We start from the raw sequence: 115,343 nt of genomic DNA, 5'->3' as shown, positions 1-115,343 counted from the left end.
GGCCGCAGCCCTCTTCGGCGGCTTGCAGAAAACGCGCGGCGCACAGGCACCACGGATCGCCCGGTTCCAATCCGACAAAGCCGAATTCGGGCCGTGACGTGCTCAGGTCGTTGCCGACATATTTGGAAAAGGCCAGAAATTCAGCGGTCATTACGGCGCAGACTGTATGGCTGCCCTGATCTGCGTCACAGGTGTTGCACATCCCGTCGCGGAAAAATCCGGTCACAGGATCGGTGCCGCAGATCACAAGGGCGGTGCCCAGAACATTGATGCTGTCATCAGGTGTCATCACTTGCCCCCCAAAGTCGCGCTGATCAGGCGAAAGATTTCGACGTTTTGCTCCGAAACGCCGTCGTTGCGAAACTTGCGGTCGGCAGCATTGGTGGCGATCACAACGCCATCCGTCTGGTTGATATAGATATACTGCCCATAGACGCCGCGCGCCATAAACTCGCCTTTGGTCGCCCCTTTGGGGACCCACCACTGATAGCCATAGCCGATGGCATCGGCTTGGGTGGGGGCCGTGGGCGCGGTGGATGCCGCAACCCATTCGGCAGGTATGATCTGGGTGCCGTTATACATCCCGTCTTGCAAAAACATTTGCCCCATTCGGGCAAAGTCGCGGGTGGTCAGGTTCAGCCCGCCCAGCACAAAGGCCTCGCCAGAGCCGTCGGTCAGATAATAGGGTTCAAATTCCAGCCCCATCGGGGTGATGATTTTCTCGCTCAGCAGGTCGGGGATGGTGCGGCCCGTTGCGCCCCGGATCACCATGCCGATCACATGGGTATCAATCGACACATACTGCCACTGATCCCCCGGCCGGGCAAAACTGTCCTTAAGCGCGGCGGTGAATTCGTCCAACTTCCCGCCAAGCGCGATAACGCGCCCCATACGGTTGATGTCGGAATTCTTGTCGAGGTAATCCTCGTCAAAGGTGACGCCGCTGGCCATGTTCAACACATTGCGGATCGTAGCCCCCTCGTAGGCAGTGCCCATCAGGTCGGGTGCGTATTGGGTCACCTGATCGTCCAGCGATGCGATCTTTCCCTCGTCCAGCAGGACACCGACCAAGGCAGACAGATAGCTTTTGGCGACAGACCAGCTGATCCGACGGTCATCGGGTTCGGTACCCAAAAAGTAGTTTTCGTAAACGATTTTGCCGTCTTTGAGGACAACCAGCGCTGTTACGTCCCGCTCGGCGATCCAATCATCGACCTGCGGCATCGGGGTGAATTCGGGCCCATAGGCAAATTCGGTCGTGGGGCCGTCGCCGCGCGGTACAGGCGTGGACAGGAAAGCCTGATCCATATGGCTGAAGTTAAAGACAATCTTGTCTTGCGCGAACAGCGAATTCACAGCCATCAGGCGTGCGATCTCGTCTCGTTTCCAGACCCCGACGACCAGCGCCGCCAGCACAAAGGCCAGCAAAATCCGCCCGAGCCACTTACCGAATGTCCGCATGTTCAGTCCCCCTATTTCAAGGCATCCAATCACAGCGGCCAACAGCTTGCCAGCCCCAGATGGGGTCAGCCTTTGTACGTCCAGTCGATCCAGCGGCCATGGAAATCGGCCCGGCCGAGGTTCAGGGTGATATCGCCCGGCCACATGCGCAAAGTCAGAGCGGCCCCTTTGTTGCTTTCACCATCGTTTTCCATCGACAGCCATGCCAAGGGCCGGTTGGGAGTAGCGCGTTTGCCAGCGGCCTCGATCAATGCTTTGCCACGGGCCTGCGCATCGGCGGGGAAATACTGCCAGGCGACCGTATGCTGGATCAGGTGCAGGCACCCTTGGGGCTGTTCGGGCAAATGCTTTGCCAGCCAATCAATGGCATCCCCTTGTTGAACCTTCACATCCATCACCGACGCGGCAGACCGTGTCAGGCTCAACCGTTCGGGCTGGTCGGCCCAAAGATACGCCATAAGCCGCATCAGATGATCAGGGCGCGTCGGGTCCAGCGGGTTCAAATCCACGCCGCGCCGTTTTTCGATGCGCGGTTGCACCGACGGCGGCATGGCACCGGTCCATTCGGGCGACAGCAGGATCGTTGACATGTTGGGCCCGAAATGGTGGCCCTCGATCTCGAGCGCGTAATGATCCCACATCAGGTTCAGGCCGCCACTTGCGCCCAGTTCTGACAGGTGGAACGGCATGTTGAAGCGCTGTGCTGCGACACGCGCCCCTGCGATCAGGGCGGCAGACCGGCGCACTTCGTTTGTTTGTGGCGCGTGGTTCGTCCAGTCCATCAGGAACGCTTCGTGGGTCTGCATAGCGTCAAGCACGGCAGCAGACAGATCGGCATCTGACGCGCTGTTGGGCGGGTACACTGCGGCCAGTTGCGGCGATTTTCGTTGTAACACAAGGGCATGCAACCCGCCCGCGATGCGCAAGGGCAAGGATGCCCCCATCGGGCCCACGTCGCCCGCCACGCTGGCAAACTTGCGGCCAAGGGCGCTGTCGGCAGGCCAGTCGCGCGCCAGTACATTCATCAACTGCCCCATAAAGGGAGAGCCCAACGCGACACAATGGCCCGCCTGATCTTCGAAAGCTTGTTTCAACGTCATTTAAAGCGGTCCATTAATTTTTGCAGGGATGACCGGTCGTCCGGTTGCGGCTCTGCAGGTGTTTCGGGCGTGCTGGCAGGTGCTGCCTTTTGGGGTTGGGTATCCGGTTTCGCGGGCTTTTTCGTCCCTGTGCCGGACCGTGGCGGAGAGACACGCAGTGCCACCGCGTTCATGAATTTCGCCGTGTCCCCGCGGACCAGTTCGGGGGCCCCATCGCTGATGCCGCGCAACACATCCTCAAGCCAGTTTTCATCGGCCTTGGCGAAATCGCGCAGGACATAGCCGGGCACGGCGTCCTTGTGACCGGGGTGGCCCACACCAAGCCGCACACGGTCATAATCCGGCCCGATATGCGCGTGAATGGATCGCAGGCCATTATGTCCGGCATGGCCACCGCCGGTTTTGCATTTGACCTTGGCAGGGGCAAGGTCGATCTCGTCGTGCAGCACGATGACATCGGCGGCGTCGATCTTGTAAAACCGCATGGCGGCCTGAACCGATTGACCGGACAGGTTCATGAATGTTTCGGGTTTCAGCAGAACGGCGCGTTCCGATCCCAACCGGCCTTCGCTGACCAGCCCTTGATGCTTGGCCTTCCACGGGGAAAAGCCGTGATCCTCGGCGATGCGATCCAGTGCCATAAAGCCGATGTTGTGACGGTTTCGGGCATATTTCGCGCCTGGATTGCCAAGCCCTACGATCAGTTTCATGTGCCATATCCTCTTGTTTGGGCCAGCATATCAAACAGATAGGCCAAACGAAATACGGGGCCGCCAATGGCGACCCCGTTTCGTCTCAACCAAACCCGAGTAAGGTTGAACGGTTTTATCAGTCTTCTTTGACTTCTGTTGCTGGCACTTCGTTTGCTGCAACATCTTCGTCTTCGTCGTCTTGGCTGGCAAGACCGGAAGGCGCGGACACCTGAGCGATCACGAAGTCACGGTCGATAACCGGCTTGGAACCCTCTGGCAGAACCACGTTCGCGATTGTCGCGCTATCGCCGATTTGCAGACCGGAAATGTCGACTGTGATGTGATCAGGAATATCGCCTGCGGTCACAACCAGTTCAACTTCGGGACGTACCAGCGTCAGAACGCCACCTTTGCGCAGGCCTGGGCAATCTTCTTCGCCCGAAACCTCAACCTGAATGAACAGGTTGATCTTGGTGGTGCGCTTGAGGCGCATGAAATCGACGTGCGTTGGCAAGTCTTTTACAACGTGACGCTGAACATCGCGGCAGATAACGCGAACGTCGTCGTGGCCTTCAACCTTCATGTTGAACAGCGTAGCGCGGAAACGACCGGCGCGCAGCTTGGTCAGCAGCTTGTTGAAATCAAGGTTGATCGGCAGTGGATCGACGTCGCCGCCAAATACAATACCCGGTACCATGCCGTCGCGACGTGCTTGACGAGCGGCGCCCTTGCCTGTCCCCGTGCGTACGAAAGCTTCAAGATCAGGAATCTCTCCAGCCATGTTATTCTCCAATATGTTTAGGGCGGACATCCTCCAAGGCTGTATGTCCGCGTGAAGTCGCGCGTATAGACCGGTTTTACCGCTGTGAAAAGGCTAAAAAGCCCGGATCGGCAGGCGGCGTTGGTCACAGTTGTGACGTGGCTGCCTTACCGGCTCCGGTTATTTTGACCCGATACGCCAACCCCGTTGGGTGTTGGCGTATCCAAACCGGTCAACCGCGCGGGATCAATCCTGCCAGACGCCTTCGAAACCTTTGGGGATCAAAAGGTTATGCTTACCCAACGCCTGGACCGAGGTTTCGCCACACAGCGCCATGGTCAAATCCAGTTCCTTGTGGATCACCTCAAGGGCGGTTGTGACACCCTTTTGGCCCATCGCACCCAGACCATAGATAAAGGCGCGGCCGATATAGGTGCCCGATGCCCCCATCGCCATCGCTTTCAAGACGTCCTGACCCGACCTGATTCCGCTGTCCAGATGCACTTCGATCTGATCGCCAACCGCATCAAGGATCGACGGAAGCGCGCGGATCGAACTGATCGCACCGTCCAGCTGCCGGCCCCCGTGGTTGCTGACGATGATTGCATCAGCCCCGACCTTGAGCGCCATCTTGGCGTCCTCGGCATCCAGAATTCCCTTGAGGATCACCTTGCCGCCCCATTGTTCTTTCAGCTTGGCGATTTTGCCCCAATCAAGCGAGGGGTCGAATTGTTCTGCCGTCCAGGCGCCAAGGTTGGCGGTGTCATCAACGCCCTGAACGTGGCCCACAATATTGCCGAACGTCCGGCGTTTTGCGCCCAGCATCTCGATCCCCCAGGACCATTTCGTCGCAAGGTTCGCGATGGTTTTCGCGGTCAGCTTGGGCGGGGCGGACAGGCCGTTTTTCAGATCCTTATGGCGTTGGCCCAGAATTTGCAGGTCAAGCGTGATGACCAAGGCCGAACATTTGGCATCCTTGGCCCGCTGGATCAGACGCGCCACATAGTCTTCGTCGCGCATTGTATAAAGCTGGAACCAGAACGGCTTGGTTGTCGCCTCGGCCACGTCTTCGATGGAATTGATCGACATGGTGGACAGGGTAAAGGGCACGCCAAAGGCTTCGGCGGCGCGGGCGGCTTTGATCTCTCCGTCGGCGTGCTGCATCCCGGTCAACCCGACAGGGGCAAGCGCCACGGGCATCGCGACGTCCTGGCCGATCATCTGGGTCTTGGTTGTCCTGCCGCTCATGTCGACGGCGACACGCTGGCGCAGACGGATCTGGTCAAAATCGGATGTATTCTCGCGGAAGGTCTGCTCTGTCCAGCTGCCTGATTCGGCGTAATCATAGAACATGCGCGGCACGCGGCGTTCATGCAGGCGCTTGAGGTCTTGTATGGTCGTGATTACGGGCATCGGCGGGCATCCTATTTATTGGTCAGATTATCTAACCAATAGACGCCGCCGAAAGCAATGCTTTGAACCGTCTGTTTTCAGGCGCGGTGCGCGCCGTCCGAAAGGGTTTTCACAAAGGCAAGCACGTCTTTCACCGACGCGCCGCCTGCAATCTTGGACACAATCGCAGAGCCGACAACGCAGCCGTCAGCAACGGCGGCAATGGCTTCGGATTTTTCCGGCGTGTTCACACCAAAGCCCACGATCACGGGCAATCCGCTGGCCTTTTGAATGCGCACGACTTCGGGGGCGACATCGCTGGCTTCCGCCTCGGCAGAACCGGTGATCCCTGTGATCGAAACATAGTACACAAAGCCCGATGTGTTCTGCACGACCCGTGGCAAGCGCTTGTCGTCGGTTGTGGGCGTTGCGAGACGAATAAAGTTCAACCCGGCGGCCTGGGCGGGAATGCACAGTTCGGCGTCTTCCTCTGGTGGCAGGTCGACAACAATCAACCCGTCGACGCCTGCAGCCTTGGCGGCTACCAGAAATTTATCGACGCCTTTGGAATAGATCGGGTTGTAATACCCCATCAAAACAATCGGCGTGGTATCATCCTGTTCGCGAAAGGCGGCGGCAAGGGCGAGGGTCTTGTCCAGTGTCATCCCACCCTCAAGCGCGCGCTGTCCAGCCAGTTGGATGGCAGGGCCGTCGGCCATTGGATCCGTAAAGGGCAAGCCGAGTTCGATAATATCGACGCCAGCAGCGGGCAGACCACGCACGATTTCAAGCGAGGTGTCAAAATCGGGATCGCCAGCCATGACATAAGACACAAATGCCTTTTTGCCCTGCGATTTCAGATCAGCGAATTTGGCGTCGATACGTGTCATAGGTGCAGCCCTTGTTAGGTGGTCCCGTTGCAATGCCGAATATAACGACAGAAATCAATGCGGCACATCACAGTCGGGCGGCGGAATTTTCCAAAAATTCCGGTCCGAAAAATTTGAATTTTTCGTCGCCGCAACTGGCCGCCCCCTTTAACTCGGGGCGTCCGACCCTATTTATCCGCTATGAATTATGTACTCGCGCTTTTGCTCCCGCCGCTTTCAATCCTGCTGACAGGTCGCATTTTCACGGCCATCGTGGTGCTTTTGCTCTGGATCCCCGCGATCATCTTTTCGGGCGGATTGACCCATCCCATGTTTATCCTTCTTGCGTGGATCCTGATTTACCAAACGCGCAATCACCCCTGATATCGCTAAGACTTGCGTAAACCCCGGCAAAACCCTAGGACAGCGCCAAGTCATAAAGGATGGACGTCATGGGTTTCAAAATGGGTATCGTGGGTCTGCCGAACGTCGGCAAATCGACCCTGTTCAATGCGCTGACACGCACAGCGGCTGCGCAAGCGGCGAATTTTCCGTTTTGCACGATCGAACCCAACGTCGGCGAAGTGGCGGTTCCGGATGCGCGCCTTGATAAGCTGGCTGAAATTGCCGGGTCCAAGCAGATCATTCCCACACGGATGACATTTGTTGACATTGCGGGCCTCGTCAAAGGCGCGTCCAAGGGCGAAGGTCTGGGCAACCAGTTTCTTGCCAACATCCGCGAGACCGATGCCATTGCCCATGTGCTGCGCTGTTTTGAAGACAGTGATGTGACCCATGTCGAAGGCCGCGTTGACCCGGTCGCCGATGCCGAAACCATCGACACCGAACTGATGCTTGCCGATCTCGAAAGCATCGAGAAGCGCCGCGCCGGTCTGGTGCGCAAGATCAAAGGCAACGACAAGGACGCCATCCAGCAGGACCGTCTTTTGGCGCTGGCCCAGGCCGCCATCGAAGATGGTCAGCCTGCCCGCACCGTCAAAATCGACGAAGACGACGCCAAAGCCTGGCGCATGTTGCAGCTTCTGACCACCAAGCCGGTTCTCTATGTCTGTAACGTAGGTGAATCCGAGGCCGCAGAAGGCAATGCACTATCTGCAAAAGTTGCTGAAATGGCCGCGGCGCAAGGCAACTCTGCCGTTATTATCTCGGCTCAGATCGAGGAAGAAATCAGCCAGCTTGAAGCCGACGAAGCCGAGATGTTCCTGACCGAGATGGGCCTGGACGAAGCCGGTCTCGATCGTTTGATCCGTGCAGGATACGAGCTGCTGCATCTCGAAACATATTTCACTGTCGGCCCCAAAGAAGCCCGCGCCTGGACAATCAAGCAAGGCACGTCGGCCCCCAAAGCCGCCGGTGTGATCCATGGTGATTTCGAAAAAGGTTTCATCCGCGCCGAGACGATTGCCTATGATGATTTTGTCAATCTCGGCGGCGAAGGCCCTGCGAAAGAAGCCGGCAAAATGCGTTCAGAAGGCAAATCCTACACCGTCAAAGACGGCGACGTTCTACACTTCCTGTTCAATACCTGACTTGGGGACAAGCGGGAAAAACCGCTTGCCGATTTTCCCGCCCCACCGGTTTTCTGACCCTTTGGCACTTGCCAAGGGGCCGATTGCGGCCTTTCCACACGAAACCGGCCAAGCCCCCGCTTCCGGGTCCGCCAGAGACCCCGTCAGGTCCGTTTCAAGGGCCCGCTTGGGTACTCTGGGGGACACTGATACTAACCACTCACAGGGAAGAAACGCTCCATGACCGAAACCAGTCCGATAAAGTTCAGGCTCTGGTTGAGATCGGGTGTTAATCGCATACAGGTCATGGAGCATCTTGGTATCAGTAAAGCGCCTTAGTTCAGATATCTAAGTACAGATAATATCCGCGAAATCTAATCTGGGGCCTTCATGTTATGATCAGACAGGTTCCCTGAAGGTAAAGGCTGGCTCGTCAAACTTGCCTGTTGATTGAAGGCCAATGTAACCTTCCAAACCACCAGAGAGCCAGACGTCAGCCCCGACGACGACATGATTTGAATTCACCCCTCCGACGGCAAACACGCCAGAATTTACGAAGCTGTATCCAAAGCCCAATTCTACTTGCTTGTCAGTTTGCCCGACAATGCCTGTGAGCTTGACCTTGCTTGGAGAGAACGCGTTCAAAAGGTTGAAGTGCAGGCTGGCCTTCATACCCCTTAGATCGCCTGAGCTGTCGGTGTTGCCGTGAGCAACGCCGAGTACGGCCTCAGGCTGGACGCCCGCAGACCCAAAAACGAGATTGAAACCGACGAATGCCGTCGTTTTATCTGCCCCTGTCGCCATTGTTAAAGGACGGTCTGCATAAGAGGCGCTGCTCGTCGCGGCAAAAGCCACCAATGCGAGTATTGAGAGTCTCTTCTTCATGTGGTTGCCATTCTGCGTTGGTATGCTTTGAATTTTAGCTATGCACAGATTGGGTGGAAAATACTACTGGGATATTTTTCGACGTCATACAGCCAGCCGATAGTGGGGTTCTGAATCGTGGTTGATGTGCCACGATAGACTTGTTTCGCACTTGCGGCAGCATTGCACAGGTCGCGTCCGCAAGGTGTTCTCCGGAGCCAGATGTTTACTTTGCCGTCATTGCTACAGCATCACCCATACCAGCCGATCAGAGCCGCGCTATGACCGTATGTTGAGGCGCGTAAACAAGCTACGCACCACGCTGGGCGGCGAACCCGGAACTGCGCATTGAATATCACCCAAGCCCAAGGGCATGTGGGAACAGGCGTACCAAAGAAAGCGGTTCGAGATTCGGTGGCACGAGGACCGAGCAGACTGCCATTTTCTCAGCGAATTTACCCACCTTCTCAGCGCGGAAGAACGTGAGATGTTTTTAGGAAACGAATAAAGGGGGGCAACTGAAACTTGCCGTGAAAGGTTTGGGACCGCATCGAATGGTCGTTTTCTTGCACCGTCAGTCTGAAGGTAAATAGGTCGCCATGCAAATTTAAATTGAGGGTCAAACTGGGGGGCGACAGAAACGCGATACACCTTAAATCCTTGATATAAATCACTAATTTAAGATGTAATGGCGGAGACGAAGGGATTCGAACCCTCGAGACCCTTCCGGGCCTACTCCCTTAGCAGGGGAGCGCCTTCGACCACTCGGCCACGTCTCCGCTGACCCGTTTAGCGATAGGTTCCAAGAGGGGCAAGAGACAAAAGCGTAGAAATTATATGCGTGGAACAGAGCTTTAGGTTTCAGCCCCACAGGTCATGCGGTCACGGCAAGACCCAAGCGGCGGCGTTCGACGGAACTTGCCAGAAGGCAGACTGAGCCTGCCAGATTAATGACCGGATCTGCTGACCCGATTGAAGTTCCAGACCGTCATTCGAAATCCCCCCGTTTTTTGACCTCAATCAGACGGTTTCAATCGGCTGACTGCGTGGTCGCAGGTTGCAAACGACGTCGACCCGATGTTCCCCGCCGCCATCGGCCAAAAATAGCCTATGTAGTTGCCGATTCAAACTTTAGCACCACATATACCTCATACAGCAGGACGATCACACACCGACCTTGCATATGTTCCGTTAATGTTCTATATATGTTCCATAACAGAATACAGGGGGCTTCCCGAATGTCCTACCAACCGCAATTTCCCGGATTATTCTCGACCGATCAGGGGGCCGTACCGGCGCATGATCATGAAGACGGTCATGTTTTGCCCGCGACGCCAAAGCAGATGCAATATGCCACGTCGCTGGCCTCAAAAAGCGGTGTGCCATTGCCCGAAGGCATCGGCGCGGATCGGGTGGCTTTGTCGGCATGGATCGACAGCCACAAGCCGAAACCGCTGGACGGGCGTTTTGCCAATTATCCGTCTTCCAAACAGGTGGCGTTTGCCGAAAGGATTGCGCGGGTCAAACGCCGCGACATCCCGCAGGAATGTTTCCGTGACAAAACCATGATGTCACGCTGGATTGATGGCAACAAACCGCGCTGATTGTTGGAAACCCCGTCATGGCGGGCTAGATCGCTGGCCATGACGGATGAAATTCAAGTTCTTTATAACGGCTCTTGCCCGGTTTGCCGCCGAGAGATCAGGCATTACGAGCGCCTGAGCCAAAGTCAGGCTTTGGAAATCGACTATGTCGATCTGGCCGATCAGACAAAGCTGGATGATTGGGGGCTTGATGCGGATCAGGCTGCCAAACGTCTGCATCTGCGCAAAGACGGTGAGATCTATTCGGGGATACCTGCCTTCATCCTTCTTTGGCAGGAGATCCCGCAAATGCGCTGGCTGGCCAAGGTCGTAGGCTTGCCGGGCGTGTATCAGGTGGCCTGTGCCATGTACGATTCTGCATTGGCCCCTCTGCTGTACCGCTGGCACCTATCGCGGCAACGCCGGCGCAAGGCCCGGTGATACGCCGCAAGGATCAGCGTTCAGGGCGCTCGTCCAGATAGGCACGCACGCAGGTTTGCACGTGGCGAAACCGGTCGCCGCCCAGATGTTTGCCGCCATACCACCGCGTGACGACGATCAGATGATCGAACAGACCTTCGCGTTCCAGCATCCGGATAATGACCATTCCGGCCCCTGCCTCCCCGTCGTCGCCCTTGAGCGGGCCACCGTCGGACAGCAGGACAGCCCATGTGTTATGGGTTGCCTTGGCATAGGATTTGTCACGCTTGAGGGCCTTGAGCGCGGTATCGACTGCCGCGCGATCCTTGGCCGCCCCGCCGGAAACCGCATATTTCGACCCGCGGTCTGTCAGGATTTGGCCAAGCTGCTGCAAAGCGGTTACATGCCCGCGACGGTACGGCGCACAGTGTCAAGTCGGGAGGAATTGGGCGGATGCGTGCCCAGGAACCTGTCGCCGGGATCAGGGATGCGGGTAAAGAATTCGGCCCCGCGCAAAGGATCATACCCCGCACGTTTCGTGATCACGGTGCCAAGGGCATCTGCCTCAAGCTCGAAGTCTTTTGAATAGGTCCGCGCGCCCACCTGCGCGCCCAGGCGTTGTGCGGTTTCGACTGCGGTTGCATCGCCACCGCTTAGCGTCGCCAATCCTGCAAATATCACGGCACCGGCGACAGCGTTTTGTTGCTGGCGGGCGATGTGTTCGGCGATGTGATGCGAAGCCTCGTGGCCAAGCACAAAGGCCAGTTCGTCGTCATTCCGGGCATCCGCGATCAATGCCAGCGTGAACGCGATCACCGGTCGTCCGGCGCGGTCTTCGGTCTGATAGGCGTTGGCGGGTTGATCGGGGCGATCATCCACGACGATGTTGAAATCACAATTGATGCCGGATGTGCGCGCACGACATTCGCGTTCCGCAACAGGTTCAACCGTCTGGACAACACGCAAAAAGCTGCGCGCAGACTGGGATGCCGACAGATTTGTCTGTTGCGACTGAACGGCTGGCTGCGCGACCGGTCCGGTATCCATCATGGGTTCGCAGCCTGCCACCAATGCAGCAACGCCAACTATGCCAAAAAACTTAATCATAGAGCGGCAATTCCTTGTGACCTTGCACGATACTATCTTTGCGCACCTGTTTAACGCGGTGCTGCCCCATTGAACATACTGCGCAGGCACGCCCTTGCAATGATCCGCCGAAAGAATATTGTGCAGTTTATGTTTACCATTGAACACGAATTTGATGCCAGTGTGATCACGCTGGTCGACGAAGGCAAATCACCCTTGCGCGAAGACGTAATCGTGCAGGCCTTTGCCAGCGTCGTCACGTTTGAACAATGGGATCCGCGCACCAATACGGTCAGCAAAATCAACCTTTCGCCCGAGCAATTGCGCGATCTGACTATTGCGTTGAATTTGCCCGAGGGCATATATCGCACCAGTCCCAAAAGCTGACCAAAGGAACATAACATGGCCACCGGCACAAAGATCAAAACATATTATGACGGTGCGTGGCACGACGGCGATGTGTCGGTGATCAAAGCGGCCGATCACGGGGCATGGCTGGGCACAACGGTGTTCGACGGCGCGCGCATGGTTGACGGGCTGACCCCTGACCTTGACGCCCATTGCGCCCGGATCAACAGGTCTGCCAAGGCGTTGATGATCACCCCCACTGTCGATGCCGCCGATATGGTCGAAATGGTCCGCGAGGGGCTCAAGGGCTATGACAAGACCGATGCGGTTTATATCCGCCCCATGTACTGGGCGCTTGCAGGCGACGAGCTGGGGATCGTCCCGCTCAAGGACGCGACCGGCTTTGCCATTTCGCTCGAGCAGATTCCGATGGCCGCACCTGACGCGGCAACGACACTGACCCGCACCCGCTTCCGCCGCCCGGTTCTGGAGGACAACGTGGTCAATGCGAAAGCCGGCTGCCTCTATCCCAACAACGCGCGCATGATGGTCGAGGCGCGCTCCAAGGGTTTTGGCAATGCGCTGGTGGCTGATGCCATGGGCAACGTCGCGGAATCCGCATCCGCCAACGTGTTTATGGTCAAGGACGGAGAGGTCTTTACCCCGATCCCCAACGGCACGTTCCTTGCCGGGATCACCCGTGCGCGTCACATGGAAAACATGCGTGCCGACGGGATCAAGGTACATGAAACCGTCTTGGGGTTTGACGATTTCCATGCCGCAGACGAGGTATTCCTGTCTGGCAACATGATGAAGGTCACCCCGGTCAAAGCCTTTGATGACACACAATACCAGATCGGCCCGATCACCCGCAGGGTACGCGAAATGTATTGGGATTGGGCCGCATCAGAGCGGGGTTAACCCGCGCCCGGAAAATCACGATTGCCAGCGGCATGTGCAAACGGCATGATCGCCGAGGCCCCAGATGCCCGATCGGAGAAAACGATGCGTAAATTTATGGTGGTTCTCGATGACAGCCGCGAATGCCTGAACGCGATGCGTTTCGCTGCAATGCGTGCATCAAATTCCGGCGGCGGCGTTATTGTTCTGTCGGTCATTCCGCCGGATGAGTTCAATCACTGGATCGGCGTTGCCGAAGTCATGCGCGACGAAGCCCGCGAGCGGATCGAAGTGCATTTCGAGGTGTTTGCCAAGTGGATGCGCGACCGGCTGAATGTCGAACCCGAACTGGTGATCCGCGAGGGTGTCGTGGTCGACGAGATCATCGCGCAGCTTGCCGAAGATCCCGATGTGGGCGTGTTGGTGCTGGGGGCCGGAACCGACAAGAAATCCGGGCCGGGGCCCTTGGTCACGCAATTGTCGCGCAATGCCGGCAGTCTGCCCGTTCCGATCACGATCGTCCCCGGAGATTTGAGCAAGGAACGCCTTGAGGCGATCACGTAATACCGCCGCGCCGCAGTTTTTAGAATCGTTCCAAACCTTGACTTGGGGCCTGCCAACCCGCATATCAATGGCAACCCGTTATCAGGAGCATGTCATGTTTATTCAGACCGAATCCACGCCGAACCCCGCCACACTGAAGTTCCTACCCGGACAGACCGTGCTGGAGATGGGCACCGCCGATTTCCCTGCCCCCGAGGCTGCCAGCGCATCGCCGCTTGCCACGCGGTTGTTCGCAGTTGACGGTGTGACCGGTGTCTTTTTCGGGACCGACTTTGTGACCGTGACCAAGGCCGACGCGATCGAATGGGACCACCTGAAGCCTGCGCTTCTTGGTGCCATCATGGAGCATTTCCAATCCGGCCAGCCGGTCATGGAAACCGACCACAAACACGTTTCCGGCCATGCCGAACACACCGGCGAAGACGGTGCGATTGTGGGCCAGATCAAAGAACTGCTGGACAGCCGCGTGCGCCCTGCGGTGGCCCAAGACGGCGGCGACATCACGTTCCACGGCTTTGAACGCGGCGTTGTTTACCTGCATATGCAAGGGGCCTGCGCGGGCTGCCCGTCGTCGACCCTGACGTTGAAGATGGGTATCGAAAACCTGCTGCGCCACTACATCCCCGAAGTGACCGAGGTACGCCCGGTTGCATAAGAAGCCGCTCATACTGGCATTTGACACATCGGCCGCACATTGTGCGGCCGCTTTGCTGTCGGGCGACCGGATCATTGCAAGCATCATCGAACCTATGGCCAAGGGGCAAGGCGAACGCCTGCTGGGTCTGTGTGGCGACGTTCTGGCCCAAGCCAATGTGGCATATGATGATTTGACGGCCATTGCCGTGGGCATCGGGCCGGGCAATTTCACCGGCATCCGGATTTCCGTTTCTGCCGCGCGCGGGCTGGCCTTGGGGCTTGGCATTCCGGCCATCGGCGTGTCCCAGCTCGAGGCATTGGCCTATGGGACCGATGGCGTGGTGATCGCCAGCGTCGATGCCCGCCAAGACAAGATGTTCGTTCAGGTCTTTGGGACACTGGATGACCGAGCCCCTGAAATGTGCAGCGCTGACGACCTGCCGACGATCCCGTCACGGGCTGATCCGATATGTATCGGCTTTCAGGCCGACATGATCGCCGCGCTGTGCAACGGCACCGTTTCCGCCCCCCGGATGCCGCTGGCTGATGCCATTGCGCATATTGCGGCGGGCCGTGCATCCCATGACAACCCGCGCCCTGCCCCGCTGTATCTGCGCCCTGCCGATGCCGCCCCTGCACGCGATGCGCCCCCCACCATCCTCCCGTGACCCCGGACCAGATGGCCCGCATCCATGCCGCCGCGTTTGTGCAGGATCGCAGCTGGAGCGCGGAGGAGATTGCGGACCTGCTTGCGTCGCCCCTGATCACGGCATTCCATGAAACCGGCGGCTTTGCCCTGACCCGGCTGATCGCGGGCGAAGCGGAACTGCTGACGATTGCCGTTGATCCCGCCCATCAGAAACAGGGCATCGGCCGGCGTTTAATGGAGCGGTGGATTGCCAGCAGTGCCGACACCGCTTTTCTTGAGGTCGCCGCCGACAACGTCCCTGCAATCGCGCTGTACCAAAGCCTTGGTTTTGAACAGATAGGCGTCAGACACCGCTATTACCTGCGCAAAGATGCGGCGGCCGTTGACGCCCTGACCCTGTCAAAAGACTTAACGCGTGGTCATTCGCGCGATTCTGCCCCCTAAAGCCTAGAATCCGGTTGACCCCGGCACCCGCTACGCAGTATCGTATATCTGATCGACGGGCGTAGACCCGCGACCGGGTATGGCACTGCGCCAAACCCCAACACAACAAAACCTGGGAGACACTCCATGACCCTAATGACCAAATTTCTTGGTGCCGCTGCTGTCACTGCCCTAACCGCCGGTGCTGCACTGGCCGAACCTGCGCTGATTTTCGACCTTGGCGGCAAGTTCGACAAATCCTTTAACGAAGCTGCATTTTCGGGCGCACAGCGTTGGGCCGAAGAAACAGGTGAGACATTCCGCGAAATCGAATTGCAGTCCGAAGCGCAGCGCGAGCAGGCGTTGCGCCGTTTTGCCGAAGCGGGTTCCAACCCGATCGTCATGACCGGCTTTGCCTTTGGTGACGCGCTTGGCCAGGTTGCAGGCGATTACCCTGAAACCGATTTTGTCATCATCGGCATGGTTGTTGATGCGCCAAACGTACGTTCGGTTGTCTTCAACGAACACGAAGGCTCGTATCTGGTTGGCATCATGGCTGCGATGGCGTCCAAATCCAACACAGTCGGCTTTATCGGCGGCATGGATATCCCGCTGATCCGCAAATTCGCCTGTGGCTATGCCCAAGGTGTGCTGGCAGCGAACCCGGACGCGACGATTGTTGCCAACATGACAGGCACAACGCCTTCCGCATGGAATGACCCGGTAAAAGGCTCCGAGCTGACCAAGGCACAGATCAGCCAGGGCGCTGACGTCATCTATGCCGCCGCGGGTGGTACAGGCGTTGGCGTTCTGCAAACCGCAGCTGACGAAGGCATCCTGTCAATCGGTGTGGACAGCAACCAGAACTACATGCACCCGGGCAAGGTTTTGACCTCCATGCTCAAGCGTGTTGATAATGCTGTTTACCAAGCCATGAAAGACGGCCCCGGCATGGAAAAAGGCTTTAACGTGATGGGCATCGCCAATGGCGGCGTTGGCTATGCGATGGACGAATTCAACAAAGACATCGTCTCTGCTGACATGAAGGCCGTTGTCGATGAAGCATCTGCACAAATCGCGGACGGCACATTGATGGTCCACGACTATATGTCCGACGACACCTGCCCAGCGTTGAGCTTCTGAACGTGAACGACACGACAAACATGGAGCGGCAGGCAACTGCCGCTCCAGCCATTGAGCTAAAGGGTATTTCCAAAGCCTTTGGCCCGGTGCAGGCCAACAAAGACATTTCCATCCGCGTTATGCCCGGCACGATCCATGGGATCATCGGTGAAAACGGCGCGGGCAAGTCCACGTTGATGAGCATCCTTTACGGTTTTTACAAAGCCGATAAGGGCGAGATTTTCATCAGTGGCAAAAAGACGGATATCCCTGACAGTCAGGCCGCGATTACCGCAGGTATCGGGATGGTGTTCCAGCACTTTAAACTGGTTGAAAATTTCACGGTGCTCGAGAATATCATTCTGGGTGCCGAAGACGGGCGGTTGCTGAAACCGTCACTGGCCAAGGCGCGCAAAAGCCTTTTGAAGCTGGCGGATGATTACGGCCTCAAGGTCGATCCGGACGCATTGATCCAGGATATCGGCGTCGGCATGCAGCAACGGGTCGAAATCCTCAAGGCCCTGTACCGGCAGGCCGATATCCTGATCCTCGATGAACCCACAGGCGTGTTGACCCCCGCCGAGGCAGACCAGTTGTTCCGCATTCTGGGGCGTCTGCGCTCCGAAGGGAAAACGATCATTCTGATCACGCATAAACTGCGCGAAATCATGAATATTACCGATACCGTATCGGTCATGCGCCGGGGCGAGATGACAGCGACCGTCAAGACCGCTGAAACATCTCCCGCTGAACTGGCCGAACTGATGGTCGGGCGCAAAGTCTTGCTGCGCGTGGATAAAAAGCCCGCCCAACCCGCCGAGGTGGTTTTGGACATCAAAGGGTTGCGCGTCGTTGACGAAAAAGGTGTCGAACGGCTGCGCGGCATCGACTTGCAGGTGCGTGCCGGTGAAATTCTGGGCGTGGCAGGTGTGGCGGGCAACGGCCAGTCTGAACTGCTTGAGGTGTTGGGCGGATATCAAACCGGATCAGGATCGGTGCAGGTCAAAGGCCAGGCGCTGGACCTGACGGGCAAACACTCCGACGGTCAGTCACGGCGCAACCGCGGCATCGCCCATGTGCCCGAAGACCGCCAGCGCGAAGGTCTGATAATGGATTTTCAAGCCTGGGAAAACACCGCCTTTGGCTATCACAAAGACCCGGCCTATCGCCATGGCATCCTGATGGACAATGCCGCGATCAAGGCTGATACCGTTGAAAAGATGGAACGTTTCGACGTGCGCCCCCCGAACCCGAGGCTGGCCGCCAAGAGCTTTTCCGGCGGCAACCAGCAAAAGATCGTTCTGGCCCGCGAGATCGAACGCAACCCCGACCTGCTGCTGATCGGCCAGCCGACGCGCGGTGTCGATATTGGTGCCATCGAATTCATCCACCAGCAGATCGTCGCCCTGCGCGATCAGGGCAAAGCGATCCTGCTCGTGTCCGTCGAGCTTGAGGAAATTCTGGCCCTCAGCGACCGCGTCGCGGTGATGTTTGACGGGCAGGTCATGGGCGTGCGCGACGCGTCGGCGACGGATGAAAAAGAGCTGGGCCTGATGATGGCCGGGATCACCGACACTGAAGCTGATGCAAAGATAGGGGCCTAGAATGGACGTCATGCCAAAATGGGCCGAGGTCGTTCTTGTGCCCCTCATCTCGCTTGTGTTGGCGGCGATCCTGTCGGCGCTGGTGATCCTGGGCATCGGCGAAGACCCTGTTGCTGCGGTAAAGCTGATGGTCACAGGCGCATTGGGCAGCACCTATGGCTGGGGCTATACGCTGTATTACGCGACGAATTTCATGTTCACCGGCCTGTGCGTATCCATCGCGTTTCATGCGCGGCTGTTCAACATCGGTGGCGAAGGTCAGGCGATGCTGGGCGGTTTGGGCGTGGCGCTGGCCTGCCTGTATATCCCTTGGCCCCACTGGTCGCTGGCCCTGATCGGTGCCACCGCGATGGCGGCACTTTTTGGCGCGGCTTGGGCCGCGATCCCTGCGTTTTTGCAGGCCAAGCGGGGCAGCCACATCGTCATCACCACGATCATGTTCAACTTTATCGCAGCAGCGGTGCTGAACTATATCTTGGTAAACATGATGCGCCCGAAAGGCAGTATGGACCCGGCAACCGCCCGTTTTCCCGACGCCACCAAACTGCCAACGCTGCATGATCTGCTGGCCCCCATCGGGATCAACTTTTCCAAAGCAGCCCCTGCGAACATATCGCTATTGGTTGCGGTTGCAGCCTGTATTTTCCTGTGGGTGCTGATCTGGCGCACCCGGCTGGGCTATGAAATCCGTGCTTATGGCCAATCGGAATCCGCTGCGAAATATGCCGGTATCTCGCCCGTAAAGATCACCATGATCGCGATGGTCATTTCCGGTGCGCTTGCGGGGATGATGGCGATCAATAACGTCATGGGCGAAGCCGAGCGGCTGGTTCTGAACGCGACCGAAGGCGCAGGTTTCATCGGGATCGCCGTGGCGCTGATGGGCCGCAGCCATCCTTTTGGCGTCTTTCTGGCCGCGATCCTGTTTGGCTTTCTGTATCAGGGCGGCGCTGAACTGGCGCTTTGGACGTCGATCCCGCGTGAATTGATCGTGGTCATTCAGGCGCTGGTCATCCTGTTCACCGGTGCATTGGACAACATGGTACGGATGCCGCTCGAGAAAATCTTCCTTGGCATCCGGAATGCCCGTGCGCCCAAACCAGCGGAGCCAGCAGAATAATGGATTACATGACCCTTATCCAACTGCTGGACAGTACGGTGCGCCTTGCCACGCCATTGCTGCTGGCCTGTCTGGCTGGCCTGTTTTCCGAACGTGCCGGGATTTTTGACATCGGCCTTGATGGCAAAATGCTGGCGGCTGCGTTCTTTTCGGCGGCCATTGCTGCGATGTCGGGCAATGTGTGGCTGGGCCTGCTTGCCGGGATTGCAGCCTCGCTCGCGCTAAGTTTGCTGCACGGGCTGGCGTCGATCACATTTCGCGGCAACCAGCTGATCTCGGGTGTGGCGATCAACTTTCTTGCTGCGGGGCTGACGGTGCTGATTGCCCAGGACTGGTTCCAACAGGGCGGGCGCACCCCGTCGCTGATCGGGGGCGCGCGGTTCAATCCGATCACCCTGCCCTTTGCCGACACGATTGAACCGATGCCCATCATAGGGCCGCTTTATGCCGAACTGATCTCGGGGCATTCGATCTTGGTTTATGCGGCCTTTGCTGCTGTGCCGCTGACCTGGTGGCTGCTGTATCGCACACGGTTCGGCCTGCGCCTGCGCGCCGTGGGGGAAAACCCCGCCGCCGTAGATACCGCAGGGGTTTCTGTCATCGGGCTGCGTTATGCCGCCGTGTGCATCTGTGGCGTCTTGTGCGGCATTGCCGGTGCGTACCTTAGCACCGCCTTGCAGGCCGGGTTCATCAAGGACATGTCGGCGGGCCGCGGCTATATCGCGCTGGCAGCGTTGATCTTTGCCAAGTGGCGGCCGTGGTACGCGCTGTGGGCGACGTTGCTGTTCGGGTTGTTCGGTGCCCTTGAAACCCGCCCCGATGTGATCGAAGCGTTGATCGGCATCAAGGTCCAAGGCCAGTTGTTGGGGGCCCTGCCCTATGTCATGACGGTCATCATCCTTGCCGGTTTTGTCGGCAAGGCCATCCCGCCCCGCGCCGGCGGAGAGCCTTACGTAAAAGAACGCTGACTTGCCCTGCGCTGCTGTAAATCTTTCGGCAGCGCAGCATCCACAATTGATTTCAATCCGCAAATCAGGATAACAGCCTATATGCAAATATACCTGCCCATTGCCGAGATTTCGGTTAACGCGTTCCTGCTTTTGGGACTGGGCGGTATTGTGGGCGTGCTTTCAGGCATGTTTGGCGTGGGCGGCGGGTTTCTGATTACGCCGCTTTTGTTCTTTATCGGCATTCCGCCTGCTGTGGCTGTGGCCACCGGGGCGAACCAGATTGTCGCCTCCTCCGTATCGGCCTTGCTGGCCCATCTTAAACGCAAAACCGTAGACCTGAGGATGGGCACCGTTTTGCTGATCGGCGGGCTGGTCGGCGCTGCCGCGGGTGTCAGCATCTTCAACCACCTGAAATCTCTTGGCCAAGTCGATTTGCTGGTGAACCTTTGCTATGTGATCTTTCTGGGGATCATCGGCGCATTGATGTTCATTGAATCGCTCAACGCGCTTTACAAAACCCGGTCGGGCAAACGTCAGCCCCGCAAGAAACACACCTGGATTCAAAAGCTACCGTTCAAGATGCGGTTTCGGGTCACGGGGTTGTACATCTCGGTCATTCCGCCGCTGTTGGTGGGGGCATTCGTGGGTCTGCTGGCGGCGATCATGGGGGTTGGCGGCGGCTTTATCATGGTTCCGGCGATGATCTATCTGCTGGGGATGCCGACCAAAGTCGTTGTCGGGACATCGCTGTTCCAGATCCTGTTTGTGACCGCTTTCACCACATTGCTGCACGCGACGACCAACTATACCGTTGATATTGTCCTCGCCGTTCTGCTGCTGATCGGTGGGGTGATCGGCGCGCAATTCGGCACAACGCTCGGCACCAAGCTCAAGGCGGAACAATTGCGCATTCTGCTGGCCCTGCTGGTTCTGGCCGTATGCGGCAAACTGGCGCTGGATCTCTTGCTGCAACCGAATGAACTGTATTCAATCGGGTTCGCCTCATGATCCGGCAATGCATGGCGATAGCGCTTGCCTGTCTGGCCTTTGCGTCAATCGCACAGGCCGAAGAAGACATCGTTTTGGGGCTGAACCAAACCCAAGTGTCCATTTCCACCAATTTCAACGGGTCCGAGATCATCATCTTCGGGGCCGTGAAACGCGAAACGCCGATCCCCAATACGTCTCAATTGCAGGTGGTTGTGACCGTGTCCGGCCCCTCAAAGCCGGTCGTGGTCCGCCGCAAGGAAAAGAAATTCGGGATCTGGGTGAACACCGACGCGGTCGAGGTTGACCGCGCGCCCAGCTTTTACGCGGTGGCCACCAGCGGCCCGTTGCGCGATGTTCTGAGCCGGGTCGAGGACCTGCGCTATAAAATATCGGTCCCGCGCGCGATCAGGTCAGTTGGCGCGCCAATGGACATCAGCGATTCCGCCGCCTTCACCGAAGCGCTGATCCGTATCCGTACCAAAGCCAACCAGTATCAACTGAACGAAGCAGGCGTGAGCGTCGACCAGCAGACGCTGTTTCGCGCAAATGTCCAACTGCCTGCCGCCTTGGTCGAAGGCGACTACGACACCCGGATTTTCCTGACACGCGAAGGCAAGGTCATCGCGCAGTACAACACCCTGATCGACGTGCGCAAAGTCGGCCTGGAACGCTGGCTTTACAACCTGTCGCGCGAGCAGTCGTTGATCTACGGCCTCTTGTCGCTGGCCATCGCCATTGCGGCCGGCTGGCTGGCCTCGGCTGCCTTTGCGATGATCCGCCGCTAACCGCGGCCGATATACGGCATTTTCGTCGCCATCACTGTCATGAATTGCACGTTCGCTTCGGGTGGCATTTGCGCCATGTGCAGCACCGATGATGCCGCGTGTTTGACATCCATCGTGTCCATGTCGGGGTTAGCAGCCTTGAGGTCTGCAACCAGTTCGCTTTCTGCATTGCCAATGTCGATCTGCCCACATGCGATGTTAAACGGCCGTCCATCCAGCGACAGCGTGCGCGTCAGGCCCGTCACCGCATGTTTGCTCATGGTATAGCAGACCGATCCGGGCCGCGGCACATAGGCGGACAAAGACCCGTTGTTGATGATGCGCCCGCCGTCTGCCTGTTTGCGCATCTGCTCGAACGCCAATTGCGCGGCGATGAACATGCCGTTGATGTTGACCTGCATCACCTCGGTCCAGACCTCGAGCGGGATTTCGTCGATGGGGCCGGACATACCGAACAGCCCCGCGTTATTAAACAACACGTCGATGTGGCCAAAGCTTTCGAAGGCGGCGCGCATTGCAGCTGCATCTGTCACATCCGCAGGCAGTGCGACAGCATTGGGATGTGCATCGGCGATTTCAGCCAGACGCTCCGCACGGCGCGCAACCAAGCCGACGCGCCACCCCTGATCCAAGAACAGCTCTGCCGTGGCGCGCCCGATGCCGGAACTCGCCCCTGTGATCAAAATGGTGTTCATGTTTCTTCCTCCTCAGTCTGAATATCCAGGCTTAATGGCGCTGCCGCAACAGCGCGCAGATCATCCACACGCAACACGCCGGTCGGTTTTGAGAGGCGGTTGCGCACCACCCAAATCAGCCGCTCCTGCGCCCGCGTGATCGCGACATAGGCAAGACGCTTCCACAAGGGTTGCCCCGCCTCTGACCGCCCCATACGCGCCGCTGCGTAGAGATCGGGCGCAAACACCTGAACGGTGTCCCACTGGCTGCCTTGCGCCTTGTGAATGGTGACCGCCGCCCCATGCAGGAACGTGGCCCCCATCCGTGCGGCAAAAGGGATAAAGGGCTCTTCCTCGTCCGGCTTTTCAATCTTTACGATTGATGCCGCTGAAATCTGCGGGTCTTCGGCCCCCATCACATGCAAGCGGCTGAACCCCGGTTTGCGCCCATTGCCCAGATAAATCACCTGCGCACCCTTGATCAGGCCGCGCGCTTCCAGGTCCAGCCGCTTCTTGCGATGTTTCACCGGCAGTTCGATCCCGTCACAAATCAACGGCTCGCCCTCAAGCAGCGCGTCTTCGGGCGCACCGTGAACAGCGCGAAAGGCGTTGATCAACCGGATGCGCGTCGCGTTGCGCCACACCAGCACGGGGGACCGCGCCATCAAATCAACCTCGACCCGTTGCCCCCAGACCACGCGATCATCCTTCTTCGAGGCCGCCTCAACCATCCTCTCGAACTGCTCGAACGTCAGTTCAGGGTCTGCCAGCGCATGGGCCAGATCAAGGATGGGGTTATCGGCCTGCTGGCGGTGGATGCGGCTCAGGTTCAAAACGCGGTTTTCCGGCAGTTTCTCAAACACCATGGTGCCGGATTGGCCGACAGGGGCAAGCTGCGCGGGATCACCAAACAACAGCAACGTCGGGAAAATCTCTTTCAGATCCTCGAACTGCTTGTCATCCAGCATCGAACTTTCATCAACCAACCCGATATCCAACGGCTCTTCGCGGCGCTTCCAGCCTGTGATGAAATCACTGCCCCGCAAACCCGCCGCAGCCAACGCGCCCGGGATCGATTTGTTATTGGCGTAAAATGCCTCGGCCCGATCAAGCGACACCTCGTTCATGCCCTCGATCACCGGACGCTCGCCATTGCCGGCCAGCCATTCGGCGATGCGTTCATATTCGGGGTCGTAAACGGGGGTGTACAAGATGCGGTGGATCGTCGTCGCCGGAACACCGCGCAAGCGCAACACGGACGCAGCCTTGTTGGTGGGGGCCAAAATCGCAAGCGACCGCTTGTCCTTGCGTTTGCGGGATTCATAATCGCCCGATACGATATCAACACCCGCCGCTTCCAACGCTTTATAAAGCTCCGCCAGCAGCAGCGTTTTGCCTGACCCGGCCTTTCCGGTCACAGCCATGACCTGATCCTTGCCCCCGGCGGGGGGCATCAGCAGGCTGTCTTCCAGATTGATCCCGGCAAGACGCAACATTTCGGCGATGCTGTCGAAAGCAGCGGCCTGATCATCTGAAAAGGTAAGCAAAGGTGTTGTCATGGCGCGACCCTAAATCAGGGCCGCGCCGGGGGCCAGACAGCTTAGCCGTTAATCGCTGCCTTCCTGCGCAAATCAGGGCCAAAGCGCTGCTGGAACCATGCCCCGGATTGCTGCGGCGAAACGCCAGCCCTGTCCGCCACACAGGCCTGCGCACTGGCGTCAAAACTCCAAAGCCCCACGCTGATCTTCGATAGCCCCGCGCCACTGCTGCCAAGAATTTCGGGCGACGATCCCGTCATCCGGTAAATCCGCACCATCCGCGCATCAAAGACCCCCGCAAAATGCGCGATGCCGAACCCTTGCATGATTTCGCCTCCGCCCAACATCAATGCTGCGGCGACATGCGCAGACGCTTGCGCGCCCAGGCAGAACCGTGTGCATTCCCAGATCAACGGGCTGCAAATCGGCCCCGTCAACAGATCGGCAAAATGCTCGTTCACCATCGTGCGTCCGGTGGTGGGTAGAAACCGCATTGACCCGCCATGCATCCCTCCGGGCAGTTCCCACATCACATAAAGCGGATTCAGGTCGTCATATTCATCCCTTTCAAACCCGTCCGCATCGACCCGAACATCCCATTTCAACCGATCCTTGAATTGCACGGCCCTGTCCCGGAACATGCTTGCGGCAAGTTTCGGATGGTCGCCCAGTTCGTCGCCGTAAATATATCTCAACATGAATTGCCGCGCCCCCAGTGATCATCAGGGGTGGCAATACATCTGGCTTATTTAACGGCTCCCGTTATCAACGCCCGCTCAACCGGTAGAAGGTGCAACTTTTTATTCCAAATGGGATCAAATCCCGGGGGAGCCTGAAAGGCGGGGGCCGGCCCCCTTGCACCTTCCGCTATACGACGATCAGCCCGCGGCTCAATGCGCGCGCCACAGCATGGGTGGTATTCAGCGCACCCAGCTTGAAACGCGCACTCTCAATATAGACGCGCAAGGTATGTTCTGAAATCGACAATGTCTGCGCAACCTGCGCGCGGCTAAATCCAATCGCAATCAACGTCATTGCGTCAATTTCCCTTGGCGATAGCGCTTGGGCAATTTCCGGTGTGCGGGCGGGCTCAATCTCCAACGCCTTTTCATTAAAGTAATGCGCAATCAAAATAAGATCACGGCGGTTGGCTTCGGCAAAACCTTCCCATTCGGCATCGCTGCATGAATGGTTCACGGTAAAAAGCGCGAATTGCCCGTTCGGCCCGCGTATGGGCACGCTAAAGCCCTGATTGCCAACCCCGTATTCAATTGCCTCCAAAAACAGGGCGCGCGCGGCTTTGCTGGTCCAGTCCAGTCGTTTCCAGTCGACCGGATGAAACCGCTGATAACAACCCGAAACGACCGGATCGATGCGCAGATAATTCTGCGCTAGATACCGTTCCTGCCAGGCCACCGAATAGGTGCCGCAGCCGTATTGATCCCCCGCTGAATCGACCCAGTGATAGACGATGTGATTAACCCCATAATGGTCGCGCAGGGCCTCGCTCGCGGTTTGCAGCCCCTCAAGCGTGGCGGCCTGTTCCAGCGCCTCCAATATCTGGTCGAGCTTTGGAGAGATCGTTACCATATGGTTTTCTTCCAGTCCCTTCTTCACGGGCGGAGATCTCGGCCATTGCTACAATCGCGGTATCATCAAGCTGTTCTGCCAAAGCAGGAAAGCCATTGATTGTCGCGAAAGTTTTAAGATCGGTGAGAACGTCCAATATCCAGTCACTTTGCATGTTAAGAATCTCACCTTTTTGGTTAATTTTTGATTAATACAGCCATAACATGTGCCGATATTTCCGTAAATTCGCGTTTTCCAACTCCCCAATTCTGGTGGGTTGACCCCGAGACAAGACACTGTTTCCCCAAGAGGTGCCCCTAGAACGCAAATCGCCCGCGAACCGGATGAACGATTCGCGGGCGATTGGGCCAACAATCTAAATTGTTTGCTTATTTTCCGGCTTCCAGCGCGTCTTCCAAAGTCCGCAGACCGGTCGTTGGCGACTGGACCAGAACCGACATGTTCCCCGGCTTATGCTCGTTGGCCAACATTTTCATGTGCGCATCGGGCAAGTCATTCCATGTGAATACTTCCGACATGCAAGGGTCCAAACGGCGCTCGAGCATCAGTTTATTCGCCGAAGACGCCTGCTGCAAATGCGCAAAGTGACTGCCCTGCAAGCGCTTTTGGTGCATCCACATATAGCGCACGTCAAGCGTCAGGTTGAAACCGGATGTACCGGCGCAGATCACAACCATGCCGCCTTTTTTACAGACGAATGTGGACACGGGGAATGTCGCCTCGCCGGGGTGTTCAAACACCATATCAACGTTGACGCCCTTGCCGGTGATTTCCCAGATCGCCGCGCCAAACTTGCGGGCCTCTTTGAACCAGGCGGCATATTCGGGCGTGTTCACCGTGGGCATCTGCCCCCAGCAGTTAAAGTCCTTGCGGTTCAGAACGCCCTTGGCCCCCAGATCCATGACGAAATCACGCTTGGATTCATCCGAGATAACGCCAATCGCATTCGCACCCGCTGTGTTGATCAGCTGGATCGCATAAGATCCCAAACCACCCGATGCGCCCCAGACCAACACGTTCTGACCGGGCTTCAGGTCATGTGGTTCGTGACCGAACAGCATGCGATATGCCGTGGCCAGCGTCAGCGTATAGCAGGCGGATTCTTCCCAGGTCAGGTGCTTGGGCCGCGGCATAAGCTGCTGGGCCTGCACGTTTGTGAACTGGGCAAATGACCCGTCGGGGGTCTCGTAGCCCCAGATGCGCTGGCTGGGCGAATACATCGGGTCGCCGCCGTTGCAGTGCTCGTCGTCGCCGTCATCCTGGTTGCAGTGAATCACCACTTCGTCGCCGATTTTCCAGCGCTTCACCTTGTCACCAACCGCCCAGACGATCCCCGAGGCATCGGAACCGGCGATGTGAAAGGGTTGTTTGTGGCCATCGAACGGGCTGATCGGTTTGCCCAAGGCAGCCCAGACACCGTTATAGTTAACGCCCGCAGCCATCACCAGAACCAGCACTTCGTGGCTGTCGAGCGTTGGAACATCGACGACTTCTTCCAGCATGGCGGTGTTCGGGTTGCCATGACGTTCACGGCGAATGGTCCATGCGTACATTTGCTTGGGGACATACCCCATCGGAGGGATCTCACCGATTTCGTACAGGTCTTTTTCCGGTGCGTCGTATTGCGCGATATTGGTGTCCAGGGCCATGCGTGCCTCCACTATCAGAATTCGTTTGTGCCGCAGTGCAGAATCGCGGCGTCTAAAAGTGAGATATTGCCCACGGCGCAACAATGCAACCGTATTTGGGCATTATTTGTAATTTTATAACTTTGCAGTCGCAGCAAATCCCAAGACCTGCGGCCTCAGATGAAAAAATGTGCGATCGAGTTGGCATAGTAGTTCAGGATAGGCAGCTCATCAGGGTCGGCGGCAAAGCCCCCGTCGACTGCAAACACCATGCCGCGCTGCACCATATGTTCGCGCGCTTTTTGAACGGCCCCGTCAAAATCCGCATGGGGAATGTCGATCGTCGGCTTCGCCTTTTTCAACAGCCGCGCCATTTCGGCCCTCAGGGCATCCTCTGTCAGCGGCGTCTTGGTCGACAGCATGAGATGCGCCATTAGTGGCACAAACAGCAACGGCATCTCGTCTGCGATCCGCCCCATCAGATCCTGGGCCAACCGGTCAACATCCGGCTTGTCACCATAGTCCCGCAAAGGGACCGGTTCGCCAAAAACCACGGCCGCCTCGCCAAAACGCATAAACCTGCCACGTATCCGCAGCCACGTTTTGCGCAAAATAAAGATCAGGATCACCGATATGCGCGCCTTGAATCGCCGCGTCCCGGCAAGATCTGCTTCGATCAGAACCCGATCTTCCAAAACCCGATCATAGTTGATGGCGACTGGCACAAACACCACGTCACGGTCGGTCAGGTCAGCACCGACAACATAGCCCAACAACCCCATCTTTGGCGGCATCAACTTGCCATCAAGGCTGAGCCCGCCTTCGGGGAACACCGCTTGGGTCACGCCGCCCTCGGTCGCCTTTTGCACATAGCGCGCCAAGACTTTGCGATACAGCGCACCGCGTGATTTGCGCCGGATGAAATAAGCGCCCATTGATCTGATCAACCCGCTCAGCGGCCAAACCCGCGCCCATTCCCCCACCGCATAGCTCAATGCCGATGCCTCGCCCGCCAGATAGGTCACCAGCATATAATCCATGTTGCTGCGATGGTTCATGACAAAGATCACCGTCGCGTCGCCGGGTATTTTTTCGATAACGGCAGCGTTGTCCTTGCCGGTGCGTACCTCGTACAGGGTATTTGCCAGAAACCGCGCAAGCCGGATGCCAAAGCTGAAATAGGCGAAGGCGCTGAAACTGGGCACGATCTCGCGGGCATAGCGGCGGGCCTGCTGGAACGCGACGTTTTCGGGAATGCCCTCTTCGCGGGCGTGATCGGCAATCGCCTGGCTGATTTGCGGATCATAGATCAGCCGCTGGATCATGTCGTGACGCCGCGCCAGTTTGAACGGTTCAATCGGGCGCGTCAGGCGTTTGTTCAGACGGGCAACCGCACGTTCAAGGCGCAGCCGGAAAAACCAGCGTACCGAGGGCAATAAAAAATGGCTTAATGCCGTGACAGTCGCAAAAAGCAAAATCACGACGAATAGCCAGATAGGAAGTTCAATGGTCTGCGTCATCGGCCCACACTTGCAGAAGGAAAACGGACTGGGCAATGAAAATCTATGAATTCGCCGTTTGGCTGAACGCGGCCTGCGAATAAGATTTGACCAAATTTTCTACAATAACGGGTCATTCGCGGTCGCCTTTGCAAATAATGTGGACCCTGCCCGGAAATCAATGCGATAATGCCGCAATGCAGCGAATTGACACTGCCTGATTATTTCAAGTATCAGTCTTTCAACGCAATATTATTACCCTACCGATTCACGAGAGGCCGCACCATGTCGCAACAAACAAAAGACCGCCCCTGGCTGATCCGCACCTATGCCGGACACTCTACCGCCGAGGCATCCAATGCGTTGTATCGCAGCAATCTGGCCAAAGGTCAGACCGGCCTTTCCGTCGCCTTCGATCTGCCGACACAAACCGGCTATGACAGCGATCACATCCTTTCGCGTGGCGAAGTGGGCAAAGTTGGCGTGCCTGTCGGCCATCTGGGCGACATGCGGATGCTGTTCAAGGATATCCCGCTTGAGCAGATGAACACCTCGATGACCATCAACGCGACGGCACCGTGGTTGTTGGCGCTTTATATTGCCGTAGCCGAAGAACAGGGTGCGGATGTATCGGCCCTGCAAGGCACGGTTCAGAACGACCTGATCAAAGAATACCTGTCGCGCGGCACCTATATCTGCCCGCCTGCCCCGTCGCTGAAGATGATCGCCGACGTCGCCGAATATTGCTATACCAACGTGCCGAAATGGAACCCGATGAATGTGTGTTCCTACCACCTTCAAGAAGCCGGTGCGACGCCCGAACAGGAATTGGCCTTTGCCCTGGCCACCGCGACAGCTGTCTTGGATGCCCTGCGCCCCCGCGTGCCTGAGAAAGATTTCCCGACACTGGTTGGTCGCATCTCCTTTTTCGTGAATGCCGGTATTCGTTTCGTGACCGAGATGTGCAAGATGCGCGCCTTTGGCGATCTGTGGGATGAAATCTGCCTTGAGCGTTATGGCGTCGAAGACCCCAAGTTCCGCCGGTTCCGCTATGGGGTTCAGGTGAACTCTCTTGGCCTGACCGAACAGCAGCCGGAAAATAACGTCTACCGTATCCTGATCGAAATGCTGGCCGTCACGCTGTCTAAAAACGCCCGCGCCCGTGCCGTTCAATTGCCCGCCTGGAACGAAGCTCTTGGCCTGCCGCGCCCGTGGGATCAGCAATGGTCGATGCGTATGCAGCAAATCATGGCGTATGAAACCGACCTGTTGGAGTTCGACGACCTGTTTGATGGCAACCCCGCCGTCGACCGCAAGGTCGAAGCGTTGAAAGAAGGTGCACGTGCCGAGCTTGCCAATCTTGACGGCATGGGCGGCGCTATCTCTGCGATCGATTACATGAAATCGCGACTGGTCGAAAGCAATGCCGACCGTCTGGGCCGGATCGAACAGGGTGAAACGATCGTTGTCGGCGTGAATAAATGGCAGCAGGGCGAACCCTCGCCGCTGATGACCGGCGACGGCGGGATCATGGTCGTTGACCCCGCCGTCGAGGCTGACCAGATCAACCGTCTGAATGCGTGGCGCGACACCCGTGATCAGGCCGCCGTTGACAAAGCTCTTGCCGATCTGCGCGCCGCCGCCGCCGAAGGGCGCAATGTGATGGAACCGTCAATTGCCGCCGCCAAGGCCGGTGTAACCACAGGCGAATGGGCCGCGCAAATGCGGGCCGTACACGGCGAATACCGTGGACCGACAGGGGTTGCCGCAGGGCGGTCGAACAAGACCGAAGGTCTGGATGAACTACGCGAGGCCGTGGATGCCGTCAGCACCCGTCTGGGTCGCCGGCTTAGCTTTCTGGTTGGGAAGCCCGGGCTTGATGGCCATTCGAATGGTGCAGAACAGATTGCAGTGCGCGCCCGCGATTGCGGCATGGATATTACCTATGAAGGTATCCGCCTGACCCCGTCAGAAATCGTCAAAGCCGCAAAAGACGGCAATCACCATGTTGTGGGCCTGTCTATTCTTTCCGGCTCCCATATCCCACTGGTCCAAGACTTAATGAATGAAATGCGTCAGGCAGGGCTTGGACATATCCCTGTGGTTGTGGGCGGTATTATTCCAGAGGATGACAAAATCCGGATACTCGGAATGGGCGTTGCCCGCGTTTATACGCCTAAAGACTTTGAGTTGAACACAATAATGAAAGATATCGTAATACTTGCAGACCCCGATACAATTGCAGCGGAATAAAATCTTTAGAATTTTTATTCTTTGTTTCATCTCTATATTCGCATAAGGATGGAATGTAGTTAAATATTAGGAACTGGTATAATGAGCATTAATCTGGACGCCATGTCTCACAAGCAGCTTGAGACCTTGCTGGAAGATGTAAAGATCGCAATCAAATCGGCCTATGACCGTGACCGTGTTGAGGCCCGTAAAGCGGCTGAAAAAGCGGCAGCCGAATTTGGTTTTTCTTTGGACGAAGTATCTTCGGGTGCAAAAAAATCCAAAGGGGTTAAGGCGGCCGCCAAATTTGCGAACCCGGCTGACAAGACCCAGACATGGACTGGCAAAGGTCGCCAGCCGAATTGGTTCCGTGAATTGACAGCCAAGGGTGTCTCCCCGGATGATCTGGCGATTTGAACTTTACCTTTAACGAAAAAATAGGGTGTCCCAGGATTGGGGCACTTTTTTTACTTAGAGCGGTAGTTATCAAAAATGACGATTCATATTGGTGCCAAAGAAGGTGAAATCGCTGAAACGGTTCTGATGCCAGGCGACCCTTATCGGGCAAAGTGGGCGGCAGAGACGTTTTTGACAGACGCGACACTTGTGAATGAAGTACGCGGCATGCTTGGCTTTACCGGCACTTGGAATGGCCACCGTGTGACCATTCAAGGATCAGGAATGGGAATGCCTTCGCTTTCCATCTATGCGAACGAATTGATTACCAACTACGGGGCCAAAACATTGATCCGCATCGGATCATGTGGCGGTATGCAACCCCATGTGGGAATTCGCGATATTATTATCGCAATGACGGCGACCACAATAACATCTCCTTCCTCCGGTATATTCCGCGAAATGAATTTCGCACCTTGCGCCGATTGGTCATTGTTGCAAGCAGCCGTTATCGCAGCAAAAGCAAAAGGAACCAATACCCATGTGGGCGGCATCTATTCGTCTGATGTGTTTTACGCCGAACGCCCCGATCTGGATGAACAGATGGTGCGTCACGGGATTCTGGGTGTCGAAATGGAAGCAGCCGAGCTTTATACCTTGGCGGCCCGTCACAAACGCCGCGCTTTGGCGGTGCTGACGGTCAGCGACCACCTGCAAACCGGCGAGGCGCTGCCTGCATCGGAGCGTGAAAAATCCTTTGGCGACATGGTCGAGATCGCTTTGCAAGCAGCCTTTGCCGACGCATAAAATTATCTAAACGGCTTGAACCCTGCCAAGGGGTTCAAGTGCCGTGTGACCTGTCATAACCATTGGGCGCAGGTTGCGAAGCCGCGCCAAGGTAATCTGCATCAGGGGCAAAGATTTCGACCAGCAGCGGATAGCAGGCAGCGGCATCAGACGAATGTTCTGCCGAACAATCGCCCCCCGGACATGCGCTTAGCGCCCCCAACAGATCAATCTCGGCATAGAACTCAAGATAATCACCGGGCCGGACGGGGCTTGCCTTCATAAAATACTGGCCGGTGTCGCGGGTAAAGCCTGTGCACATAAACACGTTCAACACGTCATGCACATGTGGCTCAGCCTCCGCTACAGACACACCCAAGTGGTTTGCCAAAGCGCGGGTCAGGTTGGAATGGCAGCAATGGTGATACTGCCCCCCTGCCAGCAAGTTATGCGTATAGGGGTCGCAGCGGGTGCCGATGACGTCATGCACCGAACCGCCAAATGAGTCCTTGCCGTACCAGCCAAGCGTGTCATGGGTGATGGTCGCCATCGGTCGCAGATACGGAAAGCTTGTCCACATCCGCTGGCCCGTTGTGATATGCGTGCCGTGCAGCGCGCGGGTTTTCCCGGAATAGAAACGTTCGTTAATATTGTCGCGCGCCCACAGGTTCAAATCACCGACCTGCGGCCCTTCGACACTGACAATTCGAAAGAAGTGCCCCGCCGGCACGGTAAAGCACCCTGCTTCGCGTGGCGGCACTAGCACCTCGTCTACCTTGGTCATCGTGTCCCGCGCAGCGTGGTACGCCGCCATATCCGGCACCGGCAGCGTATCCACCGGATAACAGATTACCGGTTTGACCGCACGCCGTGCTGCCGCGTCTTTGGGTTCGTTCATACGTTTTGTCCTGCAATGCGGCCCGAAAATAGACACCCGCCCAGGAATGTCCCCTCAAGCGCGTTATACCCGTGATACCCGCCGCCGCCAAAGCCGCAGACTTCACCAGCGGCATACAACCCCTGCAAAACGTCGCCCTCTGGCGTAAGGACCCTGCCCTGCAAATCAGTGTGCAAACCGCCCAGACTTTTGCGTGTCAGAACATTCAGCCTGACCGCAATCAGCGGGCCGTTTTCCGCGTCCAGAATGGCGTGGGGTTTGGCGGTGCGGATCAGTTTATCACCGCGATAGGCACGCGCCCCACGGATCGCCGTAATCTGGGCATCCTTGGAAAACGGGTTATCCAACTGCCCGTCCCGCGCTGCGATCTGGTTGCGCAGATGGTCCAGATCAAGCGGTTGGTCCGGCGTCAGTTTGTTCATACCGGCGACCAGTTCGTCCAACCGATCCGCAACAATGAAATCCGCACCTTTTTCCTTGAATGCCTCGACTGCGGGCGTAGCCCCTTTGCCAAGCCGCGCTTTCAATACATCGCGCCATCCACCATCGGTAAGGTCGGGGTTCTGCTCTGACCCGGACAGGGCGAATTCTTTTTCGATGATCTTTTGGGTCAGGATAAACCAGCTGTGTTCCCCGGCCCGCAAGATCCGCTTGAGCGTCGATAGGGTATCGAAACCCGGCATGCAGGGAGCCTCCATCCGGTCGCCCTTGGCATCCAGCCAGATCGAAGACGGCCCGGGCAAAATGCGAATGCCGTGATTGGGCCAGATCGGGTTCCAGTTCTCGACGCCCTCGCAATAATGCCACATCCGGTCTTCGTTGATCAGACCCGCACCTGCATTGGCAGCAATACCGTGCATCCTTCCGTCAACATAGTCCGGCACGCCCGACACCATGCGACTGGGGGGCTGGCCCAGCCGACCTGTCGGCCAGTGCTGCCGCACCAAATCATGGTTGGCACCGATGCCACCTGTCGTCAAAATCACCGCTTCGGCCTGATGGTGAAAAGTGCCGATGGGGGCACGGCTTGTGCTTTCGCCGCGCTGTTTGGTGGTCGCCTCAAGCACCTCACCGGATACCCCCGTCACGGCACCGTTTACGACCTCGAGCGCGTTAACCCTGTGGCGGAACGCCATGTGCAACCGCCCTGCAACAGCATGGTCCTGCATCAGCTTGGCAAAGGGGGCGACCACACCGGTGCCGGTTCCCCAAGTAATGTGAAAACGAGGAACCGAATTCCCGTGCCCGCCTGCCATCGCGCCGCCACGTTCGGCCCAACCCACAACAGGGAACCACCGCATGCCCAGCCCGTGCAGCCATCCGCGCATGTCGCCCGCAGCCCAGTCGACAAAACGGGTGGCATAGGCACGCGGGTTCGCATCCTCGGGGCGGTCAAATTGCGCTGACCCCATCCAGTCGCGCAGTGCCAGTTCGGGGCTGTCGCGAATGCCCAGCCGGCGTTGTTCGGGGGTGTCGACCATGAACAGCCCGCCAAGCGACCAGAACGCCTGACCGCCCAGACTTTGCGGGCCTTCCTGGTCAATCATCAGCACCCGACGACCGCGCAGGATTGCCTCATGTGCGGCCACCATCCCGGCAAGGCCGGCACCAACGACAATCACATCAGCTTTGAAATTTTTATCTGTCATGGATCCCCCTGTCACAGAACAAAGGCTATTCGACGATCAATGGTTCTGTCGAGGACCCTGATCAAAGCGGTCGCGAGGTCACTTTGGATTTGCAGTCTTTCGGGGTGCCGTTTGTGGCGGTGTAGGCTTCGGCACCGCAGGCAACGCAGTGGTAAAAGCTCAAGCTGCCCTTGTCGCGGGTGTTATCTTTGCGCCAGCGGCAGCCGCGCCCGGGGCTTTTGCGCCGCCAGAAATACGAGGCGACCAAAAACACGACAAAAAAGGCAAGCAATAAAAGGGGCATGAAAAAATCGCCGACCCACCCCGACAAAATCGGGGTGGGTCAATCTGATCAGATGGTGCGTTCGACCATCATCTTTTTGATATTCGCAATCGCCGCTGCCGGGTTCAAACCCTTGGGGCAGGTCTTGGCGCAGTTCATGATTGTGTGGCAGCGGTACAGCTTGAAGGGGTCCTCAAGCTCGTCGAGACGTTCGCCTGTCGCCTCGTCGCGGCTGTCGATCAACCAACGATAGGCATGCAGCAATGCGGCTGGTCCAAGATAGCGGTCGCCGTTCCACCAGTAGCTGGGGCAGGATGTCGAACAGCACGCACACATGATGCATTCATACAGACCGTCCAGCTTGGCGCGGTCATCGATCGACTGCTTCCATTCTTTCGCAGGAGCCGCTGTTTTGGTTTCAAGCCATGGCTGGATCGACGCGTGCTGCGCATAGAAATGCGTCAGGTCGGGGATCAAATCCTTGACCACAGGCATGTGCGGCAACGGGTAAATCTTTACGGTGCCCGAAACCTCGTCCACGCCGTAGGTACAGGCCAGCGTGTTGATCCCGTCGATGTTCATCGCGCAAGATCCGCAAATACCTTCGCGGCACGAACGGCGGAAGGTCAGGGTGGGATCAATCTCGTTTTTGATCTTGATCAGCGCGTCCAGGATCATCGGGCCGCAGGTATCCATATCGACGAAATATGTGTCGATGGCAGGGTTCTTCCCGTCATCCGGATTCCAGCGGTAAATCTGGAACTGCTTGAGGTTTTTTGCACCCTCTGGTTTTGGCCATGTCTTGCCGGATGTCATCCGGGAATTCTTTGGGAGCGTGAGTTGAACCATATCGCCTCTCCTGGTCTGCCGGGCAGTTACCCGTTTTCAATAATTTCCAGCGCTTACTTCTTCAAAAGGTAAAGCGCATTTCCTTCGGCCTGCATCGTTTCTTCGAAACCGCTGGCCAGTATTTTTGCACATAGATCGGTCTGCCACTGCTGGGCATGCCGCACTTCGATAAGGATTGCATCAGGCAGCCATCCGCCGGATTTTGCCTCGTCCAGAATGGGGTCAAGAACCAAGGCTTCGGCCCCTTCGACATCAATCTTGAGCAGGGTGAAATCGTGGTTTTCAGACGCAGATGTGAAATGACGCAACGGGCGCGTCGGGACCAATGACCCACCACTGCGCATCCGGCCTTGCACCTCTTTCAAGGACGCCTGCCCATAGTTGTGCCCGCGAAAATTAAGCATCGCCTCTCCGTCGCGATCAGACAATGCACAGCCTTCTATTCTGACAACTTCGGTCAAATCGTTGATCTGCACATTCAGGCCAAGGCGGCCAATCATGATCGGGTTCGGTTCAAAGGCGATTACGCGCGACCCTTTCCCGCTGGCCAACGCCAGAGGAATGGTAAACGCGCCGCAATTCGCACCAATGTCCAAAACCAGGGCATTGCGCTGCTCGACCAGTTTGACCAATGCCAGCAGGGATTTCAGCTCGGGAGGGTGCCCCTCAAGCCAAATGCAGGTTTCTGTATAGTTGTCCCGCGGATCGACAACCATTCTGATATCGGCAAATTCAATCTCGACCGGGCCCAACATTGCGTTGATCTTGGCCCGCTCTTGGGGCGACCCTGTCCGGAAACGAGCCCGCAAGCTGTCCATTTCAGCTTTTTTGATCTGGTCAGCCATCATGCTGCTTCCCCGCTCAAGCCCCATCAGCCAAGTGTTCCTGTCAGGCCCAGGCTATTTTGCGACAAACAGCGTACTGTTTCAGGGCGTGCCAACACGGTGCGCACTGTCGCAACGGTCGTATCATCTACGCCGATAACTGCCGATTTCGCAAATACCCGTATCTCGGCCGCGTCGGAATTGTCGATGATACAATCGGTGAACGGCGTGATCAGCTGCTTTGGCACCTGGGGAAACCGCGTGGCGATGGTTTCGGTAACCACACCTTTCGCGCCTTCGCGGGCGATCGCATCAACCCGCTGGGATGCCTCTGTACAGGCAGACAGCCCAACAGCCATCAGCACCACCCCAAACACAGCCGGACGGGCCGCGCGATGACGCAGACCTTCAACGATATTATGGAATGTGGTTCCGGCTCGTGTCACAGGGGGGTCCTTTGGTTCGTGTATGCCCCGCCCCGGTGAGTACCAGAGCGGAGCAAGAGTTTTAGTAAACGCGTGCTTTTGGTGCGATTTTCTTGAGGTCGATGCCGCCTTCTTCTTCGGTGGTCAAAGGATCAAGATGCACGCCACGATAGCCCAGGGTCGCTTCGTTCCCTTTGAACCAGACAAGGCTGTGCTTGCGCCAGTTCTTGTCATCGCGATCAGGATAATCCTCGTGGGCGTGTGCCCCGCGGCTTTCCTTGCGCGCAGCCGCTGCGGTAATCGTGGCCACAGCGTTTGGCATAAGGTTGGTCAGCTCAAGCGTTTCCATCAGGTCAGAGTTCCAGACCAGCGACTTGTCCGTCACCTTAAGGTCAGCGACCTTGCCTGCGACCTCGTCCATTTTCACTTTGCCTTCGTTCAGCGTCTTGTCGGTGCGGAACACGGCAGCATCGGCCTGCATGGTTTTCTGCATCTCAAGGCGCAATTCGGCGGTGGCGATGTCGCCCTTGGCGTAACGCAGACCGTCAAACCGGTTGAACGCCGCGTCGATCGACCGCTGGTTTGGCGTCGGCACGGGTGTCGACGGATCAACAATATCCTTGGCGCGGATCGCGGCAGCGCGACCGAAGACAACCAAGTCGATCAGCGAATTCGACCCAAGACGGTTTGCACCGTGAACAGAGGCACAGCCCGCCTCGCCCACAGCCATCAGACCGGGTGCGATGTTGTCAGGCTTGTCGGCGGTGGGTGCCAACACTTCGCCCCAATAGTTCGTGGGAATGCCGCCCATGTTATAGTGCACCGTCGGCAGAACCGGGATCGGTTCCTTGGTCAGGTCAACACCGGCAAAAATACGCGCGGATTCAGAAATGCCCGGCAGGCGCAAATCCAGCGTTTCTTTGGGCAGGTGGTTCAGGTGCAGGTGAATGTGGTCTTTGTTTTCGCCCACACCGCGCCCTTCGCGGATTTCCATCGTCATGCAGCGCGAAACAACGTCACGGCTGGCAAGGTCTTTATAGGTCGGCGCATACCGCTCCATAAAGCGTTCGCCTTCGGAGTTGGTCAGATACCCGCCCTCGCCGCGTGCGCCTTCGGTGATCAGGCAGCCGGCACCATAGATGCCGGTCGGGTGGAACTGAACGAATTCCATGTCCTGCAGGGGCAGACCTGCACGCGCGGTCATACCGCCACCGTCACCTGTACAGGTGTGCGCCGATGTTGCGCTGAAATAGGCGCGGCCATAGCCGCCCGTTGCCAGAACAACCATCTTGGCGCTGAACAGGTGCATGGTACCGTCATCCAGCTTCCAGCACAAAACGCCCTGACACACGCCATCATCGGACATGATCAAATCAATGGCGAAATATTCAATGTAGAATTCAGCGTTATGCTTCAGCGATTGGCCGTAAAGCGTGTGCAAGATCGCGTGGCCGGTACGGTCAGCAGCCGCACAGGTGCGCTGAACGGGGGGGCCTTCGCCGAATTCTGTGGTGTGGCCACCGAACGGACGCTGATAGATTTTGCCAGCTTCAGTGCGCGAGAATGGAACGCCGTAATGCTCAAGCTCGTAAACCGCCTTGGGCGCTTCGCGGGCAAGGTATTCCATCGCATCGGTATCGCCCAGCCAGTCGGACCCTTTGACGGTGTCATACATGTGCCACTGCCAATTGTCGGGGCCCATGTTCGACAGGGATGCCGCGATGCCGCCCTGCGCCGCAACAGTGTGCGACCGTGTCGGGAAAACTTTGGTGACGCAGGCTGTTTTCAGGCCCTGTTCGGCCATGCCGAGGGTCGCGCGCAGACCTGCACCGCCGGCCCCCACAACAACCACGTCATATTCATGCGTTTCATATTCGTATGCAGCCATGTTTCGGTCTCCCGTCCTGCGAAATCTGTGTTAAAGCGCGATGCGTGCGATGGCAAAAAGCCCAACCGCCGCCGCGCCGTAGCTGAGGCAAGTCATCAGGATGATGGCAATCTTTTGCGCCAATCCGTGAACGTAGTCCTCAATCAGCACCTGCACACCATCGTTAAAGTGCTTGAACCCAACGGTCAGTGTCAGTGCTGCAATAATTGCGGGGAAAGGCTTGGCGTAATAGGCCAACACCTCTTCGTAGGTGCCGCCCAGTGCCGCACCAAAGGTAAAGACGAAAAGCGGGATCAGGATCAGCAGCGCAACCGAGCTGACTTTCATCGCCCAGAAATGTGCAGTGCCGGATTTTGCCGACCCCATACCGAGCGCGCGTTTGCGGTCTGTCAAATAAGCCATGTCTGTTCCCCTTAAATGATCAGCGCGGTGATAATGGTCAAAACGACCGAACCGACCAATGCCGCCCAGCCCATTTTTTCAGCTGTCGGGATATCCAGCCCATAGCCGTTGTCCCAGATCAGATGCCGGATGCCTGCAAGGGTGTGATACCAAAGGCCCAGCAATGAAAAGAACATCACAAGGTCGCCGAACCAGCTGGTGATAAATCCGTTGGCTGTTGCAAATGCTTCGGGCGATGTTGCCGCGGCCAGAAACCACCACACGATCAGCAGCGCTGCGACCAGCATCGCGTTGCCAGTGATCCGGGTAAGGATCGACGACATTGAGGTTAGTTGCGGGCGGTAGATCGTCAGGTGTGGTGACAGCGGGCGGTTGCCCCGGTTCACATCAGCCATGATGGATTCCTTTTCTCGTCTCGTTCAGCTTATAGATAGCGGTATTTTCGATACTGTCACGCACAGACGTCCGTTTCGGGTCATGTTTGCGCACCAAAACCCGCAAAAAATTCGAATTAATCAAAAGTTTTTAGATTTGTGATCACGGAATTTTTTCATGTGATCACAACGGGGCCAGGCTTCCGCTGATCTTCGCGCTTTTGGCGAATACCGTGACGGAGGGTGCAAATCAGCATGTCCATTGAATTGGGATAGACGGCCCGTGTCGGATGGCGCGCAACAGCAAACAGGTGGGAAAAATTGGCGGGGCGGCTGATTTCAGCGCCCCGCCAGTAAAGATTTAGCTCAACGAGCCGTCGATACCTTTGCAAGCATCAACCAGGCCTTTGACGGCATTGACAGAATTATCGAACATCGCCTGCTCGTCTTTATCCATCGAGATTTCGACAACACGTTCGATGCCGCCGGCACCAATCACGGTTGGAACGCCAACATAGAAACCGTTCAGACCGTAAGCACCGTCGACATATGCCGCACAGGGCAGCACGCGCTTTTGGTCTTTCAGATAGGCTTCGGCCATCTCGATCGCCGAAGTCGCTGGCGCATAGAACGCCGAACCGGTTTTCAGCAACCCAACGATTTCCGCGCCGCCATCACGGGTGCGCTGAACGATCGCGTCCAGTTTATCCTGTGAGGTCCAACCCATTTTCACCAGATCAGGCAAAGGAATACCCGCAACTGTCGAATAGCGTGTCAGTGGCACCATTGTATCGCCGTGGCCGCCCAGAACGAACGCGGTAACGTCCTTCATCGACACGTTGAATTCGGCGGCAAGGAAGTGACGGAAGCGTGCCGAATCAAGAACGCCAGCCATGCCGCAAACCATGTGGTGTGGCAGACCGGAGAATTCGCGCAGAGCCCAAACCATCGCATCAAGCGGGTTTGTGATACAGATCACAAAGGCGTTTGGCGCGTGGGCTGCGATGCCTTCGCCAACGGATTTCATCACTTTCAGGTTGATGCCCAGCAGATCATCACGGCTCATCCCGGGCTTGCGGGCAACACCGGCTGTAACGATGCAAACGTCAGCACCAGCGATATCAGCATAGTCATTTGCACCTGACATGGTCGCGTCGAACTTTGCCGATGGACCGGATTCGGCGATATCAAGCGCCTTACCCTGAGGAACACCTTCGGCGATGTCGAACAAAACGACGTCACCTAGTTCCTTGATTGCTGCGAGATGGGCAAGCGTGCCCCCGATCTGCCCAGCGCCGATAAGCGCGATTTTGGGTCTGGCCATGTGGTTTTCTCCGACAAGGTTAAGATTGGCCACGGGATAACGAAATGCATCGCACCGTGCAAGTTGCCTGTCGATCATGGCCGATGGAAGGTGAATAAACGCATAAAAAAGGGCCACTTCCAGTTGGAAATGGCCCTTTATTCAGGTCAAGAAATACAAAATTCCCGAATATTCATACGCGGTTTCGACTTAGTTCCGGTATTCGGGCTGTGCTTCAAGCGCTTCCTTGCTGCTGTCGATGTAGATGCGGAAATCATCGCCTTCAGCGTTTTTCAGGACCTGCAATTCATCCCATGTCACCGCGACCGGCTTTTCGCCCAAGCCAAGGAAACCGCCAACATTGATCACGACTTCTTTCACCTGGCCGTCGTCACCCAGGATCAGGCTGCCAACTTCGCCGACTGTTTCATTGTCGGACCCATAGACATAGGCCCCGTCCAGGTCTTCAGCTGTCAGAGCTTGCATTTGCTCGACGTTGGCTTCTGCATAACCATCATATTCGACAGCCGGACGGGTCAACATTGGACGATCATTTGCGGGCTCGTCTTTGGCCATCTCGGCAGATGTCGCTGTGTCGGACATTTCGGTCGTTGCAGCAGCTTCGGCTTTTTCCATGTCGTCGTCCATGTCACGGTCAAACTCGGGGGCCTGCTCCAACATCTCTTTCGATGTTGTCACCACCAGAAAACGGTCGTCCGAATCGCCTTCGGCCTTCAGCACCTTGATGCTGTCCATGCTGACACTCACGTCACGTTCGCCCATGCCAAGGAAGCCGCCAACACCCAGGATCACAGCTTTTACATCGCCGTTTTCATCCAGCAGAATATCATTGATCTCGCCGATATCGTCCCATTCGGTTTCAGCACCGGTGACGACAGTCATGTTGGCGTCGATTTCAGTTTCGGCGTTATAGATGCGCATGCCGATCAGGTCGGATGCAAAGAAATCAGACGGCTGCGCAACAGTGCTGCCAATGCCGTTTGTGGCATGGGACGCAGCAAATGCCGGGCCGGTCAAAGAAAGAATAATTGCGGTTGTTCCAAGAAAACGTTTCATTACTATTTACTCCTATTAAGGTACTGTACTTTCCGCCAAGCGAACATCGCTCGGTTGCAAGGATAACCAGCATCTCGCCAATCAGTTCCAACTCGGATCAACAAACTGTCACTTTAATCAATCCATGACATAGCTGTCCGAAAGCGGTGCCCCGATGACCTTTGATATTTGGTTCTTGCTGATCGCCGGGCCTGCCGTTCTTTTTGCAGGTGTCTCGAAAGGCGGGTTCGGATCGGGCGCGGCTTTTGCAAGTTCCTCCATCCTGGCTGTGGTCATCGAACCGGGGATGGCCCTGGGGATCATGTTGCCACTGCTGATGCTTATCGACGTCACAACCCTGAAACCCTATTGGGGAAAATGGAGCCTGCACGACGTCAGGTTGCTGGTCCTTGGTGCCGTACCGGGCGTTGTTTTGGGCGCGGCACTGTACAAGATCGCATCGCCGGATTTCTTCCGCCTGATGATCGGCAGCATTTCGGTCGGGTTTGTGTTCTGGCAATGGGGCCGCAGTTCGGGCTGGATTCGCGCCGCACAACACGCGTTGCCAGATTGGGCGGGTGTGTTTTGGGGCGGTGTTGCTGGCCTTACCAGTTTTATCAGCCACGCAGGCGGCCCACCTGCCGCGATCTATCTTTTGTCACGCGGTTTGACGAAAACCCAATTTCAGGCCTCTACCGTGTTGCTGTTCTGGACAGTCAACATCGTCAAATTCGTGCCCTATGCTTTTTTGGGTATCTTCACACTCGATACGTTGAAAGCGGACCTGGTGCTTGCGCCCTTTGCCATTCTCGGCGCGTGGGTCGGGGTCAAAGCGCATCGGTTCATCTCTCAAAAGCAGTTCTTTGCGATCACCTATGTTTTGTTGCTGACAACAGGGACCAAGCTGATCTGGGATGGTTTGACCTAGTGTCTGGCAGTGCGCATCAGGGAATATCAACCATAACGGCAAAGGAATATGACGCTATTGGCCCCGCCATTGGATCGGCTGACAAATCCTGCGTTGCTGCAATCATGATCGCCCCTGCGGCGGCAAGCCCCGCCAGGTGAAAAACCTTATGGAAATTAGTCATTATCGCGCTTTCCTTTTCTGACCAGTTCACAGGAAAACCGGTCATGATGGATATCGGGGCACGCTGGCATTTTCCCCTGAAGACACAGAGCCGCGATGCCGACGCATGCCCTGCAACCGTGCTCCATCCAGCTGAACAATCCGTTAATTCCCGCCATTCGAAGAATTATTCGCCCAATTTGCTGCGCTGCGGCGGGATTGCGCTTGAAGTATTCGTTAAAAAATGCAGACCTGCGCGCAACATTATTTCTTCGGAGGTTCATATCATGTCGAAAATCACCCGCCCGCTCCGCTCTGTTCTCTATATCCCCGGCTCGAAAGACCGTGCCCTGGACAAAGCCCGCGGGCTGCCAGCCGACGCGATCATCTTTGACCTTGAGGATGCCGTTATCCCCGAAGAAAAAACCGCCGCCCGCGATACGCTGGCACAGGCGCTCAAGGACGGCGGCTATGGCAGCCGTTTCAAAGTGATCCGTATCAACGGGTTGGACACGGAATGGGGTGCCGACGACGCCCGCGCCGCCGCCAAGATGGACTGCGACGCGATTCTGTTGCCCAAAGTCGGCAGCCCCGCCGATCTGGACGCCCTTGCCGCCATCACCGATGACATCCCGCTTTGGGCGATGATGGAAACCCCCGGTGCCATGCTGAACGCCGCCGCCATCGGCGCGCACCCGAAGCTGCAATGCATGGTCATGGGCACCAACGACCTGAACAAAGACCTGCAAACCCGCGTCCGCCCCGACCGCCTGCCGCTGCTGACCGGTCTTGGCCTGTGCGTGCTGGCCGCCAAGGCCAACGGGATTGCGATCATCGACGGGGTGTATAACGCGTTCAAAGACGACGAAGGCCACCGCGTCGAATGTGACCAGGGCCGCGATATGGGCTTTGACGGGAAAACCCTGATCCACCCCGCACAGCTGGATGTGGCAAACGAAGCATTTTCCCCATCCGAGGCCGAAGCAGACCTTGCGCGCCGCCAAATCGCAGCGTTTGACGAAATGCAGGCAACAGGTCAGGGTGTGGCAGTCGTGGACGGCCGCATCGTAGAGAACCTGCATGTTGCAACCGCGCGCGAAACATTGGCAAAACTGGACGCAATCGCGGCCCTACAAACGGAGTAAGCCCCATGATGGCACTTTTGATCCTCGGCATGATCCTTTGGGTCGGTGCACATTACTTTAAACGGCTGATGCCCGACCAACGGGCCGCCCTTGGCGACAAAGGCAAAGGCGTGATTGCCGTGGCGCTTGTCGTATCCCTTGTGCTGATCATCATCGGCTATCGCGGTGCGGCATTCATTGATGTCTGGTATCCGCCCAGCTTCCTCACCCACATTAACAACCTGCTGATGGTGCTGGCCTTCTGGGTCTATGGATCAAGTGCCGCCAAAGGTGCCAAAGCATGGCCCGCCAACAAGACCCGTCACCCGCAACTGATGGCCGTCAAGATCTGGGCTACAGCGCATTTGCTGGTGAACGGCGATCTTGCGTCGATCATCCTGTTCGGTGGCATGTTGGCCTGGGCCGTCGGATCGGTGATCCTGATCAACAAAGCCGAACCTGATTGGACCCCGCCGCCAGCCGCAGGCAAGGCGACCTATATCCGCCTTATCGTGATCACGGCTGTCGTTTTCGTCATCGTCGTCGGCATCCATAGCTGGCTCGGCGTCTCGCCGTTCTCCTAACGCCGTTCCTTTGAAATAATCTGCCATTAACCTGAGAGTATCTGCATGAAACTTTACCGTTTCCTGTCCGAAGAGGACACCTCCGCCTTTTGTCACAAGGTCACCGATGCCCTGAACAAGGGGTGGGAACTGTACGGCACGCCGACCCAGACATTTGACGCCGCCGCTGGTATCATGCGCTGCGGTCAGGCCGTCACGAAAGAAGTCGAAGGCACCTATACCCCTGACACCAAACTGGGGGAGCACTGATGGTTGCCACGAAAACAAACGCCGGTCGCTTCTTTGAAGACTACACTGTCGGCCAAACGCTGCACCATGCTGTACCGCGCACGGTAAAGGGCGGCGAACGCGCCTTGTACCATGCGCTGTATCCGGCACGTCACGCGCTTTATTCCTCCGATCAATTCGCCCAAAGCTGCGGCCTGCCGTTTAGCCCGATGGATGATATGATCACCTTTCACATCGTCTTTGGCAAAACCGTGCCTGACGTATCGCTGAACGCGGTGGCAAATCTGGGCTATGCCCAAGGGCGCTGGCTCGCCCCCGTCTGGCCCGGTGACACGCTGCGGTCTGTGTCCGAAGTGATCGGGCTGAAACAGAACTCCAACGGCAAAACCGGCGTGGTCTATGTGCGCACCTCGGGCTTTAACCAAGACGATAGCAAAGTGCTGGAATATGTCCGCTGGGTGATGGTGCGCAAACGCGATGTCAACGCCCCTGCCCCCGCCGAAGTGGTGCCAAACCTGCCCAAAGCGCTAAGCGTCGGACAGCTGCATATCCCTGACGATCTGGATTTCAGCAATTACGATTTCACCTTGGCCGGCGAACCGCACCGCTGGGGCGATTACGAGGTCGGTGAAAAGATCGACCACGTTGACGGCGTAACGGTGGAGGAAGCCGAACACATGATGGCCACGCGCCTGTGGCAGAACACCGCCAAAGTTCATTTTGACACCTCTGCCCGCCCCGACGGGTCGCGGCTGATCTATGGCGGTCACGTAATTTCGATGGCGCGGGCGCTGTCGTTCAACGGTTTGGCCAATGCGCAAATGATTGTCGGGCTGAACGGCGGGGCACATGCGAACCCGTGCCTGTCAGGCGACACCATCCGCGCGTGGTCCGAAGTGTTGGACAAAGCCGACACATCCGCCCCCGGCGTTGGTGCGATCCGCTTGCGTCTGGTGGCAACCAAAGGCGGCGATCCGTTCAAGCTGAAGGGCGACGATGGCAAATACCTGCCCGATGTTCTGCTTGATCTGGATTATTGGGCCTTGATGCCAAAGTGAAATCGCTGATTTTTGCCCTGACGTTGCTTTTGCCCCTCGGCGCTTGTGCTGATGAGGCCGAGGATAATTTTGTCTCTGCAAATCTTATCTCGATCTTTTATCACGAGATGGGCCATGCGCTGATCGACATCATGCGCTTGCCCGTTTTCGGACAGGAAGAAGACGCCGCCGACATGGCCTCTGTCCTGTTTCTGGAAAATACGTTCTCGGAAGAAGACGCGGTGTCCATCGCCTATGACAGCGCGTTGGGGCTTTATGCCGAATCACAAAACGAAACCGATCCGAACGAAACGGCGTGGGGGGTACACGGGGCCAGTTTGCAGCGGTTCTATAATCTTGTGTGCCTGTTTTACGGGGCAAATGTCGGCACGCGCGATGATTTTGCCGACGACATGGGTTTGCCTGCCGCGCGCGCAGAAACCTGCGAGGCTGAATATCAACTGGCAGATGACAGTTGGGGGCCGATATTTGATGAATTATTCGATGCAGGCCCCGGCGACAGCATCATCTATACCGGATCGGACAAAGGCTTTGCCCAAGAGATCATCAGCGGCGAAGTGGCCACGTTGAATGAACTATTGGCCTTGCCCGAAGACCTGGAAGTCACGGTCGAGCCCTGCGGCCAGCCGAATGCCTTTTACGATTCTTCTTTGGTCAGGGTCATAATCTGCACCGAATTTGAGCCCTATTTGCGTAAACTTGCCCCCTGACGTCCAACGTCACCGCACACGAAATGCCGATTTCCGGACTGCTGTCCAATTTTTGTGATCACACGATAAATACGTGTGATCACAAATGTCGCTTTTGTTTGAAAAATCCTGTATTTCTGAGAAAAACTGTTTACCCAATATCAAGACTCAATCGTATACCGCGATTTGACTGGAACAAAAAACGGGACCGTTTTTCATGAACATCCACGAATATCAGGCGAAAGCCCTTTTGCGCACATATGGCGCGCCAGTATCTGACGGCCGCGTCGTACTGAAAGCCGAAGATGCAAAAACAGCCGCTGGCGAAATGGACGGCCCCCTTTGGGTGGTCAAGGCGCAGATCCACGCAGGTGGACGCGGCAAGGGTTCGTTTAAAGAAGCCGACGCTGGCGACAAAGGCGGTGTACGCCTGACCAAGTCGGTCGAAGAAGCCGCAGAAGAAGCCAAAAAAATGCTGGGCCGCACTTTGGTCACGCATCAGACCGGCCCTGCTGGCAAGCAAGTGAACCGCATCTACATCGAAGACGGTTCCGGCATTGAAACCGAACTGTACCTTGCCCTGCTGGTCGATCGCCAGACATCGCGCGTCGGGTTCGTTTGCTCGACCGAAGGCGGCATGGACATCGAAGAGGTCGCCGCATCGACCCCAGAAAAAATCATCAGCTTTTCGGTAGACCCTGCAACAGGCTACCAGGCATTCCACGGCCGTCGCATCGCGTTCACGCTGGGCCTTGAAGGCAAGCAAGTGAAACAATGCGTGGCCCTGATGGGCCAGCTGTACAAAGCCTTTGTCGAAAAAGACATGGAAATGCTGGAAATCAACCCGCTGATCGTCACAGACAGTGGTGACCTGAAGGTGCTTGATGCCAAGGTCAGCTTTGATGGCAACGCCATGTACCGTCACCCCGATATCGCCGAATTGCGCGACACCACCGAAGAAGATGCGAAAGAGCTTGAGGCGTCCAAGTACGACCTGAACTACATCGCGCTTGACGGTGAAATCGGCTGCATGGTGAACGGTGCCGGTCTGGCGATGGCCACAATGGACATCATCAAACTCTACGGTGCCGAGCCTGCGAACTTCCTTGATGTTGGCGGCGGTGCCACCAAAGAGAAAGTGACCGAAGCGTTCAAGATCATCACCTCTGACCCGCAGGTCAAAGGCATCCTGGTCAACATCTTTGGTGGGATCATGCGCTGCGACGTTATCGCCGAAGGCGTTGTTGCAGCCGTAAAAGAAGTCGGTCTGAAAGTGCCATTGGTTGTTCGCCTTGAAGGGACAAACGTTGCCGAAGGCAAAGCGATCATCAACAACTCCGGTCTGGACGTGATTGCAGCGGATAACCTGAAAGATGGCGCACAGAAGATCGTGAAAGCCGTTAAGGGTTAATCAAAGTGACGCAGCGCCTTCTGAGCATGTGTTTGAAGTCTTGCAACCGGTATCGCGTTGGCGATGCCGGTTGTGGCGCATGTTACAGTGGCCGCGACGTCACAAACGCCCCCGGCGCGACATATTTTCAAACTGGAGTGGCCTAAGTCAGCCCCGCAATATCGACGGGGCTACGCCCTCTCAGACAACAATGCTGATCCGTCAGCATTTCGAACCACAGATAGGAAATTACAATGGCCGTACTTGTCGACGAAAATACCAAAGTGATCTGTCAGGGCCTAACAGGGTCCCAGGGCACGTTCCACACAGAGCAAGCCATCGCCTATGGCACCAAGATGGTTGGCGGCGTGACACCTGGCAAAGGTGGGCAAACCCATCTCGACCTGCCCGTGTTCAACTCTGTCCACGAAGCGCGTCATGTGACCGAAGCAAACGCAACCGTCATCTATGTTCCACCGCCCTTCGCAGCCGATTCCATCCTCGAGGCGATTGACGCCGAAATGGAACTGATCATCTGCATCACCGAAGGTATCCCGGTTCTGGACATGATGCGCGTAAAGCGCGCGCTGGACGGGTCCAAGTCGCGCCTGATCGGGCCAAACTGCCCCGGCGTCATCACACCTGACGCGTGCAAAATCGGCATCATGCCGGGCCACATCCACAAGCGCGGCACCTGCGGCGTTGTCTCGCGCTCGGGCACGCTAACCTATGAAGCAGTGAAACAGACATCCGATCTGGGTCTGGGCCAGTCCACAGCTGTTGGCATCGGCGGCGACCCCATCAAAGGGTCCGAACATATCGATATCCTCGAGATGTTCCTGGCCGATCCGGAAACGCAGTCGATCATCATGATCGGTGAAATCGGCGGTTCCGCCGAAGAAGAAGCCGCACAGTTCCTGGCCGATGAAAAGAAGAAAGGCCGTTGGAAGCCAACAGCCGGTTTCATTGCCGGTCGCACAGCCCCTCCCGGCCGTCGCATGGGCCACGCCGGTGCCATCGTTGCTGGTGGTAAAGGCGACGCAGAAAGCAAGATCGAAGCGATGAAAGCCGCTGGTATCGTTGTTGCTGACAGCCCCGCAACACTGGGCGAAGCTGTTCAAGAAGCCATCAACAAGGGCTAAACCCCTTTCGGTCAGGCGAGGCTTTCCCTGCCTGACCCCTTACATTCAAACGTCGCGCTCTCATCAGAGGTATCGCCATGACCGACCAACCGCAAAACGAACAGTTCCACGACACCTCGTTTCTTGAGGGGCAAAACAGTACGTACCTTGAAGCCATGTATGCGCGCTATGCCAATGATCCGACGGCGGTCGATGCCGCGTGGCAGGCGTTTTTCAAGGCGATGGATGATGATGACGCCGACGTAAAAGCCGAAGCCGCTGGCCCGTCATGGGCACGCAGCGACTGGCCACCGATGCCGCAGGACGATTTGACCGCCGCGCTGACAGGCCAATGGCCTGCCCCGGTCGAAACCAAAGCCGCCGGCCAACGGATCGTCGAGAAAGCCGCCGCCAAAGGCATCGAGCTGTCGGATGCACAAGTGCAACGCGCCGTGCTGGACAGCATCCGCGCCCTCATGCTGATCCGCGCCTACCGTATTCGGGGCCACTTGGCCGCCGACCTTGATCCGCTTGGCATGCGTGAACAATCGCTCCACCCCGAGCTGGACCCCGCCGCCTATGGCTTTGGTCCCAAAGACATGGACCGCCCGATTTTCATCGACAACGTGCTGGGCCTGCAAATCGCCACGATGAAGCAGATCGTCGACATCGTGAAAAGCACATATTGCGGCACATTCGCCTTGCAATACATGCACATCTCGAACCCCGAGGAAGCTGCCTGGCTGAAAGAGCGGATCGAAGGCTATGGCAAGGAAATCCAGTTCACCAAGAATGGCCGCAAGGCCATCCTGAACAAGCTGGTCGAAGCCGAAGGTTTCGAGAAATTCCTGCACGTCAAATACATGGGCACAAAACGCTTTGGCCTTGATGGCGGTGAATCCCTGATCCCTGCGATGGAACAGGTTATCAAACGCGGTGGCCAGCTGGGCGTTCGCGATATCGTCATCGGTATGCCGCACCGTGGTCGTTTGTCGGTTCTCGCCAATGTGATGCAAAAACCGTACCGCGCGATCTTTAACGAATTCCAGGGCGGCAGCTTCAAGCCCGAGGACGTCGATGGATCGGGCGATGTGAAATACCACCTTGGCGCATCGTCTGACCGTGAATTTGACGGCAATACCGTTCACCTGTCGCTGACCGCCAACCCGTCCCACCTAGAGGCCGTGAACCCCGTTGTTCTGGGCAAGGTACGCGCCAAGCAGGACCAGTTGAACGACAAGGAACGCACAGCGGTAATGCCGATCCTGCTGCACGGCGATGCCGCTTTTGCGGGCCAGGGCGTTGTGGCTGAATGTTTCGCCCTGTCCGGATTGCGCGGTCACCGTACCGGCGGCACCATGCATATCGTGGTGAACAACCAGATCGGCTTTACCACCGCGCCGCATTTCAGCCGCTCCAGTCCTTATCCGACCGATAACGCGCTGGTGGTTGAGGCACCGATTTTCCACGTCAATGGTGACGATCCCGAAGCCGTCGTTCACGCGGCCCGCGTCGCGACCGAATTCCGCCAGAAGTTCCACAAAGACGTGGTGCTGGATATCATCTGTTACCGCCGCTTTGGTCATAACGAGGGCGACGAGCCCATGTTCACCAACCCGGTGATGTACAAAAAGATCAAAAAGCAAAAGACCACGCTGACGCTGTACACAGATCGCCTTGTCAAAGACGGTCTGATCCCCGAAGGCGAGATCGAGGACATGAAAGCGGCGTTCCAAGAGAAAATGAACACCGAATTCGAAGCCGGCAAAGAATACCGCCCCAACAAAGCCGATTGGCTGGATGGCAAGTGGTCGCATCTCGATAAGGCCAAGGAAAAGAAATACCAGCGCGGCAAAACGGCAATCGCGCCCGAAACCATGGCCGACATCGGCAAGGCGCTGACAACTGCACCCGATAACTTTCCGGTACATAAAACAGTGACGCGCCTGCTGGATGCCAAGGCAGAGATGTTCAAATCCGGCACCGGTTTCGACTGGGCCACAGCCGAAGCCCTGGCATTCGGCTCGCTTCTGACCGAAGGCTACAAGGTCCGCCTTGCCGGTCAGGATTCCGCACGCGGCACATTCTCGCAACGCCATTCCGCCCTGATCAATCAGGAAAACGAAGACCGGTATTATCCGCTGAACCATATCCGCGAGGGGCAGGCCGAATACGAGGTCATCGATTCCATGCTCTCCGAATATGCGGTTTTGGGCTTTGAATACGGCTATTCGCTGGCCGAACCAAATGCGCTGACCTTGTGGGAAGCGCAGTTCGGCGATTTCGCCAACGGCGCGCAGATCATGTTCGACCAGTTCATCAGCTCGGGTGAAAGCAAATGGCTGCGGATGTCCGGCCTCGTCTGCCTCATGCCGCACGGCTATGAGGGGCAAGGGCCTGAACACTCCTCCGCGCGTCTGGAACGGTTCCTGACCATGTGCGGCGGCGACAACTGGATCGTGGCAAACTGCACCACGCCTGCGAACTATTTCCACCTGCTGCGCCGCCAATTGCACCGCAGCTATCGCAAGCCGCTGATGTTGATGACCCCGAAATCCCTGCTGCGCCACAAAATGGCCGTCAGCAAGACCGAGGAATTTACCACCGGCTCCAGCTTCCACCGCGTTTTGTGGGATGATGCCCAGCAGGGCAATTCGGACACCACGCTGGTTGCAGATGACAAGATCAAGCGCGTCGTGATGTGTTCGGGCAAGGTGTACTATGACCTGCTCGAAGAACGCGATGCCCGCGGTATCGACGATATCTATCTGCTTCGGTTCGAACAGTTCTACCCCTTCCCCGCGCAATCGGCGGTCAAGGAACTGGAACGCTTCAAGAACGCTGAAATGGTCTGGTGTCAGGAAGAACCCAAAAACCAGGGGGCCTGGACCTTTATCGAACCCAACATCGAATGGGTTCTTGGCCGGATCAATGCCACGCACACCCGTCCCGTTTACGCAGGTCGCGCCACATCGGCGTCGCCCGCAACGGGTCTGGCCTCTCAACATAAAGCACAACAAGCAGCCCTCGTTGACGAAGCGCTGACCATCGAAGGAAAATAACCATGACAAGCGAAGTACGCGTCCCGACACTGGGTGAATCCGTTACCGAAGCGACCGTGGCAACATGGTTCAAGAAACCAGGCGACACCGTCGCGGTTGACGAAATGCTGTGCGAACTGGAAACCGACAAGGTCACCGTCGAAGTACCCAGCCCCGTGGCAGGCACCCTTGCCGAGATCATTGCCGCCGAAGGTGAAACCGTTGGCGTTGATGCCCTGCTGGCCAATATTTCCGAAGGCGGTGAAAAACCTGCCGCGAAGGATGCTAAGTCAACACCTGCGGCGAAAGCCGACGCACCTGCTGCCGGTGGTGACACTGTCGATGTGATGGTCCCCACCCTTGGCGAATCCGTGACCGAAGCGACAATCAGCACCTGGTTCAAGAAAGTCGGCGACACCGTCGAAGCCGACGAGATGCTGTGCGAACTGGAAACCGACAAGGTCAGCGTCGAAGTCCCCGCACCCGCCGCTGGCATCCTGACCGAGATCCTTTTCGAAGAAGGTGCAACCGTCGAGGCCAATGGCAAACTTGCGGTCATCACCGAAGGGGCCGCCGGGGCCTCTGCCCCAACAGCCAAGCCAGCGGCCCAAGCGGCACCCTCCGCTGCCCCCGCCTCCGGTGATATCGAAGATGCGCCATCCGCGAAAAAAGCGATGGCCGAGGCCGGCATCTCTCGGGATCAGGTCACCGGCACGGGCCGCGATGGCCGCGTGATGAAGGATGACGTCGCCAAGGCCGTCGCCGCCGGAACCTCCGCTGCAAAGCCGGCACCGGCTGCCGCCCCCCGCGCGCCCTCTGCCCCACAAGATGCATCGCGTGAAGAGCGGGTGAAAATGACCCGTCTGCGCCAGACAATTGCGCGCCGCCTGAAAGACAGCCAGAACACCGCCGCGATGCTGACCACCTATAACGAGGTCGACATGACCGAGATTATGGCCCTGCGGAACGAATACAAAGACCTGTTCTTCAAGAAGCATGGCGTGAAGCTCGGCTTTATGTCCTTCTTCACCAAGGCCTGTATCCACGCCCTTCACGAAGTCCCCGAGGTGAACGCCGAAATCGACGGCACCGATGTGGTGTACAAGAACTACGTCAACATGGGCATCGCGGCCGGCACACCCACAGGTCTTGTGGTGCCTGTGATCAAAGACGCACAAGACATGTCTTTCGCGACCATCGAAAAGACGATTGGCGAAATGGGCGCGAAAGCCCGTGACGGCAAGCTGTCGATGGCCGAAATGCAAGGCGGCACCTTCACCATCTCCAACGGTGGTGTTTACGGCTCGCTGATGTCCTCGCCCATCCTGAACCCGCCACAGTCCGGGATCTTGGGCATGCACAAGATCCAGGACCGCCCGATGGCGATCAACGGTCAGGTCGTGATCCGTCCGATGATGTATCTGGCGCTCAGCTACGATCACCGTATCGTCGACGGCAAAGGCGCGGTAACCTTCCTTGTACGGGTGAAAGAAGCCCTCGAAGATCCACGCCGCCTGCTGATGGATCTGTAATAAACGGCGCGCGGGCATTTTGTCCGCGCGCCCCTTTGCAAAGGATATACCATGACAGAGACAACGATCCTCGCGACCTATGGCTTGCTTGTTATGCTGACGATCCTGCTTCAGGTTCTGGGCGGGATGCAGCAACTGAGCCTCGGCTATCTGATCTCGTCGCGCGACGAAACGCGCACTGTCAGCGGGATGACCGCGCGTATTGAACGCGCGCTTGCCAACTCCATCACGGCCATGGCGCTCTTTGCGCCTGCGGTCCTGATCCTTGTCATCCTCGACCGCACAAGCCCCGCCACCCTATTGGCAGCGCAGGTGTTTCTCGTCGCCCGCATCATCTATCTGCCGGTCTATGCCCTTGGTATCCCCGCACTCCGCACCCTTGTCTGGCTCGTCGGGTTTGCAGCAACCGCAATGCTGTATCTTCTGGCGCTTTAAACCGTGAGCGCTGCGATGATGCCCCCTGAACTGACGGTCCTCGTTCTTGCAGCACTGGTGCAGGTGGTGACCTTTGTCGCCTACGCCATCCCCGCCAATATTGAGCTGGGGTCGGGCTATACCATGTCCGCCCGCGACCGCGAACCGACGCGCCAGATGTCGGATCGCACCGCACGGCTGGGGCGCGCCATGACCAACATGTTCGAGGGCCTGATCCTGTTCGGCATCGCGGCGCTCGTCATTCATACCACAAACCAAAGCACCGGCTACACAACGCTTCTGGCCTGGATATTCCTCGCCGCCCGCATCGCCTATGTCCCGGCCTATGCCTATGGGCTGCACCCGGGGCGCTCGATCATCTGGGTCATCGGCTTCGGGGTAACGGTTCTTATGTTGATCGCCGCCCTGTTCTGAATTTCCAAATGGCCCAAAATCCCGGGGGAGTGCGCTTGCGCACGGGGGCAGCGCCCCCTAGCCTCCCCCTCAACCGGCACACCGCCTGACCACATTAATCACTGCCCCATCAAGGAGACCTTCCATGTCCAGCTACGATGTCATCATCATCGGCTCCGGCCCCGGCGGCTATGTATCCGCCATTCGTTGTGCCCAACTGGGCCTCAAGACCGCCTGCGTTGAAGGCCGTGAAACCCTTGGTGGCACCTGCCTGAACGTCGGCTGCATTCCGTCCAAGGCGCTGCTCCACGCCACCCATATGCTGCACGAGGCGGAACATAATTTCGCAGATATGGGCCTCAAGGGCAAAAGCCCGTCTGTCGACTGGAACCAGATGCTGGCCTATAAGCAGAACACCATCGACACCAACACCAAAGGGATCGAATTCCTGTTCAAGAAGAACAAGATCGACTGGATCAAGGGCTGGGCCACCATCCCCGAGGCCGGCAAGGTCAAGGTCGGTGACGACATTCATGAAGCCAAGAACATCATCATCGCGACAGGCTCTGCGCCTGCATCGCTGCCCGGCGTCGAGGTCGACGAGAAAATCGTGGTGACATCCACCGGCGCTTTGACACTGAACAAAGTGCCCAAGAAGCTGGTCGTGATCGGGGCCGGCGTCATCGGTCTTGAACTTGGCTCCGTTTACGCGCGCCTTGGGTCCGAAGTCACCGTTGTTGAATATCTTGATGCGATTACCCCGGGTATGGACGGCGAAGTGCAAAAGAACTTCATGCGGCTGCTGAAAAAGCAGGGCATCGACTTTGTCATGGGGGCCGCCGTGCAAAGCACCGAAGCTTCCAAGACCAAGGCCAAAGTCACCTACAAACTGCGCAAGGACGACAGCGAACACACGCTTGATGCCGATGCTGTTTTGGTTGCCACAGGCCGCAAACCCTATTACGACGGCTTGGGCATCGACGCCCTTGGCGTTGAGATGACACAACGTGGCCAGATCGCGGTGAACGATCATTGGCAGACCTCGGTCAAAGGCATCTATGCCATCGGTGACGTGATCGAAGGACCGATGCTGGCCCACAAGGCCGAAGACGAAGGCATGGCCGTGGCAGAGGTCGTGGCGGGCAAGCATGGTCACGTGAACTATGGCGTGATCCCCGGTGTGATCTATACCCACCCCGAGGTCGCCAATGTCGGTGCCACCGAAGAGCAGCTCAAGGAAGCGGGCCGTGCCTATAAGGTCGGCAAGTTCAGCTTTATGGGCAATGCGCGCGCCAAGGCCGTTTTCGCCGGCGAAGGGTTTGTCAAAATCCTGGCCGACAAAGACACTGATCGCATTCTGGGCGCGCATATCATCGGGCCAGCGGCGGGTGATCTGATCCACGAAGTCTGTGTCGCGATGGAATTCGGCGCATCAGCCGAAGATCTGGCGATGACGTGCCACGCGCACCCTACCTATTCCGAAGCCGTGCGCGAGGCAGCGCTGGCCTGTGGTGACGGTGCAATCCACATGTGATGAAACGCAGGTGGGGTTCACGCCCCACCTGACCCACCACCGACTTTTTTGAAAACTGTTTTGAAAATGTCCGGCGCGCGAAAAATCTCCGCACGCCCCTTGGCCCAACCGCCGGTTTACCGGCCTTTGTTGGCGGCCTGTGCCTCTAGCAGCAATTCATCCGACCGCGCCTCGACCATGTTTTCAAGGCGCGCCATGAATTCATCCCGCGGCAAACCGGGCGGGATCGGGTCCAGAAATTCGACGACTGCGACACCGGGGCGGCGATACAGCCCGCGGCGCGGCCAGAAATAACCGACATTCGTGGCGACGGGTATGCAGGTTTGCCCCATCTGTTCGTACAAGGCCGCCGTGCCTTTTTTATAGGGCGCGGATACGCCGGGGGCCACGCGTGTCCCTTGGGAATAGATAATCAGCTGACCGGCCTCGAGATGCCCGGTTTTGACATCCTCCAGCATCTTGGTCACCGCGGCACCGCGCTTGCCACGGTCAACCGCATACATTTTCATGCGTTTTGCGTATTGTCCCACGACGGGCGTCCACAGGATTTCCTTTTTCATGATGAACTTTCCCAGCGGGATCGCCTGAAAGATCATCAAAATATCAAGAAAGGATTGGTGCTTTGCGGCGATCAATACCTCGCCTGTGGGGGGCGTACCGCGCACTTCGCAGCGCATCCCCACCAGATGTTCCGCCAGCCACATGACAAAGCGGGAATAGCTTTTGCAACACACATAGGCACCGCGCAACGAAAACATCGCCCAAGGGGCAAAGGCCAATCCGATAATCGGCATCGAGATGGTGGCGATTGCAATGAATGTGAGGGACCGGATCCACTGGATCATCAGGCAAGTTCCTTCAACGTACGGCGCGCGGCGGCACCTGTGGCGGCAAAGGCAACAGCCCCTGCCAGAAACGGGATCAGCAATGGAACCAGCCAATGCCACCCCTGAAAGCCAAGCCCTGTCAGAAATCCGCCTGCGTCATCCGTGCTGGGCAACAGCAGTACCGCAAGCATCCCCAGCACCATCCCGGCAGCAGCCCCCGACAGGGCGCGCAAGGTAAACCGGCGAATGAAGGCTTGGGCGATATAGCCATCGGTGGCACCCACCAGTCGCAGAACCGCGATCACCTGCGCATTTGCGGATAGCGCTGCATTCGCGGCCAGCGTGACCATCGCCGCAAGGGTTGCGGTAATCAGGATGGTCGATATCCAGCCCAGCAGTTTCAATCTGGATGCGGCTTTGACCAAGGGCGCGCGCCAGCGGTTGTGGTTGTCCAGAACGGCACCGGGCACCTCTGCGGCCAGACGCAAGCGCAGGCCTTCGGGGTCCATGCCATCGCTGTCTTCGATAATTTCGATCAAACGCGGCACGGGCAGCGCGTCGATGGCCAGTTCAGGCCCGAACCATGGGGCCAGCAAGGATTGCTGTTCGGCATCCGTCAGGGCGCGTGCCGAGGCGACGCCTTTGGTTGTCTCAAGAATGCGCAGGGCGGCTTGGGTCTGGGCTGCGCGTTGATCTACGGGGGCCACCACACGGATCGTGGCGGTACGCGCCAGTTCCTGCCCCCAAATCGTGGCAAGCCGACCCGATGCCAGCGACAGCGCCAGCGCAAACACAGCCAGAAACGCCATCGTCCCTGACGCGAACAAGGTCAGTTGCGCGGTAAAACCGGATGGCGGCACCACGCGGTCGGCATGGCGGTCCCCGGTCCACAGGGCGGCAATGGCAACTTGAAGCGCGCTCACAAATCTGCCCCCGCCAGTTGGATGCGCCGGTTGGCGATCCGCAAGACCCGTGCCTGCACCTGCGCTTTGGTGGCGCGGATCAGACCCAGATCATGGGTCGCGATCAACACGGTCTTGCCCATCTTGTTCAACTCGACCAGCAGCCTGAGCAACCGCTGCGACATTTCCCAATCTACGTTGCCAGTGGGCTCATCAGCCAGCACCACATCGGGCGACATGATTACCGCACGGGCCAGCGCCGCTCGCTGGCGTTCACCGCCCGACAGTTCCGGCGGCAATGCATCTGCGCGGTTGCTCAGACCCACCCATGACAGCAGTTCGGACAGATCTTCGCCACCGGTTTCGTCATGCCTGCCAGAGACGGTCAGCGGCAACCCGATGTTTTCGGCAACCGGCAAGTGATTAAGAAACTGGCAATCCTGATGCACGACACCGACGCGGCGGCGCACCATGGCAATATCGTCGCGGTCAAGGCTGCGCACATCGTTGCCAAACAGCGTCACATGCCCCGCCGTTGGCAGCAGCGCGCCATAACACAGCTTCATCAAGGTGGTTTTCCCGGACCCGGATGGCCCTGTCAGAAAGTGAAACGACCCCGGGGCCAGCTTGACCGAGATATCGGACAAAAGTTCGCCGCCGCCATAACTATAGGCCACGTTTTCAAATTCGATCACAGGCTTATCCCACTTGGTTTGGACTGTTGTGCCTCAGCACCGCATGGGTTTCAATGCACCCCAACACAGCGATACATCGAAGTTTGCACTTTTCCTGCGGTTTTCTAGAACATAAGGTAACAGTCACGCGCAAACGATGGAGTTTTCAATGGGTACGGAAGAAAGATGAGACTGATCTGTCCCAATTGTGATGCACAATATGAAGTGCCCGATAGCGTGATGCCAACAGCCGGGCGTGACGTGCAATGCTCCAACTGCGGGCAAACATGGTTTCAACACCACCCCGATTACATGCCTGCCGAAGACCCCGAAGGGTTGGGTGACAACACTCCGACCCCGGACGAGGAAACGGCAACCCCGCCCCCGGCTTCGCACGCCAAACCCGCGCCCGAACGCAAACAGCTTGATCCGTCGGTCGCCGATATTCTGCGTCAGGAAGCCGAAGCTGAAAAGCTGGCCCGCCGCACCAAGCAGGCCGAGGTATTGGAAAGCCAGCCCGATCTGGGTCTGGATGACAGTGCGGATGAGCCCACCCCCGACCAGCGGGCCCGCCTTGCCAAAGCCCGCACGGCGCGTATGCGTGGCGAGGAAACAGAACACGAAGCGGTACCTGCCGGGGCAAGTGCTGCCGCACTGGCATCGCGGCGCGATCTGTTGCCCGATATCGAAGAAATCAATTCGACCCTGCGCACCGGTAACGAACGCCGCTCGGCGGACCCCGATCTCGAAGATTCAACCGTTACCCCGGCGGCAAAACGCGAGGGTGGATTTAAGCGCGGGTTCACAATCATTGTGGTCTTGGCGCTGCTGATGTTGCTTGCCTATGTTTTTGCGCCGCAACTATCGGCTGCTGTTCCGCAGCTTGAGCCTTTTCTGTCCAGCTATGTTGCCACGATCAATCAGGCACGCGTCTCGCTTGATAGCGGATTGCAAAACATGTTGCAGTGGCTTGACACAAAGGCGAGCCAATCCGGCAGCTAGCGGCTGCCCGATTGGCGGCTATCTCAACCTAGAAACGATCCAGAAGCCTATTCAGGTAATCGCGCTCCACCTCGGGGCGCTCAGCCTCTCCTGAACGGCGGCGGATTTCATCCAGCAATTCGCGCGCGCGGCCATAGGCATCATTGTCCAGCGCCAGATCACCTTCGGTGCTTTCGCCCCCGTTAGAGGATTGATTGCGCCCCAAGGGATCACGGTTGTCGCCCTTTTGGGTGCCTTCGGCTGTGCCCTGACCAGCCTCTTGCTGCTGTTCTTGCGCCATCGCATCGCCAAGCGCACGCATGCCCTCACGCAGGGCCTCCATCGCCTGGGCCTGGTTGTCGATGGCATCTGCCAGATCGTTCTGGCGCAAGGCTTCCTCTGCCCCGTCCATCGCACGACCCGCACGATCCAATGCGTCACGCGCGGCCTTACCTTCGGGCGACCCACCACCGGGCAAGCGGCCTTCCTGGCGGCTCAACTCGTCGCGCAAGGCTTGCTGGCGTTGGGCGATTGAGCCCTGATCCTGACCCGGCTGGGATTGCCCGTCATTCTGGCCGGGTTGCTGACCCTGCCCTTGTTGTTGCCCCTCGCCCGGTTCTTGGCCCGGCTGCTGGCCCTGCCCTTGCTGCTGGCCGGGGGCCTCCCCGGGCTGGTTTGGCTGGCCGCCCTGATTGAACTGCTCCTGAAGATCACGAAACGCCTGATCGCTCAGCTCTTGTTGTTCACGCAAGGTATCGGCCAGACCTTCCATGGCCTCTTGTCCGGGGCTTTTGCCGCCCTGACCGGGCTGGCCTTCGGTCACGCGCATGTTTTCCATCATCTCTTGCAGCTCGCGCAACGCTTGCTCGGCCTCGGCCATGCGCCCTTGCTCCATCAGCTCCTGGATACGGTCCATCATGCGTTGCAAATCGTCTTGGGTCATCTGCATCGTTTCGCCCTGCTGACCCTGCTGCTGCTCGCCGTCTTGCCCCTCTTGGGCCTGCTGACGCTGCAATTGCTGCAGGTAATCCTCGGTTGCGCGGCGCAATTCGTCCATCAGCTCAGCGATCTCTTCTTTGGAGGCACCGTTTTTCATGGCTTCGGTCAGGCGCTCCTGCGCGCGCCGCATCCGCTCCAACGCATCTGCCAGCACCCCTTCTTCCAGCTCGATCGCCAGATCCCACAGATCATCCGCAATTTCGGCCTGTAGCTCATCCGTCAGCCCGTATTTGGCACGGATTTCCAGCCGTTCAATCTGGCGGCGCAACCGCAAGGCCGAGGTATCGGAGCGGAACACATCCTGGGGGCGGTAAGACACCGCTTTCAACAGCGGTACCAAACGCGATGCATTCGCTTTGGCCCACAACAGATCGCGCCGCTGTTCGATCACGGCCGCCGCAAGCGGATCGAAAAACCGCCGCCCCGGCAGGATCATATCGCTGGGTTCAGTGGCAAATTGCTGCTCTGACGCGTCTAGAACGCTCAGGCTGATTTTGACGGGCAGGTTCGCCCAGGGGTGCTTGGAAAAATCGTCGATCAGGTTTTCTTCGAAATTGGTCCGGTTGCCCGAGATCGGCATGGGCAGCGGAATGATCAGTTCGGGCCGCGCATCCGGTTCAATCGCCAGACCATAGCCCCGGTCAACCGACGCCAGATCAAGCGATATCCGCGCCTCTCCGGCCTCGACGCCGTAATCGTCGCTGGCGGCAAAGGGCAGACGCATTTCGCCCAAGGCCGCGACCTTCGGTTCACCGGTGATTTCAACCCGAGGGGCCGCATCGGGCAGCATGGTCACACGCCAATTGCGCCCCCCGGGCCCGTCAATGCTGATCTCTCCGCTTTGATTGACCTTGAAATCCAACACCAAGGCCGGTTCGGCATCGGCGGGTGCGGCCCGCCCCGACACGGTCTCGGCCACTTGCAACGCGCCCACCTCGCCATAAAGCCGCAAGGTGATCAACGTGCCGCTTGGCAGGCTCAGCGGCCCTTCCTCAAGATCGGCCAGATATAACGTGGGCCGTCCAGTATAGCGCGGCGGCTCTGCCCAGCCTTCCCAGACCGGACCATTCGCCAGATCGCCGCCCCCCGGCACCATCCCCGCAACGGACCCCACACGCCAAACAGACCCGAATACCAGCGCCACCCCGAAAAACAGCACAGCGACATAGCGCAAGGCATAGCGGTCGCGGCGGCTGACCCGCAGATCCGCAGGGATCGCCCGCGCCGTCGCGGCACGATCTGCCATGCGCTTTTGATGGGCTTGCCACACAGCCATCGACGCGGCATCGCCAGCGCCAATCACCTGATCATCCATCAGCGCCTGAATGGGCCGGCCCGGCAAACTCGCATCCAGCCGCGCCAATGCCTCGGTGCGGTGGGGCAGGCGGAAAACCTGCACGGCATAGACCACGGCCCCAAGAACAGCGATGCCAACCGCAGCGGCAGCACCATACACACCCTCAACCGGGAAAGTTTCGTGAAACCCCAGCATCAAGGCCGCAAGCACCACCAAAACAACGCTCAGCAACGGCCACAGCGCCTGAACAAGGCTCTCCGCCCACATTCCGGCCCAGGTCAGCCTCAGGGGCCAGCGAATTTCCGCAAGCCCGCGGCGCTGATCATCGGTTGTGAAAAGGGTCATCGCTACCGTTCTCCCGCATGGCTGACACGCGGCGCGCGGTCAAAGCCATTCAGGGATGGTATCGCGATTTATCATTTCGTCAAAGGTCGGGCGTGGGCGAATAACCGCAAATTGATCATCCTTGACCAATACCTCGGGAATAAGGGCGCGCGAATTGTATTCGCTGCTCATCACGGCACCATATGCGCCAGCACTTCTGAACGCGACCAGATCACCGGCAGCCAGCTTGGGCATCATGCGCTGCTTGGCAAAAGTATCACCGGATTCGCAAACCGGGCCAACGATGTCATAGGGCTGCTGCTCCGCCCCTGCGGCCGGTTCAACCACAGGGACGATATCATGATGCGCCTCGTACATCGCAGGGCGGATCAGATCATTCATCGCGCCGTCAAGGATCAGGAAATCGCGCCCCTCGCCGGACTTCACATAGATGACTTCGCTCACCATCAACCCGGCATTGCCTGCAATCAGACGGCCCGGTTCAATCTCGATCTCGCAGCCCAGATGGCCCAGCTTGCGCCGCACCATCGCACCATAGTCACTGGGCAAGGGCGGCGCTTCGTTGCTGCGCTCGTACGGGATACCCAGACCGCCCCCCAGATCAAGCCGCTGGATCGTATGGCCGTCGGCCCGCAAGACTTCGGTCAGTTCTGCCACCTTCTCATAGGCCTGCTCGAACGGGGCCAGATCAGTCAACTGGCTGCCGATATGCACATCAATGCCGATGACCTGCAAACCGGCCATACCAGCGGCCATCGCATAGACCTCGCGGGCGCGCGCAATGGGAATGCCGAATTTATTCTCGGATTTGCCAGTGGCAATCTTGGCATGGGTCTTGGCATCGACATCAGGGTTCACGCGAATGGTGATCGGGGCGACCTTGCCCAGCGACCGCGCCACAGCATCCAGCACTTCCATCTCCGGCTCGGATTCAACGTTAAATTGGCGAATGCCACCCTCAAGCGCCAAGCGGATCTCGGCAGCGGTTTTGCCTACGCCGGAAAACACGATCTTGTCGCCCGGAACACCCGCCGCCTTGGCGCGCAGATATTCACCGGCTGACACCACATCCATGCCCGCGCCCGCCTGTGCCAACGTCCGCAATACCGCCTGATTGGAATTGGCCTTCATGGCATAACACACCAGATGGTCCATCCCTTCCAACGCATCATCGAATGCTTTGAAATGCCGCAAAAGCGTCGCCGTCGAATAGACGTAAAACGGTGTTCCCACCGCAGCCGCGATCTCGGCAATTGCGACATCCTCAGCGAACAGCGCACCGTCGCGATACAGGAAATGATCCATCTTCTCTGGCTCCCAAATATCCCCGCCGGAGGCTCCGGCGCTATTTTACAGGGGCCGACCGCAGGAAAAGGTACAATGGCAGGCCACAGCTTACCCCAATACCAAAGGTTGCGGGAATGGCAATCAGCGCCTGCCAATTTCGCCGCACAGCGACTTCGGCGATGATCCACACGGTCAAGGTGACGGCCGCAATGGTCAAATCCCAGACCAACCCGCTGGCAGCGGCATTCGCATGCCACGCGTCAACCATGCCCATGATATCAACGCCATTGGCCCGAAACCACGTGACAAAATAATACATCGGATGGATCGCGCCCCAGATCGCCAGCGCCAGATAGATCATCCGCAGCATCGACATCTCAGAAACTCTTGATCACGCCGACTGTGGCGTAGCCTGAAACAGTCAGGCCTGACGCTGTCGGTGTCGGTTGCTGGCGTGCATTCTGCGCGTCATCCGCCTCTTTTGGCGACGGTTTGGTACAGGCCCCAACCGCAGCACACATAACGAGGATACATGCCAACCGCATCATGACGACAGCCCAAGCCCCAACCGGAACGGCCCGCGGCCCACCGACACGGAGGACCCAAGCGACACGCCCGAAGTTGACAGGGTCACAGCGGTGTTCACGTGCGGCGGGGTCGGTTCACCATCTGCACCGCATGCGGCCAAGCCGAGAAGGGCAAAGATGGCAAATGCGCGTTTCATCCAAGAATTCCTTTCCAGCGGGCAACCTGCGCACGCACCTGCGCGGGCGCGGTACCCCCGTAAGACATACGCGAATTGACGGAATTTTCCACACCCAGCACGTCGAATACGTCTGCGGTAATCCCGTCATGGGCGGTTTTCATCTGGTCCAGCGTCAGATCAGGCAGGTCACAGCCGTTCTTTTCAGCCAGCGCCACCAGCGATCCGGTGATGTGATGCGCATCGCGGAAAGGCAGACCCAGCACCCGCACCAGCCAGTCGGCCAGATCGGTCGCGGTCGAGAAACCCGACCCCGCCGCCGCAGCAAGGCTGTCGCGGTTGGCGGACATGTCTTTAACCATGCCTTCCATCGCGGCCAACGCCAGCATCAGGTTGTCGGCGGCGTCGAATACCTGTTCTTTATCTTCCTGCATGTCCTTGGAATAGGCCAGCGGCAGGCCCTTCATCACCATCATCAACGCCACGTTGGCCCCCATGATGCGACCGATCTTGGCGCGGATCAGTTCTGCCGCGTCAGGGTTTTTCTTCTGCGGCATGATGCTGGACCCGGTCGAAAACCGGTCCGACAGGGTCACGAAACGGAATTGCGCCGACGACCAGATCACCAGTTCTTCCGCGAAACGGCTCAGGTGCATCGCACAGATGGACGCCGCCCCGAGGAATTCGAGGGCGAAGTCGCGGTCGCTGACCGCATCCAGCGAATTGGCCGACGGACGGTCAAAGCCCAACGCCTGCGCCGTCATGTCGCGGTCGATGGGAAAGGACGTGCCGGCCAGCGCAGCAGCACCCAGGGGCGATTCATTCATCCGCGCCCGCGCATCGCGCATCCGGCCCAGATCGCGGCCAAACATCTCTACATAGGCCATCATGTGATGGCCCCACGTGACCGGCTGTGCGGTCTGCAAATGGGTGAAACCGGGCATGACCCAATCGGCCCCGGCCTCTGCCTGGCCCAACAATGCCTGGATCAAAGCCAGCAAACCACTTTCGGCGGCGTCGAATTGATCGCGCACCCACAGCTTGAAATCTGTCGCCACCTGATCGTTGCGCGACCGGCCTGTGTGCAGGCGGCCCGCAGGTTCGCCGATGACCTCTTTCAGGCGCGCCTCGACGTTCATGTGGATGTCTTCCAGCGCGGTCGAATAGGCAAAGGTGCCGCCTTCGATCTCTGACAAGACCGTGAGCAGGCCTTTCCGAATGGCGTCAGCATCGCTATCACTGATGATGTCTTGTGCAGCCAACATGGCCGCATGGGCGCGCGACCCGGCGATGTCCTGGGCGGCCATGCGCTGGTCAAACGAGATCGAGGCGTTGATCGCCTCCATGATCGCGTCTGGTCCGGCGGCGAAACGGCCACCCCACATTTTGTTCGAAGTCGTATCGGTCATCAGGCAACCCCTCGGAGGGAAAATGAAAAAGATAATGCTCGCGCTCGTTTATACGGCCCTAGCGGTCGGTGCAAACCCCAGCTTTGCGCAAACTGCCGATATCACGGCGCTGCGTGACGGTGACATGAAAAAACTGGTGGTGCATGACGCGCCTGTGGCAACGTCTACGGCTGCGTTTGATCTGGCTGATGGCGCGGGCACGGCCACGCTTGAGGATTGGCGCGGCAAATATGTGCTGGTCAATTTCTGGGCGACCTGGTGCGCGCCCTGCCGCAAGGAAATGCCACAGCTGAACGCCTTGCAAAAAGAATTCGGCGGCGATGATTTCGAAGTGCTGACACTCGCTACGGGCCGCAATTCGCCCGAAGGGATCAAACGGTTCTTTGAGGAAGCGGGCGTTGACAGCCTGCCCCGCCACCAAGACCCCAAACAGGCAGTTGCCAGCCAGATGGGTATCTTTGGCCTGCCGATCACCGTGATCATGGACCCTGAGGGGCGCGAAATTGCGCGGCTGCGGGGCGATGCGGATTGGTCAAGCGACAGTGCCAAGGCGATTATCAAGGCGTTGGTCGACAGCCGCGCCGGCGGCTAAAGGGGTTCGGGCCGCTGATTGCGCGGCCCGACCTGATTATGCGGCGTGTTTAAGGATCGCGGCCTCGGACACCGAGAGATTCCGGCGCGCATAGCTGCCATAGGTATGCGGATCAAAGCTGAGGCTTGGATAGTTCTTGATCAAACGGGCGCGGTCGCTGGCATCCAGACTTTCCAGCGCGGCAGATGCCGGGTGGAAGCTTTCGGTTTCGACACCATTCGCCCACATGATTTGATGGCTATCCAACAACACATGGATATACGTCACCTCGCGCGCATGTGCATCGACCGTCACACTTGAGCCGTTGATCAGATCGCGCGCCGTGACCAAAACCTCGTTGGTGTTGAACAGGCTTTGTGCGACATCACCCTTGATCAACATGCGGTGGCTTGGCGACACCAGCAAATCCCGGTCCGGCCTTGCCAGACCCAGCGAATTTGCGTGGAATCTGACGGGGCGCAAATGTGGCATCGCAAACAGGCGTGCACCGCTCATCCGGCGTTTGCCGATCCAGCGGACAGGCTGCATGCCGTTGTCTTTGGTTTGAACCAGATCGCCCTCGCACAAATCCTCTATCCGGTTCAGGCCGTTGTCTGTGCGGATCAATGTGCCGGGCGTAAAGCAGATCACGCCGCCGTTTTGCTGCGCGACCTTATCCAGTGACGTGGTGCCCAATGTGTGGTGCACAATCCAAAGGTCGCTGTTGCGTGGCGGAATTTCGTCGTGGAACATCAACAACGGCTGGCTACCGCCGCCGACTTCGATCAACGTCACGGTATAGCTTTTGCCGCCGTCCGTGACGACGAAACTGTTATCCATCAAGTTTGCGAATTGGTCGTCGCCATAGTTCTTGCGCGGCACCGCGACTTCTTTTTCCAAAGCCGTCCCGACAAGCCGATGCACCATACGTGACGCCCGTTTGCGAAGTTCTTCTGCTCCATCTGCCTGATCCAGTCGCAATACGTCAGAAGGGCCGTCGACGCGTACCACGTCGCCCCGCCATGCCCATGCCGCCCCTACCTCAAGAGATCGCACCGGCGCGGCGTCTAGCCCATCTATTTCTGTTTGCGACCAGCTTATGACAAACGTGCCCCGAAAGCCCGTTTTCACCACTGTTCTGCTGCCTCGTCGTTTTTTTATTAGTTTTAGAGTAGCAAAAAGCCGCGCATCTGCAAAGGCCATTTCTTTCAGTCAATTCAACGCGTTGCAAAAAGTCTTAATTTTTCCCCAGGTACCGCCGGATATCCCCCATGTAGGGCAGCAAGGGCATAAGCCCGCTAGATGTAGCGCCTTCAGAACGATAAATTGATACGCAACGATCCTACGATCTGATCGTCCGGTTGGGTTTCATATTCCTTGCCCAGCCACGTAACCCCGTAAAACGCCGACGCATCCTTGCCTTGCCAATGCATGCCAAGACGCACGCGGTCGCGGTGATCGGTCAGGGTATATCCACGGCTTTCGGGCAAAAACGTACTTTCGCGGACATAGGCAATATCGGCACCGGCAACAAAGCTGAAACCGGTATTGCGGGTGTTCTGGATCACGCGGTAGCGGTGGCCCGACGTGCCGTCGCGCACCAAAAGGGCATCCGTTCCGACCGATCCGAACGTCAAATCAAACCCGGCGCGCATCATTGTTTCAATGCCTGCCTGCCCTTGGATAAAGGGGCGGAAAGTCCGGTTTTCGCCCAACCCGACGCTGCGCCCCGCCTCGATCAGCACCGTGGGGTGAAACCCGTTGCCGATCTGGTTGTTCAATGTCAGCGCCGTCGGGGGGTTATCCCCGATCAAGTCGTGAAATTCGCGCTGCAACATCCCCAGACGCGTCTGCGGCCCGGTCACAAAAAGCGACGCGCCCACTGCAAATTCTGTGCCTTTGTGCTGGAAATGGCTGTGCATCCCGACAGACAAGGCCCCGGCCCAAGGGCGCGACCCGGCGGCAGGGGTGGTCAGATTATCGGGTGCCAGCACCTCGATCCCCAAACGCAATTCGATCAGTTTGCCAAATTGCCGGGGCAGCGTGCCGGTCCATTCCGGCCCCCAAACCCGCGAAGAGGTCACGGAACCGGTGCGTTCACGGTCTTGAAGATCGCCCAGAAAGTCGTTGGTGATCAACCGGCCATAGCCAAGATATGCGCGCGCCTCCGCTGCCGTTGCCTGAGGGAGCGAAAACAGCAAAACCGCGGCGGCGGTAAGGACCTTGAGCATGGGTGTCTCTCCAGGATTAGCCCCAATTAGACGCCATGGCCGAGGGGGAGGATCAGATTCGGAATTGCGCGGCGGCAACGCGGTTTGACCTATGCCGGAAATGCGACCATTTTTGGACCGCCGAATGTTCGAAACGTTGCATGACGCACACAAATCGCTAACGTAACGACAACAATAATCAGCCGTGGATGCCTTATGTCAGAACCGAAATCACAGCCTTCCCGCCGGATTGTATCATCACGCCACCTGGCCGAGGGCGAAGGCTGGGAGGCATCCGAGCTCGAATACGGGATGATCATTGCCTATAATGCCTTTAGCCGCTGGATGTCGCGCTGCATGACGGCGGCGGGCAATTCCGATCTGACGCCTCTGGAAATTCTGGTGCTGCACAACACCAATCACCGGGGCCGTGAAAAACGGCTCACCGATATCTGTTTTATGCTGAACATCGAAGATACCCATACGGTGAACTATGCGCTGCGCAAGCTGCTGAAATCAGGGCTGCTTGAGGCCGATAAACGGGGCAAGGAAGTATTTTACAGAACGTCACCCAAAGGTGCCGAACTGATTGAGGCTTACCGCGCCGTGCGCAACACCTGCCTGATCGACAATCTGGACCGCACAGATATGAAAGGCGACGACCTACGCGAGATCGCCGCCCGTTTGCGTGCTATTTCAGGCCAATATGATCAGGCCAGCCGCGCTGCCGCGTCGCTTTAGCGCCCCAGCTTGCTTGCCGCGCGGGCCAGTTCGGTGATTGCGGCCCAGTCGCCTTGGCGCACCAGCGCATCGGGGGCGACCCAGCTGCCACCGGCGCAAACCACATTGGGCAAAGACAGATAGCTTTCGGCATTGGCAGGGCTGACGCCGCCTGTTGGGCAGAACCGGATCTGCGGCAGCGGCGACGCGAGGGATTTCAACGCAGGTGCGCCCCCCGAAGCTTCGGCCGGAAAAAACTTGAGCATGTCATAGCCGCGTTCCAGCAGGCGCATCGCCTCAGATGCGGTAGCGGCACCGGGCAACATCGGCAGGCCAAGGTCTTCGGCGGCTTGCAGCAATTTGTCGGTCGCCCCGGGCGAGACGCCGAATTTCGCGCCTGCATCCACCGCACGTTTGACATCATCCGGCGTCAGCAATGTGCCTGCGCCTACAACGCCGCCCTCGACTTTGGCCATTTGCGCGATCACGTCCAACGCACAATCGGTGCGCAAGGTTACCTCAAGCGCAGGCAGGCCACCGGCGACCAGCGCCTCGGCCAGCGGGCGGGCATGGGCCACGTCATGAACAACCAGAACCGGCACGATGGGGGCCAGTTTGCAGATGTCATAGGCGGCGGCGCTTGCTTGTTGTGGGGTCATGGAAATCGTCCTTTATTCAATTCAAATACTGCTGGCACCGGTATCGGCAGCCCCGACAGTCCTGCGGAAATTCGCGAACAGTTCGCGCCCCTGACCGTATTCATTCCCCGACAGGTCAGCGGTCGTGACGGGGCGGTCAAGCGCACCGGGGGTTATGACCTCAAGCACACCATCACGGGCATCCACACGGATAATGTCACCATCCTGAATGCGGGCAATCGGGCCACCATCCAGCGCTTCGGGGCAGACATGGATCGCGCTGAGAACCTTGCCCGATGCACCGGACATCCGGCCATCTGTCACCAACGCGACCTTCAGCCCCTTGGCTTGCAGGTTCGCCAGTACCGGCGTCAGGCTGTGCAATTCGGGCATCCCGTTGGCTTTTGGCCCCTGAAACCGGACAACAACAACGACATCGCTGGTGAATTCACCTTTCTTATAGGCTTCTTTCACTGATTCCTGATCGTGAAACACCCGTGCCGGTGCTTCGACAATATGGTGCTCGGGCTTGACCGCTGAAACTTTGGTCACGGCGTTGCCCAATGATCCTGACAACCGCTTGAGCCCGCCTGTCGGCTGGAAAGGGTCACCCACCGGACGCAGGATCTTGTCGTTCAAGGTCTCGGTCGGGCCATCGACCCATTCAACCGCGCCGTCTTTCAGCTTGGGGTCGCGGGTATAGCGGGCAAGCCCGTCACCGGCGATGGTTTTCACATCCTCATGCAGCAAACCGCCGCTCAGCAATTGACCGATCATATACCCCAAACCGCCTGCGGCATGGAAATGGTTCACATCCGCCAGACCGTTTGGATAGACCCGCGCCAGCAATGGCGTCACCTCGGCCAGATCCGAGAAATCCTGCCAGTCCAGAATGATGCCACCGGCACGCGCCATCGCAACCAGATGGATCAGCAGGTTCGTCGATCCGCCCGTCGCGTGCAAGCCGACGATGCCGTTTACATAGGCCTTTTCATCCAGCACATCGCAGACCGGCGTATAGCTGTCGCCCAAGTGGCTGATCGCTAGAGCGCGCTGTGCGCCCGCAACAGTCAGCGCATCGCGCAGCGGTGTGTTTGGGTTCACAAAGGATGCGCCGGGCAGGTGCAGGCCCATGAATTCCATCAACATCTGGTTGGTGTTGGCGGTGCCGTAAAACGTGCAGGTTCCCGGACCATGATAGGCCGCCATTTCCGACGCCATCAGCTCTTCGCGGGTTGCTTCGCCTGATGCGAATTTCTGGCGCACAACGGCCTTTTCATCGTTCGAGATGCCCGAGGTCATCGGCCCCGCTGGCAAAAACACCGCAGGCAAATGGCCAAACGCCTGTGCGGCAATCACCAGCCCCGGCACAATCTTGTCGCACACCCCAAGGAAAACCGCGGAATCAAACGTGTTGTGGCTAAGGCCGACACCCGCTGCCATTGCGATGATATCGCGTGAAAACAGGCTCAGCTCCATCCCCGGCGTGCCTTGGGTGACGCCGTCGCACATCGCAGGAACCCCGCCTGCAACCTGTGCCGTGCCCCCTGCCGCGCGGGCGGCATCGCGGATGATTTCGGGAAACCGTTCAAACGGCTGATGCGCCGACAGCATGTCGTTATAGGTGGTGATGATACCGATATTGCCGGAGGATTGCGTTGCCAACGCGTTTTGATCCGGCCCCGCGCCCGCATAGGCATGTGCCTGCCCGCTGCACGACAAATGCGCCCGTGCCGGACCTGCTTCGGCGGCCCCGTGCATCCGGCCCAGATATGCCTGACGGCCAGCGGCGCTTCTTTCGATGATGCGGTTGGTGACGCGCGCGACGGTTTCGTTCAGCATAATAATCCCCTTGTGATCAGTTCAGGCTACCACAATTGTGATTGCTCGACTAATGTTAGCGCTAACTTAGCATTGAGGCGGGCAATTTGTAAATGGATTTGCGCGAACGCTTTTACTCCAACAGGGAAAATATCCTTTCCCCGACAAAACAGGTATCTTAGACAAGCCCTATGATGGATCAATACCCCCCTATTCTTATTGGCGTCGACGGCGGCGGGACCGGCTGTCGCGTTGTGGTTGGCACCGCCCAAGATGGCATTCTGGCAGAGGCCAAAGGCGGCCGCGCCAACGTCAGTACCAATTTCGACGAAGCAATCGCCCATATTCTGGAAGCGACCCGCGCTGCCGTAAAAGATGCCGGTCAGGATCTGGAACAGATGAACCATGCTGTCGCCCATCTGGGGCTGGCCGGGTTCACAGGGCCGGAAATTGGCAAGCGGGTCACAGATGCGCTGCCCTTTGCCAAAAGCATTGTCACCGAAGACACGACAACCACCATTGTCGGGGCCATCGGCGCGGATGACGGATATGTCGTGGCGCTTGGAACCGGCACGATCATTGCACGGCAACGCAGCGCCGTTCAGACCTGCATCGGCGGTTGGTGTTATCAGGTGTCGGATCAGGCGTCGGGCGCATGGCTGGGGCATGGCGCGCTAGAACAGACGTTGCTGGTGGTCGATGGGATCGTCCCGCCAAGCGCCCTGTCTGACCGGATGCTGGAAAAGCTCGGCGGGGCGGCGGGGATCGTGCAGTTCAGCCTCAAGGCGCGCCCCGGCGATTTCGGCACCCTTGCACCGGACGTTGTGGAAACGGCGGCGGCGGGCGATGCCATTGGCACGATGCTGATGCAGCGCGGTGCGGATTATCTGAAAAATGCGATCGGCGCGCTTGAGTATCAGACCAATGACATCCTGTGCCTGTCGGGCGGGGTCGGGCCACATTACGCGCCCTATCTGCCCGAACATATGACCGCCAATCTGGTCTCGGCAAAGGGGCGCGCCGTCGATGGTGCCTTTGCCCTGGCGATGACTGCTGCGGCCGAATGACCCGCGCCGTGACGGCCTATGTCGGGGCGCGGATTTTTGATGGCACCGCCATGTGGGACGCTCACGCATTGCAGGCGCTTTCAAATGGCGAAACCCGCATCGTCAAACCGCAAGACCTGCCCTCCGACTGCGAGATAAAGGCGCTGGACGGCGGCACCCTGTCACCCGGATTTGTGGATTTGCAGGTCAATGGCGGCGGCGGTGTGATGTTCAACGATGCCCCCACTGTCGAAACCCTTGCCACCATCGCAGCGGCGCATCGGGGGTTGGGCACATTGGCGATCCTGCCCACACTGATCACCGACACCCCCGATCAGACCGCCGCAGCGATCAGCGCCGTTACGACCGCGCTGGACCAGAAAATACCCGGCATCGCTGGCCTGCACCTTGAGGGGCCGCATCTGAGCGTTGCCCGCAAGGGCGCGCATGACGGTACGCTGATCCGCCCGATGCAAGACAGTGATCTTCGCGGGCTGTTGGATGCCGCCAACCACATTCCCAACCTGATGATGACGGTCGCCCCCGAAAGCGTGACAAACGCGCAGATCAGGGCGATGGCAGATGCGGGCATCATCGTATCGCTTGGCCACAGCGATTGCGATTACGATACCGCGATGGCCGCCTTTGACGCTGGCGCACGCTGCGCCACCCATCTGTTCAATGCCATGAGCCAGGCCCAGGGCCGCGCGCCCGGTCTGGTCGGTGCCGCGCTGGATCATGGCGGGGTGGCCAGTGGTTTGATTGCAGATGCTGTGCATGTTCATCCCGCGATAATCCGCAACGCGCTCGCTGCCAACATGGGCCCAAGCGACGTGTTTCTGGTGACCGATGCGATGGCCACGGCGGGGTCGGACATCACCAGCTTCACGCTGAACGGCCGCGAAATTATGCGCAGCCAGGGCAGGCTTACCCTTGCCGATGGCACCCTCGCCGGCGCTGATCTGACAATGCCACAGGCGATCCGCGTGCTGGTCGAGCAGGTCAAGGAACCGCTGGAAAAGGCGCTGGCCCGCGCGACGACGATCCCTGCGCAGATGTTGCGCCGCGCACCGTCGCTTGACCGCGTCGATGATCTGGTGTGGCTTGACAACGACCTGTCCAAAGCGTGCTGGGTCACTGAATTATAAAGCGGCCCAAGGTTTCCCCTGCGCCGCTTTTTTCGTTATTTATCGCTTAGCGCTGCCATGATCTGGTCATAGGCTTCGCGGGCTTTGATGCGCATTTCGTCGTCGGTGGCATCCTGAATGGGATGCGGCACCAACACGTATCTTGCGCCCTCCATACCTAACGCTTTGCGCTGCGTTTCCGCAGCTTGGCCAAACGCGCTCGAGGCGACGGAAACGGACGGGATCCCCTGGATTTCAAACCAGACTGTATCGTGCATACTGCACGTGGTACATGATCCTCAGTCCGCCAATGCCTCGATCATAAAATCGCATTCGTCGCGAATTTGATGGCGCAATGCGTCGGGGCACGGCTTGGCGAAGGTCGGTTTGGTATAGCGGCGGATTTCAACGCCCGGCGCGCCTTCGGCTATCAAACGGTCCAGTTCGTCCAGCAGGATATTGCCGCGCGGTTTGCTGATGTTCAGCAGCCCCACGACCCCCTGCACCGATCCGGTTCGTTCGGTAATCTGACGCACGACCGGGACGCGTTCATCCGTCGGGTCGAGAATTATGGTCATTCATGTCCTCCTCTAAATATAATGCTAGCCCAGATCGATCTTTCTGGAAACGGAAATTGACCCGACCGCGCCCGTGGCCCAGCCATGGAAGGCCGACGAGAACTTGCCGGCCTCGCCGCCTGCGACAACGATATGAATATATTCCTTGCCGGCGAATTTCGGGGCCAGCTGCGCCAGTTTTTCCGGCCCCATCTTTTCGGCATCCGCAACAGGGATCCCCGCGCCGGAATGATCATTCTGGACCATTTCACGCAGGGGGCGCGATGTGACTTCCTGAATGCGGTCGCGCAGACGGTCCTTGGAATAATCACCCTCAACGGTCAGCGTGTTGATATGTTCAGGGCACACCACCAGCAGTGCGTCGACGGGCAGGTTGTGCAGTTTGGGCATGAACACCCCTTCCAGCCCCTGCCCCAATGATCCGGCAATCTGGTCCGGCTTGCGCGAGGTCTGGTCGACGATATGCACCGGGCCACCTGTCATGGCAAAGACGGTGACGACGGAATCTTCCGCCTTGAAACCGCGCTCGACATGCAGCGGCTCCCACGGCGACACGGCTTCGTTTTCGGCAAAGCACATGGTGTATTTCATTGGATTGCCAAGCGTCGACCGTTCAACGCCCCCTGTCGTCGCACCGCCCACATTGCGGATCACCAGACGCAGCGCGCGCCCGATGGTGGCGTTGGCACGGTTGCCGGCCCCCATCGCGCCAAGGCCCGCATTCATCCCGATTTTCTCGACCACGGGGCCGTTGACGACCATCACCGTCGCGGCCCCCATCGTGGTTGCCGTCACCCCGTGAATGTTGAATTCATCGGTACAAACGGCTTCGACTGCCGCGATGACTACGGGCAGATATTCAGGCTTGCAGCCCGCCATCACCGCGTTGATCGCGATCTTTTCAACCGTGGCGACACCCATGTTGGGCGGCACGGTCGCGATCACCTCTTGCGGGTCGCGGTGGGTCCCGGCCAGCATCCGCATCACCCGTTCGGGCGTCGGTGGCACCAGCGGCAACCCGTCCGAAAAGCCCTGATCGAACATGAACTCTGCCACGTCATCGCCGCTGGCAACCTCGACCTTGCGGGCGCGCAAGACGCTGCCGTCCGCTTCGGCACGCAGCTTGTCGTAAATCTCGGGGTCAAAGTGTTTGGACCCGCAACCGGGCCGCCACGGCGGCAGACTGTCCCAGTCGATCTGCGCATTGGGTTGACCTGTTTCGGCCGCGATCTGATCGGACAACGCTTGCCAGTCGTCGCGCACGAAGCCTTCGAACTTGGTGACGACCTTGCCAGCCTCATCAATCCAGAACACGGCGGGCACGATTTCGATGTCCCAATCAAACGACGCCTTGCATCCAGCATCCGCCAGCACGGGCATGGTCAGGCCATGACGCCGGGCAAACACCCCGTTATTGTCACCGGACTGGCCCAGCACAACCATGTCGATGCCGCTGCCATAGGCCTTGAACATTCCCTCGATCACAGGGCCCGCGATGTTGCAGGTCTCGCAATCCTCTTTCACGAAACAAACCAACGCAGGGCCTGTGCCATCAAAGGCATGCGCCGCCCCGTCCAGATTATTCAGTGTGAAAGAACGCGCTGCATCTATCATCGGCCACCCTCCCAAGTATGCATTTGCATATTGATGGCGATTGCAGCGCAATGTCCAGCCGCTTGGCGGAGGTGGATGGGAATCGAACCCACCACACGCCTTTTCGGCGCGTCCATGGTTTTGAAGACCAGGGAAGCCACCAGACTCCAGTCACCTCCGTCCGGCGACCCTAGCGGGGGGCGCGGACAGGTGAAAGATCAATCAGCAAGCGGTGCCATCTGGCGAGTGTCACCTTGCCGCTGCGTGACCCCGATGGTGTCGAAATGCTCCAACAGCGGCACGATGAACTTGCGACTGGTGTGCAGCGCCGCGCGCGCCTGTCCCGTTGTGAAAGACATCGGCGGCGGGAACGCATCGCGCAGGGTCTGGGCCGATTGCACAAGGGTCCGGCTGTGAAAAACCACCTGCTGATTAAGCGCGACATTGGTCAGCGCGACCAAGGTCTCGTCCGCCATCAAAATCGCAAGCAGGTCAGGATCGTCGCCGGTTTCCAAGACGGTGCCAAGACCGGGCGGCACGGTGCCCCCGTCTTTGAACTGCTTTTCGATTTCCTCCAGCCGGTCGCGTTGGGTTTTGGTTAGTGCCGCGGAGGGGTCATGGCTGGTCAAGGCGATCTGATCACCGGCCAAGCGGATCGCGCCTTCGTTGGCCAAACTCTGCTCCACATAGTGCGAGAGCCGCGGCGATTGCTTGCGGTTCGCCCACATGCCGCGCGGTGCAAACCGCTTGATCGGGTGTTCTGCATGAAACGTTTTCAGGCTTTGCAACAGGTCAGCCTGTGCTGTCTGGATGATGTCGGACAAGGCGATCCATCCGGGGGCGATCTGCGTGACTTCGGCCCCGAGCGCTGCCAAAACGCTTGCCGGGTTCTGCCGTGCAATCCGCGCTGCCTCAGACAGATCAGCACAGCCCCTGCCCTGAACACAAAGCGCAGCAACGATGTCGCCTGTCCTTCCACCTGCCGCCGCCTGCATCACCGCCAGACGCGCAGCATCGCCAGATTTGACCCCAAGCGAATGCGGATCAAGCACCACGGCCCCGCCAATCGTCTGGGCCGGTGACAAGGCGCGCAAGATCATGCGCTGGCCTGCAAATGCCGCAACCGGCTTGTCAAAACGCAGCTGCGCAAAGGCTGAATTACCTTGCACGACCTGCCCGCCGCCCATCAGGCGCAGGGTCGCGACAGTATGGGTTGTGCCGAACAGAACCCTGACGTCCGACATATGTTTCAGGGGGGACGGCGCATCATCAAGCAAGCTCAACCGGACATCCATGCAGCGCGCCGCCGCAAAGTCAGCGCCAGCACAGAGCACATCCCCCCGCGTGATATCATCGGCTGCAATGCCCCGCAGATTGACCGCCGTCCGTTCACCGCGGGTGGCATGGTCCAGCGCGGTGCCGCGCACCTGCACGCCTCGGAGGGTCACAGGCCGATCTTGCGGCAGCAGTTTCACCGCGTCAGACAGCGACAGGTTGCCGCCCAGCAGTGTTCCGGTCACGACCGTCCCCAGACCCGGCATGGTGAAAACCCGGTCGATGGGCAGAAAGCCGGCTTTCGGATGTTGCGCGACAGGGACGTCGCCCAGCAGGCCCTCCAACCCCTTGTGCAGAGTCTGCATACCAGTCTCTAAGTAGGTAGAAACGGGTATCAACGGCACATCCCCAAGGCCCAACCCGCGCAGAGTTTCACGGATCGCCTCAAGCCGCGTTTCCAGATCACCGGCGGGCAGTAAATCGACCTTGGTCACCGCGACAAAACGCACAGGGACGCCCAGAAGTCTCGCAATGCGCAGATGCTCTATCGTTTGGGGGGCGACGCCATCGACGGCGGAAACGACCAACAGCGCCGCCTGCGCACCGCTGGCACCGGCGACCATCGCGCGGATGAAATCCTCGTGGCCGGGCGCGTCGATCAGATCAACGGTGCCGGACGGATAACGGCAATAGGCAAAGCCAAGGTTGATCGACAACCCGCGTTGCTTTTCCTGCGGCAAGGTATCCGTTTCCATGCCGGTCAAGCCCCGTACAACTGTGGTTTTGCCATGATCCACATGCCCGATCACAATGACGCAAGCCGATGTCATGTGGCGCAGGCTTGGCCGATTGCATCCACGATCGGCGGCAGTTCTGTGTCGGCCACGGTGCGCATGTCGAGCAGTAACTGCCCTTGGTGCAGGCGACCGATCACCGGCACAGATGCAGACCGCAACGCAACAGCAAGCGCATCAGCCGCCATATCGGGGTGGTCGACCCTCACACAAAAACTGGGCAGTTCCTGCTGCGGCAACGATCCGCCCCCGACAAAAGCCGCCGACGGAACAACAGACGCGGCAGCCACCCCGTTTAGCAGCGCGACAAGCCTATTGGCCCGCGTTTGCACATCGTCCAGGGGTTCGGACAGCATCTGAAGCACAGGGATCGTTTTGAACGGATCATGCGGGGCACGGTACAAACGCAACGTCGCCTCGAGTGCTGCAAGCGACAGCTTGTCGATCCGCAAGGCCCGCAGCAACGGATGGGACCGCAGCTTGGCGATCACATCGGCTTTGCCCGCGATAATCCCGGCTTGGGGGCCACCCAGCAACTTGTCGCCGGAAAACATCACCACATCAACGCCCGCCTTGAGGATATCACTGACAACAGGTTCATCGGTCATCCCATAAGGCGACAGATCAATCAGGACACCACTGCCCAAGTCCTCCATCAGGATCAGGTTCCGGTCTTTGGCCAGCTTCGCCAGATCGCGCCTGTCGGGTGCGGAGGTAAATCCCACGATCTTGAAATTGCTGGTGTGGCTTTTCAACAAAACGGCAGTGTCGTCATCAATCGCATCGGCATAATCGCTTAGCCGAGTTTTGTTGGTCGCGCCGACCTCGCGCAGGATGGCACCGCTTTGGGCAATCACATCCGGCAGGCGGAACGATCCGCCGATTTCGATCAGCTCGCCCCGTGACGCGACAACCGTGCGGCCCATCGCCGTCCCCATTAACCCCAACACAACGGCGGCGGCGCAGTTGTTCACAATCAACGCGGCCTCTGCCCCCGTCAGTTCGCAAATCAGCGCCTCGGCATGATCATACCGAGAGCCGCGTTTGCCCGTGGCCAAATTCAGTTCAAGGTTGGACGCGTTCGCGCCGACATCCTGCATGGCCTGCACTGCCTGAGGGGCAAGACGCGCACGGCCAAGATTGGTGTGGATGATGATACCCGTCGCGTTCACCACGGGTCGCAAATTCATATGACGCGCTCGGTCTATCGCCAGCCGGATACCGTCAGCAAAGCCGCCCCCCGCGAAATCAGGCAGGTCCACCTCAGCGCCTTTGCCGATCGCGTTGCGCAAGGCGTCCAGCGCAGCGCGAAGAGCGCCGATGACCTCTGGCCGGCTATAGGTTTCAACGCATGCCTGAATGCTGGGAAAGGTCAGCATCACCTCGATCTGGGGCAGTTGCCTAAGTTGGTCTTTCACGGAAATCCCTGCCTCTTGCTGGACGGTCAGTCTATCCCCGTGGCGGGCAAGGGCAAGCGTGATCAGACACCAAACATCACTCGCCGCACCTGTCAGTCAGATGCGGCGGCGCGCAGGTCGCAGCGGCTCAGGCTTTTTCTGCGTCACTGACTGCCAAACCCGCCATCTCGAGCGCGGCTTCGCGGGTGGCGGCGACGGCGATGAACAAACCGTTGTGGCAGAATTTTGCGCCCGTCACGCCACATGCTTGCTCAAGCTCGGCATCGGTCAGGCCCGCCCATGCGGTGGGCAGATCGGCGCGCTGGTCAAAGCTGTCGCCGCTCAGCCGAATGCCCGTGATCGCCCAATCGGTGTCGCGCGGGTGCACGACGAACAACAGATGATCGGCACCGGCAGTTTCGATGGCGCTGCGAAACGGCATCCCCATCGGCAGTTCCAGAACGCGCGCAGGGCCGGCAGTTTCGATGGCCCCCATCACAACGGCTTCGGCGCGGCGCTTGGCGGCTTTGCCAGCCAGCGACCCTTCGATAAAGGCGCGCGCAATTGGCAGCGCTGCGGCAAAGGCTTGATCGTCGGCATCGGGGCTGCGGTCATCAAAAACCGGCTTGAGCGTGCCGAGGAGTGTCGGCAAGGTCAGCCCCGCCAGTTGGCCAGCCGTTGCCGGGGCCAGATCGCCATTATCCACCAGATCAATCGGCACAACAAAACCGGTATCAAAGCTTTTGTGGATGCCTTCCACATCGACCTCAGGCACCCCGAAGGCGCGCAGATAGTCGCGCCCGTAATGCGCCCAGATCAGCCCGAACGAACTGTAGGGCTGGCCATCTTCCCGCAGGGGGTTGGGGCGTTGATGGTGGTCGAATATCTGCGCGTCGGCATCGTAATGGCGGCCGACGTCATAGATGATTTTGTCTGGCGCAGGGGTGGTCCATGCCGCATCGCGGGTGCGCACCAGTTCGGCATCGGGAAACAACCGCGTCAGGATCACAGAGGACAGCAATTCATCTGCATGAAAACCGCCGGAATGTGTAACAAGATGGGTGATGGTCATGAAAAGCCCCTGACAAATATGAAAAAGGCGACCTGTTCAGCCGCCTTTGGAAAGCCAGATTTTCTGCTGTATTCATCCGACGCGTCGCGGTGATGTACAGTGAGTTCGCCCCGCAATCAAGCAAGCGGTTGACCGCCAAGGTCAACCGTTATCCGCAAAGCGAGGCGCGCAATATATCGCTGCGGCCAAGGCGCGGCATGGCCCCCGATGGAGCGGGCGTTTGAGGATGTGATACCACGGATCAGCGGCTCATGAGGTCGGGCAGGAACAGGGTGATCTGGGGGAAGGCGAGCAACAAAACGAGGATGATGATCTCCATCCCGAGAAAGGGCAGTATCCCCCTGAAGATCGTGCCGAGCGGAACCTTGGTTTGTGCGGCGGCCACATAGGCGTTCAACCCCAGCGGCGGCGTCAAAAGGCCGATCTCCACCGTTTTGGTCACCACGATGCCGAACCACACCGGGTTACATTCGAGCGCCATCGCCGTCGGAAAGGCCAGCGGCATGGCCAGTGACAAAATGGCAAGCTGGTCCATGAACATGCCCATGACCAGCAGGGCGACAATGATGACGCCGATGATGACTTCGCGCGGCATGTCTGTTGTTGCCACGAATTCCAGCAAGCTGTGCGTGATGCGGGTAAAGGCCAGGTAGTTCGAGAAAATCGCCGAACAGGCGACGATCGTGACGATCATCACCGTGGCGCGGATGGCGCTGCTGACCGATCTGTTGAACTGCACAAAGTTTAAGGTGCGCTGCGCCAGAACGATGACCAGCGACCCCATGACCCCAAGGGCCGCCGCCTCGGAGGGCGATGCGATACCGCCGTAGATTGCACCGATAACGGCGATCATCAGCAACACCATCGGGATCACGTGCCGGCTTTGCTTGATGGCTTTGTTAAGCACAAAGGGTTCGCCTTTGGGAGCTTGGTCCGTGGTCTCGGCAATGATCTTGATCACCACGCCCAGACCGACAGCGGTCAAAAGGCCGGGGATGATCCCCGCGATGAACAGCTTGCCGATCGAGGTTTCTGTCAAAACGCCATAGACCACCAGCACGATAGAGGGCGGGACGACCACGGCCAATGTGCCGCCGACGCTGACAACCGCCGCCGCAAGACGATCAGAGTAGTTATGTCGACGCATCTCGGGGAATGCAGAAGCCGCCATCGCAGCCGTCGACGCCGTGGAACTGCCAACCAGCGCCGCCAGAAGAACCGAAGCCGCGACAGTAGCGATGGCCAGTCCGCCTTTGACGTGGCCGATCCAGGACTGGCAGGCAATGATGGCCCGGCGGGTCACATCCCCTGCGGTCAGCAATTCGGCCATCAGGATAAACAGCGGGATGGCAACCAATATAAAGGAGGAAGACGAGTCAAAGAAGGTACGTTCCAACACCGCCAATGCAGGTTTGAACCCAAGCTGCGCCGCAAGACCAAGCGTGCCGGTGATACCCATCGCAAAAGCGATTGGCACGCGTGCCGCCATGAGAACGGCAAGAATAATAAGTATGATACCGAATGTAAGCATCTGATGAATTTCCGCTCCGTCTGTGGCAGGCGGCCGCCGCAGCGACCGCCCGGATAAGTGTTTCGGAACGCGATGTTATTCGCGGGTCAGCGCGCTGTAGCTTTCAAGAACGGCGGCAGCCTTGTCATCTTGCAGGCGCTCTGCCCAATCGACGCTGACAGCCACCAAAGCATCCGTGATCGTCGCAAGCTCTTCTTCGGTGAACGTATAGGTGTCGATGCCTTCCGCTTTCCAGCTTTCGATCAGCCCTTCGACGGACGCGTCTTGTGCTTGTGCAACGTGAACGGCGGTTTCATTTCCAAGCGCAAGCATCTTGGCCTGAACGTCCTCAGGCAGGCCGTCGAAAAGATCGGTACGGACCACCATGATAAAGCTGTAGCCGCCGAACGACCCGTTGGTTGAAATGTGGCTAACGACTTCGTTCAGCTTGTAGCCGGGTACCGATGCCAGCGGGAACAACACCGCATCCAGACGGCCACGCTCCACGGCGGTATATACCTCTGGCCCCGGAATTGAGATGCCAACACCGCCAAGCGCACGCGCGGTCATCGCTTGCGTCGACCCCGAGGTGCGCACGTCAAGCCCGTCCCAATCCGCTGGCATCCCAAGCCGCTTTTTGGCGAGCACCTGATAGGGCGGCAAAACGAAACCAAAGACCGGTGTAACACCCGACGCCAGAATTTCGTCGCGCAGCGGGCCGTCTTGCAGCATCGTTTGCAGCGCAACTGTGCCCTGTTCAGCCGAGCCATAATAGCCGGGCAGCCCCACGACAGAGTTCAGTGGCAAGACGTCCGCGTGATAGGACGCGCCAAGCAATGCGACGTCCAGAATGCCGTTGTTGACAGCATCCAGCTGGGCTTTGGATTTTGCCGCCTGCTGTGATGGAAAATGCTCGAAGGTGATCGCGCCATCTGTGGCTTCGGTCACAGCGGCCATCCACTTGGTCGTGCCTTCGACAGAAACGATGTGGCTGGTGGATTGAAAATCACCAAGGCGCAGCGCTTCCGCGTGGGCAGCCATTCCGGCAAATACAAACGCGCTTGCCACGGCTGAAATCAGTTTATTCTTATGTTTCATTTGGTTTTCCTCCCATTGGGTTTGTTGTGGGTACTGACCACGGCTTTCGCGTGAAAGCATCGTGGAGCAGCCGCAGAACCAGAACGCTGCATCCCAAAGGGATCACGGCGTAGGCCCACCCAAGCGGCCAATCGATTGCTCCGTATTCGACATCCCCATTCGAGATGGCTTTGAAAGCAAATTTCCCCGACATCCATGTGACCGCGCCAAAGAACAGCACAGGCAAAAGCAATCGCAATTTGGCGACAACCCTTCCAAAAACTCCGGGTAGATGTTCGGGCACAAAATCCAGCGCCAGATGCCCGCCGTCACGGAAAACCCGCGACAAGGACAACGTGGCAAGTGCCGGCATCAAGTACAGTTCGGTCAATTCGAACTGGATCTGCACCGGCCTGTTAAAGAAAAGCCGGAGCAGAATATCTGCATTGATCAACGCCGCCACGGCGACGAGGCCGAGGCACCCTCCGATATGAAGGGTGTCCTCTATCTTGGTCAGAAGTTTTCCCAGAAATTTCAACGAAGCCTCCCCAGCTGTTGAAGCGTGGTGGACCTCAGCGTTTGGGCAATTCCACGATGGCAGACCCAACAGCCGACATTTCGCCGTCTTGCTGTTCCGCACGTTGCTTGATTTCCAGCAAGAAGCGGCCGTCTTCCTCGAACTTGCGAACAACGGTGCCGTGGATCAGGATGATGTCGCCTTCGGGGTTGTGACGGCGGACTTCGCATTTCGACTTGGCAAGGAAACCGTCATCGCCCATCCAGTTGGTGATCTGGTGCGTCAGCCACGACGTCCGCTCGGGGCCATAGTCATAGGCACCCGGCGCACCGACTTCGAGGGCAAATTCTTCTTCCCAATGCACGCGCTCGGGGCAGTCGGGAATGCCGAACTTGTTCTTGATCCCCGCGCTTGGGTGTTTTTGCTGCAATTGCCAGGCCAGCTTGTTGGCACGGATGTACAAACCACCCCAGCCCTGCGCGTAAGCAATAAAACCGGTCGCCGTCATCGGGCCCTTGACCATTGTGGGCAGTTCGTCGCCTTCGTTGACGTCATCCCAATAACGGGTTTCGGCACCGCGGATCGTTTCCTGCTCGTAATACTTATAGTATTTATCCAGTTCTTCCTGCGTATAGACCTTGCGACCGTTCTTTTTGGCCTCGGTGTATTTGGTGCCGTTTTCGCGGGCCTGATCGCGGTCGGTGCGGAAACACCAGCTATCGGCCTCGGCCAGCATCTCGCCGGTCTTCGCGTCATAGAAATCAACGTGATAAATCTGCTGGATCGCCTTACCTGCAAAGCGGGTGTTATGCTCGATCAGGTCTTTCAGATAAGCCTCGGTGCGGAACTCCGTGTTGCGCAGGATCGGCTTGTGCCATGTCCAGTTTGCGCCCGACCACATGGCGTGAACGCCCGGCAGACCGCCCACATACCCCGAGATGATCCGGCTGGTGGCAAACAGGAAGCTCGGCAGTGCCAGAACATCACCGTATTTTGTGGTTTTGCCGTACTCAGGGTCGCACCACAGCGGATTGTCGTCGCCGATGCCGTGGGCATAGTGGCGGATGTTGTCGCGGGTCGCCTCATAGCACCATGGCTCGACCGTTCTTTCGATTTTTACGCCGACGCGCTTGCGCAGGTCTTCCAGACCTTCATCCGTGATCTTCGGGAATTTACGTGTCATCTCGTTCATTTCGTTCTCCTTGAAAATATTGGGCCGGCGTCGCGGATCATTCCGCAGCAGCCAGTTTTTCGGCTTCCTGATCTCTCAGAATTTTTCGGTTCACTTTTCCCGCCGGCGTCTTCGGAAGCTCCGTGACGAACGCGATCTGGCGGGGGTATTCATGGCGGGCCAATCTGGCGCGCACGTGATCTTGGATGCTTTTGGCCAAGCCGGGTGTTTCGGGGCCTTTGAGGATGATGAAAGCTTTGACCACCAAACCGCGAAGCTCATCGGGGGCACCGATGACGGCACATTCGGCAACTGCCGGATGGCTCAGGACGGCGTCCTCGACCTCGACCGCACCAATTGTCCAGCCGGCGGAAATGATCACATCGTCGGCCCGGCCACCGTGGTAAAAATAGCCATCCTCATCCACACGGCCCAGGTCTTTGGTCGGAAACCATTCGCCGCGCTTCTTGACCATCAGTTCGCCGGTCTCGCCCGGATCAGCCGGTGTTCCATCGGGGCGTTGCACTTCGACCTCGACACCCGGAACTGCTTTGCCCATCGCGCCTTCGCGGACCTCAAGATCATCGGCACCCGGATAGTTTGCGATGATCACGCCGATTTCGGTCGTGCCGTACATCGAACGCACCTTGGTCCCGAAAACCTGTTCGACGTAATTCGCGGTTTCAGAGTCAATCGGCTCGCCGGTGAAAGACAGCTTTTCAAAGCAATAGGAAAAACTCTCGGCCTTGCCGGAATTCCGCATCATCCGGTAATGCGTCGCTGCTGCCGTCAGGTTGGTGATGCGGAAATCATGCAAGGCGCGCAGCAGGCGGACTGCATCGAATTTGCCGCTGAATGTCCCTGTCGACACCCCCATCGCCAGCGGCGCAAGCGTGCCATGCCAAAGGCCGTGCCCCCAGGCGGGTGATGACGGGCAAAAGAACCGATCGTTCGGGCGAATACCTGTGGCATAAAGCGCGGCAACCATCAGCGTCACGATCGACTGGTGGCTGTGTTTGACAGCAGCAGGCAGGGCGCGGGTCGTCCCCGAGGTATATTGCAAAACCGCCAGATCGCGGCCCGACGTATCCCAGTCATAGGTGGCGGGCAGGTCATTTAGCCCCTCGAGGAAATCGTGATCGACCACCGTCACATTGCTGGCACCCCCCGATATCGCGTCAGGGGCCTTTTCAGCATTGGTAAAGAACACCACAGGTTTGCAGTCGCCCACCCGCAGCTGAATTCCGTCCGGCCCGAAAAGCGAAAACATGGGCACCGCAACGGCACCGCTTTTGATTACCCCGAACATGGCGCTGTAAAAGGCCAGCGAGGGTTCGATCATCACCGCGACCCGGTCGCCTTTCTTGACACCTTTCGCATCCAGATAATGGGCGATCTGCGAGGAGCGCCGCGAGACTTCCTCAAAGGTCAGCACTTCGTCGGCACCGTCAGAATGCGCGATCCGAAGCGCTATGTTTTGTCCGTCTACATGCCGGTCAAGGCATTCATGCCCGATATTGAACCGCGTCGTGTCGCCGTCGAACAGCTCCCAAAGCTTCTCTTTCGAGTAGTGCTTTTGAGCGTCCGCGTAGGACGTGAATTCCGTCAACCGGGTCATTCCCGTCTCCTCCCCAAAGTTTCTGGCGGGCCGCTCTGAAGGTGTGGCCTGCATTGTTGACAATGGTAGGGATCACAATCAATTGTTGTCAATATGATTCCTTTATTGTATATGTACAACAATATCCGAGTCAGACAGGGGACTGAAATGACCAGCGAAGACAAGAAATCAGCCACCAAGCGACAGGTGCCGGCAGTGACCCGCGCCCTTGCTATATTGAGGCTTCTGGCACGATCGAACGAACCGATCGGGGTCAATCCCATCGCGAGGGAGCTTGATCTGATCCCAAGCACCTGCCTGCATATTCTGCGTGTTCTCGAGGATGAGGGGCTGGTGGAATTTGATTCGAATCTGAAACGCTACACGATCGGAATCGGCATTCTGCCCCTCGCCAGAGCAGCACTTCAGCGCAACACTTTCTCGACGTTGATCCAGCCCAAACTGTCCGAGCTGTCGCAGAAATTCGGTGTGACCGGGATCGCCACCCAGCTTTCCGAGCCGGGGCAAATGGTGGTCGTTGCGCTTTCTCAATCAGACATACCGTTTCGGCTTCAGGTCGATCTGGGCAGCCGTTTTCCCGCCCTGATCAGCGCCAGCGGACGCCTGTTCGCCGCCTTCAACATGACGGACGAAGACGAGCTGAAAACCGCGTTTGACAAGCTGGCATGGGATCACCCGCCCTCGCACGAGTTGTGGCGCGAACAGGTCAGGCAGGCGCGCGAACTTGGCTATGCGGTTGATCAGGGCAGCTATATTTCCGGCGTTACCGTTGTTGCGGTTCCGGTCTTTGGCGCAAACGGCAAGATGACCCGTTCAATCGTCGCCATTGGCATATCGGAACGCCTGAAAGACAAGGAAATCCCGAAACTGGTCAAGGCGATGAAGGCCATTCGGGAACACATCGAAAACATTCAGATCGATACCGGGAGTTAGATCGTGACGGCACATCGCACTGCACCAGACGGCTGGCGGGCATTGAAGATTGACGGGTTTATGGCGCTGATCGGCCCGCTGTTGCGGTCGGCGCAAACGGCGCAAAAACACAGCTATGCGCTGCAAACCAACGAGACCCATAAAAACCATCTGGGCATTGTTCATGGCGGCGTCATCACCAGCCTTCTGGATCAGGTGATCGCGCTTAGCGCATGGAACGCCGCAGACCGGCGACCAACGGTCACCGTCCAGATGGAGACGCGTTTTCTGGGTGCTGCCCGCGTTGGTGATTTTCTGGAAATCCGCCCCGTGATCCGTCAGGCAACGCGGTCTTTGATCTTTGTCGATGCGGATATCACCTGCGGTGACAAGGCGATCGCAAGCGCGTCCGCCGTCATGAAGATTTCAAAACAATCGGGAGAAAACCATGAGTGACACCCAAGAGCAGACCCCGACTGGGCCGCAGGCCGGCCCTTTGGCAGGGATCAAGGTCCTCGACTTTTCACGGATCCTGTCGGGCCCTTACGCAAGCATGGTGCTGGCCGATCTGGGGGCCGAAGTCATCAAGATAGAGCCGATTTCAACCGGCGACGAGACCCGTAACTTCCCGCCTTTCCAACACGGGATGAGCCATTATTACATGGCACTAAACCGGAGCAAGAAAAGCATTTCCCTTGATCTGAAATCCCCCGAAGGGATGCAGATCGCAAAGGATCTGGCGCAGCAAAGCGACATCGTTCTCGAGAACTTCCGCCCCGGCGTGATGGACCGGCTGGGATTGGGGTATGACGCTTTGCGCGCCGTGAACGAACGGGTGCTCTATTGCTCGATCACCGGGTTTGGCACCGACAGCCCGCATGGCGACAAACCCGCCTTTGACATTGTGGCCCAAGCGCTGTCCGGGGTGATGAGCGTGAATTGCGAACCGGGTCAGGCACCAAACAAGCTGGGCATTCCCTTGGGCGATCTGGCCGGAAGCATCTTTTCGCTTTTCGGATTGCTCGCAGCGCTGCACGAACGCAACACAACCGGGCGCGGCAGGCATATCGAGGTGGCGATGCTCGACAGTCTCATCGCGTTGCAAGGGTATTTGTCGCAGATCTATTTCGTCACCGGAAAAAGCCCCGAACCCGTTGGCACCCAACATCCCAGCATCGTACCCTATGGGTCGTTCCCGACATCTGACGGGCATGTCATCGTGGCCTGCCTGACCGAACGTTTCTGGCATAATTTCGCACGCAGCCTGGACCGCGAAGACCTGATCAAAGACGCCCGTTTTGCCCTATACGAAGCGCGACTGGCCAACCGCACCGCATTGCAACCGATCATCCATGCGCGCATGACCCAAAACACCACCGAATACTGGCTTCAACGGCTCGAAGAATTCGACGTGCCCAGTGCGCCGATCCTGTCCATCGGTGAAGCGCTGGAACAGGATCACGTTGCCAAGCGCGGCCTTGTGGAAACGGTGGTGCATCCGGAAATCGGTGAAATGCGGCTGGTGCGCGGGCCGATCCGATTTGACGGGGCAGGACCAAACAAGGCCGCAGCCCCCGCCCTCTTGGGCGAAAATACGATAGAGGTTCTGACCGAACGCCTGAACCTTACCCCCGCCGAAATAGCCAAGCTTGTTTCGGATGGCATCGTGGGATCAGCCCGCTAACACAGCGGCGTGGCGAGACTGTGCCCGTGAACCTGTCGGAAGAGAGATTGGCACCGGTGCACAGTGACGCCGGGCAATTGGTTCTGGCGACGCGGATTGCATTGAAACAAGAACCGCCCGCGTTTTCCCTCGATGCAAAAACCTCAGGGCGACCCCGCCGGGCCGGTTTACCCGTTGAAAACCGCAATGGTATGTTCTTTGCGTATATGGGGCCGGTGTCCGAGTTTTCCGTTGAGAACATCGCCCTGCCCCCGTTTGACTTGCACTGGTACCGGTCAACCGCAAACGATCAAACAGACCTGAGCAGGATTCCGGTCACTTCATACTCCAGCAAGACCCGCCCCTACCGCGCGCTGATGGCCGAGCTATCGCGCAGGATTGCTGGTTTGCAGGGTGGGTCTGGTACAAGCCAATATCGCAACGGCGACAATGTTTCTGCCACACCGCGGCCATGCCCCAAGCCGGCAAACTGGGATATGACCCCAAGCTGTTTTCGGGCGCAATTGCGGCAGGGCGCGCGCAAACCGGGAAGCCTGAACGAGGTCATGTTAGGTGCCTTGCCCTACTGCCTGACCATGCTGTTGATGGCCTTCTAGCTGATCGCCTTTCCGGGTATCGCGCTCTTCTTGCCGGCGTATCACAGGGCAGACGCGCGAAATGCGGTGCTTGCATCGCTGGCCGCGCGCCGCATAATGCAACCGAACGGATGACCTGACGCATCCCCTACTTCAGGCTGACGGTGATCCGAAAAACATTAAACGGATATTATTTAACGGTCACGAAAGCTGCCAACATTAGGATCATAACCAAGATTGAAAGCCCTTTTTAACTATTGGCAGGCGCGGGAACCCGCATCTGCAAAGCCAACAAAATCCGGACCTTCAGAAGCAATTGAAACGCTCGAACACGGTCTCTCTGAAAAGGTGAAACTGGCGACTGGTTTTCAGGGGCAGGTTTTCTGGCGCGCTGACGACAGCCTTATTCCCGGTCTGGACGTGCGTATCGCGCGTGACGGCCATGATTATGTCCTGCATGTCCCTAAAATGGGGCCGCAGGACGATCGGCGACGCCTGATCGTTGAAAGGGCACCAACTGCGATTGGATGGATGTATCTGGCCGGATCGGACATGACCGAAGTCAGGTTTCATCTTTCGGACGGGCAGCTTCCCTCGCTTGCGCAATGTTCGTTTTCATCCTGCGACCCGACCAAAGTTCTGGTCCCGGATTTCTATTTCTTCCGCGACCATGGCTATCAGAATATTCGCGACTGGATGGCGCGGGGGCAGACACCCTGGAAGGACCGCAGCGACGACCTGGTCTGGAGAGGCCGTTTGACGGGGGCCGGGATATTCTCGGTTGATCCTGCGCAGAAAGACAATCCCCTGATACGCCAGCGGCTTCGCATGGCGCTGCACGCAAAAGACACCGCGCTTGATTTTCGCTTTGTCAGCGCGATCACACCGCTCGAAAAACATATCCTTGGCACTGCGGGTTTTATGGCCGACCGGATCGAGGCGCGGACATGGGGCGGACGGAAATTCGCCATCGACATCGACGGGTTTTCCAACACCTGGGACAACATGTTTCAACGGCTTTTGATGGGGAATTGCGTGCTTAAGGTGGAAAGCCAAATGGGGTTTCGCCAGTGGTATTATGACCGGCTGCGACCTTACGAAAACTTTGTTCCGGTGAAAAAGGATTTATCCGATCTGGCAGGGCAAATCGACTGGGTTCTGGCGAATGACGACAAAGCCCAAGAGATTGCGCGCGCAGGACAACAGCTTGCCGAAAGCATGACTTGGGACGCCGTGGTCGGCGAAACCACAGACCGTCTTCGCACGCTTGCGGGGCTGCCTGCATGATGTCGCTTGCGGGGAAGAAATGCATCGTGACGGGCGGTGCCGGATTTGTCGGCACGCATCTGACAAGGGCACTGCTGCATCAGGGCGCTATTGTCACTGTGGTGGACGATCTTTCAACGGGGCACCACGACATTGCTGCGCAGCCCACAGGCGGCCAAGGCAACGCGTGTTTTATCAAGCATGATATTTCCAGCCCCATAGATCTGCACGGCGATGTCTTGTTTAATCTCGCCTGCCCCGCATCGCCGAAACATTACCAGCGTGATCCGTTGCAGACCTGGAAAACCTCTGTTCTGGGGGCGATGCATCTGGGCGAGATGGCCGTCGAAAACGGTCTGATCTTTGTCCAGGCGTCGACCAGCGAAGTGTACGGCGACCCCCAAGTACATCCCCAGTCAGAAACATATTGGGGGAATGTCAGCACCCAAGGTATTCGCGCCTGTTATGACGAAGGCAAACGCGCCGCCGAAACCTATCTGACGGACCTCGCGCGGGTTAAAGGTCTTGATCTGCGCATTGCGCGTATTTTCAACACTTATGGCCCGGGAATGGCGTTCGACGATGGGCGTGCGGTATCGAATTTTGCGATCCAGGCGCTGCAAGGCAATCCGCTTACGGTGTTCGGTGACGGCACCCAGACACGGTCGCTTTGCTACGTTGATGATCTGGTCGACGGGCTTATCGCCATGGCGCGAACCCCAAGCGCGCGCGGCGAGATCATGAACCTGGGCAATCCTCGCGAATATACCGTGCGTGAGATTGCAGAGATGGTTTTGGACGTGGCCGGCCTTGATGGCGCTTTGGAGTTTGGGCCGTTGCCCCAGCATGACCCAATGCGGCGCTGCCCTGATATTGCCAAAGCAAGGCATACCCTTGGATGGGGTCCGAAGATCGAAATTCACGAAGGGTTGTCGATGCTGATCGCCGATTTCAAAGCCCGCCTGGCCGCCGGAGAAACCCTAGCCCCGCTCTGAAGGTGGGGCATTGCGCACCTGAAACCGGAACGGTTGATTGATTTTCGCGCGCAGCCGCCAAGGCAGGATTGCCAAACATGCCAACCCCAAGCGAAATGTCCACGGAAAGTTGATTTCGCTTTTTCCGCGCCTGATGCCTGTGACGATCCGGTCTGCCGCGACCTCGGCTGGGATCAGACCGGGCATCGCGCCGATATGTTGCTGCGCCTGCCGCGTGGCGATGTGGCCGGGGTGAACAAGGGTCACGCGCACCTTGGACGGCGCAAGATCCTCGCGCAATGCGCGCGCGAAAGTCGTGACACCGGCCTTGCTTGCGGAATAGGTCGGCGCGTCTGCATGGGCCGCAAAACTTGCCAACGAACTGACAAAGACAATGTGACCATGGTTTTGGTCGCGCATCTTCTGGGCGACCGTCAGGGCGGTCACAACGGCGCTGGTTAAATTCGTCCCTATCAGAGCAGCGGCGCGGGCAGGCGTTTCCAACGCGCCATCCTCACCCTTACCGTCAAAAATGCCCGCATTGAGAATAAGCATATCAATTGGCGATTGCGCGTAAATGGTATCGATCCATTCTGTGACGCTTGGGGTGTCAGCCACATCGACGCCTGCCCAGGCAACGGTGCTTCCCAAAGCGATCAACGCCTCTGAAAGCGCGCTCACCTCCGAGATATCGCGCGCGCATAGATCAAGGTGGATGCCCTGACCCGCCAGCCGCCTTGCAAGGGCCGCGCCAAGCCCGCGTGATGCGCCGGTGATCACAATGTGCTGCTGTGGTTTCATGATGCGGGTTTCCAGTCAGGGCTGTCAGACAGGTCGATCCCCAACGCCCTTGCCCGCGCCAGACGCGGTGGCGGGGAGACATAGAGGCCGGCTTCGTGCAGCTCAGTGGCCTCAAGACGGGCGACGGCATTTTCAACGAATGCGGCGCGCCCGCTGCGCCCATAGACAGTACCGCGCACATGGATGCCCTTGCCGATCGCGCGAATAAAAATTTCCAGAAAAGCAGGATCAGGTGGCACCGGATTTTCCCAAAAACCGTCTAGCGCCCCTTGGTACGTCAGCCCGTCGATATCATATACCGCGACGCCCATGACCTTGGTCGGGACGTTTTCTTTTATCGCCCGCAGCCCCATGGTTGAGTTGATGACAACGCAGCCTGAAACCATCCCGAACAAAGCCGTCAGATCCCCGCCATCCAGAAAATGCACCCGATCAGCCAGCCCGAGAGAGCGGGCCATTTCGGGTATCCGCCGCCCCCAATTCTCAAGCCCGTTGTCCATGGGATGCAGCTTGAAGATCAACCGGGCGTTTGCGGGGGCCGCATTTTGAAAGCTCTCCATCACCTCGCGGATAAAGCCATGCTGATACCCCGGCGGGGCGTTGTCGCGCAGTTGATAGTCATTTTGCATTTGCAACGGGACCAGAAATTTCGGCGCATCGACTCCGCGCAGGTGGTTGGTCAACCTGTTTGCCGGTTTCGCTGCAAATGCGCGGCGGATCAGACGCGGGACATAGGAAGAAAATTCGCGGATCACCGGATAGTACCGATCAGGGGCGTAATTCGGTGTCAAAAGCCATGCAAGAAACGCATTTGAAAGATGGAAACCGGTTTCCAAGACTGCCTCTGTCACTTCGGGGATTTCGTGAAGCTGCGCCATCTCGAAACCGGCAATCGCTTTGGCACGGTCGCGGATGAACTGGTTCGAGTTCGGGAAATGCGAATAGGTCGATTGCCCCCCTTCTTCGAGGATAAGCCAGTCCGGCCGCAGATAGCCGTATTCCATCGACACGGGCCGCACGCCCATCCCTCGCGCCACGTCCTGCGCGATGCGGTGATATGGAAAGCGGTCTGCGAAATAGACGATATCGGTTGCGCCTTGCGCTCTCAGATGTGCTGCCAGAAACGCGGGCCATTGTGCCAGACTGCCCCTGTACATCAACGTGTCGCGTCCGTGCCAAAACAGTAAGTCCCCCGGACACAGGTTTATTTTCAATACCCTATGCCCGCGCGCCATCAATGCCTGACCAAGATCACGCATCACCGGGGACGTTGGCCCCTGTAAGAAAACAAAGCTGCGCTTTGACTGTGACACCCCCTCGGATTTGAACTCGGTAACCATGTGGCCTTCTCATTGCGAGCTTCCCGGCTTGAAGCTATTGAAGGGGTAGTAATCATGAAAAGAGCTTTGGATGCCAGACTTTCTTCGCGCGCAATCGACCCCGATCAAGCGACTTTTCGGCTTTGGCTTTCACCTTTTTGATCTGGTTGCGTATGAGGTTTTATACCGCCTGTCGCCCGCACGAAAACACTGGTTCTTTAACGGGGGCTACCTGCCTTTTGATCCGGATTTTGTCGAATACCCCGAATTTCCCGGCGAAGCACATTGCGCGATGATGTATCATCAGGCCGGAAGAACCCAGATCAAAGAGCTGGGCATTCACCCCAAAGATATCCTTGATGTCGGGTGTGGCCAGGGCGGTGGTCTGGTTCTTCTTTCACGCCTGTTTCCTGAGGCAAACCTGACGGGAACCGAGCGTAGCCTGTCCGCCGTTGCCCTTGCCCGCAAACGCACCGCGCCACTGGTCACGGCAGATATCCAAAGAGGCAAATCAAATCGCATCGCGTTTGAACCGGAAAGTTTTGATCTGGTGATAAGCGTCGGCGCACCGACCTATTTTGGATTGACGACTTTTGTTCAAGAAGCGGCAAAAGTGCTCCGCCCTGGCGGGGTTATCTCGTTGAGCGGAGGATACCGACAGGGCAATCACAGGGAAATCGAAGGCGAATTGCGCACAGCCGCTTTGGCTTCGGGGCTGGATTTCATCAGCTACAAAGACATCACCCCCAACACCTTCGCATCCCTCAAGGCAGACCTGCCCAGACGTGAAATCGTGCTTGCAAAAGTACCGTGGCCGTTCAGCCTTTATGCGCACAAATGGGCGGATATGCCGGGCAGCCGGGAATACGAAGAATATGAAACCGGCTTGCGCGCAGATTTTGCAGCTGTCTTGAAAAAGCCCGATAGCTAATGGGTCGCATCAGGGCTGATCAATGCCAAAAACCTTGCGCCACGTCTCTTGGCTGCGCAGGCTTTCAAGCTGGGCAGCATAGGTTGTTGTCATTTCCTTGTGCCGCAACTGGTGTCGCAAACACACGTACAGGGTTTTGAAAAACAGACGCCAAAGCTCAAACAGGTTGCTTTGGTAAAGGGTAAATTCGGTGCCATCGGGATTGCGACAGGCCAGATAGTCGCGCGCACCGACCGCCGTGGCCTGCGGCATTGTCTGAAACCGCAGCGGCTTGCGACGTGGCAAAAGCCGCGACAGGTGCAAGGTGACAAAACCCTTCACAGACATTTTGACCATCGCCAGAACCGATGGATCAAGTGGCACCAATGTCCCTTCCTCGCTTTCCGGCATCGCCTCCGCCGCATAGACCTTTGGCTCAGGAATACCCTTGAGCCAGGATAGCAAGGCTTGGTGGCGGGTGGTTTCATCAACGGCAAAAGACACGCGCGGGTCTTCGATGGCATCCGAAATAGCCTTGAGCAAGGTCTCCACCGACCGGTATTGGTGCTTGAGCAAAACGCTCAGGCAGTACCCCAGCAGATAAAGCGTGTCGGGCGGGGCCGCAGTGTGCGGGTGCAAAACTCCCAGCAAAAGACGGTTGCGCAGGTCGTAATACAGCAACCAATCGCTTTGCTTGTAGGCAAAGCTTTCGTGCCAGACCACGCACCCCGGCAACGGGATCGTTTTGACACCTGCCGCGGCCATGCGGCTGCCATATTCGATGTCGTCACCACGAATAAAAAGCCGCGGTGGCAGGCCGATGGCGCGGATCACATCGGTGGGAATGGTACAAAACCACCATGCATTATAGTCGATCAACGGAGTTTCGTTGAAAAACGCCAGCCCTTGGGGGGTATCCATCCGAAGGTGATGGCCAAGGGATTCCACAAACCAAAGCGGATGCAACCGCCCGCCAGCCTCGTGCAACCGGGTCGGGGTCTCAATCTCCAGCATCTGCCCGCCAAGCGCCAGAGCCTCGTGACAATACCCCAAAAACAGCGCGATCCGGTCGAGCATTCTGGGATCAAGGACGATATCGTCATCCATCAATACATGATGCGTCGTCGGATCTTCTGCGGTTATGCTTTCCAGCATACTGCGCGCAAAACCACCGCAACCGCCCAGGTTGGGTTGCTCAAGAACGTTCACAAAGTCCAGATTGGCATTCTCTAGCAGGTCCGGATCGGTAAACGAGGCCCCCTGATTGATGACCCAAATGCGATCAATGGCGGGCGTTTTTGCGCGCTGCTGAACCAGCGCTTCAACCGTCCGCGCCAAAAACGGTTCTCGGTTGAATGTACACAACCCGATCGAAAGCGTCGCGGTGCGGAGCGGGGCGGTGTCCGTGACCCAGCCAAGCATCGAAATGCGCGTCTTGGTATCGGCCTTGAGCGTGAAAGTCAGCCGCACCGTGTCTTCGGGCAGGTCGTTCAGCCAGATGATATGCTGCCCTGAACCCGACCACCGTGCAATTTGCACCGGCCCTTGTTCAGCGTGGACCGCAAAGATTTCAATCGAAACTGCCGCATCCGACTGAACCCTAAGGCCGATATTGCCGATGCTTGTGTGCTGGCCCCAGACATGGGTGAACAGCGCGTTAAGGTATGTGTCGGTTGAAAGCAGTTCATTTGCCTTCAGGGTCCACGGCAGGTCGCCCCGACACCCCGGCGCGGTGTCCGGTTCGTTCAGATACAGCGTTGGCGGGCGATCAAAGTCAGGCGCGATAACATTCTGGATGGCATAGGCTTCAACGTTACTCATCAAATCAAGTTTACTCATTAAATTACATTTCGTGTACGAATGCGTCGGGTTTTCTATCCTGCGCAAATGCAGTTTCGATATGTTCTGCTACATCAAATGCGCGTGCGATTGAAACATCCATATCGAGATACGCATAGGTCCCCAATCGCCCCGCAAAGGTAACGCCAGACGTCGCGTTTGCGAGGCTGACATAGCTGTCGAGCATCGCCATATCATCGACCAGACGCACAGGATAATAAGGGATATCTCCGGCTTTGGCAGTCTCGCTGAACTCCGTGTAAATCACCGACTTGTCAAATTTCCCGGCCTCCCAAGGGGCGAAATACATATGCTCTGTAATGCGGGTGAACGGCACGTCCACATCGCAATAATTCAGCACAGCGGTCCCTTGATAGGGCGCATCCTTTACCTCTTTTTCGAAGCGCAAAGTCCGATATGCCAGCCGCCCAAGCGTGTGATCAAAATACCGGTCCAAAGACCCGGTATAGACAACGTGATCATACCCCGCATCGCCATCAAGATTTTCAGCAGTCGTAGACAGACGGACAACGATGTTCGGGTGATCAAGAATGGAGTCCACCGCCGCTGTGTATCCGTCGCGCGGGATGCCCTGAAACCCGTGGGCGAAATAGTTGTCGTCATAGGTAAAGCGCAGCGGCAGGCGTTTGAGGATGGAAGCAGGCAGGCGTTTGGGTTCTAGCCCCCACTGCTTGAGCGTATAGCCCCGGAAAAATGCTTCGTAGATATCACGCCCCACAAATTTGAGCGCCTGTTCTTCAAATGTTGTGGGGTCGTCGACATCGCATTCGGCAAGCCCCTGAACAAAGGTTTGCGCCTCTTTGGGGGACATCGAAGTCGAAAAGAACTGGTTGATCGTGTGCAGATTGATCGGCATCGAAAAGATCTTGCCGCCGACATTTGCACGCACTTGATGGCGGTAGGGCATCATCTCGCAGTGATGGTTGATGAACTCCCAGACGCGCGCATTATCCGTGTGAAAAATATGCGGCCCATAAACATGGACCATCACACCGGTTTCTTCATCACGCGCGGTATGGCAATTGCCGGCAACATGGCCCCGCTCGTCAATCACCGTCGCCATATGCCCCGCTTCGGCCAGTTTGCGTGCGACCACCGCGCCGGTAAACCCCGCACCAACAATCAGGATATTCTTCGGCTTAAGCATTCAGGCTTTCCTCCATCAATCGTGCGGCAAAGCTTCCCTCGGGAAGGCCGGCGTTGAACCTGCGTTTGAAAGCGCTGTTCCACAGGTGAATTGCACCGGTTTCCGGCGATAAAGAGGCCACAAAAGCCGCGTCCTGCTCTCCGAACCGGTCGACGTCTTGAAAGAATACCGGATAGAAATGATGGCTGGGTCTGACACTTGGAAAGACCTTCCGCTTTTGCGCGTAGTAGGTTAGCGCGACCGGCCCCACAGTTGCATAGGTGACCGCGCCGGGGAAAAATGGTTTGCCTTGCAGTTTTTCCAACACCCGTCTTTCAAGGTCTTTCGAAATCCAGGGCGGCATTTTATAGGGCCGCGAAGTCAGCTTTACGAGATCTTTCGTGAGCGGCGATTTCGGCGGAAGCTTCATCAAGGCATTGCCGACAAGGTTTTTTTGCCACGTCGCCAGCGGGTCCGGGTTTTCGGGCGTTTCCCAAGCCAGGATCATGGGCGGCGACAGGTCCATCTCGCGCAGGAAATACATATCGCTATCCATCCACACGCCGCGCTGTTGTTGCTGGGAACGGTAACGGAAAGCATCCGAAAAGGGTGCAGAAGACCCAAAGCGGCCGGGCTGGTCCACGCCATCGTAGAAAAAGATTTCATCTTCGGGGACAACCGTGCGCGCATCTTTATGCACCACGCCTTGGGGAAGGTTTGGAACCTCGCCATAGCTGTACAGATGCACCTCGTGACCGCAGCGCACCGCCGATTTAAGGCAGGCAACCGAAAGCCAATCAAGGTCTCCGGACATCCAAAGTGTCAGAAGGGGGGGACTTGTTCCAACCATATCGTATTTATTGAACTTCCTAATTGATGTCAGCCAAAGGGCTGTTGCGCAGCTGCGCCAAGAGATTGGCGGTTTCCGCCAGCGCATGGGAAATCTGCGCCTCGGTGTGGTCGCAGGTCAGAAAAAACCGCAATCGCGCGGCGTTCATCGGCACGCCCGGAAAGGCGATGGGCAGCACATGTATGCCGCGCTCCAACAGCTTCATGCTGAGCGTCACGGCGATGGCCGAATTGCCTATGATAACGGGGATGATAGACGATCCGATACTTGTCCCCGTATTGAGCCCGTGGGCGGCGGCACTTTCCAAGAAAAACCTGCCGAGCGCATGGAGTTTCGCGACCCTCTCGGGCTCTGCCGTCATGATCGAAAGGGAACAGGCTGCCGCAGCAGCAAGCGGCGGCGACAGGGCCACAGAATACACCGACCCCGGTGCCTCGTATTTGATGATGTCAATCAGTGCGGCACTGCCCGCCACGTACCCGCCTGTCGATCCTAGCGTTTTGCTTAGCGTGCCCATCCAGATATCAACTTCGGTTCCGGCCACGTTGTAAACTTCACGAATGCCTTTTCCCGTGGCTCCGACACAGCCAAGACCATGGGCCTCGTCCACCATCAGCCAGAACCCGAACTGCGCCTTCAGGGCAAGCAAACGCTTAAGGTCGGGGATGTCGCCATCCATCGAATAATGGCCTTCAACCACAACCAGCGTTGCGCGGTATTGGCCTGCATTTTCCTCCAGCAGGGCTTCTAGTGCATCCAGATCATTGTGAGGAAAGCTGCGGCGGGACGCGGCGGATAATTCGGCCCCCACCGAGGCACTGTTGTGAATATACGCGTCATAGATAATCAGGTCGTCTTTTTGCGTGATTGTCGAAATGACCGACACATTGGTCGCGTGCCCCGACACAAAAGTCATGGCATCTTCGACGCCGTAATGACGGGCCAGCGCCGTTTCCAGTTCCCGGTGTATCGGGCGTTGCCCCCCGGCAAGACGGCTGGCCGAAGCAGAGACCCCATAGCGATCAATCGCATCCTTGGCGGCATTGCCGGGCCGGGGATCAGCATTAAGCCCGAGGTAATCGTAGGACCCGAAGTTCAAGACGTCCCTGCCCTCAAAATCGCTGACCACAGACGGTCGCCCCTCAAGCTGGCGGAACGTCGGGTCCCCGATGCCATGTGCCGAAGACATCTGGCGCAGAACCTGACGCTCTTTATAGCCCGCCGCCGCATCAAAGGCGGGGCTTTTGGTCGGGCTGGGGCTTGCTTGGCCCATGCCACGGACAGCGCTAAGCGCGCGGGCACGGTCGGCAGCAGAAAGGGGAGGTTTACGGGATCTCATTGGGCCCCACCGCTTGCTTTGATGTGGTCCACAAGCATGGTGGCGATCCCCTCAATCGTAGAGTCGTCCCCCAAGGCCGACATCGGAAGATCGTCCCCCAACGTGTCCTGCGTCGCAAGGCCCAACTCGACCCCCATCAGCGAATCCATCCCGTATTCTGCCAGTGGCCGCGTGGAAGAAAGAGATTTGGCCGAGACCCGCAAAATCCCCGCGATTTCGGCCTTGAGAAACTCGGTTGTTCGTTTCACCGCTTTCGCATGGCTTAGTGTCAACAAATCAGCACGCAGGGTGCCCGAGTTTTGCCCCTGACCGGATGACACGGCCAGTCTGTGCAGGCGCTCGTGACTTGGATGACCCAGCACGGAGAGCTGACCCAAAGCGCTTGCCCACCCCATCTGGGTAAGTGTGACGCAAGGGTCAGGCAAGGGCTGCTCCAGAAGGCGCGTTAATGCGCCCAACGCCACTGCCGCCGGGAACCGTAGCTTGCCCGTTACCTGATACAGCATCTTCGACAGTGCCTCGTCCCGAGCCACATATCCAACATCCGTAATCGCGCCAAAGCCCACGGCGAGCCCTGCCAATCCATCCGCCACCCGCCGTTTGATCACCGCCTCTTGATAGGCATTTGCCGCGACATAAGCGGATTGCCCAATGTTCCCGACAAGCGTCGCCAGCGACGTAAACGCAACAAAGGCCTGAAGATCGTCCGACCGGGTCGCCTGATCAAGGTTATCCGTCCCAAGGGTTTTCACCGTTAGCACCTGATCCAGATAGGCGGCGTCGATGTCCTGAAGCCGACGATCCTCCAAGACCATCGCGGTATGATAAACGCCTGCCAGTGGTGCATCGCGGCGCAATGCGTCCAGAGCCGACAACAGGGTCGGCTTGTTTGTGATATCACATGCAATAATCCGCACTTCCGCACCATCGCTGCGCAATTTTTCGATGCGCGTGGCGACGTCGTCAGCAGGGTTGCCAGACCGGCTGAGCAGCGCCAACCGCTTGGCACCCCGTTGCCGAAGAATTTCAGCCCATTCAAAGCCAAGACCACCCAAGCCGCCCGCGATGACATGCCACCCGTCGGGGCGTGCCATAAACATTGGAGATTGAGCAGGTTCCGATGACGCCAGACTGCCGACGTTTGGCGGGGTCACGACAACCTTGCCGATCTGCCCCGACCGTTGCATGAGCCGGAAAGCCTCTGCCACATCCTCCGCCTCAAAAACCGTCATCGGCAAGGGGGGATACTGGCCATCCGCCACATGGGCCATCACATCTTTCAGGACAGCCTTTGCAATCTCCGGACGGTCGGCCAGCAAGCTGTCGACGTCAATCCCGTGGTAGGAAATATTGTCCTTGAGGGCGCGTAAACCGACAGATGTATTTGCGTAATAGTCCTGTTTGCCAAGCTCCAGAAAGCGTCCGTAGGGCCGCAGCAATCCCAGACTTGCCTCCATCGCGGGGCCGGCAAGCGAATTCAGGACAACGTCCAAACCCCGACCATCAGTGATTTCGCGGATCTGGCTGACAAAGACCATGTCCCGGGATGACAAGACATGATCCACCCCCAGTTCAGCCAATAGGTTTTGTTTCACAGGGCTGCCCGCCGTCGCGATGACGCGCGCCCCAACGCGCTGCGCCACGGCAATGGCGGCAAGGCCAACACCACCGGCACCACCGTGGATCAAGACCGTTTCGCCCTCCCCAAGTCGCGCGAGATAGTCCAGCGCGTATTGGGCGGTGAAATATGAAACCGGCAATGTTGCCGCCTGATCAAGGGGCAGATCAGGCGGGACGGCGGTAACCCAACTGTCTTCGATCACCAGATGCGTGCCAAAGGACGATGGCCCGAAAGCGATCACAGGGTCCCCGACGGCCACCTTTGAGACGTCAGCACCAACGCGCACCACTTTACCCGCACATTCCAACCCAAGGGTCGCGCCGACAAATCCGGCCTCCAAGGCTTCTTCGGGCAGCAAGCCCAATGCCCACATGACATCGCGATAGTTCAGCCCGGTTGCCGCGACTTCGACCTCGACCTCATTCGAACCCAGCTTTGCCCGCTGGGTTTGTTGCCACGACAATCCGTTCAGACGCCGCGAACCGAGGCACGCCAGTGTCAGGGATGTATCCTCGTCCGAAGCGCGGCCAGGCGCGGGCTTTGGCAGCCCCAGTTCAACACGCAAGCCCAGTGTGGTGTCGGACCTCAAAACAATCTCGGTTTCAGCTGGTGCAGATCGGGCAAGCGCGCGAAGCGCTTTCAACAGACCTGTCGCATCATCCAGATCGCACGCATCAATCACAGTGATCTTGAGCGCAGGATATTCGTTCGATATGGTGCGCAGGCTGCACCACAATGCAAATTGTTCCGGATCGGCAGGCTGCGCGCCATGAAACTGCGCCCCGTTGGGCAAGGCAACAATGACCGGACGGCCAGCTTGGGCAGCTTCCAGAACCACCGCCTTCAAACACAGCAAGCTTTCAGCCAGCGTGGCTTTTGCGCCCTGTGGTCGTTTCACCAACACAGGTGCAGTGTCATCGGCGGGGGTAACCTGCTCAAGACTGTGCCAAGCCGTTTGACACGGGCCATAAAGGCTTTGCCAAACATCGAGCCACGGGTCGGCCCCGCTTGCCAGATCAATCTCGTCATCGGCGGCAGCGGCAGGCAATCGCGCCAACAAAAGATCGCCACCGGCTGCGTCATCAGGAAGCGCAAAACGCTGCATTGGCACCCCGAGGTGCTGTTCATACCGCTGCTGAAGGCGCTCTGTCCTTGGTGCCTGATCGGCGGGGTGCAGCGTGGTCACGCATGCGGCCTTAGCAAGTGCGGGCAGGCTTTGGTTCAGGATCAAGACTGCGCCGCCTGCATTGACCGCGCTTCGAAGCCAAGCTTCCGCATCCGGTTTCACAAGGGTTGCAGGGGCCAGCACGACGACGATATCAAAGCCCGCCGCGCTATCCCATGGGACCGACGCGAATTCAGTTTGTTCCGAAGCCCCCTCAAAAGAGGGTCTGCGGATTTCAACGATTTCCAGACCCGGATGGGAGCCCTGCACCGCATGTAACGCCGAAAGGTCATGACCCACGACGCCGACACGCACACGGTTTTCACAAGGCACCGAGCCTATCAGCCCTTTCACCGCAATCCTCAATATCCGGGCGGCCTTTGGGTGCATGTTCCCCAAGGTTTTCAGCGCTTCACGTCCATAAAGCGTTTCAGGTTCGGGCAAGGCCCCTGCCCCGGTCGCCAAGACCTGTCGCAGTGCATCCGGGAGACGCAACAAAACGGAAAGGTCGGAGACCAGATCAGGGCGTTCTTCCAATAGGCCATGGGCAATGTCGTTGGATTCCGGAAGCTCGGATACCTTGGACAGGTGCCACTGGTCAGGCACATCGTCAGGAACGGCAAGATCCAAGGCGGCCAGCATTCCCAGTAACGTTTGCTCTGCCCGATGCTGAGGGTGGGCGATTTTGTAAACGCCGTCGTCGTCTGCGTGTTCACGCACCACAGACCAGATTGCCTGATGCGTTGCTGCGGTCAAAAGCAGATTACTATCGTCGGCCTCTGCCTGAGGTGTCACTGCCTGCGCAATCGACGCCACAACGGCCCCGTCATCCAGTGCTGCGACACAAGGTAGGATCGGGCGGGCCGTGACATGATAGGCGTGCTGGTCAAATTCGACGGGTGCCAGCAAGAACGAAGCTTGCAGGCGCAAACCTTCAAAACACACAACCGGCTGCCCATCGGCGTCAAAACCGGTGACGTCCACAAGCGCAGACTTGGTGCCGACCGTGCGCACCTCAATACGTCCTGTGCTGAGCGCTTCGCCGGGCGCAAATACTTTTATCCGCTCCACACGGATCGGCACAAATCCCATCGCGGCGCGGTCGAAATCCGACCCCCGGCCAATCCCGCTGATCTCAAGAATGCCATGAAGCAAACAATCCATCTGGACAGGATCGACCCCGATCGGGACAAAACCGGGACGCAGGGTTAATCCCTCCGCCAAGACCACCTCGGCCATGCCATTGCCGACACGCACAGCAGCGATGCCTTGAAAGGCGGGGCCATAATTCAGACCACACCGCGCCGCGTTTTCATAGATAAAACGGCCCCGGTTCTCGGCGTCTGTGACGGGCAACGGCGCGCGCGCGCTTGGTGGCGTGGGTGCGGTAGAAAGCACAGAAAACCGCGCCCGCATATTTTCCCTGAACGGTTCCTGACTGAACCGTGCCCGAGAGTGCAGCGCGATCTGACCTGTGGAGCGGTTGGCGGTCATTTGCAGTTCAATCCCTTGGCCACCTGACAAAATCACGGGCGCAACCAGATCCAGATCCGTGATCTCAACCAAGGAATTGCCCGAAACCTGACGCGCTGCGGCAATGGCCATCTCTGCCATGGCAGTGGCTGGTAACAAAACGGTCTCGCCCAGTTTATGATCCTTCAAGGCGGGTATGACGTGTTCATCCAGATCACGTCGCCACACCCCGATATCAGACGCAACCGAAGCCCCGAGAAGGGTGTGATAGCTGCTGTTCAACCCCAGCTGCCGTTGGATTTCAGGGCTGTCGGTCGCCCTGAGCTGGGTGTTTTGCCAAGGATAGCGTGGCAGGTCGATGGCCGGACCCTTGAGGGGGGCAAAGCTTTTGCTTTCGTCAAACGCGCAGCCGCTCAGGACCGCGCGCGCAAAGGCCCGCGCAACGGGGTTCACCCCCTTGGGGTCTGTTTTTGAAAGCGTGCGGGTGACCACGACATCGCCTGTCGCAGCTTTTGCGCTATCGCTGATGTAGCTTGCCAAAACAGGGCTGGCACCGATTTCAAGGAAACAATCAAAGCCAGCCGCAATCGCGCTTTCAACAGCGGATTGGAACAAGACGGGTTGCCGCAGATTGTCACACCAATATCCGGCCCCCAAGTCGGCTCCGGCCACTTCGTACCCTCTGGTGCACGAGAAATAGCGGACCAAAGCGTCCGACGGCTGAAAATCCCCCAAGGCATGACGAAACTGCGCCTCGTAAGGGTCCAGCAAGACCGAATGGTAAGGGGAATCCAGATCAAGCTGTACACATGCAAAACGATAGGTTTTTCTTACCCATTTGCCAAAGCGCTGTAGCTCGGGTTTCGGTCCGGTCAGTGTGACGCTGCGCGCGCTGTTGATGGCCGCAATCGCAATCGGAAAATCAGGGTCGGCGTGGTCGAAGACTGCCAAAGCCGCCTCGGCCTCGGCAGCACCTGCCTGCAAGGCGGCCATGCTCCCTTTGCCTTGGATATGTTTTTGATTGGCGCAACGATGGACAATCAGTGAAACTGCTTGCCCCAGCGATAGCGCACCGCTTGCGTGAGCCGCCGCAATCTCACCGCCACTATGGCCCATCACGGCAGCAGGCTTTAGCCCTTTTTCGGCCAAGGATTCAGTCTGGGCGATTTGATCTGCGAACAACAGGCATTGTGCGATATCACCGCTGGGGGTGGTCAGCGCATCCCCGTTTACGCTGTCCATAAGCGACCAACCGGCGATCTGGTTGAATTCCGCGTCGATACGTTCGAACACACGGCGATAGGTCGGGTCGGTTTCCAATGCCAGACGGCACATGCCCCCGTATTGGGCACCGTTGCCAGAATAGGCAAACACCGTTGGCAGACCAGCGCGCCGCGACTCCACCTGCACAAGCCTATGGTCCGGTTGCCCTTTTGCGAAAGCTTGCAGCGCTTCCTTCATAGCCTCCGCCCCGTCGGCCAGAACCGCGAGGCGCTTTTGGTGCAAGCCCCGTCCGGCCCACATCTGATCAACCAGCCCGCCTTGGCAAAATGCCTGCGGGTGATCTGATTTCTCAGCATAGGCTGCGGCAAGCTCTTTCAACCCGCCCTCGCAAAATGCCGACGTCACCACCAGCCTGTCTTGCCGTACCGGGCCCGCAGCTTCGGCAGGCGCTTCGACCGATTGCACAATGCAATGCGCATTCACGCCACCGAAACCAAAAGAACTGACCCCCGCAAGCAGAGTTCCCGTCTCTGGCAGCTTTAGCGCGTCGCGAACGACGACAAGGTTCAACGCGTCAAAATCAATATTCGGGTTCAGTTTTCCCGCGTGCAACGACGCAGGCAGAACCCGATCTTCAAACGCAACCAACGTCTTGAGCAGCCCCACAAGACCCGAAGCGGGTTCAAGATGCCCGACGTTGGACTTGGACGACCCGATTGGCAAAAGCGCGTCGCGCTGTTGCGCAATCGCACGGCTCAATGCGCGCGCCTCGATCGGGTCCCCCACAAGCGTACCTGTGCCATGTGCCTCGATGAAGGACAGCGCGTTCGGGTCAAGCCCGGCCCGCTGATACAGTCCTGACAGCAAACTGAACTGCCCCTCCTCTGAGGGGAGTGCGACGTTCATCGTCTGACCATCTGCGTTTACGTCTGTATCCAGCACAACCGCGCGGGCGCGGCGCGGCACAACATCGGAACGCTGCAAAACAACGGCAACGCAGCCCTCTGCGCGCACATACCCGTCTGCACTGTCGGAAAATGACTGGCACCTGCCCACCTGCGACAACATATGAGCGGCGGAAAAACCGACAAAGCTGCTGGGGTTCAGCAAAAGGTTAACCCCGCCAACAATCGCGGTATCGATCTCGCCCGAGGACAACGCCTTGCTTGCGACGTCCAGCGCAACAAGAGACGATGAACACGCCGTATCGACGACAAAGCTTGGGCCGCGCAAATCAAAAGCGTGCGAAATCCGGTTCGCCACCAAAGACAGGGTGTTGCCCGTCATCATATAGGCGTCTGTCAAGGAAGGATCGCGGCCCAGGATGGTGCCGTGGTCCATGCTGGATGCGCCGACATAGACCCCGACCCGCTGCCCCGCCAAACTTGCAGGATCAATATGGGCATCCTCAAGTGCTTCGAACACAACTTGCATCAACAGGCGCTGCTGCGGGTCTAGTAAGATGACCTCGCGGGGCGAGAGGTTGAAGGCAGACAGGTCAAAGCCCCAGATATCGTCCAATACACCTGCGGCGAAAGTATAGGATTTGCCCTGCGTCCCGGGCTTGGGATGAAGGAAAAGATCATGGTTCCAGCGGTCCTGTGGAACAGAGGTAACAGAACACTTTCCTTCACGCAGAAGCGACCGAAAAGCTTTGGCATCTTTTGCGCCCGGCAGACGACAAGCCTGGCCAATCACATATGTACTCGTATCCACAATAATGATCTCTTTGATGGTTGCCGCTTTTGTCTGTGCCGCCCTGAGTTGCCGAAAGGTTAACTAACTGTCAGCAAGTGGATAACCCCATGGAACGCAAGCAGCAAACAGTTAACGCCGCGCTTACGCTTCATTGCGCAGGTCATGCCGTCAATACCCCATATCGGTTCGCGGGTCGCTGCGTCGCGCTGTTTTTTTCAGCTCTCTTTTCAGAAACCCTACTGCAGAAATTCCAGCTTTGAACGCCGCTGATTTCAGGGCCCTGCATATGGACAAGCAGCACAGGCAACCTTTCAGATGCGCCAGATTCCCCTTGCGCCAGTCGGTCAATTATTTGACTGTCTCCCTCACAGCGGCGACTATCGCTAGAGCCGCTTGTCAAATGCCCGTTTTCGCAACACGTTAGTGAGACAGATGTCGCCACTCGTCACTCATATTAGCGTCATATTTGCACTGGTGCTCCGAGAAGCGCGTGTAAGGCATGGACGGGCACGCATCGGCTATACTTGGGCGATCATTGAACCGGTCTTGCTGATCTCCATTCTGACGTTTCTGTTTCAACTGATCGGAACCGGAGGGCGCAGCGACTTTGCGCTCTTCTTTGCCACGGGCGTCTTATCCTTCCAGCTCTTCCGAAATACCTCGAGCTACATCAGCATGTCGTTCGATCAAAACCGCCCCTTGTTCAACTATCCGATGGTCAAGCCGATGGATGCGGCATTGGCGCGGCTGGTCCTTGATGGGTCGACCCATGCTGTTGTCATTACCCTGGTTCTTTGTTTCCAGATTTTCGCGCTTGGCGCTCCGCCACCCGACAATATTCCGCTGATGTTTCTGACGTTGTTTTTTCTGCTCATGATGGCGTTTGGAGCAGGTGTAAGTCTGGCCGTCATCCGCCGTTTCATGCCCTCCATTTCAAATGTTTACATGGTCATCATGGGGCCTGCGTTCTTTGTATCATGCGTCTTCTTTTCGATTTCCACTGTACCGACACTTTATCGAAGTGTTCTGGTCTGGAACCCGCTCGTACATGGTATCGAAGGGTTCCGCTCAGGGTACTATCATGGCTATCATGATGCCGATGTTGACTTGTTTTACCTGTTTACATGGGTTGTTGTGTTGAACTTTTTTGGATTGGTGGGTGAATGGCTGACACGTTTTCGGAGCGTATGATTGACCTAAACAACGTGTCCAAGACCTATCCCTTGCGGACCGGAAGAAAGGTCATCCTGAAGGGGGCGACCATTTCGCTTCCCTGGCGCAACACCGCGATACTTGGCCGCAACGGTGCAGGAAAATCGACGCTTCTGAGGCTGATTGCGGGCATCGAAAAGCCCGACACCGGCACAACATCCCGCCACAAAACGATTTCCTGGCCGATCGGTTTTCGGGGCAGCTTTCACCACGAGCTAAGCGGCATCGAAAATGTCCGCTTTGTCGCCCGGATCTATCGCCAGAACACCGAAGAGGTCATTGATAAAGTAGAAAGCTTTGCCGAACTCGGGCAGTTTTTCTATGAACCGTTCAAGACATACTCTAGCGGTATGGGGGCGCGCCTTGCCTTTGGATTAAGCATGGCGATCAATTTCGAAGTGTTTTTGATTGATGAAGTGATGGCGGTTGGTGACGAGCGGTTTCAACGCAAGTCAAAGCGCGCCTTTAGTGACCGGCTACCGACGGCAAGGGTGATCATGGTGTCCCATTCGATGCCGGCCCTGCGCGAGCACTGCCAATCCGGTCTGATTGTCGATGACGGCAATCTTATCTACTATGAAGAACTGGAAGGCGCGATCGAACATTACCGGGCACTCAACGCCTAAGACCTCTCACTTTGCGGACCATTGCTCAAATTTGCATTTTCGCATATATTAACCTTACTCTACTTTTGGACGATAACATGTCAGCGGATGCGCCATCATTAGAAGCAGCTTCACCCAAGGATAAGTCCGCTCAGAAAATCCACGTTTTGAACGCCGGAGAGATCAATAGACGGTCACATCGGGCGCAGCGTTTCAGGCGACTTCTGACAATTCTCAGTTTTGTACTGTTTGTAATCCTGCCAACGGGGGTTGTGACCTATTACTACCTCGCAGTTGCTGTTGACCGCTATGTGGTGGAAAGCAAATTCGCGATCAAATCACCGGGGGCATCGGCCCCGACGGACTTGCTTGGCATCATGTCGAGCGTGTCGACCGCGTCTTCGACAATCAGCGACAGCTACATGATCGTAGATTTCATCGAAAGTCGCGATCTGGTTGACCAATTGGAAGCCCGGCTGGATCTGCGCGCCATGTACAGTCAGGAAACAATCGACCCGTTGATGCGCCTAGAGGCAGACAGCACCAAAGAAGATGTGGTGAAATATCTGGCACGGGTTATTTCGATATATTTTGATACGTCTTCGCAAATTATGACGTTGCAGGTGCAGGCATTCTCGCCCGAAGACGCCCAACGGATATCTGCTGCGATCCTCGATATCTGTGATGAACTGGTGAACACCATTTCGGAACGCGCGCGTCAGGACACGATGCGCAGCGCCGAAGGTGAAGTCGCCCGTGTTGAACTGCAACTTGCCGCACACCGTGAAAAGATCGCAGCCTTCCGGCAATCCCAACAGGAGGTAGACCCGACTGCGGCCGCAGGTCAACAGATCCAGCTTTTGGGCAATCTCGAAGGGAAAATGGCAGCCACGAGGGCCCAATTGGGCGCGTTGGCAGGCGTGCTTGACGACGAATCGCCAAGTGTGAAAAGCCTGAAAAGACAGATCGCAGCGATGGGGCAAGAGCTGGAAAGCCAGCGCGCGAAAATGGGATCAGGAACACAAAACGGAGGAGCGACACAAGGCACCGGCCCCACGCTTACCTCTCAGATCGGGGTCTACGAAGACTTGGTCGTGGACCTGGATTTCCTGCAAAGGGCTTATTTTACGGCACTAGCATCACGAGAGGCCGCCCGAATCGAGGCAGATCGTATGCAGCGTTACCTGGCCGCGTTTGTTCAGCCCAGCCTGCCGGAAAAATCGCTCTATCCCAAAAGAACCTCAAATATCTTAATCTTCATTGCGTTTGCGACAATGCTCTGGTCGATTGGCGTCATGCTTGTGTACGTCGTCCGCGAACATAGCTCGTAGAAACTGGAACAGACGTGAAATACCCGACCCTTTGTATATGCCAAACCTCAGTGAGGTATCTCGCGCTGGCGTTAGGTTTGACCGTTTTGGCGAACTGTTCGTTGCCGGCACAAGGCCCGTCTGCCCAAGAGGTTCTGGAGCAAGCAGAAGTGCAGGGCTACGAGCTTGTCCCTATCACGGATGATGTTGCCAAACGCCTTTCAGCTGCGGGACGTCACGGATTTTCAGCCGCCTTTTTGAACGCACCGGTGCTGACGTCCAACCTTGTTGTTGGCGTAGGGGACCGGCTGAACATCCGTATCTTCGAAGCGGGCCGTGGCGGGCTTTTCAGTAACGATACCGGCAACGGTACCGTCAGCTTGCCAAACGTGACGGTTGGACCGGACGGGCTGATATCGCTGCCCTATGTCGGGACGATCCAGGCCAGAGGTCAAACACCCCGAAAGATCGAGCAAGAGATCGTTGCGTCACTTCAGGGCAAGGCAATTGAACCACAGGCAACCGTCGAGATAGCGCTGAATGCCAACAACAGCGTTACGGTCATGGGGGCTGTCGTACGTCCCACCAAACTACAGATGAACCTGCGCGGAGAGCGGCTTTCTGCGGCACTGGTTGCTGCCGGCGGCGCACGCAACCCTGCCCACGAGATTTCGGTGAAAATCACGCGCAGGGGGCAAACGTCAACGGCCTCGTTGGAGCGCATCCAAACGGATTCACGCCAGGATATCGCGTTGCGCAGCGATGACACCGTCACCGTTCTGCACAATCCGGAAAGCTATACCATAATGGGATCGGTCAACCGCCCCGGTGACGTCCCCTTCAGCGAACCGTCGATCACGTTGCTCGAAGCGATTGGCAAGGCAAGCGGTCTGCTGGATGTGCGCGCGGATTCAGGGAATGTCTTTTTGTATCGTCGCGAACAACAAGGTGTCTTGAGTGCCCACGGCGTAGCCAGAAAACCGTGGTGGGGTGGAAAAGGCGAAAGCGTGCCAACGGTGTACGTCTTGGATTTCAGTGCGCCAAAAGCGCTTTTCCTTGCCCAGACAATCCAGATGCGGGATGGGGATGCAATTTATGTCGCGAACGCTTCCGCTATCGCGCTGCGCAAAGCACTTAGCCTGTTCGGTTTGGGTGCTGTCACAGGGACAAGCATCACAAATCTTGTGAATTAAACCTCAGACAAGACCGTCTAAGGATTGGAGTTATCGATGGGAATAAAACCAATCGGACAGCAACAGGGCGTTACCATCAGGCACCTCTGGCCAGATACTGAAGGCACACCCAACCTTGTCGACGAGATCGGACCAGAACGCAGGCCCGATTTTCTGTGTATCGGCACGGAAAAAGCCGGGACAACCTGGTTGTGGCATTCGATGAAATACCACCCCAACATCGGCGTCCCCGCGACCAAAGAGCTTCGGATGTTCAATCAGTCCCGAACCTTTGACCCGCACCATTTCAGAGCAGCAAAAGAGTTTTTCGAAGACCCCCGCAACGCGCCACTTCGCCCCGATTTCCTGGAACGCGTGGCAACCGAGTTGCGCCTTTTATACGGTGGCATCCCTGCATATTTGCGGGTTTTCGGTCAGCTCAAAGAGCCGGTTGTTGGCGAACTGACACCGCAATACTGTATTCAACCGATAGAGCGGGTCCGCAAAATGCGCGAGATCGCCCCCGATGCGCGGATCGTTTACATGCTTCGGGATCCGGTCGAGCGGCTGCTGTCTGGTGCCCGTATGGTTTTAAAAACAATCGACCAGCCCAATAGCGAAGACCTTCTGTTCAAGGAAGCGCTTCACCCTATGCAGCTTTCTTTTTGCAACGGGCATAACCACATCGGAAAATTCGCAAAAGTGTTCGGGGAAGACAGGCTTGGCGTTTTTTTCTTTGATGATATTGCAAGCAGACCTGCGGATCTGTTCCAAGATATTTGCGACTTTGTCGGCGCACAAAGGGCGGGCGTCGATCCCGAAATCCTCTCTGCAAAAGTAAATAAGGGGCCTTCGTACCAACCTTCGCGCGATCTGCGCACCAAGCTCTACTCGCACTTATCGCCCGTCTATAAAGAATTGGAACACCTGTTCCCGAAACGGGTTGCCGTTTGGCGGGATACATACGAATAACAAAACAGGTACCCTTCGCGTCAGCGCAAGAACCGGAACGGCATGGCACATGTTGCGCACCCGAACCGTCTATATTGTGGTTTTGTCACCGGCTACTTACAAAAAAAGTTAACTGCGCGCGTTCATTTGATTTCGAAAATACAGGGTTGTTTCATGAGGCACATTCTAACGCTCATTCTGTGCCTGGCCTGCAGCGCGCCATTCGCTCAAACCTCATCGGTTTTGCCCCCCCTGGGTTCACCAGAACAGCAGACGGGCGCAGCTTCGCACTCTGTTGCAAGCAGGGCGTTTGCATTTACCCGTGGGGAAAAAGCCGCCGACGGTTTTATGTATCTGCCCTTTGGATGGCACCCCAGCGATAGCTTTAGCACCGATAGTATTTCCATGAACCATTTTGTTTCGCTGACAAAAAACGGCATCAGCGGCTCTACTTTTATCAATTCCTTTGGGGACAGAACATGGAGCCTCGGGTTCTCCAGAACACTTTTTCTGAACAACCGTATCGGCTTGGATTATTCTTTCGGCTTGATGGTCGGATATCGGGGGGAGCTCGGCCCAATCGCTCCCCATGTCCTGCGGCCGCTTTTTGAAGGCAACCTGAACCCCTATGTTATCGCGTCCCCGTATTACCAGATTACGGAGAAACTTGAGGCACGGCTGCTTTTTGCGCCGCCGAACATGTTCTTGTTCGGCATCAACTATCTGTATTAAAGAGCAGTCTTCGGCAGATGTGACCGTTCAAAACATTCAGGCTTAGTGGGTCCACGACCCGCGCCGCGCCGTCGCGAAATTCTCGCCGTAGCCGCCGGGGCGGATGTTCGCACGGCGTTTGTGCGGCTCTTGGACCATCGCATCAATGCCGTGATCGCGGGCATATTCGACAGCGTCTTCCTTGGTCTCGAACCGAAGCTTGACCTGCGTTTGCGTGTCGCTGGATGACGTCCAGCCCATCAAAGGGTCAACCTCGCGTGCGCTTTCTTGATCGAACTCAAGCAGCCAGACGTGCGTTTTGGCTGTGCCAGATGACATTGCTGTTCGTGCCGGTTGGTAAATGCGAGCGCGCATGGGTCATTCTCCGCTGTGGTGGCGTATATATCGGGCATTTGAACCAAGGTATCAAGCTATCACAGGCATTTGTAGATAAAACAGCTTGCAAATGCTGCGGCGCAGCATCACTTTGGGGAACCCCACTGGAGCATTGCCATGAATCCCCTGAAATTATTGGCCTTAAACGCCCAATTCACCTCCCTGATGATTGATACCCAAGCCGTTATGACCCTGCGCATGCTGGGGATGGCGGGCGCGTTGCCACATGCCAGCGGTGAAAACTCACGCATGTTTAAGGAAAAAGGGCCGGCAATGGCCCGAGCCTATAAGGCGGCGACCCATGCTGCGCTGTCCGGCGGTAGCCCCGACCAGATCATGACTGCGGCGATGGCTCCGGTCAGCAAGAGAGTACGCGCCAACCGCAAGCGGCTTACGAAATAGGCGGCTGGGCAGTCGTTTGCCCGCCTACCCCTTGAACCTGCGCCAAAACATGACACCTTAAGGGGCGACCCCCCCAAAGGACTTTGCCATGGCCTACGCCCACTCTGACAGTTTGCCAGAACGCAAGGAAGCGTTCCTATCAAATCCGGCACCCGATGTGCGCAGCCGCCCCAAGCTTGAAGGTGGTCAACGGTTTGTTTTGTCAACAGAATTTGAACCTGCGGGCGATCAGCCGACTGCAATCAAAGAGCTATCCGAAGGCGTGCGCGCAGGTGAACGCGATCAGGTGCTGTTGGGCGCGACAGGCACGGGCAAGACATTCACGATGGCCAAGGTCATTGAGGAAACACAGCGCCCCGCCATCATTCTGGCCCCGAACAAGACATTGGCGGCCCAGCTTTATGGCGAATTCAAAGGTTTTTTTCCCGACAACGCTGTCGAATATTTCGTCAGCTATTATGACTATTACCAGCCCGAAGCCTATGTCGCACGGTCTGACACCTTCATCGAAAAAGAATCGCAGATCAACGAACAGATCGACCGGATGCGCCACTCTGCCACCCGATCTCTGCTGGAACGTGATGATGTGATCATCATCGCATCCGTGTCATGCATCTATGGTATCGGTTCGGTCGAAACCTATGGCGCGATGACGCAGGATATTAAAGTCGGCACATCCTATGACCAGCGCAAAGTCATCGCCGATCTGATCGCGCAGGCGTATAAACGCAACGATGCCGCGTTCCAGCGCGGTACGTTCCGGGTGCGCGGCGATTCGCTCGAGATTTTCCCCGCCCACCTTGAAGACCGCGCATGGAGACTGTCGTTCTTTGGCGAGGAACTGGAAAGCATCACCGAGTTCGACCCGCTGACCGGAGAAAAAACCGGCACGTTCGACCAGATTCGCGTTTACGCCAACAGTCACTATGTCACGCCGAAACCGACGATGAATCAGGCAGTGATCGGCATCAAGAAAGAGCTGCGGATGCGGCTGGACCAGCTTGTTTCCGAAGGCAAACTGCTTGAGGCGCAACGGCTTGAGCAACGCTGCAATTTTGACATCGAAATGCTGGAAGCCACGGGCGTTTGCAACGGTATTGAAAACTATTCACGCTATCTGACGGGGCGTGCGCCGGGCGAACCGCCCCCCACCCTTTTCGAATTCATTCCTGATAATGCGATTGTTTTCGCAGATGAAAGCCACGTTTCCGTGCCGCAGATCGGCGGGATGTACAAAGGCGACTATCGGCGCAAATTCACGCTGGCCGAACATGGGTTCCGACTGCCGTCCTGCATGGATAACCGCCCGC

At 57.8% G+C, this 115,343-nt stretch carries 111 protein-coding genes and 2 tRNA genes (2 of these 113 only partly in view); 52 read left to right on the top strand and 61 right to left on the bottom strand.

The annotated features are described in order from the left end of the window. From HGT1_RS01100 to trpA, 7 genes are all read right to left on the bottom strand, one after another. A protein-coding gene (locus tag HGT1_RS01100; RefSeq protein ID WP_176248131.1) for a DUF2237 family protein crosses the window boundary here: on the bottom strand, positions 1-289 show its 5' portion. The gene continues 104 nt to the left of window position 1, outside the view; 289 of the gene's 393 nt are visible here — the first part of the coding sequence; the start codon lies at positions 287-289; its stop codon lies off the left edge, out of view. Further along, the gene (locus HGT1_RS01095; protein WP_176248130.1) at positions 289-1,461 is read right to left on the bottom strand and encodes a serine hydrolase; all 1,173 of its coding nucleotides are present in this window, start codon (positions 1,459-1,461) and stop codon (positions 289-291) included. Before HGT1_RS01095 ends, HGT1_RS01100 begins: the two co-directional genes overlap by 1 nt. Positions 1,462-1,526: 65 nt before the next feature. Continuing rightward, a complete protein-coding gene (locus HGT1_RS01090) occupies positions 1,527-2,561 on the bottom strand; it encodes a DUF2332 domain-containing protein (RefSeq protein WP_176248129.1) in 1,035 nt (344 codons plus the stop codon). Next, positions 2,558-3,271 carry an aminoacyl-tRNA hydrolase gene (gene pth / locus HGT1_RS01085; protein ID WP_176248128.1) on the bottom strand — a complete coding sequence of 238 codons (714 nt, stop codon included), beginning with the start codon at positions 3,269-3,271 and terminating at the stop codon, positions 2,558-2,560. The genes HGT1_RS01090 and pth overlap by 4 nt, the downstream gene beginning before the upstream one ends. A gap of 118 nt (positions 3,272-3,389) precedes the next feature. Further along, positions 3,390-4,034 (bottom strand): 50S ribosomal protein L25/general stress protein Ctc, encoded by a 645-nt coding sequence (locus HGT1_RS01080; protein WP_176248127.1) that lies wholly within the window; start codon positions 4,032-4,034, stop codon positions 3,390-3,392. A 225-nt stretch (positions 4,035-4,259) separates the two neighbouring features. After that, positions 4,260-5,426 (bottom strand): alpha-hydroxy acid oxidase, encoded by a 1,167-nt coding sequence (locus HGT1_RS01075; RefSeq protein WP_176248126.1) that lies wholly within the window; start codon positions 5,424-5,426, stop codon positions 4,260-4,262. 77 nt (positions 5,427-5,503) lie between these two features. After that, positions 5,504-6,295 (bottom strand): tryptophan synthase subunit alpha, encoded by a 792-nt coding sequence (gene trpA / locus HGT1_RS01070; protein WP_176248125.1) that lies wholly within the window; start codon positions 6,293-6,295, stop codon positions 5,504-5,506. Positions 6,296-6,475: 180 nt separating this feature from the next. Here trpA and HGT1_RS18260 point away from each other — a divergent pair, with 180 nt between their 5' ends. Both HGT1_RS18260 and ychF read left to right on the top strand, forming a co-directional pair. Next, the gene (locus HGT1_RS18260; RefSeq protein ID WP_255200051.1) at positions 6,476-6,658 is read left to right on the top strand and encodes a hypothetical protein; all 183 of its coding nucleotides are present in this window, start codon (positions 6,476-6,478) and stop codon (positions 6,656-6,658) included. Positions 6,659-6,726: 68 nt separating this feature from the next. Continuing rightward, on the top strand, positions 6,727-7,824 hold the full coding sequence (gene ychF, locus HGT1_RS01065) for a redox-regulated ATPase YchF (RefSeq protein ID WP_176248124.1): 1,098 nt from the start codon (positions 6,727-6,729) through the stop codon (positions 7,822-7,824). A 378-nt stretch (positions 7,825-8,202) separates the two neighbouring features. On the opposite strand, the gene HGT1_RS01060 is transcribed toward ychF, so the two are convergent. After that, a complete protein-coding gene (locus HGT1_RS01060) occupies positions 8,203-8,688 on the bottom strand; it encodes a hypothetical protein (protein ID WP_176248123.1) in 486 nt (161 codons plus the stop codon). A 668-nt stretch (positions 8,689-9,356) separates the two neighbouring features. Further along, positions 9,357-9,446 (bottom strand) — tRNA-Ser (locus HGT1_RS01055). A 459-nt stretch (positions 9,447-9,905) separates the two neighbouring features. On the opposite strand from HGT1_RS01055, the gene HGT1_RS01050 reads away from it, so the two are divergent. Together HGT1_RS01050 and HGT1_RS01045 are read left to right on the top strand one after the other, a co-directional pair. After that, positions 9,906-10,271, top strand: coding sequence for a hypothetical protein (locus tag HGT1_RS01050; protein WP_176248122.1), 366 nt, complete (start codon positions 9,906-9,908; stop codon positions 10,269-10,271). Between the two features lie 39 nt (positions 10,272-10,310). After that, positions 10,311-10,691 (top strand): thiol-disulfide oxidoreductase DCC family protein, encoded by a 381-nt coding sequence (locus HGT1_RS01045; protein ID WP_176248121.1) that lies wholly within the window; start codon positions 10,311-10,313, stop codon positions 10,689-10,691. 13 nt (positions 10,692-10,704) lie between these two features. On the opposite strand, the gene HGT1_RS01040 is transcribed toward HGT1_RS01045, so the two are convergent. Further along, positions 10,705-11,064: a YigZ family protein gene (locus HGT1_RS01040; RefSeq protein WP_176248120.1), complete on the bottom strand. Its 360-nt coding sequence runs from the start codon at positions 11,062-11,064 to the stop codon at positions 10,705-10,707. Positions 11,065-11,069: 5 nt separating this feature from the next. Next, positions 11,070-11,777: a M48 family metallopeptidase gene (locus HGT1_RS01035; protein WP_176248119.1), complete on the bottom strand. Its 708-nt coding sequence runs from the start codon at positions 11,775-11,777 to the stop codon at positions 11,070-11,072. A 129-nt stretch (positions 11,778-11,906) separates the two neighbouring features. Between HGT1_RS01035 and HGT1_RS01030 the strand changes: the two genes are divergently transcribed. The 12 genes from HGT1_RS01030 to HGT1_RS00975 all read left to right on the top strand — a co-directional run bounded on the left by HGT1_RS01030 (position 11,907) and on the right by HGT1_RS00975 (position 21,847). After that, positions 11,907-12,143, top strand: a complete 237-nt coding sequence (locus tag HGT1_RS01030) for a hypothetical protein (protein WP_176248118.1) — start codon at positions 11,907-11,909, stop codon at positions 12,141-12,143. Positions 12,144-12,158: 15 nt separating this feature from the next. Next, positions 12,159-13,025 (top strand): branched-chain amino acid aminotransferase, encoded by an 867-nt coding sequence (locus HGT1_RS01025; RefSeq protein WP_176248117.1) that lies wholly within the window; start codon positions 12,159-12,161, stop codon positions 13,023-13,025. 84 nt (positions 13,026-13,109) lie between these two features. Then, entirely contained in the window at positions 13,110-13,568 is a 459-nt protein-coding gene (locus HGT1_RS01020; RefSeq protein WP_176248116.1) for a universal stress protein, read from the top strand. A gap of 94 nt (positions 13,569-13,662) precedes the next feature. Further along, the gene (locus tag HGT1_RS01015; protein WP_176248115.1) at positions 13,663-14,223 is read left to right on the top strand and encodes a NifU family protein; all 561 of its coding nucleotides are present in this window, start codon (positions 13,663-13,665) and stop codon (positions 14,221-14,223) included. After that, complete coding sequence (tsaB, locus tag HGT1_RS01010; RefSeq protein ID WP_176248114.1) at positions 14,216-14,872, top strand: tRNA (adenosine(37)-N6)-threonylcarbamoyltransferase complex dimerization subunit type 1 TsaB; 657 nt, start codon at positions 14,216-14,218, stop codon at positions 14,870-14,872. Before HGT1_RS01015 ends, tsaB begins: the two co-directional genes overlap by 8 nt. Positions 14,873-14,883: 11 nt before the next feature. Further along, on the top strand, positions 14,884-15,297 hold the full coding sequence (locus HGT1_RS01005) for a GNAT family N-acetyltransferase (protein WP_176248113.1): 414 nt from the start codon (positions 14,884-14,886) through the stop codon (positions 15,295-15,297). 126 nt (positions 15,298-15,423) lie between these two features. Next, positions 15,424-16,419, top strand: a complete 996-nt coding sequence (locus tag HGT1_RS01000) for a BMP family protein (RefSeq protein ID WP_176248112.1) — start codon at positions 15,424-15,426, stop codon at positions 16,417-16,419. Positions 16,420-16,439: 20 nt separating this feature from the next. Continuing rightward, positions 16,440-18,002, top strand: a complete 1,563-nt coding sequence (locus HGT1_RS00995; protein WP_373029410.1) for an ABC transporter ATP-binding protein — start codon at positions 16,440-16,442, stop codon at positions 18,000-18,002. Position 18,003: 1 nt separating this feature from the next. Beyond that, positions 18,004-19,122 carry an ABC transporter permease gene (locus HGT1_RS00990; protein WP_176248110.1) on the top strand — a complete coding sequence of 373 codons (1,119 nt, stop codon included), beginning with the start codon at positions 18,004-18,006 and terminating at the stop codon, positions 19,120-19,122. Further along, complete coding sequence (locus HGT1_RS00985) at positions 19,122-20,090, top strand: ABC transporter permease (RefSeq protein ID WP_176248109.1); 969 nt, start codon at positions 19,122-19,124, stop codon at positions 20,088-20,090. Before HGT1_RS00990 ends, HGT1_RS00985 begins: the two co-directional genes overlap by 1 nt. A gap of 81 nt (positions 20,091-20,171) precedes the next feature. After that, positions 20,172-21,080, top strand: coding sequence for a sulfite exporter TauE/SafE family protein (locus HGT1_RS00980; RefSeq protein WP_176248108.1), 909 nt, complete (start codon positions 20,172-20,174; stop codon positions 21,078-21,080). Continuing rightward, positions 21,077-21,847 carry a TIGR02186 family protein gene (locus HGT1_RS00975; RefSeq protein ID WP_176248107.1) on the top strand — a complete coding sequence of 257 codons (771 nt, stop codon included), beginning with the start codon at positions 21,077-21,079 and terminating at the stop codon, positions 21,845-21,847. The genes HGT1_RS00980 and HGT1_RS00975 overlap by 4 nt, the downstream gene beginning before the upstream one ends. Here the strand turns inward: HGT1_RS00975 and HGT1_RS00970 are convergent. From HGT1_RS00970 to HGT1_RS00945, 6 genes are all read right to left on the bottom strand, one after another. Beyond that, the gene (locus tag HGT1_RS00970) at positions 21,844-22,542 is read right to left on the bottom strand and encodes an SDR family oxidoreductase (RefSeq protein WP_176248106.1); all 699 of its coding nucleotides are present in this window, start codon (positions 22,540-22,542) and stop codon (positions 21,844-21,846) included. The genes HGT1_RS00975 and HGT1_RS00970 overlap by 4 nt on opposite strands. Continuing rightward, positions 22,539-24,080, bottom strand: a complete 1,542-nt coding sequence (locus tag HGT1_RS00965) for an ATP-dependent RecD-like DNA helicase (protein ID WP_176248105.1) — start codon at positions 24,078-24,080, stop codon at positions 22,539-22,541. Before HGT1_RS00965 ends, HGT1_RS00970 begins: the two co-directional genes overlap by 4 nt. 41 nt (positions 24,081-24,121) lie before the next feature. Then, a complete protein-coding gene (locus HGT1_RS00960; protein WP_176248104.1) occupies positions 24,122-24,757 on the bottom strand; it encodes an acyl-homoserine-lactone synthase in 636 nt (211 codons plus the stop codon). A gap of 169 nt (positions 24,758-24,926) precedes the next feature. Then, positions 24,927-25,649, bottom strand: a complete 723-nt coding sequence (locus HGT1_RS00955; protein ID WP_176248103.1) for an autoinducer binding domain-containing protein — start codon at positions 25,647-25,649, stop codon at positions 24,927-24,929. A 368-nt stretch (positions 25,650-26,017) separates the two neighbouring features. Beyond that, complete coding sequence (gene ccrA, locus HGT1_RS00950) at positions 26,018-27,298, bottom strand: crotonyl-CoA carboxylase/reductase (RefSeq protein WP_176248102.1); 1,281 nt, start codon at positions 27,296-27,298, stop codon at positions 26,018-26,020. A gap of 155 nt (positions 27,299-27,453) precedes the next feature. After that, complete coding sequence (locus HGT1_RS00945; protein WP_176248101.1) at positions 27,454-28,797, bottom strand: 1-acyl-sn-glycerol-3-phosphate acyltransferase; 1,344 nt, start codon at positions 28,795-28,797, stop codon at positions 27,454-27,456. A 168-nt stretch (positions 28,798-28,965) separates the two neighbouring features. Between HGT1_RS00945 and HGT1_RS00940 the strand changes: the two genes are divergently transcribed. From HGT1_RS00940 to deoD, 3 genes are all read left to right on the top strand, one after another. After that, a complete protein-coding gene (locus HGT1_RS00940) occupies positions 28,966-31,029 on the top strand; it encodes a methylmalonyl-CoA mutase family protein (RefSeq protein WP_373029393.1) in 2,064 nt (687 codons plus the stop codon). Between the two features lie 81 nt (positions 31,030-31,110). After that, positions 31,111-31,425 carry an H-NS family nucleoid-associated regulatory protein gene (locus HGT1_RS00935; protein WP_176248099.1) on the top strand — a complete coding sequence of 105 codons (315 nt, stop codon included), beginning with the start codon at positions 31,111-31,113 and terminating at the stop codon, positions 31,423-31,425. 75 nt (positions 31,426-31,500) lie between these two features. After that, complete coding sequence (gene deoD, locus HGT1_RS00930; RefSeq protein ID WP_176248098.1) at positions 31,501-32,211, top strand: purine-nucleoside phosphorylase; 711 nt, start codon at positions 31,501-31,503, stop codon at positions 32,209-32,211. Positions 32,212-32,245: 34 nt separating this feature from the next. On the opposite strand, the gene HGT1_RS00925 is transcribed toward deoD, so the two are convergent. From HGT1_RS00925 to HGT1_RS00875, 11 genes are all read right to left on the bottom strand, one after another. After that, positions 32,246-33,088, bottom strand: coding sequence for a DUF1989 domain-containing protein (locus tag HGT1_RS00925; RefSeq protein ID WP_176248097.1), 843 nt, complete (start codon positions 33,086-33,088; stop codon positions 32,246-32,248). Next, positions 33,085-34,737, bottom strand: a complete 1,653-nt coding sequence (locus tag HGT1_RS00920; protein ID WP_176248096.1) for an FAD-binding dehydrogenase — start codon at positions 34,735-34,737, stop codon at positions 33,085-33,087. Before HGT1_RS00920 ends, HGT1_RS00925 begins: the two co-directional genes overlap by 4 nt. 61 nt (positions 34,738-34,798) lie before the next feature. Next, positions 34,799-35,020 carry a hypothetical protein gene (locus HGT1_RS00915; protein WP_176248095.1) on the bottom strand — a complete coding sequence of 74 codons (222 nt, stop codon included), beginning with the start codon at positions 35,018-35,020 and terminating at the stop codon, positions 34,799-34,801. A 48-nt stretch (positions 35,021-35,068) separates the two neighbouring features. After that, complete coding sequence (locus tag HGT1_RS00910) at positions 35,069-35,848, bottom strand: succinate dehydrogenase iron-sulfur subunit (RefSeq protein WP_176248094.1); 780 nt, start codon at positions 35,846-35,848, stop codon at positions 35,069-35,071. Positions 35,849-35,901: 53 nt separating this feature from the next. Next, positions 35,902-36,693: an FkbM family methyltransferase gene (locus HGT1_RS00905; protein ID WP_176248093.1), complete on the bottom strand. Its 792-nt coding sequence runs from the start codon at positions 36,691-36,693 to the stop codon at positions 35,902-35,904. A gap of 26 nt (positions 36,694-36,719) precedes the next feature. After that, positions 36,720-37,118, bottom strand: coding sequence for a hypothetical protein (locus HGT1_RS00900; RefSeq protein WP_255200050.1), 399 nt, complete (start codon positions 37,116-37,118; stop codon positions 36,720-36,722). A gap of 61 nt (positions 37,119-37,179) precedes the next feature. Then, positions 37,180-38,985 (bottom strand): succinate dehydrogenase flavoprotein subunit, encoded by a 1,806-nt coding sequence (gene sdhA, locus HGT1_RS00895; RefSeq protein WP_176248092.1) that lies wholly within the window; start codon positions 38,983-38,985, stop codon positions 37,180-37,182. Between the two features lie 30 nt (positions 38,986-39,015). Beyond that, positions 39,016-39,387 carry a succinate dehydrogenase, hydrophobic membrane anchor protein gene (sdhD, locus tag HGT1_RS00890; protein WP_176248091.1) on the bottom strand — a complete coding sequence of 124 codons (372 nt, stop codon included), beginning with the start codon at positions 39,385-39,387 and terminating at the stop codon, positions 39,016-39,018. A gap of 11 nt (positions 39,388-39,398) precedes the next feature. After that, positions 39,399-39,782 (bottom strand): succinate dehydrogenase, cytochrome b556 subunit, encoded by a 384-nt coding sequence (sdhC, locus tag HGT1_RS00885; protein ID WP_176248090.1) that lies wholly within the window; start codon positions 39,780-39,782, stop codon positions 39,399-39,401. A gap of 340 nt (positions 39,783-40,122) precedes the next feature. Further along, the gene (gene mdh / locus HGT1_RS00880) at positions 40,123-41,085 is read right to left on the bottom strand and encodes a malate dehydrogenase (protein WP_176248089.1); all 963 of its coding nucleotides are present in this window, start codon (positions 41,083-41,085) and stop codon (positions 40,123-40,125) included. A 189-nt stretch (positions 41,086-41,274) separates the two neighbouring features. Beyond that, entirely contained in the window at positions 41,275-42,141 is an 867-nt protein-coding gene (locus HGT1_RS00875) for a PRC-barrel domain-containing protein (RefSeq protein ID WP_176248088.1), read from the bottom strand. Between the two features lie 154 nt (positions 42,142-42,295). On the opposite strand from HGT1_RS00875, the gene HGT1_RS00870 reads away from it, so the two are divergent. Then, complete coding sequence (locus tag HGT1_RS00870; protein ID WP_176248087.1) at positions 42,296-43,048, top strand: sulfite exporter TauE/SafE family protein; 753 nt, start codon at positions 42,296-42,298, stop codon at positions 43,046-43,048. Positions 43,049-43,064: 16 nt separating this feature from the next. Here the strand turns inward: HGT1_RS00870 and HGT1_RS00865 are convergent, their stop codons facing one another. Next, on the bottom strand, positions 43,065-43,211 hold the full coding sequence (locus tag HGT1_RS00865) for a hypothetical protein (protein WP_176248086.1): 147 nt from the start codon (positions 43,209-43,211) through the stop codon (positions 43,065-43,067). A 265-nt stretch (positions 43,212-43,476) separates the two neighbouring features. Between HGT1_RS00865 and HGT1_RS00860 the strand changes: the two genes are divergently transcribed. The 12 genes from HGT1_RS00860 (at position 43,477) to lpdA (ending at position 56,318) form a co-directional block, all read left to right on the top strand. Next, entirely contained in the window at positions 43,477-44,334 is an 858-nt protein-coding gene (locus tag HGT1_RS00860) for a CoA ester lyase (RefSeq protein WP_176248085.1), read from the top strand. 5 nt (positions 44,335-44,339) lie between these two features. Further along, the gene (locus HGT1_RS00855) at positions 44,340-44,897 is read left to right on the top strand and encodes an NnrU family protein (RefSeq protein WP_176248084.1); all 558 of its coding nucleotides are present in this window, start codon (positions 44,340-44,342) and stop codon (positions 44,895-44,897) included. A 45-nt stretch (positions 44,898-44,942) separates the two neighbouring features. Then, entirely contained in the window at positions 44,943-45,146 is a 204-nt protein-coding gene (locus HGT1_RS00850) for a DUF1737 domain-containing protein (protein ID WP_176248083.1), read from the top strand. Next, complete coding sequence (locus HGT1_RS00845) at positions 45,146-46,183, top strand: MaoC family dehydratase (protein ID WP_176248082.1); 1,038 nt, start codon at positions 45,146-45,148, stop codon at positions 46,181-46,183. Before HGT1_RS00850 ends, HGT1_RS00845 begins: the two co-directional genes overlap by 1 nt. Then, a complete protein-coding gene (locus HGT1_RS00840) occupies positions 46,180-46,893 on the top strand; it encodes a DUF4344 domain-containing metallopeptidase (protein WP_176248081.1) in 714 nt (237 codons plus the stop codon). Before HGT1_RS00845 ends, HGT1_RS00840 begins: the two co-directional genes overlap by 4 nt. Positions 46,894-47,089: 196 nt before the next feature. Further along, on the top strand, positions 47,090-48,283 hold the full coding sequence (sucC, locus tag HGT1_RS00835) for an ADP-forming succinate--CoA ligase subunit beta (RefSeq protein ID WP_176248080.1): 1,194 nt from the start codon (positions 47,090-47,092) through the stop codon (positions 48,281-48,283). 233 nt (positions 48,284-48,516) lie between these two features. Then, positions 48,517-49,404, top strand: a complete 888-nt coding sequence (gene sucD, locus HGT1_RS00830; RefSeq protein WP_176248079.1) for a succinate--CoA ligase subunit alpha — start codon at positions 48,517-48,519, stop codon at positions 49,402-49,404. A 77-nt stretch (positions 49,405-49,481) separates the two neighbouring features. Next, on the top strand, positions 49,482-52,445 hold the full coding sequence (locus tag HGT1_RS00825; protein ID WP_176248078.1) for a 2-oxoglutarate dehydrogenase E1 component: 2,964 nt from the start codon (positions 49,482-49,484) through the stop codon (positions 52,443-52,445). 2 nt (positions 52,446-52,447) lie between these two features. Further along, a complete protein-coding gene (gene odhB / locus HGT1_RS00820; RefSeq protein ID WP_176248077.1) occupies positions 52,448-53,956 on the top strand; it encodes a 2-oxoglutarate dehydrogenase complex dihydrolipoyllysine-residue succinyltransferase in 1,509 nt (502 codons plus the stop codon). Positions 53,957-54,007: 51 nt separating this feature from the next. Beyond that, positions 54,008-54,391, top strand: coding sequence for an MAPEG family protein (locus tag HGT1_RS00815; RefSeq protein WP_176248076.1), 384 nt, complete (start codon positions 54,008-54,010; stop codon positions 54,389-54,391). A gap of 18 nt (positions 54,392-54,409) precedes the next feature. Next, positions 54,410-54,805, top strand: a complete 396-nt coding sequence (locus HGT1_RS00810; RefSeq protein WP_176248324.1) for an MAPEG family protein — start codon at positions 54,410-54,412, stop codon at positions 54,803-54,805. A 124-nt stretch (positions 54,806-54,929) separates the two neighbouring features. After that, positions 54,930-56,318 (top strand): dihydrolipoyl dehydrogenase, encoded by a 1,389-nt coding sequence (lpdA, locus tag HGT1_RS00805; RefSeq protein ID WP_176248075.1) that lies wholly within the window; start codon positions 54,930-54,932, stop codon positions 56,316-56,318. Positions 56,319-56,434: 116 nt separating this feature from the next. Here lpdA and HGT1_RS00800 read toward each other — a convergent pair whose 3' ends face one another. Genes HGT1_RS00800 through HGT1_RS00790 form a run of 3 tightly spaced genes read right to left on the bottom strand, consistent with a single transcriptional unit; the run spans position 56,435 to position 58,742 of the window. Continuing rightward, complete coding sequence (locus HGT1_RS00800; RefSeq protein ID WP_176248074.1) at positions 56,435-57,163, bottom strand: 1-acyl-sn-glycerol-3-phosphate acyltransferase; 729 nt, start codon at positions 57,161-57,163, stop codon at positions 56,435-56,437. After that, positions 57,163-58,068, bottom strand: coding sequence for an ABC transporter permease (locus HGT1_RS00795; protein ID WP_176248073.1), 906 nt, complete (start codon positions 58,066-58,068; stop codon positions 57,163-57,165). The genes HGT1_RS00800 and HGT1_RS00795 overlap by 1 nt, the downstream gene beginning before the upstream one ends. Continuing rightward, positions 58,065-58,742, bottom strand: a complete 678-nt coding sequence (locus HGT1_RS00790) for a cell division ATP-binding protein FtsE (RefSeq protein ID WP_176248072.1) — start codon at positions 58,740-58,742, stop codon at positions 58,065-58,067. The genes HGT1_RS00795 and HGT1_RS00790 overlap by 4 nt, the downstream gene beginning before the upstream one ends. A 165-nt stretch (positions 58,743-58,907) precedes the next feature. Here HGT1_RS00790 and HGT1_RS00785 point away from each other — a divergent pair, with 165 nt between their 5' ends. After that, a complete protein-coding gene (locus HGT1_RS00785) occupies positions 58,908-59,723 on the top strand; it encodes a zinc-ribbon domain-containing protein (RefSeq protein ID WP_176248071.1) in 816 nt (271 codons plus the stop codon). A 28-nt stretch (positions 59,724-59,751) separates the two neighbouring features. Here HGT1_RS00785 and HGT1_RS00780 read toward each other — a convergent pair whose 3' ends face one another. From HGT1_RS00780 to argH, 6 genes are read right to left on the bottom strand one after another with little or no spacing between them, the layout of a single operon-like run. Further along, positions 59,752-62,343 carry a TIGR02302 family protein gene (locus HGT1_RS00780; protein WP_176248070.1) on the bottom strand — a complete coding sequence of 864 codons (2,592 nt, stop codon included), beginning with the start codon at positions 62,341-62,343 and terminating at the stop codon, positions 59,752-59,754. 39 nt (positions 62,344-62,382) lie between these two features. Further along, positions 62,383-63,648: a diaminopimelate decarboxylase gene (gene lysA, locus HGT1_RS00775; protein WP_176248069.1), complete on the bottom strand. Its 1,266-nt coding sequence runs from the start codon at positions 63,646-63,648 to the stop codon at positions 62,383-62,385. A 40-nt stretch (positions 63,649-63,688) separates the two neighbouring features. Then, positions 63,689-64,006 (bottom strand): DUF2834 domain-containing protein, encoded by a 318-nt coding sequence (locus tag HGT1_RS00770; RefSeq protein WP_176248068.1) that lies wholly within the window; start codon positions 64,004-64,006, stop codon positions 63,689-63,691. A 1-nt stretch (position 64,007) separates the two neighbouring features. Beyond that, on the bottom strand, positions 64,008-64,178 hold the full coding sequence (locus tag HGT1_RS00765) for a hypothetical protein (protein ID WP_176248067.1): 171 nt from the start codon (positions 64,176-64,178) through the stop codon (positions 64,008-64,010). After that, complete coding sequence (locus HGT1_RS00760) at positions 64,175-64,354, bottom strand: hypothetical protein (protein WP_176248066.1); 180 nt, start codon at positions 64,352-64,354, stop codon at positions 64,175-64,177. Before HGT1_RS00760 ends, HGT1_RS00765 begins: the two co-directional genes overlap by 4 nt. Continuing rightward, a complete protein-coding gene (gene argH / locus HGT1_RS00755; protein ID WP_176248065.1) occupies positions 64,351-65,742 on the bottom strand; it encodes an argininosuccinate lyase in 1,392 nt (463 codons plus the stop codon). Before argH ends, HGT1_RS00760 begins: the two co-directional genes overlap by 4 nt. A gap of 22 nt (positions 65,743-65,764) precedes the next feature. On the opposite strand from argH, the gene HGT1_RS00750 reads away from it, so the two are divergent. Then, complete coding sequence (locus HGT1_RS00750; RefSeq protein WP_176248064.1) at positions 65,765-66,334, top strand: TlpA disulfide reductase family protein; 570 nt, start codon at positions 65,765-65,767, stop codon at positions 66,332-66,334. Positions 66,335-66,370: 36 nt separating this feature from the next. On the opposite strand, the gene HGT1_RS00745 is transcribed toward HGT1_RS00750, so the two are convergent. Together HGT1_RS00745 and HGT1_RS00740 are read right to left on the bottom strand one after the other, a co-directional pair. After that, complete coding sequence (locus HGT1_RS00745) at positions 66,371-67,444, bottom strand: Hint domain-containing protein (protein ID WP_255200049.1); 1,074 nt, start codon at positions 67,442-67,444, stop codon at positions 66,371-66,373. 182 nt (positions 67,445-67,626) lie between these two features. Further along, complete coding sequence (locus HGT1_RS00740) at positions 67,627-68,544, bottom strand: lipid A-modifier LpxR family protein (RefSeq protein ID WP_176248062.1); 918 nt, start codon at positions 68,542-68,544, stop codon at positions 67,627-67,629. 195 nt (positions 68,545-68,739) lie between these two features. On the opposite strand from HGT1_RS00740, the gene HGT1_RS00735 reads away from it, so the two are divergent. Then, positions 68,740-69,264: a winged helix DNA-binding protein gene (locus tag HGT1_RS00735; protein ID WP_176248061.1), complete on the top strand. Its 525-nt coding sequence runs from the start codon at positions 68,740-68,742 to the stop codon at positions 69,262-69,264. Here HGT1_RS00735 and HGT1_RS00730 read toward each other — a convergent pair. Then, positions 69,261-69,902, bottom strand: coding sequence for a bifunctional 4-hydroxy-2-oxoglutarate aldolase/2-dehydro-3-deoxy-phosphogluconate aldolase (locus HGT1_RS00730; protein WP_176248060.1), 642 nt, complete (start codon positions 69,900-69,902; stop codon positions 69,261-69,263). The genes HGT1_RS00735 and HGT1_RS00730 overlap by 4 nt on opposite strands. Before the next feature lie 21 nt (positions 69,903-69,923). Continuing rightward, complete coding sequence (gene edd, locus HGT1_RS00725) at positions 69,924-71,723, bottom strand: phosphogluconate dehydratase (protein ID WP_176248059.1); 1,800 nt, start codon at positions 71,721-71,723, stop codon at positions 69,924-69,926. Between the two features lie 170 nt (positions 71,724-71,893). Between edd and HGT1_RS00720 the strand changes: the two genes are divergently transcribed. Together HGT1_RS00720 and nagA are read left to right on the top strand one after the other, a co-directional pair. Next, a complete protein-coding gene (locus HGT1_RS00720; protein WP_176248058.1) occupies positions 71,894-72,769 on the top strand; it encodes a BadF/BadG/BcrA/BcrD ATPase family protein in 876 nt (291 codons plus the stop codon). Then, entirely contained in the window at positions 72,766-73,896 is a 1,131-nt protein-coding gene (gene nagA, locus HGT1_RS00715) for an N-acetylglucosamine-6-phosphate deacetylase (protein WP_176248057.1), read from the top strand. The genes HGT1_RS00720 and nagA overlap by 4 nt, the downstream gene beginning before the upstream one ends. A gap of 35 nt (positions 73,897-73,931) precedes the next feature. On the opposite strand, the gene HGT1_RS18425 is transcribed toward nagA, so the two are convergent. The 11 genes from HGT1_RS18425 to HGT1_RS00655 form a co-directional block, all read right to left on the bottom strand. Continuing rightward, positions 73,932-74,453: a UGSC family (seleno)protein gene (locus HGT1_RS18425; protein WP_295510849.1), complete on the bottom strand. Its 522-nt coding sequence runs from the start codon at positions 74,451-74,453 to the stop codon at positions 73,932-73,934. 24 nt (positions 74,454-74,477) lie between these two features. After that, positions 74,478-76,067 (bottom strand): redoxin domain-containing protein, encoded by a 1,590-nt coding sequence (locus tag HGT1_RS00700; RefSeq protein ID WP_176248054.1) that lies wholly within the window; start codon positions 76,065-76,067, stop codon positions 74,478-74,480. 63 nt (positions 76,068-76,130) lie between these two features. Then, positions 76,131-76,225: transfer RNA gene (locus HGT1_RS00695), tRNA-Sec, on the bottom strand. Positions 76,226-76,264: 39 nt separating this feature from the next. Further along, the gene (gene selB / locus HGT1_RS00690) at positions 76,265-78,151 is read right to left on the bottom strand and encodes a selenocysteine-specific translation elongation factor (protein ID WP_176248053.1); all 1,887 of its coding nucleotides are present in this window, start codon (positions 78,149-78,151) and stop codon (positions 76,265-76,267) included. Further along, complete coding sequence (selA, locus tag HGT1_RS00685; protein ID WP_176248052.1) at positions 78,148-79,533, bottom strand: L-seryl-tRNA(Sec) selenium transferase; 1,386 nt, start codon at positions 79,531-79,533, stop codon at positions 78,148-78,150. The genes selB and selA overlap by 4 nt, the downstream gene beginning before the upstream one ends. A 127-nt stretch (positions 79,534-79,660) precedes the next feature. Beyond that, the gene (locus HGT1_RS00680; protein ID WP_176248051.1) at positions 79,661-80,584 is read right to left on the bottom strand and encodes an MYG1 family protein; all 924 of its coding nucleotides are present in this window, start codon (positions 80,582-80,584) and stop codon (positions 79,661-79,663) included. Positions 80,585-80,825: 241 nt separating this feature from the next. After that, positions 80,826-82,115 carry a TRAP transporter large permease gene (locus HGT1_RS00675; protein WP_176248050.1) on the bottom strand — a complete coding sequence of 430 codons (1,290 nt, stop codon included), beginning with the start codon at positions 82,113-82,115 and terminating at the stop codon, positions 80,826-80,828. A gap of 75 nt (positions 82,116-82,190) precedes the next feature. Then, on the bottom strand, positions 82,191-83,192 hold the full coding sequence (gene dctP / locus HGT1_RS00670) for a TRAP transporter substrate-binding protein DctP (RefSeq protein WP_176248049.1): 1,002 nt from the start codon (positions 83,190-83,192) through the stop codon (positions 82,191-82,193). Continuing rightward, positions 83,182-83,778: a TRAP transporter small permease gene (locus tag HGT1_RS00665; RefSeq protein WP_255200048.1), complete on the bottom strand. Its 597-nt coding sequence runs from the start codon at positions 83,776-83,778 to the stop codon at positions 83,182-83,184. Before HGT1_RS00665 ends, dctP begins: the two co-directional genes overlap by 11 nt. After that, a complete protein-coding gene (locus tag HGT1_RS00660; RefSeq protein ID WP_176248048.1) occupies positions 83,744-84,880 on the bottom strand; it encodes a MaoC family dehydratase N-terminal domain-containing protein in 1,137 nt (378 codons plus the stop codon). The genes HGT1_RS00665 and HGT1_RS00660 overlap by 35 nt, the downstream gene beginning before the upstream one ends. 37 nt (positions 84,881-84,917) lie before the next feature. Further along, entirely contained in the window at positions 84,918-86,477 is a 1,560-nt protein-coding gene (locus tag HGT1_RS00655; protein ID WP_176248047.1) for an acyl-CoA synthetase, read from the bottom strand. Positions 86,478-86,624: 147 nt separating this feature from the next. On the opposite strand from HGT1_RS00655, the gene HGT1_RS00650 reads away from it, so the two are divergent. The 6 genes from HGT1_RS00650 to HGT1_RS00625 all read left to right on the top strand — a co-directional run bounded on the left by HGT1_RS00650 (position 86,625) and on the right by HGT1_RS00625 (position 91,909). Beyond that, on the top strand, positions 86,625-87,410 hold the full coding sequence (locus HGT1_RS00650) for an IclR family transcriptional regulator (RefSeq protein WP_176248046.1): 786 nt from the start codon (positions 86,625-86,627) through the stop codon (positions 87,408-87,410). Positions 87,411-87,413: 3 nt separating this feature from the next. Next, entirely contained in the window at positions 87,414-87,845 is a 432-nt protein-coding gene (locus HGT1_RS00645) for a PaaI family thioesterase (RefSeq protein WP_255200047.1), read from the top strand. Continuing rightward, a complete protein-coding gene (locus tag HGT1_RS00640; protein WP_176248045.1) occupies positions 87,838-89,073 on the top strand; it encodes a CaiB/BaiF CoA-transferase family protein in 1,236 nt (411 codons plus the stop codon). Before HGT1_RS00645 ends, HGT1_RS00640 begins: the two co-directional genes overlap by 8 nt. Positions 89,074-89,099: 26 nt before the next feature. Next, complete coding sequence (locus HGT1_RS18255) at positions 89,100-89,669, top strand: hypothetical protein (RefSeq protein ID WP_255200046.1); 570 nt, start codon at positions 89,100-89,102, stop codon at positions 89,667-89,669. A gap of 216 nt (positions 89,670-89,885) precedes the next feature. Beyond that, positions 89,886-90,935 (top strand): glycosyl transferase family 90, encoded by a 1,050-nt coding sequence (locus HGT1_RS00630; protein WP_176248044.1) that lies wholly within the window; start codon positions 89,886-89,888, stop codon positions 90,933-90,935. Beyond that, positions 90,932-91,909, top strand: a complete 978-nt coding sequence (locus HGT1_RS00625) for an NAD-dependent epimerase/dehydratase family protein (protein WP_176248043.1) — start codon at positions 90,932-90,934, stop codon at positions 91,907-91,909. Before HGT1_RS00630 ends, HGT1_RS00625 begins: the two co-directional genes overlap by 4 nt. On the opposite strand, the gene HGT1_RS00620 is transcribed toward HGT1_RS00625, so the two are convergent. After that, positions 91,895-92,689, bottom strand: coding sequence for an SDR family oxidoreductase (locus tag HGT1_RS00620; RefSeq protein ID WP_176248042.1), 795 nt, complete (start codon positions 92,687-92,689; stop codon positions 91,895-91,897). The genes HGT1_RS00625 and HGT1_RS00620 overlap by 15 nt on opposite strands. After that, positions 92,686-93,846, bottom strand: a complete 1,161-nt coding sequence (locus HGT1_RS00615; RefSeq protein WP_176248041.1) for a capsular biosynthesis protein — start codon at positions 93,844-93,846, stop codon at positions 92,686-92,688. Before HGT1_RS00615 ends, HGT1_RS00620 begins: the two co-directional genes overlap by 4 nt. 253 nt (positions 93,847-94,099) lie before the next feature. On the opposite strand from HGT1_RS00615, the gene HGT1_RS00610 reads away from it, so the two are divergent. Further along, a complete protein-coding gene (locus HGT1_RS00610; RefSeq protein ID WP_176248040.1) occupies positions 94,100-94,939 on the top strand; it encodes a class I SAM-dependent methyltransferase in 840 nt (279 codons plus the stop codon). A 9-nt stretch (positions 94,940-94,948) separates the two neighbouring features. Here the strand turns inward: HGT1_RS00610 and HGT1_RS00605 are convergent, their stop codons facing one another. The 5 genes from HGT1_RS00605 to HGT1_RS00585 are packed head-to-tail and all read right to left on the bottom strand — an operon-like array spanning position 94,949 to position 107,274. Beyond that, positions 94,949-96,739, bottom strand: a complete 1,791-nt coding sequence (locus HGT1_RS00605; RefSeq protein WP_176248039.1) for a glycosyltransferase — start codon at positions 96,737-96,739, stop codon at positions 94,949-94,951. A 22-nt stretch (positions 96,740-96,761) separates the two neighbouring features. Then, entirely contained in the window at positions 96,762-97,925 is a 1,164-nt protein-coding gene (locus HGT1_RS00600; RefSeq protein WP_176248038.1) for a UDP-galactopyranose mutase, read from the bottom strand. Continuing rightward, the gene (locus HGT1_RS00595; protein ID WP_176248037.1) at positions 97,918-98,718 is read right to left on the bottom strand and encodes a hypothetical protein; all 801 of its coding nucleotides are present in this window, start codon (positions 98,716-98,718) and stop codon (positions 97,918-97,920) included. The genes HGT1_RS00600 and HGT1_RS00595 overlap by 8 nt, the downstream gene beginning before the upstream one ends. Positions 98,719-98,773: 55 nt before the next feature. Next, complete coding sequence (locus tag HGT1_RS00590; protein ID WP_176248036.1) at positions 98,774-100,093, bottom strand: aminotransferase class I/II-fold pyridoxal phosphate-dependent enzyme; 1,320 nt, start codon at positions 100,091-100,093, stop codon at positions 98,774-98,776. Then, positions 100,090-107,274, bottom strand: a complete 7,185-nt coding sequence (locus HGT1_RS00585) for a type I polyketide synthase (RefSeq protein WP_255200063.1) — start codon at positions 107,272-107,274, stop codon at positions 100,090-100,092. Before HGT1_RS00585 ends, HGT1_RS00590 begins: the two co-directional genes overlap by 4 nt. A 432-nt stretch (positions 107,275-107,706) precedes the next feature. On the opposite strand from HGT1_RS00585, the gene HGT1_RS00580 reads away from it, so the two are divergent. From HGT1_RS00580 to HGT1_RS00555, 6 genes are all read left to right on the top strand, one after another. Next, positions 107,707-108,465, top strand: a complete 759-nt coding sequence (locus tag HGT1_RS00580; protein WP_176248034.1) for an ABC transporter permease — start codon at positions 107,707-107,709, stop codon at positions 108,463-108,465. Then, positions 108,438-109,112: an ABC transporter ATP-binding protein gene (locus tag HGT1_RS00575; RefSeq protein ID WP_255200045.1), complete on the top strand. Its 675-nt coding sequence runs from the start codon at positions 108,438-108,440 to the stop codon at positions 109,110-109,112. The genes HGT1_RS00580 and HGT1_RS00575 overlap by 28 nt, the downstream gene beginning before the upstream one ends. 251 nt (positions 109,113-109,363) lie before the next feature. Then, positions 109,364-110,422, top strand: coding sequence for a hypothetical protein (locus HGT1_RS00570; protein WP_176248033.1), 1,059 nt, complete (start codon positions 109,364-109,366; stop codon positions 110,420-110,422). Positions 110,423-110,499: 77 nt separating this feature from the next. Then, the gene (locus tag HGT1_RS00565) at positions 110,500-111,594 is read left to right on the top strand and encodes a polysaccharide biosynthesis/export family protein (protein ID WP_176248032.1); all 1,095 of its coding nucleotides are present in this window, start codon (positions 110,500-110,502) and stop codon (positions 111,592-111,594) included. 24 nt (positions 111,595-111,618) lie between these two features. Next, on the top strand, positions 111,619-112,545 hold the full coding sequence (locus tag HGT1_RS00560) for a sulfotransferase (RefSeq protein WP_217902960.1): 927 nt from the start codon (positions 111,619-111,621) through the stop codon (positions 112,543-112,545). A gap of 42 nt (positions 112,546-112,587) precedes the next feature. After that, positions 112,588-113,256 carry a hypothetical protein gene (locus HGT1_RS00555; RefSeq protein WP_176248030.1) on the top strand — a complete coding sequence of 223 codons (669 nt, stop codon included), beginning with the start codon at positions 112,588-112,590 and terminating at the stop codon, positions 113,254-113,256. 42 nt (positions 113,257-113,298) lie between these two features. On the opposite strand, the gene HGT1_RS00550 is transcribed toward HGT1_RS00555, so the two are convergent. Beyond that, the gene (locus HGT1_RS00550) at positions 113,299-113,610 is read right to left on the bottom strand and encodes an ETC complex I subunit (protein WP_176248029.1); all 312 of its coding nucleotides are present in this window, start codon (positions 113,608-113,610) and stop codon (positions 113,299-113,301) included. A 138-nt stretch (positions 113,611-113,748) separates the two neighbouring features. Between HGT1_RS00550 and HGT1_RS00545 the strand changes: the two genes are divergently transcribed. Together HGT1_RS00545 and uvrB are read left to right on the top strand one after the other, a co-directional pair. Next, entirely contained in the window at positions 113,749-114,033 is a 285-nt protein-coding gene (locus HGT1_RS00545) for an antifreeze protein (RefSeq protein ID WP_176248028.1), read from the top strand. Between the two features lie 88 nt (positions 114,034-114,121). Next, positions 114,122-115,343, top strand: partial view of an excinuclease ABC subunit UvrB gene (uvrB, locus tag HGT1_RS00540; protein WP_176248027.1) — the 5' portion only. The gene runs 995 nt beyond the window's last position; 1,222 of the gene's 2,217 nt are visible here — the first part of the coding sequence; its start codon is at positions 114,122-114,124; its stop codon lies off the right edge, out of view.

Origin of the sequence: Sulfitobacter sp. HGT1 (assembly GCF_013282155.1) — a bacterium.
GTDB lineage: Bacteria > Pseudomonadota > Alphaproteobacteria > Rhodobacterales > Rhodobacteraceae > Sulfitobacter.
Note: the sequence above shows the minus strand (reverse complement) of the source record. Positions and strands in the feature narration are given on the sequence as shown.

Excerpts from the sequence above, each read along its gene's own strand:
- HGT1_RS01095 (WP_176248130.1), bottom strand. The coding sequence starts at position 1,461 with ATGCGGACATTCGGTAAGTGGCTCGGGCGGATTTTGCTGGCCTTTGTG.
- HGT1_RS01090 (WP_176248129.1), bottom strand. The coding sequence starts at position 2,561 with ATGACGTTGAAACAAGCTTTCGAAGATCAGGCGGGCCATTGTGTCGCG.
- pth (WP_176248128.1), bottom strand. The coding sequence starts at position 3,271 with ATGAAACTGATCGTAGGGCTTGGCAATCCAGGCGCGAAATATGCCCGA.
- HGT1_RS01080 (WP_176248127.1), bottom strand. The coding sequence starts at position 4,034 with ATGGCTGGAGAGATTCCTGATCTTGAAGCTTTCGTACGCACGGGGACA.
- HGT1_RS01075 (WP_176248126.1), bottom strand. The coding sequence starts at position 5,426 with ATGCCCGTAATCACGACCATACAAGACCTCAAGCGCCTGCATGAACGC.
- trpA (WP_176248125.1), bottom strand. The coding sequence starts at position 6,295 with ATGACACGTATCGACGCCAAATTCGCTGATCTGAAATCGCAGGGCAAA.
- HGT1_RS18260 (WP_255200051.1), top strand. The coding sequence starts at position 6,476 with ATGAATTATGTACTCGCGCTTTTGCTCCCGCCGCTTTCAATCCTGCTG.
- ychF (WP_176248124.1), top strand. The coding sequence starts at position 6,727 with ATGGGTTTCAAAATGGGTATCGTGGGTCTGCCGAACGTCGGCAAATCG.
- HGT1_RS01060 (WP_176248123.1), bottom strand. The coding sequence starts at position 8,688 with ATGAAGAAGAGACTCTCAATACTCGCATTGGTGGCTTTTGCCGCGACG.
- HGT1_RS01050 (WP_176248122.1), top strand. The coding sequence starts at position 9,906 with ATGTCCTACCAACCGCAATTTCCCGGATTATTCTCGACCGATCAGGGG.
- HGT1_RS01045 (WP_176248121.1), top strand. The coding sequence starts at position 10,311 with ATGACGGATGAAATTCAAGTTCTTTATAACGGCTCTTGCCCGGTTTGC.
- HGT1_RS01035 (WP_176248119.1), bottom strand. The coding sequence starts at position 11,777 with ATGATTAAGTTTTTTGGCATAGTTGGCGTTGCTGCATTGGTGGCAGGC.
- HGT1_RS01030 (WP_176248118.1), top strand. The coding sequence starts at position 11,907 with ATGTTTACCATTGAACACGAATTTGATGCCAGTGTGATCACGCTGGTC.
- HGT1_RS01025 (WP_176248117.1), top strand. The coding sequence starts at position 12,159 with ATGGCCACCGGCACAAAGATCAAAACATATTATGACGGTGCGTGGCAC.
- HGT1_RS01020 (WP_176248116.1), top strand. The coding sequence starts at position 13,110 with ATGCGTAAATTTATGGTGGTTCTCGATGACAGCCGCGAATGCCTGAAC.
- HGT1_RS01015 (WP_176248115.1), top strand. The coding sequence starts at position 13,663 with ATGTTTATTCAGACCGAATCCACGCCGAACCCCGCCACACTGAAGTTC.
- HGT1_RS01005 (WP_176248113.1), top strand. The coding sequence starts at position 14,884 with ATGGCCCGCATCCATGCCGCCGCGTTTGTGCAGGATCGCAGCTGGAGC.
- HGT1_RS01000 (WP_176248112.1), top strand. The coding sequence starts at position 15,424 with ATGACCCTAATGACCAAATTTCTTGGTGCCGCTGCTGTCACTGCCCTA.
- HGT1_RS00995 (WP_373029410.1), top strand. The coding sequence starts at position 16,440 with ATGGAGCGGCAGGCAACTGCCGCTCCAGCCATTGAGCTAAAGGGTATT.
- HGT1_RS00990 (WP_176248110.1), top strand. The coding sequence starts at position 18,004 with ATGGACGTCATGCCAAAATGGGCCGAGGTCGTTCTTGTGCCCCTCATC.
- HGT1_RS00985 (WP_176248109.1), top strand. The coding sequence starts at position 19,122 with ATGGATTACATGACCCTTATCCAACTGCTGGACAGTACGGTGCGCCTT.
- HGT1_RS00980 (WP_176248108.1), top strand. The coding sequence starts at position 20,172 with ATGCAAATATACCTGCCCATTGCCGAGATTTCGGTTAACGCGTTCCTG.
- HGT1_RS00975 (WP_176248107.1), top strand. The coding sequence starts at position 21,077 with ATGATCCGGCAATGCATGGCGATAGCGCTTGCCTGTCTGGCCTTTGCG.
- HGT1_RS00970 (WP_176248106.1), bottom strand. The coding sequence starts at position 22,542 with ATGAACACCATTTTGATCACAGGGGCGAGTTCCGGCATCGGGCGCGCC.
- HGT1_RS00965 (WP_176248105.1), bottom strand. The coding sequence starts at position 24,080 with ATGACAACACCTTTGCTTACCTTTTCAGATGATCAGGCCGCTGCTTTC.
- HGT1_RS00960 (WP_176248104.1), bottom strand. The coding sequence starts at position 24,757 with ATGTTGAGATATATTTACGGCGACGAACTGGGCGACCATCCGAAACTT.
- HGT1_RS00955 (WP_176248103.1), bottom strand. The coding sequence starts at position 25,649 with ATGGTAACGATCTCTCCAAAGCTCGACCAGATATTGGAGGCGCTGGAA.
- ccrA (WP_176248102.1), bottom strand. The coding sequence starts at position 27,298 with ATGGCCCTGGACACCAATATCGCGCAATACGACGCACCGGAAAAAGAC.
- HGT1_RS00945 (WP_176248101.1), bottom strand. The coding sequence starts at position 28,797 with ATGACGCAGACCATTGAACTTCCTATCTGGCTATTCGTCGTGATTTTG.
- HGT1_RS00940 (WP_373029393.1), top strand. The coding sequence starts at position 28,966 with ATGCCGCAATGCAGCGAATTGACACTGCCTGATTATTTCAAGTATCAG.
- HGT1_RS00935 (WP_176248099.1), top strand. The coding sequence starts at position 31,111 with ATGAGCATTAATCTGGACGCCATGTCTCACAAGCAGCTTGAGACCTTG.
- deoD (WP_176248098.1), top strand. The coding sequence starts at position 31,501 with ATGACGATTCATATTGGTGCCAAAGAAGGTGAAATCGCTGAAACGGTT.
- HGT1_RS00925 (WP_176248097.1), bottom strand. The coding sequence starts at position 33,088 with ATGAACGAACCCAAAGACGCGGCAGCACGGCGTGCGGTCAAACCGGTA.
- HGT1_RS00920 (WP_176248096.1), bottom strand. The coding sequence starts at position 34,737 with ATGACAGATAAAAATTTCAAAGCTGATGTGATTGTCGTTGGTGCCGGC.
- HGT1_RS00915 (WP_176248095.1), bottom strand. The coding sequence starts at position 35,020 with ATGCCCCTTTTATTGCTTGCCTTTTTTGTCGTGTTTTTGGTCGCCTCG.
- HGT1_RS00910 (WP_176248094.1), bottom strand. The coding sequence starts at position 35,848 with ATGGTTCAACTCACGCTCCCAAAGAATTCCCGGATGACATCCGGCAAG.
- HGT1_RS00905 (WP_176248093.1), bottom strand. The coding sequence starts at position 36,693 with ATGGCTGACCAGATCAAAAAAGCTGAAATGGACAGCTTGCGGGCTCGT.
- sdhA (WP_176248092.1), bottom strand. The coding sequence starts at position 38,985 with ATGGCTGCATACGAATATGAAACGCATGAATATGACGTGGTTGTTGTG.
- sdhD (WP_176248091.1), bottom strand. The coding sequence starts at position 39,387 with ATGGCTTATTTGACAGACCGCAAACGCGCGCTCGGTATGGGGTCGGCA.
- sdhC (WP_176248090.1), bottom strand. The coding sequence starts at position 39,782 with ATGGCTGATGTGAACCGGGGCAACCGCCCGCTGTCACCACACCTGACG.
- mdh (WP_176248089.1), bottom strand. The coding sequence starts at position 41,085 with ATGGCCAGACCCAAAATCGCGCTTATCGGCGCTGGGCAGATCGGGGGC.
- HGT1_RS00875 (WP_176248088.1), bottom strand. The coding sequence starts at position 42,141 with ATGAAACGTTTTCTTGGAACAACCGCAATTATTCTTTCTTTGACCGGC.
- HGT1_RS00870 (WP_176248087.1), top strand. The coding sequence starts at position 42,296 with ATGACCTTTGATATTTGGTTCTTGCTGATCGCCGGGCCTGCCGTTCTT.
- HGT1_RS00865 (WP_176248086.1), bottom strand. The coding sequence starts at position 43,211 with ATGACTAATTTCCATAAGGTTTTTCACCTGGCGGGGCTTGCCGCCGCA.
- HGT1_RS00860 (WP_176248085.1), top strand. The coding sequence starts at position 43,477 with ATGTCGAAAATCACCCGCCCGCTCCGCTCTGTTCTCTATATCCCCGGC.
- HGT1_RS00855 (WP_176248084.1), top strand. The coding sequence starts at position 44,340 with ATGATGGCACTTTTGATCCTCGGCATGATCCTTTGGGTCGGTGCACAT.
- HGT1_RS00850 (WP_176248083.1), top strand. The coding sequence starts at position 44,943 with ATGAAACTTTACCGTTTCCTGTCCGAAGAGGACACCTCCGCCTTTTGT.
- HGT1_RS00845 (WP_176248082.1), top strand. The coding sequence starts at position 45,146 with ATGGTTGCCACGAAAACAAACGCCGGTCGCTTCTTTGAAGACTACACT.
- sucC (WP_176248080.1), top strand. The coding sequence starts at position 47,090 with ATGAACATCCACGAATATCAGGCGAAAGCCCTTTTGCGCACATATGGC.
- sucD (WP_176248079.1), top strand. The coding sequence starts at position 48,517 with ATGGCCGTACTTGTCGACGAAAATACCAAAGTGATCTGTCAGGGCCTA.
- HGT1_RS00825 (WP_176248078.1), top strand. The coding sequence starts at position 49,482 with ATGACCGACCAACCGCAAAACGAACAGTTCCACGACACCTCGTTTCTT.
- odhB (WP_176248077.1), top strand. The coding sequence starts at position 52,448 with ATGACAAGCGAAGTACGCGTCCCGACACTGGGTGAATCCGTTACCGAA.
- HGT1_RS00815 (WP_176248076.1), top strand. The coding sequence starts at position 54,008 with ATGACAGAGACAACGATCCTCGCGACCTATGGCTTGCTTGTTATGCTG.
- HGT1_RS00810 (WP_176248324.1), top strand. The coding sequence starts at position 54,410 with ATGCCCCCTGAACTGACGGTCCTCGTTCTTGCAGCACTGGTGCAGGTG.
- lpdA (WP_176248075.1), top strand. The coding sequence starts at position 54,930 with ATGTCCAGCTACGATGTCATCATCATCGGCTCCGGCCCCGGCGGCTAT.
- HGT1_RS00800 (WP_176248074.1), bottom strand. The coding sequence starts at position 57,163 with ATGATCCAGTGGATCCGGTCCCTCACATTCATTGCAATCGCCACCATC.
- HGT1_RS00785 (WP_176248071.1), top strand. The coding sequence starts at position 58,908 with ATGAGACTGATCTGTCCCAATTGTGATGCACAATATGAAGTGCCCGAT.
- HGT1_RS00780 (WP_176248070.1), bottom strand. The coding sequence starts at position 62,343 with ATGACCCTTTTCACAACCGATGATCAGCGCCGCGGGCTTGCGGAAATT.
- lysA (WP_176248069.1), bottom strand. The coding sequence starts at position 63,648 with ATGGATCATTTCCTGTATCGCGACGGTGCGCTGTTCGCTGAGGATGTC.
- HGT1_RS00770 (WP_176248068.1), bottom strand. The coding sequence starts at position 64,006 with ATGTCGATGCTGCGGATGATCTATCTGGCGCTGGCGATCTGGGGCGCG.
- HGT1_RS00765 (WP_176248067.1), bottom strand. The coding sequence starts at position 64,178 with ATGATGCGGTTGGCATGTATCCTCGTTATGTGTGCTGCGGTTGGGGCC.
- HGT1_RS00760 (WP_176248066.1), bottom strand. The coding sequence starts at position 64,354 with ATGAAACGCGCATTTGCCATCTTTGCCCTTCTCGGCTTGGCCGCATGC.
- argH (WP_176248065.1), bottom strand. The coding sequence starts at position 65,742 with ATGACCGATACGACTTCGAACAAAATGTGGGGTGGCCGTTTCGCCGCC.
- HGT1_RS00750 (WP_176248064.1), top strand. The coding sequence starts at position 65,765 with ATGAAAAAGATAATGCTCGCGCTCGTTTATACGGCCCTAGCGGTCGGT.
- HGT1_RS00740 (WP_176248062.1), bottom strand. The coding sequence starts at position 68,544 with ATGCTCAAGGTCCTTACCGCCGCCGCGGTTTTGCTGTTTTCGCTCCCT.
- HGT1_RS00735 (WP_176248061.1), top strand. The coding sequence starts at position 68,740 with ATGTCAGAACCGAAATCACAGCCTTCCCGCCGGATTGTATCATCACGC.
- HGT1_RS00730 (WP_176248060.1), bottom strand. The coding sequence starts at position 69,902 with ATGACCCCACAACAAGCAAGCGCCGCCGCCTATGACATCTGCAAACTG.
- edd (WP_176248059.1), bottom strand. The coding sequence starts at position 71,723 with ATGCTGAACGAAACCGTCGCGCGCGTCACCAACCGCATCATCGAAAGA.
- HGT1_RS00720 (WP_176248058.1), top strand. The coding sequence starts at position 71,894 with ATGATGGATCAATACCCCCCTATTCTTATTGGCGTCGACGGCGGCGGG.
- nagA (WP_176248057.1), top strand. The coding sequence starts at position 72,766 with ATGACCCGCGCCGTGACGGCCTATGTCGGGGCGCGGATTTTTGATGGC.
- HGT1_RS00700 (WP_176248054.1), bottom strand. The coding sequence starts at position 76,067 with ATGATAGATGCAGCGCGTTCTTTCACACTGAATAATCTGGACGGGGCG.
- selB (WP_176248053.1), bottom strand. The coding sequence starts at position 78,151 with ATGACATCGGCTTGCGTCATTGTGATCGGGCATGTGGATCATGGCAAA.
- HGT1_RS00680 (WP_176248051.1), bottom strand. The coding sequence starts at position 80,584 with ATGACCATCACCCATCTTGTTACACATTCCGGCGGTTTTCATGCAGAT.
- HGT1_RS00675 (WP_176248050.1), bottom strand. The coding sequence starts at position 82,115 with ATGCTTACATTCGGTATCATACTTATTATTCTTGCCGTTCTCATGGCG.
- dctP (WP_176248049.1), bottom strand. The coding sequence starts at position 83,192 with ATGAAACATAAGAATAAACTGATTTCAGCCGTGGCAAGCGCGTTTGTA.
- HGT1_RS00660 (WP_176248048.1), bottom strand. The coding sequence starts at position 84,880 with ATGAACGAGATGACACGTAAATTCCCGAAGATCACGGATGAAGGTCTG.
- HGT1_RS00655 (WP_176248047.1), bottom strand. The coding sequence starts at position 86,477 with ATGACCCGGTTGACGGAATTCACGTCCTACGCGGACGCTCAAAAGCAC.
- HGT1_RS00650 (WP_176248046.1), top strand. The coding sequence starts at position 86,625 with ATGACCAGCGAAGACAAGAAATCAGCCACCAAGCGACAGGTGCCGGCA.
- HGT1_RS00640 (WP_176248045.1), top strand. The coding sequence starts at position 87,838 with ATGAGTGACACCCAAGAGCAGACCCCGACTGGGCCGCAGGCCGGCCCT.
- HGT1_RS00625 (WP_176248043.1), top strand. The coding sequence starts at position 90,932 with ATGATGTCGCTTGCGGGGAAGAAATGCATCGTGACGGGCGGTGCCGGA.
- HGT1_RS00620 (WP_176248042.1), bottom strand. The coding sequence starts at position 92,689 with ATGAAACCACAGCAGCACATTGTGATCACCGGCGCATCACGCGGGCTT.
- HGT1_RS00615 (WP_176248041.1), bottom strand. The coding sequence starts at position 93,846 with ATGTACAGGGGCAGTCTGGCACAATGGCCCGCGTTTCTGGCAGCACAT.
- HGT1_RS00610 (WP_176248040.1), top strand. The coding sequence starts at position 94,100 with ATGCCAGACTTTCTTCGCGCGCAATCGACCCCGATCAAGCGACTTTTC.
- HGT1_RS00605 (WP_176248039.1), bottom strand. The coding sequence starts at position 96,739 with ATGAGTAACGTTGAAGCCTATGCCATCCAGAATGTTATCGCGCCTGAC.
- HGT1_RS00600 (WP_176248038.1), bottom strand. The coding sequence starts at position 97,925 with ATGCTTAAGCCGAAGAATATCCTGATTGTTGGTGCGGGGTTTACCGGC.
- HGT1_RS00595 (WP_176248037.1), bottom strand. The coding sequence starts at position 98,718 with ATGTCCGGAGACCTTGATTGGCTTTCGGTTGCCTGCCTTAAATCGGCG.
- HGT1_RS00590 (WP_176248036.1), bottom strand. The coding sequence starts at position 100,093 with ATGAGATCCCGTAAACCTCCCCTTTCTGCTGCCGACCGTGCCCGCGCG.
- HGT1_RS00580 (WP_176248034.1), top strand. The coding sequence starts at position 107,707 with ATGTCGCCACTCGTCACTCATATTAGCGTCATATTTGCACTGGTGCTC.
- HGT1_RS00575 (WP_255200045.1), top strand. The coding sequence starts at position 108,438 with ATGGCTGACACGTTTTCGGAGCGTATGATTGACCTAAACAACGTGTCC.
- HGT1_RS00555 (WP_176248030.1), top strand. The coding sequence starts at position 112,588 with ATGGCACATGTTGCGCACCCGAACCGTCTATATTGTGGTTTTGTCACC.
- HGT1_RS00550 (WP_176248029.1), bottom strand. The coding sequence starts at position 113,610 with ATGCGCGCTCGCATTTACCAACCGGCACGAACAGCAATGTCATCTGGC.
- HGT1_RS00545 (WP_176248028.1), top strand. The coding sequence starts at position 113,749 with ATGAATCCCCTGAAATTATTGGCCTTAAACGCCCAATTCACCTCCCTG.